The sequence below is a fragment of the Achromobacter sp. D7-1 genome (assembly GCF_059760445.1).
The window spans coordinates 1-87,888 of sequence record NZ_JCBAMT010000021.1 but is presented as its reverse complement, the minus strand read 5'-3'; the positions used below and the strand labels follow the sequence as shown (position 1 = coordinate 87,888).

The 87,888-nt window shown below is 63.7% G+C and carries 73 protein-coding genes; 35 read left to right on the top strand and 38 right to left on the bottom strand.

Annotation, left to right across the window (positions count from 1 at the left end; all coding sequences use genetic code 11):
- The first annotated feature begins 160 nt into the window (after positions 1-160).
- The 7 genes from AC6LKD_RS11975 (at position 161) to AC6LKD_RS11945 (ending at position 11,041) form a co-directional block, all read left to right on the top strand.
- Positions 161-1,786 carry a methyl-accepting chemotaxis protein gene (locus AC6LKD_RS11975; protein WP_013394475.1) on the top strand — a complete coding sequence of 542 codons (1,626 nt, stop codon included), beginning with the start codon at positions 161-163 and terminating at the stop codon, positions 1,784-1,786.
- 862 nt (positions 1,787-2,648) lie between these two features.
- Positions 2,649-4,085 carry a phospholipase effector Tle1 domain-containing protein gene (locus AC6LKD_RS11970; RefSeq protein WP_498116314.1) on the top strand — a complete coding sequence of 479 codons (1,437 nt, stop codon included), beginning with the start codon at positions 2,649-2,651 and terminating at the stop codon, positions 4,083-4,085.
- Positions 4,086-4,356: 271 nt separating this feature from the next.
- Positions 4,357-6,279 carry a lipase family alpha/beta hydrolase gene (locus AC6LKD_RS11965; protein WP_498116313.1) on the top strand — a complete coding sequence of 641 codons (1,923 nt, stop codon included), beginning with the start codon at positions 4,357-4,359 and terminating at the stop codon, positions 6,277-6,279.
- 128 nt (positions 6,280-6,407) lie between these two features.
- On the top strand, positions 6,408-7,880 hold the full coding sequence (locus AC6LKD_RS11960) for a M20 family metallopeptidase (RefSeq protein ID WP_498116311.1): 1,473 nt from the start codon (positions 6,408-6,410) through the stop codon (positions 7,878-7,880).
- Positions 7,881-7,949: 69 nt separating this feature from the next.
- Positions 7,950-8,507, top strand: coding sequence for a DUF1415 domain-containing protein (locus AC6LKD_RS11955; RefSeq protein ID WP_013394473.1), 558 nt, complete (start codon positions 7,950-7,952; stop codon positions 8,505-8,507).
- 239 nt (positions 8,508-8,746) lie between these two features.
- A complete protein-coding gene (locus AC6LKD_RS11950) occupies positions 8,747-9,733 on the top strand; it encodes a Bug family tripartite tricarboxylate transporter substrate binding protein (protein WP_013394472.1) in 987 nt (328 codons plus the stop codon).
- A 9-nt stretch (positions 9,734-9,742) separates the two neighbouring features.
- Entirely contained in the window at positions 9,743-11,041 is a 1,299-nt protein-coding gene (locus AC6LKD_RS11945; RefSeq protein ID WP_498116310.1) for an acyl-CoA thioester hydrolase/BAAT C-terminal domain-containing protein, read from the top strand.
- 116 nt (positions 11,042-11,157) lie between these two features.
- Here the strand turns inward: AC6LKD_RS11945 and AC6LKD_RS11940 are convergent, their stop codons facing one another.
- From AC6LKD_RS11940 to AC6LKD_RS11930, 3 genes are read right to left on the bottom strand one after another with little or no spacing between them, the layout of a single operon-like run.
- Positions 11,158-12,129 carry a Bug family tripartite tricarboxylate transporter substrate binding protein gene (locus AC6LKD_RS11940; protein ID WP_498116309.1) on the bottom strand — a complete coding sequence of 324 codons (972 nt, stop codon included), beginning with the start codon at positions 12,127-12,129 and terminating at the stop codon, positions 11,158-11,160.
- Positions 12,130-12,132: 3 nt separating this feature from the next.
- Complete coding sequence (locus AC6LKD_RS11935) at positions 12,133-12,585, bottom strand: cupin domain-containing protein (RefSeq protein WP_498116307.1); 453 nt, start codon at positions 12,583-12,585, stop codon at positions 12,133-12,135.
- 10 nt (positions 12,586-12,595) lie between these two features.
- Positions 12,596-14,278 (bottom strand): alkaline phosphatase family protein, encoded by a 1,683-nt coding sequence (locus AC6LKD_RS11930; RefSeq protein WP_498116306.1) that lies wholly within the window; start codon positions 14,276-14,278, stop codon positions 12,596-12,598.
- Between the two features lie 112 nt (positions 14,279-14,390).
- Here AC6LKD_RS11930 and AC6LKD_RS11925 point away from each other — a divergent pair, with 112 nt between their 5' ends.
- Positions 14,391-15,296 (top strand): LysR family transcriptional regulator, encoded by a 906-nt coding sequence (locus AC6LKD_RS11925; protein WP_498116305.1) that lies wholly within the window; start codon positions 14,391-14,393, stop codon positions 15,294-15,296.
- 159 nt (positions 15,297-15,455) lie between these two features.
- A complete protein-coding gene (locus tag AC6LKD_RS11920; RefSeq protein WP_498116304.1) occupies positions 15,456-17,051 on the top strand; it encodes an FAD-dependent monooxygenase in 1,596 nt (531 codons plus the stop codon).
- On the opposite strand, the gene AC6LKD_RS11915 is transcribed toward AC6LKD_RS11920, so the two are convergent.
- The 7 genes from AC6LKD_RS11915 to AC6LKD_RS11885 all read right to left on the bottom strand — a co-directional run bounded on the left by AC6LKD_RS11915 (position 17,000) and on the right by AC6LKD_RS11885 (position 24,718).
- The gene (locus AC6LKD_RS11915; protein ID WP_498116303.1) at positions 17,000-18,049 is read right to left on the bottom strand and encodes an Lnb N-terminal periplasmic domain-containing protein; all 1,050 of its coding nucleotides are present in this window, start codon (positions 18,047-18,049) and stop codon (positions 17,000-17,002) included. The genes AC6LKD_RS11920 and AC6LKD_RS11915 overlap by 52 nt on opposite strands.
- Before the next feature lie 33 nt (positions 18,050-18,082).
- Positions 18,083-19,480 (bottom strand): HdeD family acid-resistance protein, encoded by a 1,398-nt coding sequence (locus tag AC6LKD_RS11910; protein WP_013394464.1) that lies wholly within the window; start codon positions 19,478-19,480, stop codon positions 18,083-18,085.
- Between the two features lie 138 nt (positions 19,481-19,618).
- A complete protein-coding gene (locus tag AC6LKD_RS11905; RefSeq protein ID WP_498116302.1) occupies positions 19,619-20,458 on the bottom strand; it encodes a polysaccharide deacetylase family protein in 840 nt (279 codons plus the stop codon).
- A 201-nt stretch (positions 20,459-20,659) separates the two neighbouring features.
- Positions 20,660-22,051, bottom strand: a complete 1,392-nt coding sequence (locus tag AC6LKD_RS11900; protein WP_498116301.1) for an FAD-binding oxidoreductase — start codon at positions 22,049-22,051, stop codon at positions 20,660-20,662.
- 204 nt (positions 22,052-22,255) lie between these two features.
- The gene (locus AC6LKD_RS11895) at positions 22,256-23,557 is read right to left on the bottom strand and encodes a UDP-N-acetylglucosamine 1-carboxyvinyltransferase (RefSeq protein WP_498116300.1); all 1,302 of its coding nucleotides are present in this window, start codon (positions 23,555-23,557) and stop codon (positions 22,256-22,258) included.
- A gap of 87 nt (positions 23,558-23,644) precedes the next feature.
- Complete coding sequence (locus tag AC6LKD_RS11890) at positions 23,645-24,133, bottom strand: hypothetical protein (protein WP_498116299.1); 489 nt, start codon at positions 24,131-24,133, stop codon at positions 23,645-23,647.
- Positions 24,134-24,223: 90 nt separating this feature from the next.
- The gene (locus AC6LKD_RS11885; RefSeq protein WP_498116297.1) at positions 24,224-24,718 is read right to left on the bottom strand and encodes a nucleoside deaminase; all 495 of its coding nucleotides are present in this window, start codon (positions 24,716-24,718) and stop codon (positions 24,224-24,226) included.
- Positions 24,719-24,830: 112 nt separating this feature from the next.
- On the opposite strand from AC6LKD_RS11885, the gene AC6LKD_RS11880 reads away from it, so the two are divergent.
- Positions 24,831-25,343 (top strand): hypothetical protein, encoded by a 513-nt coding sequence (locus AC6LKD_RS11880; protein WP_498116296.1) that lies wholly within the window; start codon positions 24,831-24,833, stop codon positions 25,341-25,343.
- 29 nt (positions 25,344-25,372) lie between these two features.
- Here AC6LKD_RS11880 and AC6LKD_RS11875 read toward each other — a convergent pair whose 3' ends face one another.
- The 5 genes from AC6LKD_RS11875 to AC6LKD_RS11855 form a co-directional block, all read right to left on the bottom strand.
- Entirely contained in the window at positions 25,373-25,939 is a 567-nt protein-coding gene (locus AC6LKD_RS11875) for a hypothetical protein (RefSeq protein WP_498116295.1), read from the bottom strand.
- Positions 25,940-26,168: 229 nt separating this feature from the next.
- On the bottom strand, positions 26,169-26,948 hold the full coding sequence (locus AC6LKD_RS11870; RefSeq protein ID WP_207464237.1) for a DUF899 domain-containing protein: 780 nt from the start codon (positions 26,946-26,948) through the stop codon (positions 26,169-26,171).
- A gap of 147 nt (positions 26,949-27,095) precedes the next feature.
- Complete coding sequence (locus AC6LKD_RS11865; RefSeq protein ID WP_242702245.1) at positions 27,096-28,067, bottom strand: hypothetical protein; 972 nt, start codon at positions 28,065-28,067, stop codon at positions 27,096-27,098.
- Positions 28,068-28,113: 46 nt separating this feature from the next.
- Positions 28,114-28,890 carry a bestrophin-like domain gene (locus tag AC6LKD_RS11860; protein ID WP_498116294.1) on the bottom strand — a complete coding sequence of 259 codons (777 nt, stop codon included), beginning with the start codon at positions 28,888-28,890 and terminating at the stop codon, positions 28,114-28,116.
- 15 nt (positions 28,891-28,905) lie between these two features.
- The gene (locus AC6LKD_RS11855) at positions 28,906-30,501 is read right to left on the bottom strand and encodes a GGDEF domain-containing protein (protein WP_207464235.1); all 1,596 of its coding nucleotides are present in this window, start codon (positions 30,499-30,501) and stop codon (positions 28,906-28,908) included.
- 337 nt (positions 30,502-30,838) lie between these two features.
- Here AC6LKD_RS11855 and AC6LKD_RS11850 point away from each other — a divergent pair, with 337 nt between their 5' ends.
- From AC6LKD_RS11850 to AC6LKD_RS11835, 4 genes are all read left to right on the top strand, one after another.
- Positions 30,839-32,863 (top strand): alkyl/aryl-sulfatase, encoded by a 2,025-nt coding sequence (locus AC6LKD_RS11850; protein WP_242702244.1) that lies wholly within the window; start codon positions 30,839-30,841, stop codon positions 32,861-32,863.
- A gap of 95 nt (positions 32,864-32,958) precedes the next feature.
- The gene (locus AC6LKD_RS11845; RefSeq protein ID WP_013394452.1) at positions 32,959-33,438 is read left to right on the top strand and encodes a VOC family protein; all 480 of its coding nucleotides are present in this window, start codon (positions 32,959-32,961) and stop codon (positions 33,436-33,438) included.
- 140 nt (positions 33,439-33,578) lie between these two features.
- Complete coding sequence (locus tag AC6LKD_RS11840) at positions 33,579-34,244, top strand: hypothetical protein (RefSeq protein ID WP_498116292.1); 666 nt, start codon at positions 33,579-33,581, stop codon at positions 34,242-34,244.
- Between the two features lies 1 nt (position 34,245).
- Positions 34,246-35,052: a hypothetical protein gene (locus tag AC6LKD_RS11835; protein ID WP_207464233.1), complete on the top strand. Its 807-nt coding sequence runs from the start codon at positions 34,246-34,248 to the stop codon at positions 35,050-35,052.
- A 21-nt stretch (positions 35,053-35,073) separates the two neighbouring features.
- On the opposite strand, the gene AC6LKD_RS11830 is transcribed toward AC6LKD_RS11835, so the two are convergent.
- Positions 35,074-36,009, bottom strand: coding sequence for a DNA/RNA non-specific endonuclease (locus AC6LKD_RS11830; RefSeq protein WP_498116291.1), 936 nt, complete (start codon positions 36,007-36,009; stop codon positions 35,074-35,076).
- 241 nt (positions 36,010-36,250) lie between these two features.
- Between AC6LKD_RS11830 and AC6LKD_RS11825 the strand changes: the two genes are divergently transcribed.
- The gene (locus AC6LKD_RS11825; RefSeq protein WP_498116290.1) at positions 36,251-37,423 is read left to right on the top strand and encodes a GGDEF domain-containing protein; all 1,173 of its coding nucleotides are present in this window, start codon (positions 36,251-36,253) and stop codon (positions 37,421-37,423) included.
- A gap of 22 nt (positions 37,424-37,445) precedes the next feature.
- Here the strand turns inward: AC6LKD_RS11825 and AC6LKD_RS11820 are convergent, their stop codons facing one another.
- Positions 37,446-37,853 (bottom strand): hypothetical protein, encoded by a 408-nt coding sequence (locus tag AC6LKD_RS11820; RefSeq protein ID WP_498116289.1) that lies wholly within the window; start codon positions 37,851-37,853, stop codon positions 37,446-37,448.
- A gap of 171 nt (positions 37,854-38,024) precedes the next feature.
- Here AC6LKD_RS11820 and AC6LKD_RS11815 point away from each other — a divergent pair, with 171 nt between their 5' ends.
- Both AC6LKD_RS11815 and AC6LKD_RS11810 read left to right on the top strand, forming a co-directional pair.
- Positions 38,025-38,567: a hypothetical protein gene (locus AC6LKD_RS11815; RefSeq protein WP_498116288.1), complete on the top strand. Its 543-nt coding sequence runs from the start codon at positions 38,025-38,027 to the stop codon at positions 38,565-38,567.
- 113 nt (positions 38,568-38,680) lie between these two features.
- The gene (locus tag AC6LKD_RS11810) at positions 38,681-40,594 is read left to right on the top strand and encodes a B12-binding domain-containing radical SAM protein (RefSeq protein ID WP_498116287.1); all 1,914 of its coding nucleotides are present in this window, start codon (positions 38,681-38,683) and stop codon (positions 40,592-40,594) included.
- A 51-nt stretch (positions 40,595-40,645) separates the two neighbouring features.
- On the opposite strand, the gene AC6LKD_RS11805 is transcribed toward AC6LKD_RS11810, so the two are convergent.
- Positions 40,646-42,373 (bottom strand): NAD(P)H dependent flavin oxidoreductase family protein, encoded by a 1,728-nt coding sequence (locus AC6LKD_RS11805; protein WP_498116286.1) that lies wholly within the window; start codon positions 42,371-42,373, stop codon positions 40,646-40,648.
- Positions 42,374-42,465: 92 nt separating this feature from the next.
- On the opposite strand from AC6LKD_RS11805, the gene pdxR reads away from it, so the two are divergent.
- Positions 42,466-44,520, top strand: a complete 2,055-nt coding sequence (pdxR, locus tag AC6LKD_RS11800) for a MocR-like pyridoxine biosynthesis transcription factor PdxR (RefSeq protein ID WP_498116285.1) — start codon at positions 42,466-42,468, stop codon at positions 44,518-44,520.
- A complete protein-coding gene (locus AC6LKD_RS11795; RefSeq protein WP_498116284.1) occupies positions 44,517-44,933 on the top strand; it encodes a VOC family protein in 417 nt (138 codons plus the stop codon). The genes pdxR and AC6LKD_RS11795 overlap by 4 nt, the downstream gene beginning before the upstream one ends.
- Positions 44,934-44,961: 28 nt before the next feature.
- On the opposite strand, the gene AC6LKD_RS11790 is transcribed toward AC6LKD_RS11795, so the two are convergent.
- Together AC6LKD_RS11790 and AC6LKD_RS11785 are read right to left on the bottom strand one after the other, a co-directional pair.
- The gene (locus AC6LKD_RS11790; RefSeq protein ID WP_498116283.1) at positions 44,962-45,393 is read right to left on the bottom strand and encodes a VOC family protein; all 432 of its coding nucleotides are present in this window, start codon (positions 45,391-45,393) and stop codon (positions 44,962-44,964) included.
- 102 nt (positions 45,394-45,495) lie between these two features.
- The gene (locus AC6LKD_RS11785) at positions 45,496-45,834 is read right to left on the bottom strand and encodes a hypothetical protein (protein ID WP_498116282.1); all 339 of its coding nucleotides are present in this window, start codon (positions 45,832-45,834) and stop codon (positions 45,496-45,498) included.
- Positions 45,835-45,996: 162 nt separating this feature from the next.
- Here AC6LKD_RS11785 and AC6LKD_RS11780 point away from each other — a divergent pair, with 162 nt between their 5' ends.
- Positions 45,997-47,142, top strand: a complete 1,146-nt coding sequence (locus AC6LKD_RS11780) for an alpha-hydroxy acid oxidase (protein WP_207464223.1) — start codon at positions 45,997-45,999, stop codon at positions 47,140-47,142.
- A 52-nt stretch (positions 47,143-47,194) separates the two neighbouring features.
- Here the strand turns inward: AC6LKD_RS11780 and AC6LKD_RS11775 are convergent, their stop codons facing one another.
- From AC6LKD_RS11775 to AC6LKD_RS11760, 4 genes are all read right to left on the bottom strand, one after another.
- Complete coding sequence (locus AC6LKD_RS11775; protein ID WP_498116281.1) at positions 47,195-51,514, bottom strand: autotransporter outer membrane beta-barrel domain-containing protein; 4,320 nt, start codon at positions 51,512-51,514, stop codon at positions 47,195-47,197.
- A gap of 688 nt (positions 51,515-52,202) precedes the next feature.
- On the bottom strand, positions 52,203-54,143 hold the full coding sequence (locus AC6LKD_RS11770; RefSeq protein ID WP_498116280.1) for a M48 family metalloprotease: 1,941 nt from the start codon (positions 54,141-54,143) through the stop codon (positions 52,203-52,205).
- Between the two features lie 4 nt (positions 54,144-54,147).
- A complete protein-coding gene (locus AC6LKD_RS11765) occupies positions 54,148-56,157 on the bottom strand; it encodes a DUF4034 domain-containing protein (protein ID WP_498116279.1) in 2,010 nt (669 codons plus the stop codon).
- 244 nt (positions 56,158-56,401) lie between these two features.
- Positions 56,402-57,502 carry an NAD(P)-dependent alcohol dehydrogenase gene (locus AC6LKD_RS11760; protein WP_013394435.1) on the bottom strand — a complete coding sequence of 367 codons (1,101 nt, stop codon included), beginning with the start codon at positions 57,500-57,502 and terminating at the stop codon, positions 56,402-56,404.
- Between the two features lie 229 nt (positions 57,503-57,731).
- On the opposite strand from AC6LKD_RS11760, the gene AC6LKD_RS11755 reads away from it, so the two are divergent.
- From AC6LKD_RS11755 to AC6LKD_RS11740, 4 genes are all read left to right on the top strand, one after another.
- Positions 57,732-58,118 carry a hypothetical protein gene (locus tag AC6LKD_RS11755; protein ID WP_498116278.1) on the top strand — a complete coding sequence of 129 codons (387 nt, stop codon included), beginning with the start codon at positions 57,732-57,734 and terminating at the stop codon, positions 58,116-58,118.
- A 240-nt stretch (positions 58,119-58,358) separates the two neighbouring features.
- The gene (locus tag AC6LKD_RS11750; RefSeq protein ID WP_498116277.1) at positions 58,359-59,003 is read left to right on the top strand and encodes a hypothetical protein; all 645 of its coding nucleotides are present in this window, start codon (positions 58,359-58,361) and stop codon (positions 59,001-59,003) included.
- Positions 59,004-59,144: 141 nt separating this feature from the next.
- Positions 59,145-59,453 carry a hypothetical protein gene (locus AC6LKD_RS11745; protein ID WP_492276448.1) on the top strand — a complete coding sequence of 103 codons (309 nt, stop codon included), beginning with the start codon at positions 59,145-59,147 and terminating at the stop codon, positions 59,451-59,453.
- 46 nt (positions 59,454-59,499) lie between these two features.
- Positions 59,500-60,072 carry an HD domain-containing protein gene (locus AC6LKD_RS11740; protein WP_498116276.1) on the top strand — a complete coding sequence of 191 codons (573 nt, stop codon included), beginning with the start codon at positions 59,500-59,502 and terminating at the stop codon, positions 60,070-60,072.
- A 23-nt stretch (positions 60,073-60,095) separates the two neighbouring features.
- On the opposite strand, the gene AC6LKD_RS11735 is transcribed toward AC6LKD_RS11740, so the two are convergent.
- From AC6LKD_RS11735 to AC6LKD_RS11725, 3 genes are all read right to left on the bottom strand, one after another.
- Positions 60,096-60,992, bottom strand: a complete 897-nt coding sequence (locus AC6LKD_RS11735; protein ID WP_498116275.1) for a DMT family transporter — start codon at positions 60,990-60,992, stop codon at positions 60,096-60,098.
- A 60-nt stretch (positions 60,993-61,052) separates the two neighbouring features.
- Positions 61,053-61,976, bottom strand: a complete 924-nt coding sequence (locus tag AC6LKD_RS11730; protein WP_498116274.1) for a bifunctional helix-turn-helix transcriptional regulator/GNAT family N-acetyltransferase — start codon at positions 61,974-61,976, stop codon at positions 61,053-61,055.
- A 134-nt stretch (positions 61,977-62,110) separates the two neighbouring features.
- Complete coding sequence (locus AC6LKD_RS11725; protein ID WP_498116273.1) at positions 62,111-63,061, bottom strand: GlxA family transcriptional regulator; 951 nt, start codon at positions 63,059-63,061, stop codon at positions 62,111-62,113.
- A 152-nt stretch (positions 63,062-63,213) separates the two neighbouring features.
- Between AC6LKD_RS11725 and AC6LKD_RS11720 the strand changes: the two genes are divergently transcribed.
- On the top strand, positions 63,214-63,831 hold the full coding sequence (locus AC6LKD_RS11720; protein ID WP_498116272.1) for a cysteine hydrolase family protein: 618 nt from the start codon (positions 63,214-63,216) through the stop codon (positions 63,829-63,831).
- Positions 63,832-63,872: 41 nt separating this feature from the next.
- Here AC6LKD_RS11720 and AC6LKD_RS11715 read toward each other — a convergent pair whose 3' ends face one another.
- The 4 genes from AC6LKD_RS11715 to AC6LKD_RS11700 are packed head-to-tail and all read right to left on the bottom strand — an operon-like array spanning position 63,873 to position 68,644.
- Positions 63,873-64,766, bottom strand: a complete 894-nt coding sequence (locus tag AC6LKD_RS11715) for an NAD(P)-dependent oxidoreductase (protein WP_498116271.1) — start codon at positions 64,764-64,766, stop codon at positions 63,873-63,875.
- The gene (ilvD, locus tag AC6LKD_RS11710) at positions 64,763-66,505 is read right to left on the bottom strand and encodes a dihydroxy-acid dehydratase (RefSeq protein ID WP_498116270.1); all 1,743 of its coding nucleotides are present in this window, start codon (positions 66,503-66,505) and stop codon (positions 64,763-64,765) included. Before ilvD ends, AC6LKD_RS11715 begins: the two co-directional genes overlap by 4 nt.
- A gap of 34 nt (positions 66,506-66,539) precedes the next feature.
- Complete coding sequence (locus tag AC6LKD_RS11705) at positions 66,540-67,319, bottom strand: SDR family NAD(P)-dependent oxidoreductase (protein WP_498116269.1); 780 nt, start codon at positions 67,317-67,319, stop codon at positions 66,540-66,542.
- Positions 67,316-68,644, bottom strand: coding sequence for an MFS transporter (locus tag AC6LKD_RS11700; protein ID WP_498116268.1), 1,329 nt, complete (start codon positions 68,642-68,644; stop codon positions 67,316-67,318). Before AC6LKD_RS11700 ends, AC6LKD_RS11705 begins: the two co-directional genes overlap by 4 nt.
- A gap of 286 nt (positions 68,645-68,930) precedes the next feature.
- Here AC6LKD_RS11700 and AC6LKD_RS11695 point away from each other — a divergent pair, with 286 nt between their 5' ends.
- Positions 68,931-69,902 carry a LysR family transcriptional regulator gene (locus tag AC6LKD_RS11695; RefSeq protein ID WP_498116267.1) on the top strand — a complete coding sequence of 324 codons (972 nt, stop codon included), beginning with the start codon at positions 68,931-68,933 and terminating at the stop codon, positions 69,900-69,902.
- Between the two features lie 12 nt (positions 69,903-69,914).
- Here the strand turns inward: AC6LKD_RS11695 and AC6LKD_RS11690 are convergent, their stop codons facing one another.
- Positions 69,915-72,182, bottom strand: a complete 2,268-nt coding sequence (locus tag AC6LKD_RS11690; RefSeq protein ID WP_498116266.1) for a DUF3604 domain-containing protein — start codon at positions 72,180-72,182, stop codon at positions 69,915-69,917.
- Between the two features lie 92 nt (positions 72,183-72,274).
- Here AC6LKD_RS11690 and AC6LKD_RS11685 point away from each other — a divergent pair, with 92 nt between their 5' ends.
- The 3 genes from AC6LKD_RS11685 to AC6LKD_RS11675 all read left to right on the top strand — a co-directional run bounded on the left by AC6LKD_RS11685 (position 72,275) and on the right by AC6LKD_RS11675 (position 75,194).
- Positions 72,275-73,201 (top strand): LysR family transcriptional regulator, encoded by a 927-nt coding sequence (locus tag AC6LKD_RS11685; RefSeq protein WP_119451312.1) that lies wholly within the window; start codon positions 72,275-72,277, stop codon positions 73,199-73,201.
- 113 nt (positions 73,202-73,314) lie between these two features.
- Positions 73,315-74,295, top strand: coding sequence for a Bug family tripartite tricarboxylate transporter substrate binding protein (locus AC6LKD_RS11680; RefSeq protein WP_498116265.1), 981 nt, complete (start codon positions 73,315-73,317; stop codon positions 74,293-74,295).
- A 98-nt stretch (positions 74,296-74,393) separates the two neighbouring features.
- Entirely contained in the window at positions 74,394-75,194 is an 801-nt protein-coding gene (locus AC6LKD_RS11675; protein WP_498116264.1) for a hypothetical protein, read from the top strand.
- A gap of 82 nt (positions 75,195-75,276) precedes the next feature.
- Here the strand turns inward: AC6LKD_RS11675 and AC6LKD_RS11670 are convergent, their stop codons facing one another.
- Positions 75,277-75,606: a YciI family protein gene (locus AC6LKD_RS11670; protein WP_498116263.1), complete on the bottom strand. Its 330-nt coding sequence runs from the start codon at positions 75,604-75,606 to the stop codon at positions 75,277-75,279.
- A gap of 4 nt (positions 75,607-75,610) precedes the next feature.
- Positions 75,611-75,898 carry a hypothetical protein gene (locus AC6LKD_RS11665; protein WP_498116262.1) on the bottom strand — a complete coding sequence of 96 codons (288 nt, stop codon included), beginning with the start codon at positions 75,896-75,898 and terminating at the stop codon, positions 75,611-75,613.
- Between the two features lie 510 nt (positions 75,899-76,408).
- Here AC6LKD_RS11665 and AC6LKD_RS11660 point away from each other — a divergent pair.
- The 4 genes from AC6LKD_RS11660 to AC6LKD_RS11645 all read left to right on the top strand — a co-directional run bounded on the left by AC6LKD_RS11660 (position 76,409) and on the right by AC6LKD_RS11645 (position 80,825).
- Positions 76,409-76,822 carry a TIR domain-containing protein gene (locus AC6LKD_RS11660; RefSeq protein ID WP_498116261.1) on the top strand — a complete coding sequence of 138 codons (414 nt, stop codon included), beginning with the start codon at positions 76,409-76,411 and terminating at the stop codon, positions 76,820-76,822.
- Positions 76,823-77,092: 270 nt separating this feature from the next.
- Entirely contained in the window at positions 77,093-78,892 is a 1,800-nt protein-coding gene (locus AC6LKD_RS11655) for a caspase family protein (RefSeq protein ID WP_498116260.1), read from the top strand.
- Complete coding sequence (locus AC6LKD_RS11650; protein ID WP_498116259.1) at positions 78,885-79,805, top strand: hypothetical protein; 921 nt, start codon at positions 78,885-78,887, stop codon at positions 79,803-79,805. The genes AC6LKD_RS11655 and AC6LKD_RS11650 overlap by 8 nt, the downstream gene beginning before the upstream one ends.
- A 45-nt stretch (positions 79,806-79,850) precedes the next feature.
- Positions 79,851-80,825 (top strand): caspase family protein, encoded by a 975-nt coding sequence (locus tag AC6LKD_RS11645; RefSeq protein ID WP_498116258.1) that lies wholly within the window; start codon positions 79,851-79,853, stop codon positions 80,823-80,825.
- 376 nt (positions 80,826-81,201) lie between these two features.
- Here AC6LKD_RS11645 and AC6LKD_RS11640 read toward each other — a convergent pair whose 3' ends face one another.
- From AC6LKD_RS11640 to AC6LKD_RS11625, 4 genes are all read right to left on the bottom strand, one after another.
- On the bottom strand, positions 81,202-82,452 hold the full coding sequence (locus tag AC6LKD_RS11640) for a hypothetical protein (protein WP_498116257.1): 1,251 nt from the start codon (positions 82,450-82,452) through the stop codon (positions 81,202-81,204).
- Between the two features lie 2 nt (positions 82,453-82,454).
- Positions 82,455-83,732, bottom strand: coding sequence for a hypothetical protein (locus AC6LKD_RS11635; RefSeq protein WP_498116256.1), 1,278 nt, complete (start codon positions 83,730-83,732; stop codon positions 82,455-82,457).
- Positions 83,733-85,017: 1,285 nt separating this feature from the next.
- Positions 85,018-85,593 carry a hypothetical protein gene (locus AC6LKD_RS11630; RefSeq protein WP_498116255.1) on the bottom strand — a complete coding sequence of 192 codons (576 nt, stop codon included), beginning with the start codon at positions 85,591-85,593 and terminating at the stop codon, positions 85,018-85,020.
- A gap of 106 nt (positions 85,594-85,699) precedes the next feature.
- Positions 85,700-86,560: a class I SAM-dependent methyltransferase gene (locus AC6LKD_RS11625; protein ID WP_498116254.1), complete on the bottom strand. Its 861-nt coding sequence runs from the start codon at positions 86,558-86,560 to the stop codon at positions 85,700-85,702.
- A gap of 230 nt (positions 86,561-86,790) precedes the next feature.
- On the opposite strand from AC6LKD_RS11625, the gene AC6LKD_RS11620 reads away from it, so the two are divergent.
- Together AC6LKD_RS11620 and AC6LKD_RS11615 are read left to right on the top strand one after the other, a co-directional pair.
- A complete protein-coding gene (locus AC6LKD_RS11620) occupies positions 86,791-87,195 on the top strand; it encodes a VOC family protein (RefSeq protein WP_498116315.1) in 405 nt (134 codons plus the stop codon).
- A gap of 34 nt (positions 87,196-87,229) precedes the next feature.
- On the top strand, positions 87,230-87,859 hold the full coding sequence (locus tag AC6LKD_RS11615; protein WP_498116252.1) for a LysE family translocator: 630 nt from the start codon (positions 87,230-87,232) through the stop codon (positions 87,857-87,859).
- Positions 87,860-87,888: the final 29 nt, after the last annotated feature.

Below are 87,888 nucleotides of genomic sequence, written 5' to 3'. Positions count from 1 at the left end.
CCGCCATTTGGACCTCTTGGGTCCGAATGGCGGGGCGGTTTTTATGTTCCGTCAAGCCTGCTCTGGATTCGAGGCGTGCAACGCAATGAGATATTTAACTTTTCATTGCAACCTGTCGTAAAGCATAGGTAGCCGCTATACGCAACCCGGAGTGACCCCAATGTTCAAGAATCTCAGTATTCGCGCGGTCTTGACGACCGCTTTAGCCGTTTTCTTCGCGCTTTTCCTGCTAACCGGCATCGCCGTGCATCAGCAGCTGACCTCCAATCGCAATTCCATCGAAGTCCTGCTGGACACCAACCTGGTCCGCGCCAATGCCGTGAACGGCGCCGGCACTGAACTGCTGCGGGCCCGCCTGGTGCTGTTGTCCGCCCAGACCGCCCTGATGGAAGGCAAGAGCCTGGACAACCTGGCCAGCATGCAGCGCCTGGACGGCTATACCAAGAAGGCCGGCGAGCTGATCGATCTGGTGCGCAAGACGCCGGAAACCTCGGCCCAGGGCAAGCCGCTGCTGGACGCGGCCCTGGCGGCCTACGACGTCTATCACCGCGATGCGATCGTGCCGATGATCGCGGCCATCCGCGCCGGCAACGCTCAGGAATCCGGTCGACTGAATCTGGAGAAAGTGACGCCGCTGGGCCTCACCTTCACTGCGGCCATCCAGAAGTACCTGGACTACGCCGACGAAGTCGGCCAGCGCGTGGCGCGCGAGGCTTCCTCCCGCATCAACGCAGCGATCGCGGTGTTGGTCGGCCTGCTGGTCGTGGTGGCCGCGCTGGTGGTGGGCCTGTATGCGGTGTTCGGCCGCTCGGTGTTCCGTCCGCTGCATGAAGCCGGACGCCTGTTCGACCGCATCGCCGCCGGCGACCTGACCAACCGCATCGAGCAACGCGGCAACAACGAAATCGGCGTGCTGTACGGCGCCGTCAAGCGCATGCAGGACAGCCTGGCCCGCACGGTATCCGCCGTACGCCTGGGCGTGGAAGAGATCCACACCGGCGCACGCGAGATCGCCGCCGGCAACATCGACCTGTCTTCGCGCACCGAGCAGCAGGCCGCGTCGCTGGAAGAAACCGCCGCCAGCATGGACGAGCTGTCGTCCACCGTGAAGAACAACGCGGAAAGCTCGCGCAGTGCCTCGGAACTGGCCGTGGCGGCGTCCGAGGTGGCCTCGCGCGGCGGCCGGGCGGTGGGCGACGTGGTCGGCACGATGCGCGGCATCGCCGACAGTTCCAACCGCATCGCCGACATCGTCGGCGTGATCGATGGCATCGCCTTCCAGACCAACATCCTGGCGCTGAACGCGGCCGTGGAAGCGGCGCGCGCGGGCGAGCAGGGCAAGGGCTTCGCGGTCGTCGCCAGCGAAGTGCGCGCCCTGGCGCAGCGCAGCGCCGCCGCCGCCAAGGAAATCAAGGGCCTGATCGACGACTCGGTGCAGAAGGTGTCCATCGGTTCGGACCAGGTGGAAGCCGCCGGCGCCACCATGCAGGAAATCGTGACCTCGGTGCGCCGCGTGACGGACATCATCAACGAGATCTCCAGCGCCTCTGAGGAGCAGTCGCAGGGCATCCAGCAGGTCAACCAGGCCGTGTCGCAAATGGATAGCGTGACGCAGCAGAACGCCGCGCTGGTTGAAGAGGCCGCGGCGTCCGCAGCCTCGCTGGAGACTCAGGCGCAGCGCCTGCGCGAAGCCGTGGCGGTGTTCAAGCTGCAAACCGGCCGCGTGATCGACGCCGACGCGCCGGCCGTGGGCCGCAGCGGAGAACCGGCCTTGCTGGGTGCCTGAACGTTGAACACGCCGCCCGTCCACAGAAGATAACGCTACCGTTTCTCTTGGTGCCCGGTGGGGCAGTGCCTAGCAATCCGTAAAGCCGCAGCGCTTTGGATAGACCGGTTGTGTTTTGGGGGAGGCTGTGGCGAAGGAATTGCCGGCGCAGTGTTGGCTTCAAAAGCAGCTACCGGGTTACCTCTGGCGTAAAGCACTGCCCCCGATGTGTCTATGTGGAGGGCTGCTGTCGGATGACGCGATCAATGCGCAATCCGACGGCCGACCAATAGCCAGATTTTTTGCGCAATTTTTTGTAGGGCTGGCTGTCCTGAAGCAAACAGGAAAATTTAGGGAACCTGCAGCCTGGTTCGATCAGATTGAGCGTGCGGGAAAAGCTGGTGAACCAATATATACCCGCCAACACGGATAGGTAGGTCAGCATCCGTCCAAACCCTCTCGCGTCCAGAACCAATCAAGTCCGCATTCATGGGAACGGTTTTCTCCATCTAGTACGCGTACAGGGAACCTTGCTTCACTGCTTCGCAGTCGGAAAAGATTGGAGGTAATCTCGACGCCTATGTGAACAGCATGGACGCGTCGGATTTTTTTCTAGTAAGAAAAAACTAGTAAATATGGATGGCTGCTATAGGTCGTTTTTTTTGTTGGATGGTATTCATCCCAGCTTGCATTTTTCGTATGAGGTCGGAGAAAATGCACGGTATTCGCATGATGGGTTGGAATTTTTGAGACGGGGCCACTGTTCGATAATTTCTCTATGGCGAGCGGCTTTTCCACTTTGGTATTAATTTAAATCAAGCGCTAATCCCTATTGATAATGTTTCGATATTTCCTGACTTTAACTTATGTTAAGGGGATGGATATGATCACTTGCATGTTGATGCGGGGAGTTGGAACGTTTATTCTAGTGACGATTTTGGTGGGGTGTGGCACCGCTAGGGCTCCAGTACCGTCGGTTTTCATACCTGGAGGCCAGAAAGGAGAGGAGCGTGCGCCAGACGACACTAGCGTAGGCTCCAAAAAGATTGCCATTTTCTTTGATGGAACCTCCAATGATGAACGTTCGGCAACAAATGTCTGGACTTTCTATAAGTCGGTAGTGGCCACTGGTCAAGTCACCGCCTTTTACATCGAAGGTGTTGGAGCGCACGGGAAAGCAATTGGGATGGCTACAGCATGGGGGCTGGGCCTCCGTGTGCGTGAAGCCTATTCCTTCCTCTTGCAGCAATACCGAGCGGGCGACGAAATATACTTGTTTGGCTTTAGCCGAGGAGCATATGCGGCACGGGTTCTTGCTTCAATGTTGTACCACGCCGGACTACCGAGCATAGCTGTTCCACAATCGTCTCGTCCTTCTCCTGAGGTTCTCTCCGCCTCGATATTTGATGCGTTCAAATGCAGTACATGGGCGACCTACTCCAGATGTGCAGCAGTTACAAGCGTGCAACGCGCAGCCGATATCAGCAGGGCGATACAGGACGAGGCGTGGCTGAAAATGACCCCCGTTTCTGTCAGATTCATGGGGTTATGGGACACTGTAGAAGCTCTTGGCTGGCCGGACTACGAGGAGAATGTAGATGTTCCAAATCCTCGCTACGCAGACCAACTCTGCAACGTCAAGAAGGCAGCGCAAGCAATTGCACTTGATGACAACCGATCCAGAATATTCACCCCAATCCTCCTCACGCGGAGGCACCTCGTGGCTGACTGCGAATTGGACCCAAACATCGTCATAGTCGGTGATTCATGGAAAAATAATATCAATGAACGCGTGGAGGAGGTTTATTTTGCTGGTGCCCACGCTGATGTCGGCGGCGGTTATACGGGAGAACCGCAGGGGTTAAGTATGGTGTCGCTGAATTGGATGTGGGACCAAGCATTCAAGGAAGGGTTGCCGATAGAGCGTATCGCTGTGGATGGTGCCATGGCGGAATCTCAGCGACACATGGCCTGCACTCACGACCCTGAGGGCGCCGGCGTCTTCAATGTTCTATACAAGCGCCAGTATCGCGCAATAGACACGTATGCCGATAGCGCTGACTCGAGTTCGGAGAAAATTAAATTCCATGCATGTTTGATTGAGCATATCAAGGCGCGGCCGCGTGGTGTCGCCGAATATGCCGGATCTGATCCGTTGGCGCAGGAATTGCTTCACAAGGCCGGTCCTTCGGCGCGATTTCGAACCTGCTTTGAAGAAACGGGAGGAGTTTTTTCCTGGAAACCTACGGCAGAGTGCAAAATCGAAATCGTTGGGGAATGCGTTGCATCAAACGCATCGGTGCCAACGTGTGGAAATTAGAGCTTTTCGTCCTGTGCGATTAGATTTTGGATTCGAGAGCTTGTTCGTGAAGTGCGTTGTCACGCCTGGCTTCGGGAGCCGATGGGCTGAAGATGAACGAGGGGTGGATTTTTCAAGCCTTTTTTTGGCAGAGGAGAATTCCGTTTCACGCTTCACGCTTGTTGGAATTCTTTTTATTTTTCGCCTCAATTTATTTTAGCCTTGTCTACACAATGGAGCTCATGGTTGATTCAAGGAAATCCTCTTGAGGAAGAAAAGAAGGAGACAGATCATGGAATTTGCCAGGTTGGTGAACGAGTTCGTGGTGCGAGTTTTTGCACCAATGTTGCTCCTGAGGCTTGCAGGCGCAGCGTTAACTCCAATGATGCTGATAGGTATTGATACCCAGGCCGCGACTGTCTCCGGCGCCGCAACGGCACCGGCAGGCCCGCCTATGAAGTCTCCGGCAGACCTTGCGTCCACAGACTCGCGTTGGCTCTATCGTTCACAGGGGAATGACATTGCCCTGGTTTTCATTCATGGTATTTTCGGGGATACCGTTGGGACTTGGACAAATAGCCAGGGTAAGACGTTTTTTGAATATGCCAAAGATTCGCCGATAGGGGCGAAGGTCGATATGTTCGCGTTTGGCTTTGCGTCTAGGTATGTTCAGAAGGGTTCGGACAATATTGTGGAAGCCGCTAACAACCTCTCTGCCAACTTGGAAGCGCTTGGCGTCATGTCGTACAAGAAAATTGTGCTCGTGGGGCATAGCATGGGTGGGTTGGTTGCGATGCGCGCATTGATCATCAATCGTGATCTGCGGGAGAAAGTTCCCCTTGTGTTGTTCTACGCAACTCCGGCGGAAGGTGCCGAGATTGCCAATGTAGCGTCTTTTTTTTCGTCCAATCAGGCGCTGCGGGATATGAATTGGGCAGATCGAAACACGTTCCTGCAAGGGCTGCTTCAGGATTGGAGTTTGATGCGTCCGCGTCCTAAGACCAGTTGCGCGTACGAAGCTCTGCCAACGAAGGGCCTTTCCGTCGTAACGCGTTCCAGCGCGACACGTATCTGCATCGATGAACTGGCGCCTGCTGCCATTAGTGACAGCGACCATATCTCTATTGTGAAACCAGACAGGGCGCAGCATCAATCGCTTATCATGCTGATCAACGCGATGAATCGTTTTGTATTTTCCGACCCTGAGGCAAGATTGGTAACTCCCGATTTTCTACAGGAAAACGGAAGATACGTTTATACGCTGCAGGGGGCTCAGGGGCAAGCCAGGGTCTACAACTCAAGTCGAACTACGGTTCGCTATTACATCAGAGACATCTCGGATCGAGGGTTGTACATCGTTCCAGATGAAACACCGCAAGAACTTCAGGCGTATGAATCGAAAATTCTTCGCATCAATCTTCTAAAGGAAGCCAACCTATCTGAATATTCGTTCGTGCTCAGCAACGGTACAAATGAAGAAAGACATGTAATCGTCAAGGTTAAGCCAGCCCTAGTCGCTGCCGCCCGCGAACAAGCAGCGCGTAGCTATCTGGCTCAGCTCGATACATATTTGAGTGATCCGGTTGTTGCATCACGCCTTTCGCGCTTGCCGAGTACCAGTGCGGAGGCGCAGCGAGAGGCGGCGCGGGTCGCTTATGATCTCGTTACGCAGAACAATCCCGACCTTCCTGTGAGTGCGCGTTGGGTACTCGCAGCAGATACCTTGTCGTCCACGCAATTTTCGGACGCCGCGGTTATTGCTCTGAAGGAAGCTGAAATCGCCTCGCCCAAAACCGCTTCGGCGCCGGCGGTCCAGCAGTTGGCAGGCAGAATCGCAGCGCAGGCGGGGACGCCGGTCATATTCCACAATGCCTCGACGCCAGCAGTTTCCCTTCAGGATGCGGGTCATATATTCCGAAAGTTCGATAGCAATGCCTTGGGTAATGCCAACAATCTCTCGCAGCAAATGAAATCCATTCCGGCGTTACGCGCGCAGGGCTTGCAGATTGAAGGCGACCTGCTGCTTTCAGATGGTGATCGCGATGGTGCATTGAAGGCTTACTTGGAAGCGGTCAGCAATGTCCAATCTCCGGCCACGCAGGTGCGAATCGAAGCGCTAGATCCAGCCAAGACGAAGACCTTCAACGGGCGGGACGCTAGGTACTTTCAATTCAATAATCAGCGAGGCCCCCAAGGGGGGGCGATACTTCAGTAGACGAGATGTGGCTAGCGGCGTGGGGGCATGTGTCACCAGATCCAATCAGGGACAAAAGATGCCAGCCGCGCCGCGCAGGCATAAAATAGCGGATTGCCTATCCCCCTCCGCACACAGGATCCCGCGCCATGAACGCACGCATCCCCGAAGACGCTCTTCCTCCCACCCTGGACCCGAAGGCCTTGCAGGCTTTCGTGGACGACAAATGGGACAACGAGATCATCCCGGCGCTGACCGACTACATCGCCATCCCGGCCAAGAGCCCGGCGTTCGACGCGGACTGGGAAAAGAACGCGTTCATCGAACGCGTGGTGCGCGACGCCGCGCAGTGGGTCGAGGCGCAGAAGGTCTCCGGCCTGAAGCTGGAAGTGGTGCGCCTGCCGGGCCGCACGCCCGTCATCTTCTTTGACGCGCCCGCCACCCGCAGCGACAACGGCGACACCGTGCTGCTGTACGGCCACCTGGACAAGCAGCCCGAATTCTCCGGCTGGCGCGCGGGCCTCGGCCCCTGGACCCCCAAGCTCGAAGACGGCAAGCTGTATGGCCGCGGCGGCGCCGACGACGGCTATGCCGTGTACGCCTCGCTCACCGCGATCATGGCGCTGGACAAGCAGGGCATTCCGCGTCCGCGCTGCGTCGGCATCGTCGAAACCTGTGAGGAATCCGGCAGCTACGACCTGCTGCCCTATGTGGACGCGCTGCGCGACTGCCTGGGCAACGTGGCCCTGGTGGTGTGCCTGGACTCGGGCGCCGGCAACTACGACCAGCTCTGGATGACGACCTCGCTGCGCGGCATGGTGTCGGGCACGCTGGAAGTGCAGGTGCTGGACGAAGGCGTGCACTCGGGCGACTCCAGCGGCGTGGTGCCGTCCTCGTTCCGCATCCTGCGCCATCTGCTGGACCGCCTTGAAGACAGCGGCACCGGCCGCCTGCTGCCGCAGAGCCTGCATTGCGAGATTCCCGCCGATCGCGTGGAACAAGTGCACGCCACCGCGCGCATCCTGGGCGACGAAGTCTGGCGCCGTTTCCCCTGGAGCTGCGGCGCCGACGGCGGCTTCGTGCTGCCCATGACGACCGAACCCGAACAGGCCCTGCTGAACCGCACCTGGCGCCCGACCCTGTCGGTGACCGGCGCCGAAGGCCTGCCGCCGCTGTCCAGCGCTGGCAACGTGCTGCGTCCGCGCACGGCCTTCAAGCTATCGCTGCGTTTGCCGCCGCTGGTGGACGCCGTGGCCGCCTCGCAAGAGATCAAGGCTTTGCTGGAAGCCGACGCGCCCTACAACGCCAAGGTGCTGTTCAAGGCCAACGAAGGCGCCGCCACCGGCTGGAACGCCCCGGCTTCCGCGCCCTGGCTGACCCAGGCGCTGGACGCCGCCTCGCAGCAATACTATGGCGCGTCCTGCGGCTATATTGGCCAGGGCGGCACCATTCCGCTGATGAGCATCCTGCAGAAGGGCTTCCCCAAGGCCCAGTTCATGGTCTGCGGCGTGTTGGGTCCCAAGTCCAACGCCCACGGCCCCAATGAATTCCTGCACGTGCCCTACGGCAAGAAGCTGACCGCGGCCGTGGCCCAGACCATGGCGGCCATGCCCACCGCGTAAGCGGCGGCGACGCTGTTCTTAGCGCGGGCCGCAACGCCCGCGCTTTTCTTTTTTCCAGGATGGCCCCCCATGATTTCCACTTCCGACGCCTACGCCAACGTGGTCGCTGAGACCAAGCACTGGCTGAACCAGGCCGTCATCGGCCTGAACCTCTGTCCCTTCGCCAAGGCGGTGCAGGTCAAGGACCAGATCCGCTTTGCCGTCAGCGACGCCACCGACGCCGAAGGCGTCCTCACCGACCTGCAGGACGAGCTGGCGCTGCTGGCCGAGACCGATCCCGAGCAGATCGACACCACGCTGCTGATCATCCCGGACGCGCTGGACGACTTCCTGGATTTCAATGACTTCGAGGAACTGTCGGACCGCCTGCTCAAGCGCATGCGCCTGGTGGGCGAACTGCAGGTGGCCACCTTCCATCCGCAGTTCCAGTTCGCCGACACGCAGCCGGACGACATCGAGAACTACACCAACCGTTCGCCGTATCCGATCCTGCATCTGCTGCGCGAAGACAGCATCGACCGCGCGGTGGAATCCTTCCCGGACGCCGCGGAGATTTACGAGAAGAACATCGACACGATGAAGCGGCTGGGCCTGGAAGGCTGGAAGAAGCTGATGACCAAGGCTTAGGCCCAGGCCGGACGGTTTATCAGATCGCATACCAAATACCGCATTGCGGAATACAAGCCTTGCTTCCTCCTGGGAGCCTCGGGATATCCCTAGATAGCCCGTCCGCGGTATTGCATACAACATACTGACGCCGTGACAGCTTGCCGTAAGGCGGGCCGTCCGCGCGTCCTTTCCCTTCGATTGCTTTGCCCCGCGGCCTCTCCCGGGCGCGGGGGCGTTGTCCTTGCCTGGAGAGTTGTATGCGATTCACCCGCCGCCATGCCCTGGGCGCGCTTGCCGCGCTGCCCCTGATCTCGCGCCCCGCCTGGGCGCAGAACACCTTTCCTACCCGCCCAGTGCGGCTGCTGGTGGGCTTTGCCCCCGGCGGACTGACCGACATTGCGGCGCGCGCCCTGGCCGAGCGCATGGGCAAGACCTTGAAACAGAGCGTGGTAGTGGAAAACCGCCCCGGCGGCCAGGCCATCATCGCCACGGTGGCCGTGGCGCGTGCCGAACCGGACGGCTACACCTTGGGCTTTGCCGGCACCAACGGCATGATCCTGAACCCCTTGCTCTACAACAACCTGCCTTACCAACCGTCGGACTTCAAGCAGCTTGGCTCCATGGGCAAGTCGCCGATGCTGCTGATCGTGCACCCCGATCTGGGGGTGAAGAACGTGCAGGAGTTCATCGCGCTGGCCAAGAAAAAGCCCGGCGACATCACGTGCGCGCACGCCGGACGCGGCGTGATCAATCATCTGGCGCTGTTGCATTTCCAGTCCAAGACCGGCACCCAGTTCCAGGACGTGCCCTATAAGGGCAGCGGCCCCGCGCTGCTGGATCTGATGGCCGGCACGGTACAGAGCACCTTCGACTTCCCGACCTCGGCGCTGCCTAACATCAAGTCGGGCAAGCTGCAGGTGCTGGCGGTCACTTCCGACAAGCGCCTCTCCAGCCTGCCGGACGTGCCCACCATGAAGGAAGCGGGCGTGGACGGCTTCGAGCTCTATACCCGCATGATGATTTCCGGCCCGGCCGCCATGCCTGCTCCGGTGGTTGCCGCGCTGGAGAACGCCGTGCGCGAAGGCACGCGCGATCCCGGCCTGGTGCAGCAGTTCGCCGACCAGGGCGTGACGGTGGAGTTCACCTCCTCGGCCGACCTGGACAAGGTCATTGCCGACGAATCCGCCATGTGGGCCCAGGTGATCAAGGCCAACGGCGTACCCAAGACCGACCTGAAGAGCTAAGGAGCCACCGTGGCAGAACAACCCAGCATTACCGTTACCCCGGAACGCGCCCTGATCGACGTGGCGCGCGAGATCCGCGTGAGCGGCTTTCCGGCCTATGCCTTCATCACCATCACGGCCAGCATGACGATGTGCGGCGCGCCGTGGCGCTCGCAGGCCGTATTCGTGGCCGGCCACGACGGCAGCCTGGACCTGGCGCGCGATTGCCCCGTGTCCGGCAGCTATGCCGAACCCTCGGCCATGGGCATCGTCTGGTCCATGGCGTGCGAGGACATCGCCAGCGTGGTGTTCCCGCCCGACCGGACCGAGCCGCTCGCCATCCGCATCGAAGCCAGCGATGGACGCCACACCGCTACGGCCACCCTGGTGCAGGAGTTCCTGGCCGACGGCGTGACGCACCGCGCGGTGCGCGAGCAGGTCGGCGGCATGACCTTGTCGGGCGAGCTTTACACGCCCGCCGGCCCTGGCCCGCACCCGCTGGTGATCTACATGAACGGCTCGTCGGGCGGCGTCAACGCGCCGCGCGCCGCGTTGTTCGCGTCCCGCGGCTACCAGTGCCTGGCGTTGGCCATCTTCAACTACGAGGGCCGTCCCAAGTACCTGAATGACATGCCGCTGGAATACTTCGAGCACGTGTTGCGCTGGGCCCGCGCCGAACTGGCGCCGCGCGACGGCTTCGTGGCCTTGTCCGGCATCAGCCGCGGCGGCGAGACCTCGCTGCTGGTGGCCTCGCATTATCCGGAGCTGGTCAGCGCGGTGGTCGCCTACGTGCCGTCGCCCGTCATGCACGGCGTGGTCAGCGCCGGCGCACCTGGCACCGGCCGCGATGCGCAGGTCTGGACCAAGGCCGGCGAGCCGCTGCCGCATCTCTGGCAGAACAACGCCAGCGCCAACTGGGACGCGGCCTACGCCTCGCAGCCGCCATACCGTCAGACCCACGCCTTCCTCAGCGCCACGCGCGACAGCGCCGCGTTCGAGCGCGCCCGCATTCCGGTCGAGAACTATCCCGGTCCGGTGTTGCTGGTCAGCGCTTCCGATGACGGCTTCTGGCCGAGCACCGCGTACTCGGAAATCGTCATGCGCCGGCGCCAGGAACATGGCCTGCCGACTTTCCACCATGTCTGCATGGGCGCCGGCCATCACGTGCACTATCCCTGCCTGCCCGCCACCCTGATCAGCAAGCCGCACGCGATGTCCGGCCTGCTGCTGGACGCGGGGGGAACGCCCAGCGCCAATGCGGCAGGCAACGAGGGGTCCTATCTGGCGGTGCTGGAGTTTCTGGGACGGGTGGGAGGCGTCGCCCGGTAAGTGGCAGCCAAGCGGCCGCACAAGCCGCCGGCTCCGGCCTGGCGGGCATGCCGGCGGCGCGACAACGAGGCGGGCAGGCGAGCGCGCATGACCGCCTGCCCCGAGGGCGCGGCGGCCTATCCGTTGCGCAGCTTCTGCTCCGACACGAACGCCGACCAGCGCTGCAGCTCACCCCGTATCAGTCCCGCGAACTCGGCCGGCGTATTGGGCTGGGCGGCTTCCATGCCCAGGCCGGCCAGTTTGTCGCGCACCCCGGCGTCGGCCAGGATGGCCTGCATGGCGCCGTTCCATTTGGCGATCAGGTCCGGCGGCGTGCCCGCAGGCGCGACGATGCCCTCCCATTCCTTCAGGTTGTAGGCTGGCACGCCAGCCGCGGCCAGCGTGGGCACGCCGGGCAGGGCGTCGATGCCGCCATCGCGCGTGACCGCCAGCGCGCGCAGCTTGCCCGATTGCGCCAACGGCACGGCGACGGAGGCGGTGGCGAACATGGTCTGCACGTAACCGCCCATGAGCGCCTGCGCGGCTTCCGCAGGGCCCTTGAATGGCACGTGCAGCATGTCTATGTCCGCCGCCTGGCAGAAGGCCGCGCCCAGCAGATGGGCGGGCGAGCCATTGCCGCCGGAACCATAGCTGAGCTTGCCGGGCTGGCGCTTGGCCTGTTCAACCAGGCCGCGGACGTCGGTGTACTCGCTGTCTGGTGGGACCATCAACACGTTGTATAACCAGACCAGATTGGCGATCGGCGCAAAATCGCCGTCCGTGCGATAGGACACCTTGCCGAACAGCGCCGGCAGCACGGTGTGGGTCAGGAACATGATGCCCACGGTGTAGCCGTCGGGAGCGCTGCGCGCCACCGCGTCCAGCCCTATCATGCCGGTCGCGCCGGGCCGGTTCTCAACCACCACCGGCTGGCCCCACAGGCGCTGCAGCCTTTCGCCGATCACGCGCGCCAGCACGTCGGGCGGGCTCGCCGCGGGCAGCGGCACGATGATGCGTACGGGCTTGTCCGGGTACGCGGCCCGCGCGGACCACGGCAGGGTACAGGCGACGGCCCCGGACAGACCCTTCAGTAGCGTGCGGCGGTGCATGGTTCAGGCCGCTGACGAAACAGGCGGCATGAAGATCACGTCGTATTCCGGCGCCACCGCCACCACCTCCGCCGGACTCGACATGTTGTGGATGCGCCGGTACAGCTCCAGCAGCTTGCCCGCGGGCGCGGCCCAGAACAGCGCGGTGGCGGCGACGCCCGAATTGTTGAAGAACGCATGCGGCACGCCGCGAGGCATGCGCACCAGGTCGCCCGCGCCGGCCGAAGTCTTCTTGCCGTCCAGCAGCAGGTCGATGCGGCCGTCCAGCACGAAGATGTACTCGTCCTGGTTGGGATGCACGTGCGGCGGCACGAAGGATTCTTCCGGGAAAGTGGCGTGCCAGGAAATGCTGTCCAGGCTGACCTGCTTGGGCACGTACACCTGGCCCAGGATGTTCCAGGAGACGCCGTCCAGGCCGGCCTGGGCGCGGGTGATGTCGGGGGTTTCGAGAATCATGCTGCACTCCTCAGGATTGCGAGAGCCGATCCAGCGTCGGCTTCACGAGCGGGTTGGATGATGCGAAACGGGGCTTGAAGGTCTGCCGGGCGCGGGCCAGGTCGGCTTCGTCCCAATAGCCGATCAGGATGCCGCCTTCGGATATGCGCGGCTGAACTTCGATGGACTCGATGGTGCCGTCGGCCACCGTGGCGCGCTGGCGCGGCTGGCGCGCCCAGCGGAACAGCAGGTCCTCCATGCGCCTGCGCACCGCCTCGTGCGCGGGCGACGCGCCCAGGTCGACGAATTCATTGGGGTCTTCCTGCAGGTCGTACAGCATCGGCCGGTAGCCTTCGGCCAGCACGTACTTCCAGCGTTCATCGCGCACCATGCGCAGCCAGGCCTGGCGCGCCGGCGTCCCCAGCGCGATGCGCGAATCCTGGAAGGCGTAGTCGTATTCGCAGATGACGTGGTCGCGCCAATCCCGTGGCTTCTGGCCGAACAGCAGGGGGCGCAGTGAACGGCCGTCCATGATGTGCGGCACCGGCACGCCGCCGCATGCCTCCAGGAAGGTCGGCGCCAGGTCTATCGCTTCGACCATGGCCGCGCAGCGCGTGCCGCGGGCCGCATCGGCGCGCGGGTCCGGGTCGTAGACGATCAGCGGCATGCGGATGACGGGTTCATGGAACAGGTCTTTTTCGCCCATCCAATGGTCGCCCAGATAGTCGCCGTGATCGGAGGTGAACACGATCATGGTGTTATCGAACAGGCCGCGCGCCTCCATGAAGCGGAACAGCACGCCGAGCTGGTCGTCGATCTGCTTGATCAGTCCCATATAGCCGGGCATGACCGCCTCGCGCACGCCGGGCTCTGAGAAGGTCGCCGACACGCGATGCTGCATCATCGCCGCGTACACGGGATGCGGATCGGCGCGTTCGGCGTCGGAGCGGACCACCGGCAGCGCGTCTTCCGCGCCATACATGCCGGCGTAGGGCGCCGGCGCCAGATAGGGCCAGTGCGGCTTGATGTAGGACAGGTGCAGGCACCAGGGCTGTTCGCCGGCCTCGCTGATGAAGTCCATCGCCCGGCGCGTGATGTACGGCGTTTCCGAATGCTCGTCAGGCACGCGCGCCGGCAGGTTGGAGTACTTCAGGAACCAGCCCGACCGTACCGTGCCGTCCGCGTCCTGGGCGGAATTGGCCCAGCTCTCCCAGGGATTGTCGCCGCCATAGCCCTGCGCGCGCAGATAGTCGTTGTAGCGCGGGTCCGGATCGTGGCCCGAATACGGATGGATGCCATCGTCGCGCTCGTAGGCGTCGAAGCCGCATTCGGCGATGCGCCGGCCGATGACGGAGGCCGGGTCTATGCCCAGCCGCGACATGCCTGCCGCGTCGGCGCGCATATGCGTCTTGCCCACCAGCACGGAACGCACGCCCAGCGGCCGCAGATGGTCGCCTATGGTCATCTCGCCGGCCTTCAGCGGCACGAAGTTCCAGCTGGCGCCATGCGCATGCACATAGCGTCCGGTGTAGTAGCTCATGCGCGAGGGGCCGCACACGGGCGACTGCACATAGGCCCGGTCGAAGATCATGCCGCGCGCGGCCAGCGCGTCCAGATTCGGCGTCTTCAGCCTGGGGTGGCCGAAACAGGAAAGATGGTCGTAGCGCAGCTGGTCGCACATGATGAAGAGAATGTTCTTCACGCCTCGGGTCATGCTAGGCTCCTGTCTCCGATGGGGTATGCAGGAATTCTATCGACGGCCTGCGCGCGCATCCCTTGAATTGTTTTGATGTCGATTACCCCAGGTAATCGGCCGGAGAGCCGGCTTGCGACTCCAGCATCTGAACCTGTTGCTTACCTTGGCCCGGACCGGCAGCATGCGCGCCGCCGCGCAAGTCCTCAATGTGTCGCAGCCGGCGCTGACCAAATCGCTGCGCCAGCTGGAAGAAGAGGTCGGCGCGGAACTCGTGGTGCGCACGCCCAAGGGCGTGCGCCTGGCGCAGGCCGGCGAGATCCTCGCGGCGCGCGCCGCCGTGGTCATGCGCGAAATCGATAAGGCCCGCGAAGACCTGGCCTGGCATCTGCGCGGCGCCGAAGCCCAGGTAACGCTGGGCGTGTCGCCCGCGGCTGCCATCCTGCTGGCGCCGGGCGCGGTGGCGCGCTATGGCGCGCGCTGGCCGCAGGTGCGGCTGCGGGTGCGCGACACGCTGTATCCGCAGGCGCTGGAACGCATCCGTTCCGGCGAACTGGACATGGCGCTGGGGCCGCTGCCCGAGGCGGGCGGCGGCGGCGACCTCGCTGTGCAGCCGCTGTTCGAAAGCCAGTCTGTCATCGTCGCGCGCGCCGCGCATCCGCTGGCAGGCGCGCGGCGGCTGAGCGAGCTGGCCGAAGCGGCGTGGGTGCTGACCGGGCCGGCGCAGGGACCGGGCGATCCGCGCGCGCTCTATGCCGATGAAGCGCAGGCGCGCGCCCAGCATCTGCAGCTCGAATGCGAGTCCTTCTCCACGCTGCTGGCGCTGATGCCGCAGCTGGACCTGATCGGCATCATGCCGCAGGGGTTTCTGGACCGTTACGGCCCGGCGCTAGGACTGGTACGGCTCGACCTCGCCGATCCCTTGCCCAAGACCGTCATCTACGTGACGCACCGCGCCGACGCGCCGCTGACCGTGCCGGCGCGCCGCCTGCTGGACGCGCTGCTGGGCGAGGCCGCGCAGCTGGCCGGCCATCCCTGAAACGCGACGGATCGGTCCAAAAGGTTGAGGCCGGCCCGGCAATCCATGCCAGCGGCGTAAGCCTCAATATCTTTGACGGTTGGCCATGCGCGGTTTTATTTTTTTGGATTCGTGCCGAGGCGCAATCCGGGCCGCCTCGACGTTTCCAGAGGCCTCATCATGGTGATCGCAACGACAGTCCTGGTGGTTGGCGCCGGTCCGGCGGGCCTGCTCACCGCCGCCGAACTGCAACGGCGCGGCGTGCAATGTCTGCTGATAGACGCGCATGAGCGGCCGCTGGAATGGGACCGCGCAACGGTGGTCCATCCCCGCTCGCTGGAGATATTCGATTCGCTGGGTATCGTGGAACCGCTGCTGAGGGCAGGCGTGAAGCAGCGCGGCGCGCGCATCCACGCCGACGGCAAGGTGCTGGGCGAAATCGATCTGGACCTTTGCGGCAGCCGCTATCCCTACAACATCGGGATTTCGGAAGAGGTCACCGAGACCATCCTTGCCGACTACCTGGCCAGCCACGGTGGCGGCGTGCAGCGGGCAAGCAAGCTGGTGGACCTGCAGGAACGGCCGGACGGCATGCTGGCCAGGATCGAACAGCCGGCCGGCGAGATCGAAGTGCTGGCCCAATGGGTGATAGGTTGCGACGGCCACCAAAGCACGGTGCGCACACTGGCCGGCATCGAACAGGACGGCCACGACATCAGCCAGCCGTGGGCCGTGTTCGATGCCGCGGTCAGCGGCTGGCCCGAGATTTTTGAAGCCAACTATGCGTACCTGGACCGCATCCCGGTCATCCTGACGGCGCTGCCCGGCCAGCGCTGGCGCGTGTATCTGCGGCCCAGCGCCGAAGACTCCGATCTGGTGGCCGATGCCTTGTCCACGCTGCGGCGCTATCTGCCCGAAGCCCGCTTCGAGGACGTTGCCCATCCGGCGCGCTTCCGCTGCTACACCAAAGTCGCGCGGCAGTTCCGGGCCGGCCGCGTCCTGTTGGCCGGAGACGCCGCGCATACCTGCAGTCCGGCCCAGGGCCACGGCATGAACACCGGCCTGCACGACGCCGTCAATCTGGCCTGGAAGCTGGCGCTGGTGTGCGGCGGGCAGTGCTCGGATTGGCTGCTCGACAGCTACCAGGCGGAGCGCCGTCCCGCCGCGCAGCGCGTGCTGGCATCGGGCGACGAGGCCGAAAGCGCGCAGTTGGCCACCGATCCGGACGTGTTGCGCGAGCGCAATGCCGCGATCCGCAAGGCCTTCGAGGACGGCGCCTCGCAGCATCATGAGGCGGTGGCCGAGGCCGAGCTGGACATCGACTACGCCGATTCACCCATCGTCATGGGAGACCGGCACGACCCCGTTTCGCCGGGTCAGCGACTACCGGACCAGATCCCGATCCGTCTTGCGGCGGGAGGCGAGGGGATGTTGCACGACCACACCAACCGCAAAGGCCATACGGTCTTCATCTTTGGCGGCCCGCGGACGCCCAGGGAGGTGCTCGATCAGCTGCGCGCCGCCGTAGAGCCCTTATCCGATGGCGCTATCGTCGAAGCCGTGATGGCGCTGACGGCGAACGCGGATGTCGACGGCGTGGACGGCTACCTGGATCCCTCGATGGCCGGACGGCTGGGCGTGAGGCATGTCCTGTTGCTGGTCGTCAGGGCGGACGGCCACGTCGGGTTGCGCGCGGAAGAACGCCACGCGGAGACCCTGGGGGCTTACGTAGCGCTGTTGCGCGCGCCCGCGCCGGGTACGCCCGCGTCATCCTGACCGGGGCCGGCCGCCTGCGGCACGCCCGGTACGCCGCGCCGGATATTGCGCGAGAACTGCGCCGCATCGAGCGTCGCGCGGGCGCGTTGCGTGTAATGGCCCGCCTGCCGGTAGGCCTGTGGGCTGTCCGCGCCTTCCAGTGCGTCCAGGCGGTACAGGTATTCGGGCAGATAGCCCGAAAACAGTACGCGGTAATCCAGCGGCAGGCCCGGCACGATCTGGTCGGCCAGCCGGTACACGATGGTGGTGCAGTTGCCCGTCAGCGTGTTGTAGAAGCGCGGCTTCTTCACCAGCCGCGTGGCCGTGTCGACATAGGACAGGAACAGCTTGCGGGCCGTGCCTTCCGGCATGTGCACGCGGTACAGATAGCCTTCCTCGCCGCGCACATTGGTGCGCACGCGCAGGCTGTCTTCCTCGGTCGAGGCCAGCACCGACAGTTCGTACTGGCGGAAGAAACCGCCGATTTCCGAGAACACGTCATGCAGCTTGCGGCGGATCTCCACCGAGAACACCACGTGCTGGCCGTCGGCAAAGCCGAACGACACCATGGCGTGGGCGATGGCCGGGCGGCCCCAATACGACAGCGCCAGGTCCACCGCGTCCAGGCGCGACAGGTCGTAGGAACGGGTTTCCCAGCGTACGTCGTAGTCGCTGCGCGTGCGCCAGTCGAAGTTGCGCACGTTGCGCAGGGTGACGATGTCGCCATCGACAGTTCCCTCGGTCTGGCGCGCCACTTCCGGCATCCACTGGCGTTCGTTCGACGCGCGCACGCCCAGGCGCCACCAGGCCAGCAGGGCCAGCAGCAAAACGCCATACAGCCAGGCGGGCCAGGGCTGTCCGGCAAACAGGCCGATCAGCGCCGCCACCGCGAGCGCCAGCCAGGCCGTTGGCAGGACGGCGCGCGCGCGGCCGGCGAACGGCGACTGGAACCAGAGGGCTGCCGCGCCCCAGGCAGCGCTGGCCAGTATGACCAGCCCGATCACGATCTGCGGAATCATGGCGTCTTCATGCGCAAGGCGGGGCCGCGCCCCTCATTGCGCCCCTTGCGAAGATTCGGCCTGCTCGGCGTTGCGGGCATGCGCGTTGCGGTCCTGCTTGCGCCATCCGGCGCGCATGCGGGCGATCTGGCGCAGCGCGTCCTGCGACATCTTCCACCAGCCGAACGGGCGCGGATCGGCCAGCATGCTCAGCGCGCGCGCATAGTCCAGCGTCAGGCCCGGGGTCCAGGCCATGGTCAGCGCGCGCTTGCGGATCTGCGCCGCGACCCACAGTTCCGGCGTCAGCAGCAGGCGCAGCAGCACCCGCCATCCTGCGTTTGGGCCATGCAGGCGGCCGACCACGCCGTCCAGCGCCGCTTCCAGCGCGCTGGACACGGAGCTGGAGCAGTTCCGGTGGGTCAAGTTGTAGGTCGTGGTCTTGCGGTACTCGTCCCAGAATGCCTGTAGCTTGGCCGCGTCGTAGTTGCGGATGCGCACCCGCATCGTCGACGGCGTCCAGGCCTTGGACTCGGTGGCGTAGTCGGGCTGGAACACGCCCGGCACATTGTTCTCGGCCGTGGCGCGCAGCAAGGTGCCGAACTGTTCCGGAGAGTGGTCGATCTCCTGGGCCGGATACAGGCTGATGTACACGCCTTCCGGCGATTCCAGCGCCGCGTGGCCGGTGGACACCACGCCATTGATGTCGACGGCGGCGATGTAGCGGTTCACCACGGGGTAGTTGCGCGTTTCGTTCTTGGCGGAGCCCGAGGGCGTCCAGACGTGCACGGTCAGCGCGCGCTCGGATTCCAGGGGCGGGCCGTCGAATACCTTCTGCGCGTGGACTTCGACGCGCGTGGGCATGAAGTCCGGGTGTGGATTGACGTCCAGCGCCGGGTTGGAATCCAGGTGACGGACGCGCCGCGCCAGCGACAGCAGCCGCAGGCCCGTGAACGCCAGGAACAGCCCCAGGCAGTACGGCACCGTGCCGACGTAATGGGTGGGGTAGGGCTGGAAGAAGAAGACGGCCAGCAGGATTTCCGCCACGCCCGAGGCGAACACGTAGCGCCAGCGCTCGTAGCGCACCACATAGGCGGCCATGCACTGGATCAGTCCGTCCACCAGGAACATCAGGCCGAACAGCATGGACAGCACGAAATGCCCGTGATGGTGGCCGACCAGGACCAGGGTGCCGGCGGTCAGCACGATGGCGCCCTTGGCGTAGCGCAGCACCCGCTGCCCGCCCACCCCGGACTTGGCGATCATCAGCGTGGCCAGGGCCTCGATGACCATCAGCGCCGCGAAGAAGTTCAGCGGGAAGTAGACGGCATTGTCGAGCGCGTCGATGAACAGCGTGACGCCTGTCAGCAAGAGCAGGCCGCCGATGACGTACAGGCCGCGAGCGCGTTTGCGCAGATAGTCCACGCCCAGCAGCAACAAAACAAGATTAGCCATTGCCCTTGATTCTCCTCTCCCGCGTACAAGCGACAGCGCTTACTTTTTTGGTTTGCTGACCACGTTAACAAATTTTCCGGCGTCGAATGCGGCGGCGAGGTCCGCCGCCGCGAAAAAATAGTCTCCGGTCTATCCCGCTCAGGGCAGCAGTCCGGCGTCCCGCAACAGCGGCTCCTCATACTCGGAGCCTTCTGCCGGATAGCGCAGGTCTGACAGGTTGCGGGCCTTGGCCAGCGCCCAGACGATGCTTTCGCCGGCAGGAAGCGTAGCGGGCGCCTGCGCATACAGCGGATCTTCAAACGCGGCGCTCGCCGAGGTGATGGTCCAGCCCTGTTCGGTCAGGGCGGCAATTACGTCTGGCAGGGCTTCGGCATTGAGCGGGTTGGTGTGCAGCAGCATGACATGCTTGGGGCTGCGGCCCAGCAGCTGGCGGGCCAGCCCGTCGTAATAGGCCGCGCGGTCGAGCAGATGGCGGACGTAACGCTGCTTCACGTCCTGGGCCTTGGCCGCATCGCCCGCCTTCAGATGATCGGCGTAGACGCGGCTGTAGTACCAGTCGCTGGCGTCTATGGACACCAGTCCGTTCCTGTAGCCGTTGCGGGCCATCCAGTCCCGCATGCCGTCGCGCTTGGCTTGCGTATCGCCTTCTCTCAGGTAGGGGAACCGCAGCATGGGCACGAATCCAGGCAAGCGCTTGAGGGCGGCATCGGCCGTTTCGACATCGGCAATGAACGCTTCCAGCGACAGCTTGGGATCGTCCAGGCTGGGGTGGCTGGCCGTATGGTTCCCGACCCAGTGTCCCGCCCGCGACCATTCCTCCACCAGCCCGAGTCCGTTGGCGCCGCCTATGCTGCTCAGCGCCGGAAACAGCGCGGACTGGATGCCGTGCTTTTGCAGGGCCCCCAGCAGTTGAGCGTTCCATTCGGCGGCCTTGGGCTGTTTATCCGGGTTGAGTCCGTCATCGAAGGTCAGGGCCACGGTCTGCGCAGAGCACCACGATGCCCATAGAGAGAAGCAGACAGCAAAAATGCGGGGAAGGGAGTAGCGGAAAGCCATGCAGCGAATCAAACCTCAGGTGTAGTTGCCACGCGCGCCAGGAGTCGGACCAGGACAGCCCGTGCCCCGGCGGATGCCGGGGCAACAGGATAGCAGCCATGCCAGGCTGGCGATCCGGTCAGTTCAAGGCGCGGCCGGCCTGATGTTCTGGTTATGCCGGAACAGATTGTGTGGGTCGTAGCGGGTCTTCACCTGGACCAGCCGGTCGAAGTTCGGTCCGTAGGCGGCGCCCAGACGTTCGGGTTCATCCTGCGTCAGGAAGTTCACGTACACCCCTTCCTGCGCATAGGGCTCGGTGGTGCGGAACAGCGTCCGGGCCCACGCGACGCAGCGCTCGTCTTCTTCCGGAAAATCCCAGCGTCCGTGCACGTTCATGGCGAATTGCGCCGAGCGATGCGGATAGGCCATGGCGGACACCGGCACCCCACCGGCCACGCCGCCGATGTAGCCCAGGAAGATCTCGCATTGCGGCGACGGCAGGTTTTCCACCGCTGCGACGATGGCGTCTATCAGCCCGTCTTCCAGGCCGCCCAGGTTGTGCGACTTCCAGTAGTTGCGAGCTCCGGGCGTCAGCAGCGGATCGAAGGCCTTTTGCCAGGCCGAGTACGGCATCGGACCTAGATGCTCGCCATAGGGCGTGCCGAAGCCGCGCACCACTTCGACCGCGGCTGGCCCCTGGGCTGGATCGCCCGAATAGCACATGGCGAAGGCGACCATGGGCTTGCCATGTACCGCTTGCGGCAGGAAGGGCAGCGGGGGCGCCAGCCGCAGCACCGCCCAGACCGTCAGCTCCTGCGGCATGGATGCCAGCGCGTCGCGGTATTTCGACAGCGCTGCCTTGCCCTGTTCCAGCGGCAGCACCACCAGGCCGCCATACACCTCGGGGCCGACCGGATGCAGCTGGAATTCGAACATCGTGACCACGCCGAAATTGCCACCGCCGCCCCGGATCGCCCAGAACAGGTCCGGGTTGTCCTGCTCGCTGGCGTGCAGCAGTTTGCCGTCCGCGGTGACAACGTCGGCCGAGAGCAGATTGTCGATGCTCATGCCGAACCTGCGGGTCAGCCAGCCGAAGCCGCCGCCCAGCGTCAGGCCCGCGACGCCGGTGGTGGAATTAACGCCCAGCGGCGTCGCCAGGCCGTAAGCCTGGGCTTCGTGGTCGAAATCGGCCAGGGTGGCGCCGGGCTCCACATAGGCCCGGGCCCGCAGGGGATCGACGCGCACCGACTTCATCGGCGACAGGTCGATCATCATCCCGTCATCGCACACGGCGGTGCCTGCGATATTGTGGCCGCCGCCGCGCACGGACAGGGCCAGGCCGTTGTCGCGCGCGAAATCCACGGCGCGCCGCACGTCGGCCGCGCCCGCGCAGCGGAAGATCACCGCCGGCCGGCGGTCTATCATTGCATTCCAGATTTTTCGGGCGTCGTCGTAGCCGGGGTCGCCCGGGCTGAGGACCTGGCCTCGGGCTGAGGCTTTCAGATCATCCAGGGCGCTATCGGAAAGTTTGCTCATCACACACCTCCTTGAAGGTGCAGCTTCGTGAACAACCTCTGAAACTGGGGCCTGCGGAGCAGGCCCGGGCCGCCTAGGGGTTCGGGCGCGGCATGGATATGCCTCCTGCGTGAGGGGCCATGACCCGGGTAGGGCGGCGCGCCGCGCCGGGAGCCGGTCGGCCCGCTCCCGTTTTGCGCGCCGTGGCGTGCGTATCTGGAGAGCTTACTCCTCGCTGGTCCATTCCACCTGCACGCCGAGGCTGCGCAGGTTCTCGACGAAGCGCGGATGGGCGCGGCGGATCGGCGTGGCGTTGCGGATTTCCGAACGGCCGTCGATGCTGCTGGCGATCATGAAGAGCGCGATGGCGACGCGGATGATGTAGGGACTTTCAACCACCGCCGGCGTCAGCGGCCGGCCGCCGAACGTGATCAGCCGGTGCGGATCGGACGAGAACACGTGCGCGCCGAACTTCGACAGTTCGCCGGTCCAGCCCAGCGCGCCGTCGTAGACCTTGTTCCAGAACATGGCGTTGCCCTCGGCGCACACGCCCAGCGCGATGAAGATGGGCAGCAGGTCCACCGGGAAATAGGGCCACGGCGCCGCCTCGACCTTGGTCAGCACATTGCTGGTGAAAGGCGTCTGCACCTTCAGCGGCCCGGAACGCAGCGCGCGCGACCAGCCGTTCTCGTGCACGATCTGCACCCCGAACTTGGCGAAGGTACGGTCGATCAGGGGGAAGTTTTCCGGCGTGCTGTTGCGCACCACCACGTCGCCGCCCGTGATCGCACCCAGCGCGAGAAAGGTGGTGATTTCGTGGAAGTCTTCCTCGAAGGTGAATTCGCCGCCGCCCAGGCGGGCGCCGCCGCGCACCGTCAGGCGCGACGTGCCGATGCCGTCGATGTCCGCGCCCATCATCGCCATGAAGCGGCAGAACTCCTGCACGTGCGGCTCGGAGGCTGCATTCGTCAGGGTCGATTCGCCCGGCGCGGCGGCCGCGCACAGCACGAAGTTCTCGGTGGTCGTCACCGAGGCGTAGTCCAGCCAATGATGGGTCGGCTTCAAGGGGCCGCTGCTGCGCACCAGCAGCGAGCCGCTGGCGCGTTCCACCTCGCCGCCGAAGGAGCGGAAGATGTCCACGTGCGGATCGATCTCGCGCACGCCCAAGGTGCAGCCCTTGACGTTGTCTTCCAGCCGCGCCACGCCAAAGCGCGCCAGCAGCGGCGGCACCAGCATGATGGACGAGCGCATTTCCTCGGGCAGCCGGTGGCTGGCGGCATCGAAGGCAGTGTCGCGGTGGTGCAGGTCCAGGGTGCGGGTGGACTCGTCCAGCCGGACGTCGCTGCCCAGGGTGCGGAAGATGTCCAGGATCTTGCGCACGTCCGTGATGTCGGGCACGCCGTGCAGCCGCAGCGGCTGGTCGGTCAGCAAGGTGGCGCACAGCACCGGCAGCACCGCGTTCTTGTTGGCCGAAGGGATGACGCGGCCGCGCAAAGGGGTGCCGCCGTGGACGATGAGGTTGGACATGGAGCGAATAGGGCGAGAAGAAAGAGGAAGTGCGGAGCCAGTTGGGCTCCCGGTAATTTCACACTGTAAGGGGGCGCGGCGTCGGTGTCATGCCGGCCTGGCGGCGCCGGGGCCGGGATTCCTGCGGATCAGGACCCAGCCGCCTATGGTCAGCGCCAGGCCAGTCACCAGATAAGGCAGGCCGAAAATCAGTGCCCAGAAAAACAGCGCCGTATAGGCGTCGTTGGCGGCCTGCTTGCCGCCGGTGGCCGGATTGAAGATGCCGGGTTCCATGCCGAGCAGGGCGGCCAGCAGGGTCAGCAGGAGGATCAGGCCAAGCACCGCGCAGCCCCAGCCGAGCAGGCGGCGGAAATTGGGAATGCGCACGAGCGCCGCGACGAGCGTCACGCCGGTCAGCAGCGACACGACGCTGGTCGTGATCAGCATCCGGTCCAGCGCCGCCGCATAGGCAAGCCCCGTCGCGTCCGCCAGTCCGAACATGCGCAGCATGACCGGACCGAGGACGCCATGACTGGCCCAGGCGACGAGCGCGCCGAATGCGATGCTGGCGAGCCACTTGGTCAGGGCAGAGGGCATGCGGGAGTCCTGTTCATAATGCGGTGCAGCGAGAATACTGCGGATTGCGACTGACGATTGAGACGGGCGGTAACCGCCGTCCGGGCGGAGCTACCGCGCCTGGGCCCGGCGTCGCATTCTTTCCTGATGCAGCAGCCTGACCTGTGCGGCGAATTCCGGCACCGGCCCCTCCACCGCAAGGCCGTCGACGACCTCGGCGATGGCCAGCGGGCGCACCTTCGATGTCGGGGCGATGCCCCATTCCTGCAGCCATTGCCGGTATTGGGCGGACGAGCAGGCATAGACGATCCGGCCCAGACCCACCCATCCATGCGCCGAGGCGCACATGGAGCAGTGTTCGCCGGAGGTATAGACGGTGCAGGCGGCGCGCTCGGCGGCAGGCACATTATTGGCGGCCCAGCGGGCAATCTCGAATTCCGGATGGCGCGTGCGGTCGCCGCTGGACGCATGGTTATGGTCTTCGAACAGGACCTCGCCGCTGGGCGACACGAGGACCGAGCCGAAGGGCTCGTCGCCCGCATCCAGCGCCTGTTTCGCCAGCTCGACGCATCGCGCCAAGTGTTTCTTGTCCAGTTCGCTAATCATGGGGAGTCTCCTTGTGGTGCAGGCGCTGCCGGATCGTGGGCCGAGGCAGCGGGAACGTCCTGTCGACAGGCGGTAGTCCTGACATGCAGGCCCGATTCTATCAATAGCGGGGATGGCGCCAACCGTCGGCGGCAACGGCCTTCACGGCGCCGAAGCGGCCAGCGAATTCGTCTTGCCGAATTCACGCTGTGGCTGCATAGTCGCCAGTTCCGAAGAACTCGCGAGGATCATCCGGATCATGGAAATACAAAAACAGGCGGGAACCATCCTGCTGCGCAACACTATGGCTTTTGACCGCGCGCATGCGGACGAATTCAGGCAAGCCATCGAGGACGCCGTTCGCTTCGCCCAGGAAAATGCGCCGCAATTGATGGTCCAGGTCTTCTGGGACCTTGACCGGGGTCTCTGCTACAGCTTCCAGCTTTACGCGGATTCCGCAGCGATTCTGCGCCACTGGGAGGTGTCGGATCCGCATATAGCCGCAGTCATGAAGCACTGCGTGGTCAAGCAGATGGAAGTGTACGGCAGCCCGAACGACGCCGTGCGCAGCGGCATTCTTGCCGCCGTCGGCAGCGACAAAGTCACGTTCACCCCGGAACTGGTCGGCTACTACCGCCTCGGCTGAACGGGGTAGGGGCTGACTGGCCGGACGGGTCAGTAATACACGTCCACGTAATCGGTCAGCCCGCCGCAGGCTTCCATCTGCTGCAGGCGCCAGTACTTGCGCTTGCCCGTCGCTCGGAACTCGAATTCGCCGTTGCGTTCGCAGCGCCGGCCCTTGTCCGGCGCGTCCAGGATCAGGATCGTGCCGCGGAAGACGAAGCGGTCGCTGGCGATGGAGACGATATCGCCCTTGATCTTCAGCGTGCCCTCGTGGTTGGCCTGCGTGCCCTCGATGCGGACCAGGTCGTTTTCATCCGTCGCGGTCAACTTGCCGCGCTGCGCGGACCAGAGCCACTGCAGCGTGATGCCGCTGTTGTTCATCAGGCGCTCGTAGGCGGCCTGGTTCTGGATGTCGGTCTTCTGCGCCGAACCCGAGGGGGCGCCCGCGGCAGGGGCCGCGGCGGGCGCCGGGGCGGGAGCGCTTTGATGGGCCTTGATCGGAGGCACCGCCATGACCGGCGTGGCTGCCGCAAAGGCCAGGCCTGCCGCCAGCAGCAGGCTGGACATCCGCTTTTTTCCCTGGGCGATGGGGCTGTCGCTCTCGAGGTTCTTGTGCATGGTTCTCGTCAAATAGGGGTAGGAGGGCGCGGCTGCCCGGCTTGGCCAGCCTGACGGGGACACCGCCGCGGGTGGGCCTGGACCGAGGGTCGGCGGGCGCATAAATTAGCACGGCCATCGGACCCCGATAATTGCTGTTGTTTGAGCTTGTGTATCCATTCGTTATTTAAATTGCCAATGGATACGGCGCGCCGCCGTGCCAGTCCATGCCGTCCCGCCGCCCGCCCGCTCACCGCTTGGCGTCGGCTGCGCTCTGCGCCCGGAACGCGGCTTCGCCCGCATCCGAGATCTCGACCCATTTCTTGTCAGGCGGCGCGTCTGCCACATAGCTGTCGTGCCAGTTCCACCACTTGTAGGTCGGCGTCTGCGGATAGCCCTCGGGCGAATCCTCCCAGACTTCCTGCCGGCCCAGCGGCGTGATGTCCAGATAGTTCCAGGTGCCGCCCATCTGCTCGTCGCCGCGGTTGTTGAGAAAGTAGGTGCGGAAGATGCGGTCGCCGTCGCGGTAGAACACATTGGTGCCATGCCACTCGTCCACGCCGAAGTCGCCATCGAAGCTGTCGGTCAGCGTGTACCAGGGCATCTTCCAGTCCATCTGCGCCTTCAGCCGCGCGATGTCTGCCTGCGGTGCCCGGGACGCGAAGACCAGCGTGGTGTCGCGGGCGTTCAGATGCGCCAGATGGGCGACCTGGTCGGCCACCATGGAGCAGCCGCGGCAGGCATGTTCAGGCCAGCCGTAGACGCCCGGCTCGAAGAAGGCGCGGTAGACGATCAATTGGCGGCGGCCATCGAACAGGTCGGACAGAGTGAGAGTGCCGGATGGCCCCTCGAACGCATAGGTCTTGGCCACTGCGGTCCAGGGCATGCGCCGGCGTTCGGCGGCCAGGGCGTCGCGGGCGCGGGTCTGCGCCTTTTCCTTTACCAGCAGTTGCTGGCGGGCGGCTTCCCATTCCTGGGGCGAGACGACCGGGGGCATGCGCATGCGGGTGTCTTTGGTGGTTGCGGTCATGGTGTCGATACCTCCTTATCGCGGGCCGGCGCCCTGGCGCAAAGGTTTGCGCGCAGCCTGGCTGCTCGGCGGCCTGGAAACAGTCTGGCATCGCCGGGCGGGAAGGGGGGAGTAACAAATCCGGCGCAATTCCGCCGGCGGCCCGGCTCAGAAGCTCACCGCCAGGCCCACCGAGAAGCCGGACACATTGGTGCCGAACACATAACGGCCCACCAGCCGGGTGCGGGTGATGATCACGTCATAAGCGCTGGAATCCAGCTCCAGGCCAGCGCCCACGGAGGTCAGCCGGTCGAATCCCAGGATGCCGCGTTGGTCGCCCAGGAACTCCGAGTGCGTCAGCTCCAGCACATAGCGCAGCGGCCGCTGCAGCATCACGAATCCCGTGGGGGCGCGGTAGCGCGCCCACAGATTGGCCGATTGCGCCGTGGCATGCCCCTCGACGGCCGCCGAGCTGCTGAAGCTTTGCAGGCGCATGTCGGAATAGCGCAGCTCCACATCGACTTCATAGCCGGGGCGGTAATGCTCGTAGTCCAGCATCAGCGAACCGCCCAGGCCATAGGCGTTGAGCGAACCCCGGTCCAGGAAGCTGATGTCCTTGCCTGTTTGACGCCCCACGTACCAACTGGCCGCTCGCAGGTCGCTGGTGACGTTGCCCAGCGCGAAATTGAAGATGGGTCGCAGCTTCAGTTCGTCGGTCAGCTTGAAGTCCCAGCCTATGCCGCCGGTGGCGGAAAAACTGTTCCATTTGGTGGGGATGGATCGAGATTCCGCTCCCTGCGTGGCGATGAAAGTTGGGTCGTAGCGGCTCGCGGCGAGCACGCCTTCCAGATAGATGGGTACCGATTTGGATATGGTGTCGCCGCCGCCCAGCTGCGTCATGGCGAATTCGGTGGACCCCGAGACCGATCCGCTGCCCCCGCCTATGTTCAGGGAACTGGTCGTGATGTCGGGCACGATGGAGAACGACATGATGGCGAGCACCCCGTTGGCGCGCTTCTGCAGGTCGTCCTGGCTCAGGCGCAAGCCCTGTTGGGCCATGGCCGGCGGCGTGGCCCCGCAGGCCAGCAGGGCAAGCAGCCAGCCTGTGCGTCGTTTGGCCATCTTCACGGGCATGGGCATGTCATCTCCGGAGTGAACGCGAGCCAGTCTTGCGGCGCCGGGAAATCTATTGGGCGGCGGGCGGGTCAACCATGGCTTGGCGCTGCGCAGCCAGGAGCGCGTCGCTCTGGTCGATCCGGATGGTTCCTATCCGCGGGAACTCGAAATCCACGATGATGTAGATCGCTGCTGTCATGACCACGGCATAAACCAGCTGGTGCAGCATGCTGTCGCGTTGCGTGACAGCCAGCTTTGATCCGATCAGGCAGGCGCACACCAGGGCCAGAAAGACCAGGAAGGCGTAGGTCGCTATGGGCGGATGGACCTTCTGCGCCACGGTCTGCGCGCTGGATACGTCGAACATGTCGTTGACAGCGCCTATGTACGACGTCGCAAACGGCGGCACGGCATTGCGCGCGGCGCTCATGGACGTGGTCCAGATTTCCTTTTGCAGCGTCCCGACCCGCGCCGCGATGGCATCGCGTTGGTCCAGGTCGGAAACGTGGCGGTAGTAGTCGATGCGCGCATCTACGTAGCGCCGGAACTGGTCGCGCAGCTTCGGCTGGTCCTGGGCATTGAGCATATCGATGCGCAGCCAGGCCGTGCCGATGGAATTGACCTCCAGGACCAGCAGATTGCGGCGCTCGGCCATGCGCTGGGCCGCGCCCGAAAATGTGAAGGCCACCAACAGGCCCAGCAGCGCGAACACGGAGGCCTCGATGGCCGCGGCGCCGGCGCTCTTGTCGTCGGCGCCATGGCCCAGGCGCTTGCCGATGCGCATCGCGACCAACAGCAGTACGAAGAACAGGACCGCAAGACCCGCCAGCAGTAGGGAGTAGTTCATATGGTCACCAGGTGTTCAGTTACGGTTGGTCGGGTAGGGCGGCGCAGCCGGGGCCTTGTCGTGCCACAGCGTGACGCGGTTGCGCCCCGTCTGCTTGGACTCGTACAGGGCCTCGTCCGCCCGCTGTATCACTTCGGAAGCAGAATCGCCGTCTTGCGGCCAGAGCGCGATGCCGATGGACACCGTGACGCGGCCCACGCCATCAGGCATGAGGCGCCGGGCCACGGCCGCGCGCAGACGCTCGGCAACCTCGCCCGCCAGGGAGGCCGCGCCGGTGGGCAAGAGCGCAATGAATTCTTCCCCGCCCACCCTGAAAGCCCGATCCTGGTCGCGCAGGCCGGCGCGGATCACCTCGGCCAGCGCGATCAGCACCTTGTCGCCCGTCATGTGGCCGAAGGCGTCGTTGATACGCTTGAAGTGGTCCAGGTCCATGGCGATGACTGCGACGGGCGTGCCGTTCGCGGCGTAAGCGTCCAGCACTTCGGTCATGGCCCGGCGGTTCAGCAGTCCGGTCATCGGATCCGTCAGCGCCTGGGTGTTCAGACGGCCCACTTCGTCCTGATGCTGGTCCAGCGTCAGTTGGACCGCGTCGCGCAAGGTGTCGGCCTCGGCGTACCAGGCATTGAGCCGCCCGAGGTCCACGCCTGCGGATTTCCCCGCAGTCATGGCGCGGGTCAAACGCGATAGCGGCGATGCAATGGCATAGGCCAGCCCGCATACCAGCAGCAGTGTCAACACAATGGCGGGAATCGCGGCGCGCAAAGCGTCGCCGAGCAATTCGCGCAGCGGCGACAGCACCTGATCCAGCGAGCGTTGCGCCACCACCGCCCAATTGCCTTTGGCCAAGGGCGCGTAGCCGGTCAATACCGCGCCGCCTTTCGCATTCGAGAGCAGGGCGGCGCCGTCCCGTCGGGCGGGTTCCATGCTGGCCAGGTCGAATACCCCGGCGCCTGCTTGCTTGCGGTACAACACCGCGCCGGTGCCGCTGACCAGAAACACGGACATGCCGGCGATATCGTCGCGCTCGCCGATGATCCGGTCCATGCCGCTGCCGGCGTCCAGCTTGATGACGATGGCCAGATGGGCCAGAGGCGCGCCAGCGGGGCCTGCCACGGGTTCGGCCACGGTAAGCACTGCAGCCTGCGTACTGGATAGCGTCGTCACCCAGGCGCTCGGGCCGGAGGGACCCACGCCCAGATCGGCAAGGCTCAGGATCTTCGCATCGGCGAGCTGGCCGCTGGGCGAGCGGGCAACGATGCGGCCGGCGGTGTCGGCCAGCATGACCGCGTGCAGCGAGTCGATCTGGCCGGCCAGACGCCGCAGTTCATTCTGCAGCGCTTGCGGCTTGTCCATCGAAGCGGGGAGCTGGCTTGCGGCATTGCGCGCCTGGCGGTGCAGCGCGGCAATGTAGACGTCGATGACCTCGGCCAGCTTTTGGGCGCGCGCGTGGTTGGCGGCCAAGGCATTCCCGATGATCTGCGCCTTTTGTACCTGGTAGCTGGAGTACATGGCGGTGGAAAAACCGACGGCAACGCTCAGCACGGCCAGCGCGACCAGAACCGCGTGCAATCCAAGCTTGCGCCTGCCTGTGGGGTTTGCCCGGGGGCTCATCGAGACTCCATGCAGTATTCCATGCGTAGGGGGGTATCGACCGCGTCTAGTTTGACAAAGATAAATGGCGCGGGCGCTGCCCGCAATGCGAAACGTGATTAATTGCAATCCACGATTGATTTAAGGGAAAAAATGTGTAGGCTTTGTTCGTTAAAGCCAACACAGCGCCGCGTGATGCCGTTCACGCCTGTAATTCCTGTTACTGCCGCCGCTTCGGCCGTCACGCCCTGCCGCTTTTTTGCACGTGTGATCTTGCCTTTTGCATTCGCCTGACTTCGTTGTTTGCCGGACCGCCATTTCGGGCGGTTTGTCCTCTACCCGTCTGGAGAAAGTGACTATGCAGCTGCTTCACCGCGCGACGCTCTTCCATATCCAACAGGACCGGGCACCCAGGCGCCGCGTTGCGGCGCCCTCTGTATTGACCGCGCTGGCTATCGCGCTGGCGGCGCCGGCCTGGTCGGCCGAAGGACCCAAACCCGCCGAAGCGTCCACCAAGGCCGCTAACGCCGCCTTGTTGAAGGAACTGCCGTTCGCCGACAAGACAGCCTTCGAATTGGCGCACAAAGGCTTCATCGCCCCGCTGCCGGCCGGCATGATCAAAGGCGCCGAGGGCAACCCGGTATGGGACTCGGACAAATACGGCTTCATCAAGGAAGGGTCGGATGCACCCGACACCGTCAATCCCAGTCTTTGGCGGCAAGCCCAGCTGATCAATATTTCAGGCCTGTTTCAAGTCGCCGACGGGATCTACCAGGTGCGCAATCTGGACCTGTCGAACATGACCATCGTCGAGGGCAAGGAAGGCCTGACGATCATGGATCCGTTGATCTCCACCGAAACGGCCAAGGCCGCGCTGGACCTCTACTATCAGCATCGCCCCAAGAAGCCCGTCGTGGCCGTGATCTACACCCACAGCCACGTGGACCACTATGGCGGCGTGCGCGGCGTGGTGGACGAGGCCGACGTGAAGGCGGGCAAGGTCAAGATCTATGCCCCGCTAGGATTCCTGGAGCATGCCGTGGCCGAAAACGTGATGGCCGGCACCGCCATGAGCCGCCGCGCCAGCTACATGTACGGCAACCTGCTGCCGCCCAGCGCGACCGGCCAGGTGGGCGCGGGCCTGGGCACGACGACCTCGGCGGGCACGGTCACCCTGATTCCGCCCACGGACATCATCGAGAAGACCGGCGAAAAGCGCACCATCGATGGTCTGACTTACGAATTCCTGTACGCGCCCGGCAGCGAAGCGCCAGCCGAGATGCTGTACTACATCCGGGAAAAGAAGGCGCTCAACACCGCGGAGGACTCCACCCACACGCTGCACAATACCTACTCCCTGCGCGGCGCCAAGATCCGCGATCCGCTGGCCTGGTCGAAGTATTTGAACGAAGCCCTGAACTTGTGGGGCGACGACGTCGAAGTGATGTACGCCATGCATCACTGGCCGGTCTGGAACAACAAGGACGTGCGCGAACAGCTGAGCCTGCAGCGCGACATGTACCGCTACATCAACGACGAGACCTTGCGCCTGGCCAACATGGGCTACAACAAGGAAGAGATCGCCGAACAGGTCAAGCTGCCCAAGTCCATCGCCACCAAGTTCTCGAACCGGGGCTATTACGGTTCGGTCAATCACAACGTCCGCGCGACCTACGTGCTTTACCTGGGCTGGTTCAATGGCAATCCCGCTACCTTGCACACCCTGCCCATCGAAGAGGGCGCCAAGCGCTACGTCGACATGATGGGTGGCGTGGACGCGGTGGTGAAGAAGGCGCGTGAGTACTATGCCAAGGGCGACTACCGTTGGGTGGCCGAGGTCGTCAACTATGCAGTGTTCGCGGATCCGAAGAACCAGGAGGCGCGCAGCCTGCAGGCCGACGCGCTGGAACAGCTGGGCTATCAGGCCGAAAGCGGCCCGTGGCGCAACTTCTACCTGACCGGCGCCAAGGAGCTGCGCGAAGGCGTGCAAAAACTGCCAGTGCCGGACACGGCCAGCCCGGATACCGTGCGCGCCATGACGCTGGACATGCTGTTCGACTACTTCGCGGTGCGCCTGAACCGGGAAAAGACCGAGGGCAAGCATGTGGTGCTGAACGTGGATTTCACCGACACCAAGCAGCAGTACATGCTGGAAATGGCCAACAGCGTGCTGAACCATTCCGAAGGCAAGCAGGCCAAGGAGCCCAGCGCCAGCGTGTCGCTGACCCGCGATACGCTCAACAACATCATGCTGAAGCAGACCACGCTGAAGGATGCGATGGCCAAGGGGGATGTGAAAGTCACGGGCGATCAGGCCAAGCTGGCGGAAGTCTTCGGCGCGCTGGATGACTTCCCGTTCTGGTTCAATATCGTGACGCCGTAGGGCTGAAAGCGAGAGGCCGATCCTGGCCTCTCGCCGCATGCGTCGAAGTTCCACGCAGCCGCTGCGTGCGCGGGACTATAGGCAGGAGGATAAATATGGCTAGCAAAAACACCATTTGTCTGTGGTACGACCGGGACGCGCTCGAAGCCGCGCAGTTCTATGCCCGGACCTTTCCAGACAGTGCCGTGGGCAAAGTCTTGCGCGCCCCGGGAGACTATCCCTCCGGCAAACAAGGCGATGTGCTGACGGTGGAGTTCACCGTGGCGGGGATTCCTTGCGTGGGCCTGAACGGCGGCCCGGCCTTCAAGCACAGCGAGGCCTTTTCCTTCCAGATTGCGACCGAAGACCAGGCTGAAACCGACCGTCTCTGGAACGCCATCATCGGCAACGGCGGTCAGGCCAGCGATTGCGGCTGGTGCAGGGACAAGTGGGGCCTGTCCTGGCAGATCACGCCGCGCATGCTGATAGAAGCGATCTCGGACCCCGATGCCGCCGTCGCCAAGCGCGCCTTCGACGCGATGATGACGATGGGCAAGATCGACATCGCGACCATCGAGGCAGCGCAGCGGGGCTAGGAGGGCGGACTCATCCCTTTGGCTGATTCCGGCGGGAACGGCGCGATCTATCATGAAGGCGCCGCGCGCGGACCGGCCATCAGCAAGGCCTGTTCCCAGGTTTGGCGGCGTTTGCCGTATCTTCCTCGGGGAGCTTTCCTATGGCCACGCTCGCGGTTCGCCTTGTGGCGGCCATCGTGCTTGCGGGCATCGGCGTCTCGGCGCAGGCAGGGCCTGGGCAGGCCATGGAAGCTACCGGCTCGTCCCGTTCCTCGTCTTCCTCGCGCAACAACACCGGCGCTGCCATCGACGCGGCGCAACGGGCGTTGAGCGACTATCTGCGCGATTCCAGCCAGCAGGACGACGCGCTGCTCGACCAGGGCGCGCAGGACCGGTTGCGGCAACAGTATGAGGACGCGCAGCGTGCGGCCGCCCAGGCCCTCGCGAAGCAGCGGGAGGCCGACTACCTGCGCAACCGCGACCGGATCAAGGAGCGCTACAGCACCGATCCCGCCCTGAATCCCTGGGGCAACACTCCCGCCAGCCGCGACAAGCCGCGCAATGCGCCCGCCGGCGCGCCAGATCCATCGGTGTCAGCCAAGGCCGCGGCCAAGGATCCCGGGCTTGATTATGCCGGCCAGGCCTGCGAGTACTTCACCCGGCCCTCGGACGCCGCGCATCTGAACTATTACAGCGAAGGCTCGACCGTCGTCTACGGCGGGCGGGTCTATCAGTGCCGGGACGGGCGCTGGGCGTACCGCTATCCCGACTCGGTATTGAACGCGCGTGACCGCACCCGACTGTCGGCCACCCAACAGGAGAAGTGACATGCCATTGTTCGCGTCGGTCATGACGGCCGTGCTGGCGTCTTCGACCCTGGGGGCGCCGCTGGGTTTGGGAACGGCAAGCAGCGAGGCCTTGTACAAAGCGTATTCCAGCGCCCTGGACGAGGGCTTTCAGGCCATGGGGCCCAGCATGAAGCGCGCGCTGGCGACGTATTGCCAAGATGGGCAGTCTGTCGATGGCTACTGTTTTTGGGTGGCGCAAGGGGCCATCATAGGTAGCCATCTCAGCGGCAATTACGAGGATGTGCTGCGCTACGGCGATCGTTACGCCGCCGCGAGGCTGGCCGACCTGCGGTCCAGGCGCGAGCCTGCCGGCGCCTGCCTGCCTACATACGTGAGCACGGTGAAACCGGGCACGACGAGCACCTTGATCTCGTGGAGTTCCCCTGTGCCGTCGCTGATCTACCTTGCGCAAGCCCGCCTCAAGCGGCCCGCGACGGGCTCGTATTATCAGGCGTTCTATTGCGCGCGCCGGGCGAAGAATGAGCTGCTGGACGCCTATGACCCCGAGCATTCCAGCGTGCCGGCGAGCGAAGCGGAAGCGCGCGTGGCCCGCAAGTTCGAGGCGGAAATCCTGCGGCCGATGCGCGCGGAGAGCGAGCGGCTGCAAGCTGAACTCACCCGCACGATCCAGTCCGACAGCACGGCGCTCAGCCGCAATTTTCTGCAGAATGCGGTGCTGTACGGAAACGCCTATGCCGCGTGCAGCCGGGCCCGCTTCCCGGCCAATCTCTGCGGCTACCTGAGCGCGGACCGCATCGAGGTGGAGTTTTACGAATCCAAGATTTGAGCTTGCGGGTCGACCCGGCCCTCAGCCCCCGGCCGGCAGCACCCGGATCCCCGTGCGCTTGACGAATTCCTCGTAGCTGATGGGCGGCCCGGCCTTGGTGCTGGCGGCGTTCGCCTGCCAGTGCACCCACGAGCGTCCCGAAGTCGCGTCGTACACGACTTTGTAGATGTAGGTGGGCACGGCGACTCCCGAACCGATGGTCTTGGGCTTGTCGGCATAGACCGGCCCCGTGAAGACGTACACGTCGCCCGCGGCGCGCATCACGTATTTGCGCGTGTCCTGCTCGATGCTGCTCCAGGCGCCGCCATTGTGCGTCTGGTCCTGCGGCACCATATTGGCCAGCGAGAAACTCTGCGCCATGGCTTCGGGGCTGGACATGTCGCCGGCCGGCGCCATGTGGCCGCGCGAATAGCCGGAACCGCGGTAGTCGTCCAGTTCGGCCCGTTCGGCGCGCGGCAAGCGCGCCTCGGCATAGAACTTGTCGGTCCGGCGCTGCCCTTGGGCCTGGGTCAGCATCTGGCGGTTCAGGCGTTCGGCCACGAACACCGGCGTCTTGGTCTGCCCGTCATGCAGGATGGCGAAGGCGGAAAAGCACACCTCACGCAGCTTCTGGCCGCCCGGCACTTCGGGCGGGCGTGAATGCGGAAAGAACTGCCGGCATTCCGCAAACATTGTTTGAACTGGCGCCCCGGTCCGCGCCGCGGTCGGTACTGCCGCAGGCGTCGCGTGTTCGCGCTGCTGCGGCCAGCCCAGGCGCGTGATGACGTCCTGCACGGGCGCCGGAATCCGCCACTGCGGATTCAGCATATAAGTGGCGGCGCCGAAACTCGCCAGGGACGAGAACAGCAGGGCCTTCAGGAACCGGGGGAAACGGCCGCTGGACCGGGAGCCGGCGCGGGCCTTGGATCTGCTGGGGGGACTTCTCTTCTTGGAAGTGGGTGTCTTCGCGCGCGTCATTACTACCTGTGAGCTACTGCCCGATTGCGGTTGGCAACCGGCACCGCCACGGATTGTAGATGAGTGGCAAATTTGCCACTGAGCGCGATTGTTTCTTCATGCGAGGCAGTGGTGTCGCGCTACCGCTACATACAAAGAAACCGCTCCGTGCAAGGGGTTACGCTATGTTTCAACGACATATTTCCCACGTAGAATTTCTGCTGGCCCCGCGATGCGGCGGCGCGATATCCAAGCATTCAAGATGTACGTTGATCTCCTCACCCTTTACTTCATCATCATCGGAACGCTGCTCGCCAGTGCAGGCCTGACGTTCTGGGAGCATCGGACCCATCCCAACCGCAGCGGATCATTGCGTATCCTGGCCGCGGGCTTCGCCACGCTTGCCCTGGGCTGTACCGTTGTGCTGTTTCGCGCGAAACTGCCCAGCCCGCTGGGCTCGGCGGTCGCCAATCTCATCGTCCTCAGCGGCTATCTGCTGATCATGAACGGCGCGGCTTCGCTCAGCGGCCGGCGCTATCGCGCCGCTTCCATCGGGCTGCTGATTGTCATGGCCCTGATCTGGCTGGCGGCCGGCGCCCAGCGGGAAGATCTGGTCTGGAAGTACGTCAGCGCATTCCCGATCGCGCTGGTCAGCGGCATGACGGCTTGGGAGCTGCTGCGCTGCCAGTCGCTCAGGTCGTTGACGCCGCTGCGCATCGCGACGGCGGCGGTTAGCATCCACGCGCTGGTCTACGCCGCCCGGGCTTTCATCTTGCCCTGGTGGGTGGCCGAGCATGGTCCCGGCATACACCTGACCGCCAGCACGCTCACCATGTACGAAGGCGTGCTGTATTCGATCGTGCTGCCGATGACGCTACTCAAGCTGATCCGCGAAGAAACCCATGGCCAGCTGCTGCGCGAATCGCAGACCGACTACCTGACCCGCCTGGGCAACCGCCGGTGGTTCTTCGAACAGGGCGCGCGCATCATCGAGGGCGGGGCAGGGCGTGGGCCTGTTGCGGTCCTGGCGTTCGACCTGGACCAGTTCAAGGCGATCAACGACAGGCATGGCCACCAGGCCGGCGACCAGGTGCTGAAGTTCTTCGCGGAGTCGGCCCGTTGCGTGCTCGGCCCCGACGTGCTGCTCGCCCGCATCGGCGGCGAAGAATTCGCCGCGCTGCTGTCCGGCCAGGACGCGCGCCGTGCCACCGTACTGGGCGCGGCCGTGGCGCAGCACTTTGCCGGCACGGTGTCGCGGCGGGATGACGGCGCTGGCATCCCGGCCACGGTCAGCGTCGGGCTGGCGCAGTTCGAGGACAAAGTCCCGGCCCTGGCCGATGCGCTGGCCGCGGCGGACCGGGCCTTGTATCAGGCCAAGGCGCTGGGCGGGAACCGGGTGGAATTGGCGTTTGCGGCGGGTTCCGTGAACTGCTGAGGGAAACCGGCCCGGGTGCGAGTCAGCCTTTTTTGCGCCTGGACCGCGGCCTGGGCGCCACGCCCATGCGCGGATCGCGCTCCAGCGCCAGCCGCGCCATTCCCGCCGCAAGCGTCTCGAAGTCCTCGTCGGTCTGGGGCAGGTACAACCATTTCCCCAGCACCGGGTGCGGCCGCAGGGCCGGAAATTCCGTCAACAGCGCCTCCTGGCGTTCCTGCGAGGTGCACACCAGCAGCCCGCTCCAGGGATCGTCGCGGTCGGCGGCCACCAGGTACAGCAGGCCATCCAGGTACGCCGCGTCGCAGCCGAACATCTTGCGGCGCATATAACCGGCGTCGCGTTCCAGAGGCTCGAGGATCCAGAGCAGGGAATTGAGGTGGACGGTCCGTTGCTTCGGGGGCGGGGCGAATGGGTCTGATCGGTTGCGCATGGAATGACGCCAGGCGGGGTGCGGTTGCGGCGGGTGCCTAAGAATAATGGTAATAATGGCGCCAGATCAAAGTTTCCACTGCGAGGGGATAGCGTGCATTGCTCTAGATGCGGAGCCGCCCATAAGGGCAAGAACAGCGTGTGCGACGAATGCGCAAGAGTGCTGGGCAACATGCCCAGCAAGAACATATTCGCATCGGACACCGGCAGTTTTGCGGCGAACGAGACACCGCCGGCGGTGACGAATCCGCAGCCCGCCGCCAGTCCGCCAGCCGACGCGGCCTCTCGCGGCAGCTGGGCTGAAGCATTCCAGCGCTACCACATTGTCCCCCTGCGACTGCGCGGCAAGCCCGTCAAGGCGGTCTGGCTGTTGGCAGCCGGCGCAGCGGGCTTGGCGATCACGGCCCTGGGCGTCTACGCCTGGGGGATGTCGGCGTGGTGGTTCATCCTGATATTCCTGAGTTTCATCAGCCTGGATACCGGCAATGACCTGAAACGCAAGCGCTATTCGCGGTTTTTCATGATGTGCAACCTGGAGGCCAATCGCGCTGGCGAGGTTTTCTACACGGAGATTGGCGGCCAATGCCCCGTATGCGATGGGGAATTGAAAATCAGGGAAATCGGGCCGAAGCGCCACAAGGAGACGACGGCGGTGTGCAGCGTGAATGGCAAGCATCGCTGGCGGTTCGATCCCAGAGTGCTCGGCGATCTTTGACGCCTGCTGCCGGCGCAACCCGTCGGCCGTTTTGTCCGGGCGGCGGAGCCGGTTCCGCCGCGCTGCCTATAATGGCTGCGATCCCCGCTTCGACGGCAGCCTTGCCGTGCTTCATGTCCTCTTTGCCTTTACGCGTGCTGTCGGTCATCCCGCCGATGACGCAGCTCAATACCCCGTATCCGTCCACCGCCTACCTGACCGGCTTTCTGCGGTCACGCGGCGTGACCTCGTTCCAGGAAGACCTGGCGCTGGCCCTGGTGCTGCGCCTGCTGTCGGCCGACGGCCTGCGCGCCGTGGCGGAACGCGTCGCCGCCTTGCCGGCGAATAAGCGCAGCCCCGCGGTCCAGGCCTTCGCGGAACAAGAGGCGCGCTACCTGGCGACCATCGCGCCCGTGATCGCCTTCCTGCAGGGCCGCGATTCGACGCTGGCGCACCGCATCGTCGGCCGCAATTTCCTGCCCGAGGGGCCGCGCTTCAGTTCGCTGGACGTATACCTGGACGAAGAGGGCGGCGATCCGCTGGGCTGGGCCTTCGGGGCGCTGGGCCTGCATGACCGCGCCAAGCATCTGGCGACGCTGTATCTGAACGATCTGGCCGACGTGTTGCGCGACGCCGTCGATCCGCGCTTCGAGTTCGTGCGCTACGCCGAATCGCTGGCGGGCAGCCAGCCCACGTTCGACCCGCTGGCCCAGGCGCTGGCGGCTCCGCCGACCCTGGTGGACGACATGCTGCGCAGCCTGACCGCGGAGGCGCTGGCCCGCCACACGCCGACCATGGTGCTGCTGTCCGTGCCGTTCCCGGGCGCCGTTTACGCCGCCTTCCGCATCGCTCAAACCATCAAGGCGCACGATCCCTCCATCATCACCGTGCTGGGCGGCGGCTTCGTCAACACCGAATTGCGCGAGCTGAAGGACCCGCGGGTCTTCGACTATTTCGACTATGTGACTCTGGACGCGGGCGAGCGGCCCTTGCAGTCGCTGCTGGAGCACGTGCAGGGCAAGCGTTCGCGCCAGCGCCTGGTGCGCACCTTCCTGCGCGAGGCCGACACGGGCGCGGTGCGCTATGTGAACATGGTCGAGCCCGACATCGCCTTCGCCGAAGTGGGCACGCCCACCTGGGACGGCCTGCCGCTGGACCGCTACCTGTCGCTGCTGGACATGCTAAATCCCATGAACCGGCTGTGGAGCGACGGGCGCTGGAACAAGCTGACCGTGGCGCATGGCTGCTATTGGAAGAAATGCAGCTTCTGCGACGTCAGCCTGGACTACATCGGCCGCTACGAAGGCGCGTCCGCCGAGGTGCTGGCCGACCGCATCGAGGCCATCGTGCGCGAAACCGGGCAGACCGGTTTCCATTTCGTCGACGAGGCCGCGCCGCCCAAGTCGCTCAAGGCGCTGGCGACCGAACTTATCGCCCGCAACACCGGTATTTCGTGGTGGGGCAATATCCGCTTCGAGAAGACTTTCAGCCCCGAACTTTGCGAACTGCTGGCGGATAGCGGCTGCATCGCCGTATCGGGCGGCCTGGAGGTCGCCTCGGACCGCCTGCTGAACCTGATGAAGAAGGGCGTCTCGGTGGAGCAGGTGGCGCGGGTCACGCGCGCCTTCACGGACGCCGGCATCCTGGTGCACGCCTACCTGATGTACGGCTTTCCCACGCAGACCGTGCAGGACACCGTGGACGCGCTGGAATACGTGCGGCAGCTGTTCGACAACGGCTGCATCCAGAGCGGTTTTTTCCACCGTTTCGCCTGTACGGTGCATTCGCCGGTGGGATTGAACCCCGAGGAATACGGCGTCACCTTGAAGCCCTTGCCGCCGGTCACCTTTGCCAAGAACGACATCGGCTTTCATGACCCCACCGGCGTGGACCACGACGCGCTGGGTAAGGCATTGAAAAAGGCCATCTACAACTACATGCACGGCATCGGGCTGGACGAGGACGTGCGCAGCTGGTTCCCGTTCAACGTGCCGAAGACCACGGTGTCGAAGCACCGGATCAGCCGGGCGTTGAGCCAGCGGGGGTAGAGCGGGCGCGGCGGGCGGACAGTCGCACCCGCGCGCGGGGCCGCCGCCGCGCTAGCGCAGCAGTACGTCCTCGTAGAACGCGCCGATGGGCCGCTGCGCATCGCGCACCTGAATCTCCAGCACCCAGATGCCGTCGGCGGGCACGAAGTCCGCCTGCGCCAGCAGGTGCTTGCCATACAGCGCATGCGGGAAATCGGATACCCGGTGTCCGGGAATTTCCCGCACCAGCTCGCAGCCCAGCTCGCGCGCATATTCGGAGGCCCGGTCGTAGAGGGCAGCGCCCGTCAGGCCTTCCAGCCATGCCAGGCGGGCGCGCTTGAACACCTCGCGCGCGGCCTCGGCGCAGCGCTGGCGGTCGGCGTCCGCGCCCAGCACGAAGGTGTCGCCGTAGTCGCCTTCATGACCCTGCCACACGGGTCCGATGTCCAGCACGAAGATGTCGTGCTCCTGCAGCTTGCGGTCGTAGTCGGTGGGCTGGACGGGCGGCGATTGCGTGTCCGGGCCGAAGCGCACATAGGTCGGGTGCCAGTTGTTGGACGCGCCCATCTGGCGCAGGTGGCCGTCCGCCACCGCGATGGCCTCGCGCGTGGTCATGCCGGGGCGCATCAGCGCGGCGATTTCTTCCACCGCCTGCATGGAACGCCGGCGCGCGTCCAGGATGCCGGCCAGCGTGTAGCGCGGGCTGATGCGCTCCCAGGGATGCGCTTCAGGCTGTGGCGCGATGCCGGCCGCGCCGCCGGCCGCCGGGTGGAAGGCTTCGGCGCGATACCGGTCTGCGGGCAGGCCGGCCGCCAGCAGCCGTTCGCGGGCCGCGCTCACCATCGCCGGATTGCCACAGGCGTAAACCAGGCTGCGGGACCAGTCATGGCCGGCCGCCACGGCTGCGTCCTGCACGTGCCGGCCGGCATGGCGATGCTGCGCGCCATCAGCCGCATCGGCGTCCTGGCCGTCCTGGGCCTTGGACAGCACCGCATGCCACTGGAACCCGTCGCCTTTGCCCTGCAAGGCGTTCAGCATCTGGCCGGCGTAGCAATCGTCGGGCTCGCGGCCGCCCCAGTAGAGCGTCACCGTCTTCAGGGCGCGGCTTTGCAGCGCGGCCATGAGGATGGGCGCCACGCCCGCGTAGCCCGTGCCGGTGGCCAGCAGCAGCAGGTGGTCTATGCCTGGGGGCATCTCCGCGGGCCAGGTGCAGTCGCCCTGCGCGGCGTCCAGGGTCAGTGCGTCGCCGGGTCGCAGCCCGGGCAGGATGCCGTCGGTGAAAGCGCCGCCGGGCATGCGGCGGATATGGAATTCCAGCCGTGCAGGCCCGGCCGCGCCGGGTGCGTTCGCGATCGAGAAGTTGCGGCGGGCGCCGCCGTCCAGGATCAGTTGGGCATGCTGGCCGGGCAGGTAGCTGTAGTCATCCCCATCTTGCAGTTCAACGATGAGCTGGGTGACGTCCGGCGCCAGCGGCAGGCGCGACACCACGCTGGCGCGGCGCGGCGGCGTGGGCTGCTCGGGGGCGCGCCAGTGCGGGAAGCGCAGCGTCAGGTCGCTGGCCGCGCGGCATTGGCACATCAGCAGTTCGTCGTTGGCGGTCTGGTAGCTGCCGTCCGTGGGCGGCGCGATGCGTTCGTAGCTGCCGTCCACCACCACGGCGCGGCACGAGCCGCAGGCCCCGCGCTGACAGGAGAAGGGTACGGGTATGTCCTGCGCCAGTGCCGCTTCCAGGATCGAGGTCTTGCCGTCCGTGAGGAAGGGGCCGGTCTCCAGGGTGATGGTATGGCAGGTAGCGGTCATGGCAGGTTCCGGAAAAATTGCCCCACAAAAGGGGCGCAGGCCTTCAATCTACCGATAGAATGGCTACATGAAATAGAGCCATTTCCGTGAATATGAACAAGCCACTTTCCGCGAAACAGTCAGGCGCGAAGCGCCAGGAAGCCAGCCTGGACTTGCCGCGGGATGCGGCGCGGCCCGGGGAGTCCAAGCAGGCCTGGGTCTACCGCGAGATCCGCGAACGCATCTTGAAGGGCGCGTTGCCCTCCGGCGCGCGCCTGCCGTCCACGCGCAGCCTGGCCGGACGCTGGCACATTGCGCGCTCCACGGTCGAGGCTGCCTACGATCAGCTGCGCAGCGAAGGCTATACCGCGGGCACGGTCGGCTCGGGCACCTATGTGGCGGCGGTGATTCCGGATAATTTCTTTCGCGAGGGGCTGCCGGGCGAGCAGGCCGCGACGCGCAAGGCGCGTGCGCCGCTGACCGCAGCGCAAGCGAGGGCGGCGCCACCCGCACCAGTACCCAACGCGGTTCAACCCGCGCCAGCCGTCGACGCGGCCCGGCCCGCGCCGCACATGGCTGCGCTCTTCGCGCCGCCGCAGCCCAATTCCATGTTCTTTTCCCGCAGCGCCGACGGCGCGCTCTTTCCCATGGAACGCTGGCGCAAGGGCTTGATGGCCAGCGCCCGGCGCGTGACGCCGGCCCAGTTGGCCAACGACGAGCCGCAAGGTTGGCGCCCGCTGCGCGAGCAGATCGCCCGCTACCTGGGCGCTGCCCGTGGCATCAGCTGCGATCCGGACCAGGTCATCGTGCTGGGCGGCATCCGGGACGGCCTGGACCTCTGCGGCCATCTCCTGTTGCAGCCGCAGGACAAGGTGCTGATCGAGGACCCCGGCTACCTGAACGCCGAACCCATCTTCGGCCAGTACACCCGCCACGTCGTGCCGCTGGCCATCGACGCCGAAGGCTTTCCGGTTGCGCGGGCCCGCAATCAACGCGGCGTGAAGCTGGTGCACGTCACGCCCGCCCACCAGGCGCCCACCGGCGTCACCATGCCGGTCTCGCGCCGCCTGGAGCTGCTGGATTGGGCCGCGCAAGCCGGCTGCTGGATCGTCGAGGACGACTATGACAGCGAATTCAGCTATGACGGCGCGCCGCTGGCCGCCCTGAAAAGCCTGGACACGGCCGACCGCGTCATCCACTGCGGCAGCTTCAACAAGACCCTGTTCAATGCCTTGCGCATCGGCTATGCGGTGGTACCCAAGGAACTGGCGCCCGATTTTGTGCAGGCGCGCCGCCGGGCGGGGCGCTCGCCCAGCATCATCGAGCAGATGACCTTGGCAGCGTTCCTGCAGGACGGCAGTTTCGCGCGCCACGTGCGCAAGGCGCGCGGCGTGTACGCGCGCCGCCGCGACGCCGCGCTGCGCGCCTTGCGCCAGGCCGTGGGCAGCGATGCGTTGCGCGTCAGCGGCGAGCACGCCGGCTTTCATCTGCTGTGGCGGCTGCCGCCGGGCTGGGACATGGCGCAGGCCGTGGCGGCGGCGCGGGCTGCGGGTGTGGGCATGCAGCCGCTGGCGGATTTCTGCCGCAAGGTAGACCTGCCGCCGGGCGTGGTGGTGGGCTATAGCGCGGTGCAGGAAGACGCCTTGTCGAGGCTGGGAACGCTGCTGGCGCAAGCGGCGCCGGGCGAAGGCCCGCAGCAGGACCCGGCGCTGCTGCGCCGCCTGCTGCGCGTCAAGGACCGCATGGACGCAGCCTCGCACGAAGCCTGGCCGGTGGAGCGACTGGCCGAGGTCAGCGGCATTTCCAAGACCCATTTCGCCCATTCCTTCAAACGCGCCTTCGGCCTGCCGCCGCATCGCTACCTGCTGACGCGGCGCATCGAGCAAAGCGTGGCCATGCTGAGGGATACGGAGCAGAGCGTCACGGAAATCGCCTACGCCACGGGCTGGGAAAGCCTCGGCACGTACAGCCGCATCTTCCGCGACGTCACAGGGCTGAGTCCCAGCGCCATGCGCGCGCAGGCGCGGACCGACATGCAGCCGCTGGACCGGATGCCCGCCTGCGTGGTGAAGGCCGCGCAGCGCCCCGATCTCAATATCGCTGTTTTGGAGAAGCGGCGGCGCGAGGCCGACGGTAAATTTCCGCCATCAACCCAGGAGGTCTTATGAACTTAGGCATCAATGTGGCGGGCGTGTACGTGGACGATCAGGACGCGGCGCTGGCGTTCTACGTCGACAAGCTCGGATTCCGCGTCCATACGGACGTGCGCAACGGACCGTACCGGTGGCTGACGGTGCAGCATCCGGATCAGCCCTCGTTTCAGCTCGGCTTGTTCGCGCCCGGTCCGCCCATCCACGACGAGGCCACCGCGCAGACCTTGCGCGCCATGGTCGCCAAAGGCGCGATGCCGCCTCTGGTGCTGCATGTGGCCGACTGCCGGGAAAGCTATGCCCGGCTGCAGGCCCTGGGCGTCGAATTCACGCAGGAACCCATCGAACGCTACGGCAGCGTGGACGCGGGCTTCCGCGATCCGGCGGGCAATGGCTGGAAAATGATCCAGGCGCCACGCGGCGCGGCATGACAGCCGGCCTCGGGCGCAGGCGGCGCGGTCAGTAGGTGATACGCACCGAGGCCGCGCTGCGTTCGGCGCGCGCGCGGGTGACGGCTTCGATATTGTTGCCGTCGGGGTCCAGCACAAACGCGGCGTAGTAGCCGGGATGATAGGCCGCGCGCTCGCCCGGCGGGCCGTTATCCCGGCCGCCGTGCGCCATCGCCGCCTGGTAGAACGCATCCACCATGGCCTGGTCTTCCGCCTGGAAGGCCAGGTGTATGCGGCCGGTCAGTTCGCCTTGCACCTCGGCGCTGCCGGGCGCAGAGATGAACAACTCGTCCGCCCAGAAGTTCTTCTCGTCGGAGCCGCCGATGGGAATCTTCAGCGCATTGCAGACCGCGGTATAGAACGCCTTGCTGGCGGGCAGGTCGCGCACGACCAGCCCGATGTGATCGATCAAGCGGCCCTTATGTCGTTCTTTCTGCGCCATGAATCGCTCCTGGCTATCGAGTGGGGGGAGAATCAGCGGTGTCAGGCTACGCTTGCCGGGTTCCTGTTTCAAGCTGCCGCGCAGCCGTCTTGGATGCCGCGCTCACTCCTTGCCGGCCATGGCCCGCATGGGTTGGCAGGTCAGCTCCTTCTCTTCCTCTCCGAATTCCGCCATGTCCTTGCGCGCCTTGGTGTAGGCGCGCAGATACTCCGCATCGAACACCAGGGACGACACACCGGACTCGCGGGCGGACGATTGCTGCCGTTTCTTCAGTATCTCCAGCAGTTCGGGGGTCAGCACCTTGCAATACTCCATGATGGCGTGGATCTGGGCCAGCGAGGTGGCCCGCTCCAGGTTCTGCTGCGCAGAGGCGGTTGCGGCGGGCAGCGCCAGCACGGCGGCTGCGGCCCAGGCGGCCGGTTTGAGCAAGGGATGGGGCATTGCGGGGCAGTTCCGTTCGTATTGCGAAAGACCGCATTTAACACGATCTGCGACAGGGCTCCCGCCGACGCCCTGGTAAATGCGGCTGTCGGTCTACAATTCCCCCCGCTCCATCCGGGGGCTCAGGCTGTCCGTACGTGTAGTGTCGATAAGGGTCTACCCATGCGTCTGAACCAGTGCCAGAACTTCCACGACTTTCGCCGCATGGCCCGCCAGCGGCTGCCGGGCCCCATCTTCAATTACATCGACGGCGCCGCCGACGATGAAACCACCTACCGCCGCAACACCGCCGCCTTCGAATCCTGCGACCTGCTGCCTGACGTGCTGCGCGGCGTGTCCGACGTGGACATGTCGGTGACCGTCATGGGCCAGAAACTGGCGCTGCCGGTCTATTGTTCGCCCACCGCTTTGCAGCGCCTGTTCCATCACGATGGCGAACGCGCCGTCGCGGCGGCTGCGGGCAAGTTCGGCACCATGTTCGGCGTGTCCTCGCTGGGCACCGTCAGCCTGGAAGAGGCCCGCAAGATCAGCGGCGGCCCCCAGGTCTACCAGTTCTACTTCCACAAGGACCGCGGCCTGAACCGCGAGATGATGGCCCGCGCCAAGGAGGCCGGCGTGCAGGTCATGATGCTGACCGTGGACAGCATCACCGGCGGCAACCGCGAACGCGACAAGCGCACCGGCTTCGCCATTCCGTTCAGGCTGAACCTTGCCGGCATCGCGCAGTTCGCGGCCAAGCCGGCCTGGGCGCTCAACTACCTTACCCATGAACGCTTCCGGCTACCGCAGCTGGACACCCACGTCGACATGGGCGGGGGCGCCATGTCCATCAGCCGCTATTTCACCGACATGCTGGACCCAGCCATGACCTGGGACGACGTCGCCGCCATGGTGCAGGAATGGGGTGGACAGTTTTGCCTGAAGGGCGTGATGTCGGTGGAAGACGCCAGGCGCGCGGCCGACATCGGCTGCACCGGCATCGTGCTGTCCAACCACGGGGGGCGTCAACTGGACGGCTCGCGCAGCGCCTTCGACCAGCTCGCCGAAATCGTCGACGCGGTCGGCGACCGCATCGATGTGATGATGGATGGCGGCGTGCAGCGCGGCACCCACGTGCTCAAGGCGCTGGCGCTGGGCGCCAAGGCGGTGGGGCTGGGCCGCTACTACCTGTTCCCGCTGGCCGCTGCGGGTCGGCCGGGGGTGGAGCGGGCGCTGGAACTGATGCGGGTCGAGATCGAGCGCGCCATGAAGCTGATGGGCTGCAGGACCGTCGCGGAATTGCAGCGGCGGCATTTGCGGTTCCGCTGATCGATAGCGCTTGGCGGATCGGGCAGGGCGGCCCGATCCGCGGGCTTGCGCCTCAGAAGGCGATCTTCACGCCGAGCTTGCCGTTGAAGTTCTGCCCGTCGCCCCGCAAGCTGATCTCCGAGCCCACGCTGCCGTACACCGAGACGTTGCGCTTGACGCCCACGTCCGCGCCCAGATTCAGTTGCACCGACGTACCCTTCATGTCAGCCCGGAACGGCACATAGCCGTTCTGGGAAGAGAACTCCGTGGTCGGGTTGGTCAGGAACTCGTTGACCAGGCTGGCACGCAGCCAGGTGGTCGCGACGCGCTTGCCGTCCGGTCCCGGATCCAGCTCCACGGTGCGCGCCAGGCGCACGCCCAGGCGGCCCCTCAGGCTGTCGACGTCGTTGAAGCGGATCTTGGCGGCGCCGTCGTTGGCGTCATTGAGATTGACGTTCTGGAATACCAGTTGCGCCTGGGGTTCGATGACCCACTCGTCGTTCAGGCGGAACGGATAGCCGCCTTCCAGCGAGGTCGCGAAACCGAAGCCGCGGGTGTCCAGGTTGTAGCCGGCCGGGGAACGGCCGTTGTCGACGTCGTAGCGCGTGCCTTGGATCACGGCATCGACATACCAGCCTTCCTTGCCGATATGCGTCCAGTAGCCGCCCAGTGTCACGCCATTCATGGCCGCCTGGCCAGCGGAGCGGCCGTCGAGGTGGTCGACGTCGGCCGTGGCGCGTCCGAAGGCGACGTAGGCGCCTGCGTGATCCATGCTGCCGTTGGCGTTGGCGCGGCGGTAGAGATCCACGCCGGATTGCAGGCCATAGATCTTGTAGTCGTAGTCCGGGCCTCTGGAGCCCAGGATGCCCGAGTTGCTGCCGTTGCGTTCGCCGGTCACGCCGATGACGCGGCCCCAGGCCAGGGAATTGCCGCCGGCCGGGGTGGAGGGCAGGGCGTAGCGCGCCTCGCCGATGCGCTCGTGCAGCGAGTCCAGAAAGGTCGCGCCGTAGCGCAAGGCCAGCTCCGGCGTCGCCACGGCCGTGGAGACTTCGGGCCGGTAGTTGGGCGGCGCGGGCGGAACGGGCGTGGGCGGATTGGGCGGAATCGGAGGCTCGGGCGGATTCGGCGGAACCGGCGGCTCGGGCTGCTTGCAGGCGGGATTGCTGGGCGCGGCGGCGCAGTCCACCGTCGAACGCAGGTACCAGTTCTGCAGCCCGCTGCCGTCCACGCTGGAGCGTTGCAGCGCATAGGCGTAGGGGCCCGCGGCGACATAGCCGCCGGCATTGCCCAGCGTGAACGCGCTGGCGGCGGTCGTGCCGCCATTGACGGCATCGACCAGCAGGATGCCGTTGCCGGTGGTCACTGCGCCCGCGCCGCCGGCATTGGCGACAATCAGCGACGACGAGCCGGAAGCGGTCCCGCCATTGATCACCAGCCGGTCCGACGGCGAACCGTCGCCGCCCAGCAAGGTGTTCATGGCGATCCTGCCGCCCTGGCCGACGTAGTTCGGCGTCGTCAGCGTGGTGCCGGGCGCGGTGCCGCTGCCCATGTTGATGAGTCCGGCGTTGATCACGCCGGCCGTGGCCTGGCTGTAGCCGTTGAGATCAAGCGTGCCAGCCGCCGTCACGTTCACGGCCGAGTTCGGACTGAGCGTGGAGACCGCGCCGGCGCGCAGCACGCCGTTATTGATGTTGGTCGGGCCGCCATAGGTGTTCTGGGCGGTCAGGATCGTGGCGCCGCTGCCGTTCTGATTGACCGTGCCGCTGCCGGAGATCAGGCCCGCGAACGTCACGTTGTCAGAGCGGTTGAAACTCAGTGCGCCGTTGTTGGCTACATTGCCCAGGATGCCGCCGGAGGTGCCGCCATTGCCTAGCTGCAGCGTGCCTGCCGAAATCGTGGTGCCGCCCGTGTAGGTGTTGTCTGCTGTCAGTATCGTGATGCCCGAGCCGATCTGGTTGACCACGCCGCTGCCAGAAATCAGGCCAGGGAAGGTCTGGACATCGGACCGGTTGAAATTCAACGCGCCATGGTTCGTCACGTCGCCCAGGATGGCGCCCGTAGTACCGCCATTGCCCAGCTGCAGCGTGCCCGCAGAAATCGTGGTGCCGCCGGTGTAGGTGTTGTTGGCCGTTAGGATCGTGGTGCCGGCGCCGATCTGGCTGACCGTGCCGCTACCAGAGATCAGGCCCGGGAATGTCTGGACGTCGGAACGATTGAACGCAAGCGCCCCGTTGTTCGCCACATCGCCCACAATGGCGCCGGAGGTGCCGCCGTCGCCCAATTGCAGGGTGCCTGCGGCGATTGTCGTCCCGCCCGTGTAGCTGCTGTTGCCCGTCAGCACGGTGGTGCCCGAGCCTATCTGGTTGACCGCGCCGGTGCCGGATATCTGGCCGGCAAGCGTCATGGTGTCGGAGCGATTGAAGGCCAGCAGGCCGTCGTTCGCCACATTGCCCAGGATGGACCCCGAAGTACCGCCATTGCCCAGTTGCAGGGCGCCTGCCGAAATCGTGGTGCCGCCGGTATAGGTGTTGTCTGCGGTCAGGATGGTGGTCCCGGCGCCGATCTGGTTGACCGCGCCGCTGCCGGATATCTGGCCTGTGAAGGTCAGGACATCGGAGCGGTTGAAGGTCAGCGCGCCGTTGTCGACCACGTTGCCCAGGATGGACCCCGAAGTGCCGCCGTTACCCAGCTGCAGCGTACCCGCCGAAATCGTGGTGCCGCCGGTATAGGTGTTGTCTGCGGTCAGGATCGTGGTGCCGGCGCCGATCTGGTTGACCACGCCGCTGCCGGATATCTGGCCGGCGAAGGTCACGACATCGGATCGATTGAAGGTCAGCGCGCCGTTGTCGACCACGTTGCCCGCGATGGCGCCTGTGGCGCCGCCATTGCCCAGTTGCAGCGTGCCCGCCGAAATCGTGGTGCCGCCCGTGTACGTGTTGTTGCCCGTCAGCACTGTGGTGCCGGCGCCGATCTGGCTGACCGAGCCGCTGCCGGAAATCTGGCCGCCGAGCGCAAGGGTATTGGACCGGTTGAATACCAGCGCCCCGTTGTTGGCCACGTTGCCGACGATGGCGCCGGTGGCGCCGCCATTACCCAATTGCAAAGTGCCCGCCGAGATGGCGGTGCCGCCGGTATAGGTATTGTTGGCCGTCAGTATCGTGGCGCCCGTGCCGTTCTGATTGACCACGCCGCTGCCCGAGACCAGGCCCGCGAAGGTGACGCTATCGCTGCGGTTGAAGGTCAAGGCCCCGTTATTGCTCACATTGCCGACGATGGCCCCGCTGGTGCCGCCATTGCCCAACTGCAGCGTGCCGCCGGCTATCGTGGTGCCGCCCGTGTAGTTGTTGTTGGCGGTCAGGATCGTGGTGCCGCTGTAGGTGCTGAGCTTGCCCGCGCCCGTGATGCCGGGGACAAACAGATAGCCACTGGTATTGGTGTGGTTGAACACCAGCCCGCCGGTGGCGCCCAGCGTCAGATTGGGGCTGGGACCCGTCAACGTCAGCGTCCCGGGGGCCGCCGCGGCGGACAATGCGGCCGCGCCGATATTGATGACTCCCTGCGAGCCGGCCGCCACGCCTGCGCGCGCGCTGGTTGCGCTGACGGTGGCGTTGTTCGAAATGGTCAACGCGCCGGAGCCGGAATTGCCCACGGTGAGGACGCCGGAGTTGGTCCAAGAGGAGCCGGTGCCGTCGACTGTGACCGCGCCCGTCGAATTCGCGCCGGCGCCGATGGTGCCATTCGTGCTGGCAACCGCGCCGCCATTGGTGACGTTGACCCGGCCGTTGCCGGAAAAGCCCACAGTAAGTTCGGCGCTGCTGTTCCACTGCGTTCCGGCGCCGCTGATCGTCACCAGACCCACGCTGCCCGAGTCATAGCCTACGTAGGCCAGCCCATTGCTCACGACCGCGCTGTCGCTGATCTGCAACGTGCCGTTGCCGGTCTGGCCGACGCGCATGAAACCGGTGCTGTTCAGCTGCGATCCCAAGCCGCTGACCGTCACGGTACCTGTGCCGCCGGCCGCCACGCCCACATAGGTGTTGGTGGTGCTTCTTACAACGCCGCCATTTGAAACGCCCAGCGTGCCCGTGCCCGAGAATCCCACGGACAGGCCCGAACTGTTGGTCCATTGCGCCCCGGCGCCGCTCACGGTTACATGGCCGGTGCTGCCGACCTGCCGGCCAACAAAGCCGGAGCCGTTGGACACCACGCCAGTCGCGCCAATCTGCAGTGTGCCGGTACTGGTGTTGCCTACCGTCAGGGAACTGGCGCCCAGATTCCAGGGCGAGCTCTGCGACCCCGGAACGGTGACCACCGAACCGCCATCGATGGTCTGGGAATAGGCGGGGAAAGCGCCCAACGCGATCAGGAATGCGCTGGAAAGCTTGAATGACAAGCGGACGTCAATTGGTGACAAGGGCTGCATCTTCTCTACTCACTTAATCAAAAGAAATTCAGTGAAGTGATCGTCTGCGCGTAATGCCTGCCAATTGAAGTTGCCGGCGGGTCTAACCCCGGGGCAAGGGCAGGCATTTAGCATAAGCCTGTTTATTGCTGTGGTTACAACAATAAAAAGGGGCGGATGCTGGAGGCGCAGCGATGTCTAGGCTCGCGCTTTTTCAAACGGGAGCCTTGGGTGTGCGTGGAGGAGCCGGGCGATCAGGGAACCGTAGCGGTTCCGATCAGAGGCTGAATATGGACGGTGTCCAGGCCAAGGCGTGCGCGCAAGGCGGAGCGATGGCAGGTCTGGCCGGGGAAGAGGGGGGACGTACAGGCAACGCGCATGACAGATGGAACCGACAAAAAATGCCTAGCCTCAGTAGTTCTGTTCCATGGCAGAGCTGCTTGGACCTCCGGATTCAGCACATGGTCTGGAAATGCACGAACGAGGGTTTTGCAAAGGAGGTCAGGTTCAGATTAGTGCTGGTAAATCCGGGCGCGATTGATGTAAATCAAGGGCTATGCGCGGCGGGTGTTTAATCGGCTGTCCATGCGCAGAGCATTGTCGTGTTGCCGCAACCGGTAGCAATAGTGTTGCGGACGCGACGCTGACAAGCAGCGTCGCGTCCGGTATCGAGTCACGCTCAGGCTCCGGCTCTGCGCAGGAGGCAGGCCTGCGTGCACTGGTTCAGCAAGGGATCGCCGGCTTCCATCAGTATTGGTTCGACAGGCTGACGCACGCGCGGCAGCAGTCGTGCCAACAGCATTTCGCAATCGCGCCGCAGATAGCTTTGCTCGCCCGTCAGCTTGCCGATGGCGCGCGCCAATGCAGAGTCCCGCGCCAATACCAGCAGCGCCAGACGGTTGCTGGCGGTGTCGCGCAGCAGCCAGACGCCGGTGGCAGTGCGCAGCAGCGGGTCCAGCGTGTCGGCCAGTTTGCGCAGATCGGACTCGTTCAATCCGTGTGCCTGAAAGCGCGGCGCGGTGTCGCCGGCCTGGGTCTGGCGTTCCAGCAGGTCCGCTTCCAAGCGCCAGGCTCGCGCCTGTTCCAGGTCGCCGCGCCGCAGCGCCGCCGCCGTCAGTTGGCGCAGGCAGGGCAGGCGCTGCGGGCCGGGTTCGTTGGCGGCCCGCGTCCACAACACTTCCGCCGCTGCTTCCAGGCGCGAGGCCTCGGTAGGGGCCATGCGGGCCCTGCGCAGCTGCAGCGCAGCCAGTTGGCAAAGCGTAGGCACGTGGCCGGGGTGTGCGCGCAGGTTCTGTTCCAGCAGGACGGCGGCGCTGTCCGCATCGCCGGTGAGCATGTCGGCGTACCAGGCCATGCTGGCCCGTTCGTCGGCCGACAGCGCGCGCAAGCGTTGCTTGCGCATCAGGTCATGATGGCCGGCGATGGCTTCGTCGCGTTCGTTCCGCAGCCCGCGGGCAGTCTGCTCGATGGCGTCGCGTTGCGATGCGTCCAGGGCCTGGGCCAGCGGCAGGCGTTGGCCGCCGAGCCATTCTTCAGCTGCGGTGGGCGAGGCGCGGCGCCAGGGCAGTGGGTTGGTGCTTGTAGGCGCCGCTTGCGGGGCTGAGGTTTGTGCTGCGTTTTGGCGCGAAGGTCCGGTAGCTCGCGGTTCCGGCGATGCCGTGCTGTGCAGCGGGTCCAGGGCACGCAGCGCGGCCAGACGGTCAGATAGGGAAGGGTGAGTGTCGTCGCCCGTGGTCGGACGGCACAGCGCCTGATCGAGCCAGGCCTGCGCCTCGGCTTCGTCTCGCGGCAAGGCCAGTTCGGTATGTCCGGCCAGCCGCGCATGGGGGGAGGGCGGCTGAGCGTCGGCGGCTTGCGCGTAGGCGGCCGGCCAATACTCGCGCAGCGCCCTGGCTTGCAGGGACACCGCCACCAGCGCATTCGCAGCCGCAGCCGCGCCGCAGGCTTGCGCCGATTGCGCATCGGCCTCGTACTCGCATTCCCGGGCAAAACCCAGGCTGGCCGTCAGAAAGCGCGGCACATGCCAATTCATGAAGAGGCGCAGCGGCCCCGTCGACAGTCCCTTGCGCCGCTCCAGTTGCCGCGCCGCCTCCTGCCATTGCAGCCGTGCGAAATACACCCGGCTGGCGTAGCGCCCATGGCTGCCGGCGATGTGCGCGCATTCGTGCGCCAGGATGGCGCGGCAAGCATCGGCCGACAGCATCTCCAGCAGCGGCTGCCCCAGCCACAGCACGTTGCGCGTGCGGCCCAGCAGCTGCCGGTGCTGCCGGATGCTGGCGTTGAACTCGCTGTTCAGATAGACCGCGTCCAGCGCCGGCGCGCCCAGGCGCGCGCGCACCTGCTCGATCTCGCGGAACAGCGCGGGGGCGTCTTCGGCCCGCAGGCGGATGCCATCCTCCGCGGCTGGCGGCCGCGCCGCGAATGGCAGCCGCAGCATTGCCCAGCCCGCGAAAGGCAGCGGCAGGGCGAGAGCTCCTGCTGCAACGCCCAGCACACCCGGCAGCGCCGCATACAGCCAAGCGGGCGCGGTGCATAGCGCCACGCCCGCACTTAGCAGTGCAGCATCGCCCAGCAGCAGCCGGGCCGACAGCTTCAATCCAGACAGCCCGCGGCGCGCCATGTGCTTACTGTGCGGCCGGCTTGGGCGGCAGGTCTTCGGCCGAAACGCCGCCGCGGCCCAGATAGGCGCCGAACACCGTGCCTATGGTCTTGACCAGGCTATGCGAGTTCATCACCTGCGCCTGGATTTCTTCAATGTCCTCGTCGTCCGGCTGTAGGCGGCAGGCGTGCTGGGCCCATTCGATCGCGGCAAAGCGGTTCTTCTTGGCGCCGCGGCCATGCGTATAGGCCAGCGCGATCTCGGCGCTGGCGCGGCCGGCGCGCCAGTCGTCGTCTTCCTCCACCAACGGACGCAGATAGGCGCGCACGCCTTCCTGCTGTTCCTGTCCGGTGCCATGGTCGCGCAGCAGCACGCCGATGCGCAGGCGCGCCAGCGCTTCCGCGCGCGGCTCCTCGCGGGCGCCTTGCAGCAGCCCAAGCACCTTGTCCAGGTTCTCGCGGCGCGAGAAGTCCATCCCGCCGTCGAAGATATTGCGATGGGCCATGTTGTACATGGCCAGCGGTGAGCCGTCGTCCACGGCGCGCTGCAGCCACTGGTCGCGCACGGCGTCGTCCAGGTAGCTGTCGGGCGTGTTGTCGCGGAAGCCGCGGTGGATGTCATACATGCTGCTGGCCGCGTCCGGCACGCGCCGGTCCGCCAATTGGCGTGTCAGGAAATAGCCTTGCTCATGGTCGCCGCCGTCCCACAACATCGCGGCCGCCGCCAGCACGTTGAAATCGTCGTCCATCTGGTCTGCCGCCAGCTCCGCCGCGCGGTCCAGCAACTGCTGCGCCCGCACCGGATCCTGCGCAAAGCCCCAGCGGCCGAACTGATGCGCCACCGCAGTCAGCGCCTGCGCGGTGGCCACCTGGTCCCAGCCGCACATGCGTTCCAGCACGCGCTTGAACGCGCCATCCTCGTCCGGCTGATGATGGATGATGCTCACGTGCGCGAAGCTGCGGAACGGCCCGTCCACCTGGGCGAAATACTCGTTCGGTCCAAACGCCGCCACGCTTTGGCCATGCAGTGCGCGGGCGCGCGCCTGGTCCTGTAGCGAATAGCTGGCGAATTGCGCGTAATAGCCCAGCGCCATGCCGCGCTCCGTTGGCCGCAGCTCGCGCGCCAGGAACGACTCGAAAATGCGGCGGTACTCTTCCACGGCCTCGACGTCGTCCGGCTCCGGATAACTGTCCAGCGAGTCATGAATGCCGATCCAGCGGATCGCATTGCGCTGCGGTTCGGTCAGCGCCGCGCACAGCGGGCCGCCCGCCATGCCGTCGATATCCTCATAGCTGCCGCCCCAACGCGGCTGCAGGTATTGCGCATAAGCCGTCAGCGCGCCCAGATGCCCGGGCCGCAGCTCCAGGGCGCGTAGCAGCCAATAGTCCTTGGCCTGTTCCATTTCATGCTCGGCGCGCGGCGCCAGCCAAGCCGGCAAGGCTTGCGGCGCCTGCGCGAGACGCGGCACGCCCACTGACGCCAGATGCGCCAGCGCTGCATCCATCAGGCCTTCTTCCTCGATATCGTCATGCGTCAAGGTCTCGGGCGGATTGCCCGCGTACAGCGCGCGCAGCCAGTACGGTTCCTTGAAATGCGCGGCCAGCTGCATCATGGTCACGCAGGCCGCAATCGGTCGCGCGGAAAGCGCCATCGCTTGCAGCAAGGCAGCGGCTGAACGCTCGCAAGCTAGCGCTGCGCCCAGCCAGCGGTCCTGGGTCACGCTGTCCGCCCAGCCATAACCGCGTATGTCGGCCGCGCGGCCGTAGCAGAAATTACCCATCACCAGCTGCGCGTGATACGAGTCCGGGCAGGCGGCGATCCAGGCTTGCAGAAAATCCGAGGCGTCCTGGTACGGCACCGTCGAATAGTCGAACAGGGTGCCGGAATTGGCCGCCTCGAAATAGGGCGCGCCAGGGTCTTCCGTATTTGCCCAGTCTTGCTGTTCCAGGTCGGCGTAATAGGCGTCGAGCTGCGCGTAGGCGCGGGATTGAACCAGGGCGCGGACGTCGCGGCGGATGGCGGTTAGGGATTGCAAGGAGGCACCTGAGGGGGGAGGAACGGGAATCTGCCCGCGGGCGGGGCGGGGCAAATGATGCCTTACTTGGAAGTCAGGCCAAGGAATAAAAGCGATAAAAAATAAATAAATATGTCTAAATGTGTTTTTTGCGATGTCTCCGCCGCACTATTGCCCTTGGCCGGCCGGAGCATGGCCAGATTCGATGATCTTGGCCATGCCGTATTCCCCCGTGCGATCAGCGTCGCCGCACGGGGAGCGGCGGTCAATGAGGCTTGATAGCGACTTTCAGCACGCCATCGCGCTGGTTGGCGAACAGTTCGTATGCCGCGACGATGTCATCCAGCTTGTACTGGTGCGTGACGAGCAGACCCAGATCCACACGGCCCGATTCGATCACATTCATCAGGCGGCGCATGCGTTCCTTGCCGCCCGGGCACAGCGCGGTGTTGATCTGGTGATCGCCCAGGCCCGCGGCAAACGCATCCATGGGAATGCGCAGGTCGGAGGAATACACCCCCAGGCTGGACAGCGTGCCGCCCGGTTTGAGGATGCGCAGGGCTGATTCGAACGTGCCCTGAGTGCCCAGCGCCTCGATCGACGAATCCACGCCGCGCCCGCCCGTGAGCTTCAATATCTCGGCCACGACGTCGCAGTTCTTGAAGTTCAGCGTCACGTCCGCGCCCATCTTGCGGGCGATGTCCAGGCGGTGGTCGTTGCCGTCGATGGCAATGATGGTGGTGGCGCCGCGCAACTTGGCGCCCGCCGTGGCGCATAAGCCGATAGGTCCTTGCGCGAACACGGCCACCGTGTCGCCGATCTTGATGTTGGCGTTCTCCGCGCCCTTGAATCCCGTGGACATGATGTCCGGGCACATCAGAACCTGTTCATCGGTCAGCCCGTCCGGAATGGGCGCGAGATTGGCCTGCGCGTCGGGCACCAGCACGTACTCGGCCTGCGTGCCGTCGATCAGATTGCCGAAGCGCCAGCCCGCCGTGGCCTTGTAGCCGTGGCAGCCGCAGCGCCCGCTGGGGATTAGATAAGCGCCGTCCTGGCTGGGGAATCCATCCTGGCTGGGATACGAGGTGAAGCTCGGGCAGATGGCGCCGGCGATGACGCGCTGGCCCTCCTGGTACCCGATCACGGCGCTACCCAGTTTCTCGATCACGCCCACTGGTTCGTGGCCAACGGTGAGCCCCTGGGCGACGGGGTACTCGCCTTTCAAGATGTGCACGTCCGTGCCGCAGATGGTGGTGGTGGTGATGCGGATCAGCGCGTCATTGGGGCCGACGTCCGGGATGGGCTTGTCGGTCAGCTCGATCCGGCCAGGCGCGACGAAGATTGCAGCTTTCATGAGAGCGGGCATCAGAGTCTCCTTGGGGCGGTAGGTGATTCCTCAGGCTAAACCGGAGCGGTCCGCAGGCCAACTGTAGTGCCGCAATCAATTGATGTGGGTCAAGACAAGTCGGCAGGCGGAAAGCGCGGCGGTAGCGCGCTCTTCGCAAATGCTGGCAATCCTCAATGACACAAGCGCCGCAAGGTATCATGCCCAGGTTTTCACGGATCGACCTCCTACATGGTCAGAAGGCTTTTCAATGAAAAAAAGCATTCCGCTGGTATTGCTGTCGTCCATGCTGCTGACGGCTTGTGGTCCCGACAAAATCATCGCCGATCTGCCTTCGCCTGACGGGAAGTATCACGTTGAGGTCCGCAAATGCCCGCAGCGCGGGTCGCTGACCTGGGACGAGCAGACCCAGGTTTCCGTAGTTGAAGCGGGCGTGTCGGAAAAGTGCAATGCGTTCATCGTGGCCCTGACGCAGTTCCGATCGTATACGCCTGACGAGCAACTGCAACTTGAATGGCTTTCCGATACGGAACTCCGGGCCTGGCATCCTGCGTTCGAGCCGAAGAATGGCCCCTGGGCCCGGACGTTCAAACAGAACTCGCCCGTTCAGGTGACATTCGCGCCCAAGCAGCAATAGGCCGCCGGTTATCCACGCGTTGCCAGGGCGATGTCGTAAACGTGATAATTTGTTGCGCCGTCGGCGCAGTTGTTACCGCTTGAATCGGCGGCTTCGAGGGCATGCGGAAAATCCGCGGCTTATGGCCGGGGATAGCTGATTTTTTTGCCATCCGCGCAATGGCATCTATGGTTGAATACGCTCCGTTTGCGCGCGGCTGCGCCAGCCGCGCGACCCATTCTCCACGGAGCCTTACCCAGTATGCGTTTCAGAGTTTTGACCTTGGGGTTGCTGATGGCGGGCGCCAGTGTCGCGCAGGCCGCCACGGTGCAGGAAGTCTTCAACGGAAAAATGCTGGGCAAGAGCCAGGCGCATTTCGAAACGATAGCCGGCGCGCCGCAGGAATCCTATGGCGACGATCGCGTGTTCGACGTACAGGGTTGCCTGATCACCGCGACGATCAAGTCGGGCAAGGTATCGGCGCTGAGCATGGAGCCTTCCGAAACCTGCCAGCCCGACCTCGCCAGTTTCATTGGCGAGTATGCGCCCAAGCCTGGGCAGAAAATCATCCCCGCCGCCTTCGACTCGGGCCTGACGTACACGGCCGATTGCCTGACGGACTGCGGCAATGCCGCCGACCCGTGGGTCTACGCAAGCTGGACCGCGCCCCGTGCGGCGGGCGGCATGGAAGTCATGCTGGGTTTCGTGCAGGCCGGAGGCGACGCGCTGGACGCGGCCGATAAATGGGCCACGCAGATGGAAAAGGCGGAAGGCAAGGATTACCTGCTTAACAACAAATTCAATTGCGACGCCCGCTACAACAATGTGGCGGCGGCCGCTTTCAAGAACGTGACCGCGACCAGCGTCAAGATCGGGTTTGATCTGCCGAAGGAATCTTGCCGCTAGGTCGCGCTGCGAACTGCTGTCTTTGTAATCCACGGCCATGCCAGGCCGATCCCAGGGGAAAACAATAAAATGAAGAAGCTAGTCTTGACGGTTCTTGCGACTCAACTGCTTGCCGGGTGCGCGGGTTCCCCGATAAGCAACATGATCAATAATGAACGCCAGGAAACCCGGGCTGACATGATGCAATCGTGGGTCGGCGAGAGCGAAGAAAAGCTGGTTTCCAAATGGGGGCCGCCCACCAACAGCTATACCTTGTCCAGCGGCGGCAAGATCATTTCGTACGAATACGTCCGTGGCATCATCAACAACACCATCTACCGATGCACGGAGAAATTCAGGATTGACGATGGCAATGTCACCAAGTGGGGCCTGAGCTCCGGCTGCGACACGAGGATCAATGGCGGGGACCTGATATCGAAGGATATCCCCATTCCGCAGCCGACCTTGTGATGACGGGCGCGGCTTATGGCCGCGCTGCAATGGGCTGAGACTGAGCGTGAATATCGAGAACATCAAAGGCCGGCTGGCCTTTCTGCAGGAAGCCGAAAAACTCAAAAGCGTGCTGCGTAGCGGATTCACATCCACCGGCCGCCCGGAAAGTACGGCCGAACACAGCTGGCGCCTGTGCCTGATGGCCATGGCCTTCGAAGACGAACTGGCTGGCCTGGACATGCTCAAGGTCTTGAAGCTGTGCGTGCTCCATGATCTGGGCGAGGCCATACATGGCGATGTTCCGGCCATCGAGAAACACCAGCATCCGGACAAGAGCGAGCAGGAGAAAACCGACCTGCTGCATCTGACCCGCTCCCTGGACGAGACACAGCGAGCCGGCATCATGGCGCTTTGGCAAGAATATGAGGATGCCGCCACGCCGGAGGCCAAGGCCGTCAAGGCCCTGGATAAGCTGGAAACCATCCTCCAGCACACACAAGGCCAGAATCCGCCGGATTTTGATTATGGGTTCAACCTGACCTATGGCCAGAAGCACACCGACGCGGACCCCTTGTTTGCATTGGTGCGCAGTGTCCTGGATCAGAAAACGCGCGAGCGCATGGATCCGGAAACCTGAGAAGTCAGCGACCCGGCGGCTAACTATGTTGCGGTCGCGCGTGCAGCCGCACGCCGTTCATGCGTGCCAAACCAGACGCCGGAAAGCACCAGGACAAATGCCCCCGTCAGGCGCCAGGTCAGCGGATACGAGGCGCTCAGCAACTCGATCAATACCGCCGTGATCGGCGCCAGCGCCTGGAACGACATTACCCGGCTCGCTTCCAATCGAGTCAGCGCCCACAGCAGGCAGAAATAGCCCACCGCGCTGGAAAGCCCGATGAAGACCACATTCGCCCATTGAAAGCCCGACAGGCTGGGCAATAGCGGTGCGCCTCGCGTCAGGCAGACGCCTGCCAGGAACAAAACAGAGACAAACATCGCCACCACGCTGATATACATCGACGGATAACGCTGCAGGTAGGGACGATATAAAAGACTGCAAGCCGCGCCGATGAACGTCGCGCCCAGCAAGGCGGCCCAAGCCCAGCCATTGGAAGCGCCGCCAACCGCAGCAGCAGTGGGCTGCAGCAACAGGGCAATCCCCGAGACCGCCACGACCGCGCCTATCAAGCGGGCCCAACTGAATCGTTCGCGTCCCGTGGCGATCGCGAGGCACAGGGTCACCAGCGGCAGCGTGGAGAACACCAGGGCGCAAGTGGCGGCCGGCAGCCGGGCCAGTGCATAGTTCAACAGCAGTATGAGCATCGCGAATTGCAGAATGCCCAGGCCCGCGACGGCACAGAAATCCTTGGCCGTAAACCGCACCGACCATCGCCGCAGCATGGGCGCGGCAAGCACGACCGCTCCTATGGCATAACGCAGGAAGGCCAGCGTCTCCGGCGAGACGTCGTTCGACACCGCGCGAGTGGACACCATCGCGGCCCCCACCAATGCGCCTGTGACGGCGGCAGCAGCAACAGCTTGGGCGCGTTCACTCATCTGAGCCGCGCCTGTCCGCAAATACGGATTTCATCTGACGGCAGGGATGCATGGCGTTGCCTACAGATCTCGCGCCCAATACTGCCCCACCAGATCCTTGCCGAAGCTGTGGTGCTGTTCTTCCTCGATCAGCTCGAAACCCGCCTTCTCATAGATCCGGCGCGCATCGGTCAGCACGCTATTGGTCCACAACACCATGCGCTTATAGCCCGCCTGCCGCGCAAACCGCAGGCACTCGTCCACCAGCCTGTGGCCCATGCCCAGCCCGCGCGCGGAGCCGTCCACGTACAGCAGGCGCAGCTTCGCCGTGGTTTCGTCCTGCCGCACCACGAAGACCGAGCCCACCATCTTCCCGTCCTTCTCCGCGATCCAGCAGCGCTCGCTATCGCGGTCGAACTCCCGGATGAACTTCGCCACGATCTCGGCCACCAATGCCTCGTACTCCGAGTTCCAGCCGAACTCCTGGGCATAGACCATGGCCTGGTTCGCCACCACCAGCCCCATGTCGCCCGGCCGCGGATCGCGCAGCACATAGGGCAGGGGGGCTTTATCGCCGAGCAGGTTCTGGATTTCGTTCATGGCATGGACCAGCTGCCCTTGCGCCGGCTCCGATAGCTGCTTGAGCATGGCGATGATCTCGTTGCGGGAAGCCTCGTTGAGCGGCGCAAACGACGCCCGGCCCGCGTCCGTAAGTTCCAGCAGACCCACGCGGGCGTCTGCCGCCGAGCGCGTCTTGGCAATCAAACCCTTCTTCTCGAACCCCGAGATCACCCGGCTGACATATCCCGCGTCCAGGTTCAGTTCCCGGCACAGGTCCGAGGTGCTGAGTGCGGGGCGGTGGGCCAGCTCGTAGAGAATGCGGACTTCGGTCAGCGAGAACTCGCTGGCCAGCAGGTGTTCGTGCAGGACACCGATCTGGCGCGTGTAGAAACGGTTGAAATAGCGGACCGCTTCGGCGCGGTCGTAGAGCGATTGCTTGGTCATGGGGGAGGTCCAATTTCTTGCTTAAGGCAAATTATTATTTGCTTTAGGCAACTATTGGAAGATCTTTTTCTGTTCGACGGCGGTCATTCCGATAGGCCGGCGCTATCCGGTGCGTGGCAGAGGGGCTGCCGCCATCACCGCTGCCGGAACTGCTTCCGATACCCCGCAGGCGACACCGAAAACGCCGCCGTGAAATGCTGTCGCAGTGACACCGTCGACCCGAACCCCGTCGCCTCGGCCACCCGGTCAACCGACAATCCGCCCGTCTCCAGCAGTCGCTGCGCCGCGGCCAGCCTGTGGTTCAGCACCCATTGTGTCACCGTCGTGCCCGTCTTCAGCTTGAAACGGCGCGTGAAATTGCGGCGGCTGAGCCCGGCCTCGCTGGCCAGGCGGTCCAGCCCCAGCGGCTCCTGCAAATGCTCGATGGCCCATTCCATCGCGACGCTTATCGGGTCGCCGCCGTCCTCCCGCGTGAGCGGCCGTTCGATGTACTGCGCTTGCCCGCCATCGCGATGCGGCGCTATCACCATGCGGCGGGCCACCCGGTTCGCCAGCTCCGCGCCATGGTCGCAGCGCAGCAGGTGCAGGCAGCAATCGATGGCAGCGGCAGTGCCGGCCGAGGTCAGGATATCGCCGTCGTCCACGTACAAAGCCTTGCGGTCGAGCCGGATCTGCGGATACTTGCGGGCGAAGTCGTCGCTCCATACCCAGTGCGTCGAAGCCGGTCGGCCGTCCAGCAGACCGGCCTCGGCCAACACAAAGGCGCCCAGGCACAGGCCGATGACCCGCGCGCCGCGCGCATGCGCGTCGCGCAAGGCTTGCAGCATGGTCTCGGGCGGGCGCTCGTCCGGATCGCGCCAGGCTGGCACGATCACCGTGTCGGCCTCGGCCAGAGCCGAATAGTCGTGCGGCACGTGGATATCGAAACCCGACATGGTCGCGACCGGCCCGATTGCTTCGCCGCAGACCAGCAGGCGATAGCGCGGCGCGCCCAGCCGGGCCAGGTCGTCGCCGAACACCATGCAGGGCACGGACAGGTGGAAGGAACTGATGCCCGCGAAGGCGACGACGGCGATGGTGTGCATGGCGCTTGAGGCAAAAAATGCGGATTTGGCCCGATCCTATCATTTATTGGTATTCGGGCCACTTTCCGGTGCTGGGCCGATGGCGGATCCTTGATGCTGTTCGCCCTCATGCGTGAACTGCACACTAAACGCCTACAGATCAAGGACCTACGATGAACCACCCGACCATCCGCGCCATCGCCGGCGCCACCGCCCCGCAGTCTATCGACCCGACCAGCACCGCCTTGCTGGTGATCGACTTCCAGAATGAATACTTCAGCGGCAGGCTGCCCATTCCCGAAGGCCCCGCGGCCCTGCGCAACGCCGCCAAGCTCGTCGCCCACGCCGATCGGCACGGCATCCCGGTCTTCCACATCCAGCACGCCACCCCGGCCGGCAGTCCCGTCTTCGCTGACGGTAGCGCCGGCATTGAATTCCATCCCGATCTGAGCCCCGCGCCGGGCCATACGGTGCTGCGCAAGTCCACCGTCAGCGTGTTTCCCAGCACCGACATCGACCAGCGCCTCAAGGCAGCAGGCGTACGCACGCTGCTGATCACCGGCCTGATGACCCACGCCTGCGTTGCCGGCGCGGCGCGGGACGCGGTGCCGCTGGGCTATCAGGTGATTGTGGCGGCTGATGCCTGCGCCACGCGCGACCTGGATACTGGCGCGGGGCAACAGTCCGCGCTGCCGCATGCAATGCTCCATCGCGCCGCGCTGGCGAGCATCGATGACACCTTCGGGGACATCATGACGACGAAGCAGGTGTTGGAGTTGCCGTTGGGTTGACGGCGGAGGGGGGCGCCTGGCGCTCCCCATTGCGCAGTCCGTTACGCGCCGGCCTGACTTTCCGCCTCGCCGATCCGGAAGACTTGAGACAGATCCCAATCTCCCATGCCGCGCCGCAAGGCATCCTGCAGCAACCGACGAACTTCCGGCAGCACGCGTTGGACTGTGGCGCTCGCTTCGGCCAGTTCGGCAATCGCGTCTAGATCCTTGAGCAACACGCGCACCGTACCAGTAGCATGCTCGGGCGGGGCCACCATGCGCTGCCATAAGGTTTGCAGCAGCACGGAATCGGCCCAGCCGCCTTGCAGGGCCGACGGCAGGGCGGCGGTATCGATGCCGCTGCGCTTGGCCAGCACGAAGGCTTCGGCCAAACCGGCGAGCGTGGTCGCGACGATGGCTTGATTGGCCAGCTTGGTGGTCTGGCCCGCGCCGACGTCGCCCATGCGCGTGACGCGTGAGGCGTACGCGCGCAGCAAGGGCGTCACGGCTTCGATCGTGTCCGCCGGTCCGCCCGCCATGATGGCCAGCTTGCCGTTAGCCGCACCGTCCGTGCCGCCCGAGACCGGCGCATCGATCCACACGCCGCCGGTTTCCGCTGTCCAGCGCTGGGCCAGGGCGCGCGTAAGCGCGGGTGACAAGGTCGAATGGTCGATGAGGCAAGGGGGCGGCGTGGCGGCGTGCGCCAGCCCGTGTTCGCCAAACACCACATCCTCCACGGCTTTGCCGTCCCCCAGGCAAAGCAGGGCGATTTCCACGCTTGCGCCCAGCGCTTGAGGCGTGGCCCTTGCCATAGCCTCGGCATCGAGCAGGGAGCCGAGCTTCGCGCTGGAGCGGTTCCAGACAGCGACCTCATACCCGGCGGCCAACAGCCGCCGGGTCATGGGTTCACCCATGCGGCCGATGCCGCAAAAGCCGACGCGCGGCGTCTTCGTCATTGTTGGCCTCCTTGAGCTGGCGTTTCCCCAAGAGAAGCTTCATAAGGCCACGTCACCGCCCCGGAATGGGTCACCGCGCCCAGCTTTGCCGGGCGCACCAGCGCTTCATACTTCTCAAGCACGCCGCCCAGCCTGCCGCGCACGAAAGGCTGGCTGGCCTTCGCCCGCTCCGCAAGTTCCTCGTCCGACAGTTCGACGTCCAGACTCCCCTTGATCGCATCGATATGTATACGGTCGCCGTCGCGCAGCAAACGTATCGGTCCGCCTGCCGCCGCTTCGGGGCCGACATAGCCGATGCACATGCCGCGCGTCGCGCCCGAGAACCGGCCATCGGTCAGCAGCGCGACCTTTTCACCCATGCCTTGCCCATAGATCGCCGCAGTGACGCTCAGCATTTCGCGCATGCCCGGGCCGCCCTTGGGGCCTTCGTTGCGTATTACGAGGACATCGCCTTCCCGATAGGCGCCGGCCGCGACCACCGCCATGCAGTCTTCTTCCGTTTCGAATACTCGCGCCGAGCCCGAGAACACCAACTGCTTGAGGCCGGCGGTCTTCAGCGCGGCGCCGTCCGGGGCCAGATTGCCGCGCAGGACCACCAGCCCTGCGTTGGGCGAGAGCGGTTCGTCATGCGGCTTGACCACGCGGCCGTCCGGGCCGGGGAAGGCGCGCAGCGCCGTTTCCAGCGTTTCCCCGCTTTGCGTGAGCGTGTCGCCGTGTATATGCCCGCCCGCGAGCAGGGCGTTCAGCACCGCCGGCACGCCGCCGACATGATGCAGGTCCACGGCAAGATAGCGCCCGCCCGGCTGCATGTCGCCAATCAGCGGTGTGCGCGCCAGCACTTCGGAGACGTCATCGAGCGTGAATGTGATGCCTGCCTCGTGGGCGATGGCCGGGATGTGCAGCATGGCATTGGTCGAACCGCCGGTGGCGGCGACGGCCGCGCAGGCGTTCTCCAGGCTCTTGCGGGTAACCAGGTCACGCGGCAGCGGCCCGCCGTTGCGCAGTGCGCGCATGACGTTTTCACCGGCGCGGCGGGCAATCGCGATGCGTTCGCTGTAGACGGCTGGCACCATCGCCGAGCCTAGCGGAGCCAGCCCCAGCACTTCAGCGACCATCGCCATGGTGTTGGCCGTGAATTGCCCCGGGCAGGATCCAGCGGTCGGCGTGCAACGCTTTTCTATGCCGCGCAGCGTTTCGGCCGACATATCGCCCCGCTGCGCCGCGCCCACGGCCTCGATGGCAGTCAGGATCGTGGCCTGCGATCCGTCCGGGGCCACGCCCGGCAACATCGCGCCGCCAAAAAGGAACACGCCGGGGACGTTCACGCGCACCATGCCCATCAGGATGCCGGGCAGGGTCTTGTCGCAACCGGCCACGCCGACCAGCGCGTCGTAGCAATGGGCGCGCACGAACAGCTCGACGCTGTCGGCAATCGTCTCGCGCGAGACCAGCGAGAACCGCATGCCAGAATGATTCATCGACGTTCCGTCGGAGACCGAGATCGCCGAGCCGCGTATCGGCACGCCGCCGCCCGCCGCGATTCCGAGACGCACGTTGTCCGAAATCTGGTTCAGCGACATGGAACAGGGCGTGTTCTCGCCGTACGTGTCGACGATGGCGACGAACGGCTTGTCGATGGCCTCGTCGTCCAGGCCCGTGGCGCGCAGGAAAGCGCGGTGCGGCGCGCGCGTCACGCCCTCGGTGACCGTGCGCGAGCGGTGTTTGTGCAGATCTTTCATGGATGATGTTCCTAGTATCAGTATCGGGGGAGGCTCAGGTGTTGAGCATCAAGCCGTTTTCGATGGCCAGCACCTGGCCGGTCATCGCCGGGGCGCGGGCGGCGATGAACCAGGCCAGTTCCGCGACTTCCGACGGCTGCGACACCCGCTTGAGCGGCGCGTTCTCGCGCATGCCGTCGACCACGCGGGCGTAGGCCTCGTCGCCGAGCACGCGCCGCAGCAGGCCGTCGTCGACCATGCCCGGGGCGATGGCATTCACGCGGACCTGCGGGGCGAGACTGCGCGCGAGCGACAGCGTCAGCGAATTGACCGCGCCCTTGGATGCCGCATAGGCGATGGACGATCCCGTGCCATTCAGGGACGCCAGCGAAGAAATATTGATGACGCAGCCCGACGCCGCGCCTGCCGGACGCTCGCGCAACAGGGGAGCCGCGGCGCGCGTCATCTGGAACATGCCGATGAGGTTCACGCGATAGACGCGTTCGAACTCGCTGGCGTCGACCGCTTCCAGGTCGCCGTGCGGAATCACGCGGGTCGTGCCCGCGCTGTTCACGACTGCGTCCAGCCGTCCCCACCGTGCCGCGATGGCATCGATCATGCGGCGGCAAGCCGCGTCGTCGCCCACGTCGGCATCCACGACGATGGCCTGGGCGCCGGCCTCGCCGCACTGCGCGGCCACCGCTTCGGCCGCCGCCCGGGTGCCGTCGTCGAAATTGTTGATGGCCACGGCCCAGCCTTCACGCGCAAAGCGCAGGGCCGTGGCGGCTCCGATGCCGCTGGCCGCGCCGGTCACCAGACAGACGGGTGCGCTCATGCCTGACCCCGCTTCGTGCGCAGCGACAGCGCGATGAAGGCGCCGCCGACCAGCGCGCAGGCCAGCAGGATCATGCCGGGAAGCAGCTGCCCCGTGGCGTCCTTGAGAAAGCCGATGACATACGGGCTCACGAAGCCAGCCAGGTTGCCGACCGAATTGATCAGCGCGATGGCAGCCGCGGCGCCCGCGCCGCTCAACATCGCCGTGGGGATGCCCCAGAAGACAGGCGCGATCGAGTTGATGCCGATGGCGGCGACGATGAGGGCGGCCATCGACCACCACAGGTGCTCGGCAAGCAGCACCGAAACCAGCATGCCGACGGCGCCAAGCACACAGCACACGGCAACGTGGATACGGCGTTCGTTAGTGCGGTCCGCATGGCGCGCAATCAGTATCATCGCCACCGCGCTGACCAGCGAAGGCACCGCCGACAGCAGGCCGATATTGCCCAGGTTGGCCACGCCCGCGGCCCTTATCATCGTCGGCAGCCAGAACACCAGGCCATAGTTGCCCATGGCGATGCAGAAATAGAGCAGGCCGAGCAGCCACACTTTGCGGTCGCCGAACACCTGCCGCACGCTATGGCGGGCCCGGGTGCTGTCGTCGGCGGCCAGATCCTGCGCCAGCAGGCGCTTCTCGTCCGCGTTCAGCCACTTCACCGTCTCGATCCGGTCCTGCAGCATGAAGAAGGCGGCAATCCCGACCAGCAGCGACCCGATACCTTCGACCAGGAACAGCCACTGCCAGCCGGCGAGGTCATGCATGCCACCGAACCGCTCCATGATCCAGCCGGACAGCGGGCCGCCGATGGCGCCCGACACCGGGATGGCCACCATGAACAGGGCGATGATCTGCGAGCGACGGCTCGACGGGAACCAGGTCGACAGATACAGCACGATGCCCGGGAAGAAGCCGGCTTCCGCCACCCCCAGCAGGAAACGCAGCAAATAGAACGACAGCGGTCCCTGCGCGAACATCGTCAGCGACGAAATGATCGACCACGTGACCATGATGCGCGCGATCCAGATGCGCGCGCCCACGCGATGCAGGATCAGATTGCTGGGCACCTCGAAGATGAAGTAGCCCAGAAAGAAAATGCCGGCCCCCAAGCCATAGACCGTTTCCGACATCGACAGGTCGGCCAGCATTTGCAGCTTGGCGAAGCTCACGTTCACGCGGTCGATGTACGCGACGATGAACGACAGGAACAGGAATGGCATGATGCGCCAGGCCAGCTTGCGGTACAGCGCGTCTAGCTGCGCAGGATTCCGCGTGGCCTGGGCGCCGGCATAGGCCGGCGCGCCGCCGGATAGGGACGTGCTCATGAGTGTTGTCTCCGTGGGTGTGTGCCATGGGGCACATCGAGTTATTCGGCAGTCTGCGAGTTCGGTTATGCGATGTGGCATCGACGTGGGATCAATCATTGTTCCCGGTTGATCGTCGATGCTTCACGAAAGGTCTGCGCTACAGTGCTGTCCGTTCGAAGGGTACGGGCTGCCCGGACCCGGCGGCAAATCACACTTTCCGCATTCGGCATTACCGTTTGGTTATGATTGGCAGCTTGCGCCATTGCCCGATGGCGACCGATACCGTCGTCTTTCCACTCCCGACATGTCCGCCAGCACGCCGTCCGACAACTCGATAGAACGTTTCTTCCGCAGCGGCCTGAAGCTTGGGCATCTGCGCATCCTGGTGGCGCTGGGCGAGCTGCGCCAGGTGACGCGGGTGGCCGCCGCGTTCCACGTCACGCAGCCTGCCATCTCCAAGCAGATCGCGGAGATCGAGGAGGCGCTGGCCACGCCGGTCGTGCGCCGCGTAGGCAACGCCATCGAATTGACGCGCATAGGCCGCGTGCTGGTCGAACGCGGGCGCGAGATCCTGCGCCAGATCGAACTGGCGCGGCGCGACGTCAAGGCGCTGGCCTCTGGCACGGCAGGCCACGTCAGATTCGGCGCCGTGGTGACGATTCCCCAACCTTTGATCGCGCATGCCGTCGAACTGTTCACGCGGCGCGCGCCGAACGCCTCGTTCTCGTTCGTCGAAGCCACGCTCGATCGCCTGCTCAAGATGATGGACGAAGGCAACCTCGACCTCGCCTTGGGCCGCAACCGCGTGGCCGGGTATCTGCCGGTGATGCGCCACGAGTCCTTGCATCACGAGCCCTTCGTATTCGTGGTGGGCACGCGCCACCCATTGGGTGGCCCCGACACTCCTGTGGCCTGGGACGACCTGCAGGACGTGCGCTGGATCACGCCCATGCAGGGCTCGCCCGCTTTTGCGACCATGGTCGAGATCCTGGCCGAACATGGCGTGACCCTGTTGCGTCCGACCATCGAGTCCAGTTCCTTGGCGCTGAACCTGTCCTTGCTGCGCGACGGGGGATACGTCTCGATCCTGCCGCTGTCGCTCGCGCGCCGCTACGTGCAGCGCGGCACCATGCGGATGCTGCCGCTGCCGCCGCTGGGCCCCTTGGGCGAGGCCATCCTGTACTGGCGCGAAGACACCACGACATCCACCACGCAGCTGTTCGCCGAGTGCCTGCGGGAGTCCTCGGCGGAATTGATCGATGCCGCTGGCGCCTAGCGGCCAGCCATCTTATTTCGGCCCGGACCCGGTCCGTTCCACATAGATCGGGCTGGAATAGATGAAGAAGCCGTCCTCGGTCGTGATGCGCAGGTACACGGCATTGTCGGAGTCTGTGTGCAGCGGCACGCGCACCCGGGCCTGCATCCGCTGCACCGGGTTCTCGTCTGGCAGGCGATAGACCTGAAGCCGGCGCCGGATGCCGCCGTTTTCGACGACGACCGGCTCCAATCCGATCTGGTCGACGGGGATCTCGGTACGCACCACGGGCGTGTCGATTTTCAGCACGCCGGCGCGCGGATCGCTCAGCCGCACGTCGATGCCGCTGTAGCCGCCGGTGGTCAGCGAGCGCCAGCTCAGCATGTCGGGTCGGGGTTGCGCCAGGGTCTTGTCCAGGTTCCAGAAATTGATGGGCAGCGGATCGACGAAGGTATTGCCCTCCAGGGTGGCGCTACCGTCCCAGACCGTCTGGCGGCCGCGGCCGCGATACTCGGATCCTTCCCAGACGATGCGGATCCGGCTGCCCAGCGCAGCCTCGTCGTAGGGGTACAGCGTCTGCACCACGTCCATGCGGTTGCGGACTTCCACGCGCTCGATGGCGCCATGGGTCAGGACTTCAAAGGACAGTTCCAGCGAGTCGCCGTCGTACGACAGGATGGCGCCCATGTCGGCCTGTGTGACGGGCTCGCGCGTGACCGGGGCGCCCAGCTTGGGATCGTCGGAATAGCGCTGCGCCGGCCTGTCGAAATGCGCTTGCACGTCCAGGTAGGCGCGGCATCCGGTGGTGGCGTAGTGGCGGCGCTGGCGCAGGCACTCGGCGATCGACTGGCGAGTCAGCTGGTCGGCAATCAGACAGCTCAGGCCGCCATACGCGCCAAACATCGATGCGCCAGGATGGCTGGCGCCATGCCGGCCCTTGTGCCCGTCGCTATTGGCCAGGATGCCCACGCGGTAGCCCAGCCGGAAGGCATCTTCCAGCAGCCATTCGAAGGTGCCCCAGTCGGAGTGGATCTCGATGGAACGCTCCAGCCGCGCATCGTGGGACCGCGTAATGTCGGCGTAGCGGCCGCCGATGTGCGCGAACACCACCACATCCTCGTCCTTCAACGCGTCAAACAGCGCATCGGCATCGTTGGCGTCCAGCGCCAGGTCCGACAGGTCGTCGATCAGCGCGTGCGAGGAACGATGGATGGGGCGGCCTTCCTTCAAGTACAGCACGTTGCGGTCGCCGCCCAAGCCGGTGTTGCCCGACCATTCATAGCCGGGAAAGATGATGAACGATCCGTCCTGGTTGTATTGCGCGGTCAGCTTGTTCAACTGTTCCCAGAATGGCGTGGTGATCTGGAAGTCATTGCCCTGGTGGCTCATGACGTCCAGAAAGGCGCGGTCGCGCGCGAACAGGATCAGGTCCTCGGCGGAATTGGTGCCTATGGTTTCCTCGGACTGCCCGTGCAGGTCGGCCCAATAGTGCCCGCCTGTGCCGCCGCCGGCCGCGACGATGCGGCAGGGCGTGCTTTGCGCCACGGGCAGGCCGCCGCGCAGCACCTCGATGCGTAGTTCGCCGGGCGCTTCGGCCACCAATCCCTCAAGCCGCGCTGCAAACTCGCCCTTGCGCATAGTGAACGTGGCGGGCAGGCCGCGCAGCGGCAGGCTGCTGCGCAGGGTGAACTCGCCGGCTACCTGATCGCTGGGGTTGCCCCATTTGTCCTCGCCCTTGAAACCCAGGCTGAAGGGCTCGCCCGCCACCGCCTGGCTGGGCAGGATGGCCTTGTAGGCGACCGGCGGCCCGGCCACCACGGCGATAGTCGGCGAGTGTTGAAGCTCGGTGTAGTTATAGGTGGCGAAGGCGTCCACCAGCACCTTGAATTCGAACGTAGGCTCGCTGAACGTCTGCACCCGCATGCCGGGCGAGCCCTGCCGCGTATCGCCGAAGCGCACCACGATGCGATCGCCTTCCTCCAGGTAGCCACGCACCACCCGGATGAATAGCGTCTTGTCCCAGGGCCGGATATTGCGCTTGCCGTCGTACTCGACCTGCAACACCGCGCCGTTGGAAGCCTCGACCGTGGTGTAGTTCCAGCCGTCCGGCTGATCGAACTGCGGCTTGCCCATGTCGCTGGCGAAGCGGTGCACGATCTTGATCGATCCGGTGTCGTCGATCCCGAAATAGCCCGCGGTGTACGTCAGCGTGAACGACGCGAAGCTGCCCGCTTCGAAGCGGCCGGTAGGTTCGACGATGGCCGATCCCATGCGGTCGGCGGCGTAGGAAGAGTGGGGCATTGCGGTTCCAGACGGGTTAGGGAAATCCCATCTTAGGGACCGCACATCCATATAGCTATAGTATGCAAACTATTCCATCATGACGTCGCTACATGACCGAGCCGATCGAATCCGTCTCCCTGCGCCAGTTGCGCGCGCTGGTCGCTATCGGTGAAACGGCCAGCTTCACGGCCGCCGGCGAACGCCTGGGCCTGTCACAACCTTCGGTCAGCCACTTGATCCGCCGCTTGGAGGCCGAAGTCGGCCAGCCGCTGGTGGTGCGTGGCCGCGAGGTCTCCTTGACGCGCGACGGCCAGGCCATGGTCGACGCGGCGCGGCGCGCCATCCTGGCCATCGACAGTTCCATCCAGGAATGCCGCGAACACTCCGACCTGAAGCGCGGCAAAGTCATGGTCGCCGTGGGCCACGTCAGCGCGGCCACCTTGTTGCCGCACATCCTGATGGAGTTCCGCCAGCGCCACCCCCAGCTGGATCTGATCGTGGTCGACTGCATGGTGCAGCAGATCCGCACGCGCCTGCTCTCGCACGAGGCCGATGTCGGCCTAGGCGCGGTCATGCAGGACGACGACTCCCGCATCATGGTGGAACAGCTTTCGGACAGCGGCGTCGCACTCTTCGCGCGCATGGATCACCCCCTGGCCAGGCTGGACGAGGTCGACGCCAAGGTGCTGGCCGAATTGCCCTGCATCCAGCTGAACCCCGAAGCGCCCGCCTGGCTCAACATCAGCCGCCGCTTGATCGCCGCGAACATCTATCCGCGCGTCGAACAGCGCGTCGTCCTGCTGTCCACGGCCATCGGCCTGATACAGGCCGGCATGGGCGTGGCCATGCTGCCGCAGATCGCGCGCGGGCAGATGCCCGCCGGCATCAAGGGCATCGCCTTGCGCAATCCGGCGCTGGAATGGCCGATCTCCATCGCGCGCCTGGCCAACTACCCCTTGTCTCCCGCGGCCCAGGCTTTCGTCGCCGTGGTCCGCTCGGTCTCCCAACGGCTGCGCCGCGACGCCGCCATGCCGTGATGGCATGACGCTATAGCACCCCGCCTATTTTTCGGGGTTGCCTGCTCCGATACGCTGCTTGGCATCATGCAAGCCCGCATGGTTTCCATTGCTCGCGCCAGCGCGGAGGCATCATGAAAACACTACAAGGGGTTCTACTGGGGGCTGTACTGGCCTGTGCGTCGCTTGCCGCGACGCCAGCCGAGGCGGCGCCGTTTCCGGATCGTCCCATCACGCTGGTCGTGCCGCTGGCGGCGGGCAGCACGGCCGATATCCTTGCGCGTTCGATCCAACCCGGCCTGAGCCAGCAACTGGGGCAAACAGTCGTCGTCGAGAACAAGCCCGGCGGCGGAGGCCAGATCGCCATGAGCTACGTAGCCAAGGCCTCGCCCGATGGCTATACGCTGGTACTGGGCTCCAACAATACCTGGGCCATCAACCTGGGACTGTTCTCGAAGCTGTCCTACGATCCGACCAAGGACTTCGTGCCGGTCGCCTATCTGGCCGGCGGCTCCAATGTGCTGGTCGTGCCGTCCGACAGCCCATACCGCTCCGTGCCCGAACTGGTCTCGGCCTTGAAAGCCCAACCGGGCAAACTGATGTACTCGTCCGGCGGCAACGGCACCACGCACCACCTCTCGGCCGAACTGCTGCTGTCGATCACCGGCACCCAGGCCGCGCACATCCCCTACCGTGGCGCGCCACAAGGCGTGGCCGCCGTCATGGCGCATGAGGTCGCCTTCGCCTTCTACAACACGCCCAGCGTGTCCGGCCTGGTCAAGGAAGGCAAGTTGCGCGCCCTGGCGGTCACGGGCGAGGCCCGATCCCCCTTGCTGCCAGACGTGCCGACCATGATGGAAGAGGGCGTACCGGGATACGTGATCACCGTCGACCTAGGTCTGATGGCCCCCGCCGGCACACCGCCGGACGTCGTGGCGAAACTCAACGCCGCGGCGCGCAAAGTCATGGACAGCGCCGAACAGCGCCAGCGGCTGCAGGGCTTGGGGTATGAGATCTTCCACGACGGGCCACCCAGCGGACTGGCTGCTTTTATCCAGGCCGATATCGCCAAATGGGTGCCGTTGGTGCAGCGGTCGGGGGCGAAAGTGGATTAAGCGTTCGCGCCGCCTGATTCTTCTGCCTTGGGGAAATGCGCGGGGCGCCAGCTTACAATTCGCCGGCCCCAGCCACCTCAGCAGAGAGAGTCCCGCCCATGTCCGAACACCACCAGTTTCTGTGCCCCCGCGACATGCATTTGCCGCCGCCTGATTGGCGGGCGCTGGAAACCAAACTGCTGGAAGGCGGATATGTCATGGAACCGCGCGGCGACGGTATTCCGTATCGCGCGCTGTTGAACCTTAGCTTCGATCTGGCCAGCTTGAATGAAGGTTCGTACCAGTATCAAGAAGGCCTGTGTACCACGGGAGACGTGATCGCCATGTACGTGGGGGCGGGGTATCTGCCGGCGGATATGCCGATACGCCACAACGACACGATGGAAGAAGCTCTGGCGCTACTGGCTGAGCACGGCATTACGCCGGGGGATCGGTATGCGGATAACGAGAGCAGCGACTGGAACAGCCCGCAGTACTGCCTGGGGCCGGCGGCTCGTGCCTATCTGACTGACGATACGCGGGCTTCCTATGATGCAGACCCCAAGAATTTTCCGTTGATGCTGCTGGCTTATGACGGACCTGAGCCGCATGTGGCGGTGGGGGAGAATCTGTCCGAGCCTAGCTTGCCGGGGTCAGATGAACTGCTGGAATCCATGCCGCCGTTTGACTCGCATGTTGATTTTATTGGGGCGGCTTATGAGGATCCGGCGGCGCAGTGGCATTGCGCGGAGGATGGGCGCGATTACCGGATACTGGAGCTGGATTGGCAGTACAGCTTGGCGATGGGGTTTCGGATGGTTCGGACGGAATGGCTGGATGAGGGTAGCGCGAGGGGGCTGGCCAGGCTGATCGAGGGGCTGATCGGGCAGGCTATGGTTTGCAGCCATCGGCATTTGTGAATGCGGGGTAGGGGATAGGCGCTGGGCTGTTATTCCCTTGTTCTTGCGAGACGTAAACCTACGGTGCGGATGAGAGGTGTCGCTACGGCTGTTCCAGCGGCCACACCTCGACGACGCCGTGCGCGACCGCGCAGGGTGTTTTCGACACCATCGCTATAGCTTCGGCCATGTCGGCGGCTTCGATGATGGCAAAGCCGGCTACTGCTAAGGGTGATTTCATGAATGGGCCGTTTGTCGTTTCAACCCGTGCGGCTTCGTGGTTGCGAACTTGTACTGGTTTGCCTGCAATGCCCATCAACACGCCGTCTGCCTGCAAGTTTGCGTCGTGCACATGCGCTGCGTTTCGGATGGCCGCGGGCGTACGATCGTAGCCCTCCTGGTCGCCATATCCGATGGTTACGAACTTTGGCATGGGTTTACCCCCTTTGTGCGTAGGAGAAATGGTGTTTGGCTGCAATCTGGCGAGAGAATTGTAGTCTGACACCATTTTTCGAAGGCTGTTCCAGCGGCCGTACCCCAACGACGCCGTGCGCAACAGCGCAGGGCGTCCGCGACACCATCGCTATAGCCTCGGCTATATCGGCAGCTTCGATGATGGCAAAGCCAGCGATCGGCAAGGGCGATTGCATGAATGGGCCGTTCGTCGTTTCAGCTTGAATAGCCTCGTGGTTGCGCAACCGCACTGGCTTGCCTGCAATGCCCATCAATACGCCGCCTTACCGCAATTCTGCATTGTGCGCGTGCGCTGTGTTTCGGATGGGCGCGGGTGGGTAATCCCTGGCGATCCACATAGTCGTGCACTTTTGTGATCCTAGCAGCCCTTGGTAATGTAACGCCAATGAGAATATGTACGGCTAGCTACGCCGATACTTCCCAAACGGAACCGGCTCAAGATCTGGACGAAGTCGTCGTCCAGTTAAAATCCCGCTCAAGAAAAACGCTCTGCTTTAAAAGCCCGGTCGAGGTGCTTGATGCCCTGCTCGCCTGAATCCACAACAACGCTTTTGAGGGAAATTACCCGGTCAGGGATGAGCGGATAGCGAATTTGAAATAGCGTGGTCCGCAAAGCGGAGACGCGCGGACGTTCTTCGTTTATTATCTGTTTTTATGAGATGGCTGTTTGTGGTTGAAGTTGGAATGAGCAATCGCGCCCGCGGACACCAGCCATCCTTTGTTTGCGTTTACACCTGAATTGCTACTAAGGAGAATTTCGCATGGCCGATCCACGAGCATTTATCAGCTTTGACTTCGATCACAATAGCACTGAAAAGATGCTCTTCGCTGGACAGGCGAAGAATTCACGCACGCCGTTCTCCGTTCAGGATTGGTCTTCTAAGTCATCGCTTCCCCAGGCGGAGTGGGAGGCGCTGATCAAGGACAAGATCAACAAATGCAATATGCTGATAGTCTTGGTAGGAAAAACGATGACAAGCGCAACTGGCGTTGCCAAGGAAATTAAGATGGCGAAAGACCAGAATGTTCCAGTCTTTGGCGTGTACGTCGGTGGCGCTGATTCCTCCAGCAATCTTCCTGAAGGGCTTGCGCGGAATCGCACGATCGCCTGGGACTGGGGAGAGATCGCATCGGCGATAGACCAAGTTATGGGGGAAGGAAAGAACAAATTGTAGAGGTCACCATGCGCCAAGCCCCTGCTTGGCATCAAAGCTTAGTAGGGCTCTCCATGTTCTGGATGCGAAGACGAATAACTCCTGTAGTCAATTCATCCGAATTTCGTAAAATGCGAGTTACGCATTCCTAAGTGGACAGGGCGCAATGATAAAAAGAACTGGTACGATCTAATAGAAAGACTGTCGAGAATTCTATTATTCGCAGTGCCGTCACTCTTCGCGGGAGTGAGGGGCTGAAAGACGGGGCAGACAGTAATGAGGGAATGAGGGATGAACCGTGCTGCGGTATTGATCGGGATAAACCGAGTGAAGGGTTTGCCGACGCTGAATGATGCCGTGCGAGGCGCCAGGCGGATGCGTGAGTGGGTGCTGGCCCAAGGCTTTGCCCCCGACCGCGTCGTACTCATTACCGACGAGAGTGGGTCGGTGGCGGCGTCAGCCGTGCAAGAGGCGATCAAGCGTCAGCTAGACCCTATGGCTGGTATTGAACAGTTACTGATCTATTTTGCAGGCCACGGGCTCAATATCAATTACGGAGAGTTCTGGCTGCTAAGTCAAGGGCTGGAATGGCCGACCGAGTCCGTGGACGTGGCCCGTAGCGCGGTTCTTGCCCGCTACAGCAGCGTACCTCATGTGATATTTATCTCCGATGCTTGCAGGACGGCCGCAGCCGGTGTGCAACAGCAACTCATTACCGGTTCGCCAATATTTCCTATGGTACCAGGTGGTGGCGCTGAGAAAGCGGTGGATCAGTTCTTCGCCTGCACGCTGGGCAACCCAGCACTGGAGGTTCAGGCGCAAGATGCGGCGAATGCGGGCAACTTTGTAGCGTTGTACACCGAAGCCCTATTGGCAGTACTCGACGGCGACGAGCCAGCAATCATCGAGGTGGCTGGTGACGGTGAGATGCCCGAAGGGGTGATCCGTCCGTGGCCCCTCAAGCATGTGCTGCGTGAAAAGGTTGGCAAATTTCTCGTCAAACGCGGTCTACACACTCGGGCCTTCCAGACGCCAGATGCGCGCATCTCCTCCGATCCGGAACTGGCGTGGATAGCTCGGCTAGCGCTCACTCCGCCGCCCGGACCTGTATCACGCAATAGTGATCTGCTGAACTTGAATTTCAGGGGGACGCGCAATTTCGAACGAGCTCGCCTAGATCAGTCAGCGCCTAGCTTGCCGAACTGGGTTGATGCGACGGTCGACAACCTGCTTGGTCGACAGAGGCTTCCGACATATTCGGCTAACCCACCCGAAGCAAAGGAAATCGTCAAGCAGGCCCAGCGCCAAAGCGAAGAGTTTTCTCCTCTGCATTTTGAGACCCGATGCGGCGTCAAGCTGCGGGGCGGGAAGGCTAAAGAGGCAATTTGCCGCAGTGCGCAAGTAGAGTGGGTCGTTGAGGGCGAAATTCTACGAGCGTATCCCCATTCAGCCCAGGCCCGTGATCGGGTTCTGTTGATCTTCGACGACGGCTCTGGCGTGATGGTGCCATTGCTGCCTGAGTTCATCGCAGAATTGTCTTTCCATCACGGTAGGTGGGTGGGCCTAGCCTACGAGGCTTCTAAAGACTCCCTACCTTACGAGTCCGATTTGGTGAAACGAGTCGAACAGCGCTATTTGCGGGAATTTGTGGCTGCAGCGATTGAACGAGGTGTCTTCCAGCCCGGCCGAGCCACTCTGACAGCGCTCACGGCGCGACTTTTGAAAGCGCCAGCTCCCGATCCAATGCTGTTGCTCTATCTTAGCTACGCCCTCGACGACGCTGGGATGGTAGGGCAGCTTCGCGACCTGGTCGCCGCGCTGCGAGCTAGGGGGGGCCTCCCTCTTTTTGACATGGCGCTCTTGGCCAGCAGGCCAGGTGAGGAATCTGATGAATTGCGTACCCTGCCACCCGGGATGCCCTTGCTTGCTCGCGGGTGGGCTGGTCTTGCCGCTCGTGGCGGGACACTTTCCGAAGAACTGATCAGTGTTTCGCGGATGCGCCATCCGAGCCTTTGGTCCCACTTTACATCGGATGCTGTCAATATCTTCCGACAACAGCTGCTTCCACCAGAGGTACACCATCATGCGTGATCTCGTTTTTGTTCATGGCCGTGCTCAACAGCTTAAGGATTCCATGGCCCTCAAGGGCGAGTGGGTTGCGGCTTGGGCTGAAGGTTTGAAAAGGAATGGACTCTCTTTGCCGCTCGCCGATAGTCAGATTCATTTTCCCTACTATGGCGACACCCTCGACCAGTTGGTGGGGGGTAAGCCACCGGAAGATGCAGCAAAGATCGTCGTCCGAGGGGAAGCGCCTGGGGCTGATGGCGAACTCTCGCTGGACGAGAAGGCTTTCATTGAGGCCGTGCTGCTTGAGTCGGTCGGGCGGTTCGAGGGGGATCCGGAAGGAGCGATCCAGCGTGCATTACCACCGGGCGCAATTATCGAAAAGGGCGTTCTCAATTGGCAGTGGGTACAAGCCATTTTGGAAGTGCTTGACAAGTACGTCCCCGGAGCGAGCGGCATGAGCGTCGCATTAGCGACGCGCGACGTGTTTCAGTACCTCACCAACGACGTCACCCGCGCAGTGATTGATACAGGGACTGCGTCAGCGATGCCGGAGAATAAGGAAGCTGTGGTCGTCTCCCACTCTCTTGGCACAGTGGTCGCCTACAACGTATTACGGCAGAACTCCAAAAAACGAAACTGGAAAGTTCCACTTTTTGTGACGCTAGGGTCGCCGCTGGCTGTCATGGCCATCAAACAGAAACTGGCTGGCATCAAGCCACTCGGCTTCCCGGAAAATGTGTTCGCGTGGTTCAACGCGATGGATGAACGAGATGTGGTCTCACTTTACGCTCTAGATAAAAAGAATTTTCCACTCACCCCCGCCATTGAAAATAACACAGACGTGCACAATGACACGTCGAATGCCCACGGTATCTCGGGCTATTTGAGTGACAAGAAAGTGGCAAAGAGGATCTACGATGCGGTGACCGAGACCTGAGCTGATCCGTTCTCCCAATAGTCCCTCGTTACTAAGGAGGTGTTCGTGCGCATAGCTCTGATCGTCGGGATAAACCATTACGACCATGGCACCCCCCTTTATGGATGTGTCGATGACGCACATGCCGTGAAGGCGATCCTAGATCGTCATGGAGATGGATCGATCAACTTCGATTGCAGAATATTTACAGGAACCGGACCAACGGATCGAGTTGATCGGTCTCTCCTGAAAGATAATGTGACTGAGTTGTTTAAAGTTCCTGCTGACATTGCCCTCTTCTATTTCGCGGGCCATGGACACATTGAAGCAACTGGGGGCTATTTACTGGCAACGGATTCTCGTCGAGGTGACGAAGGACTGTCTCTTTCTGATGTCTTGACAGTAGCCAATGCATCTCCCGCTCGGAACAAAATAATCATTTTGGATAGTTGTCATTCAGGAATCGCTGGAACCCCCCCATCCGCCGAGAATCTCGCTAGCTTGGCTGAGGGCTTAACGATACTTACGGCTTCATCTGCCGATCAATATGCAACAGAAGAAAACGGCAGAGGTGTTTTCACTACCTTACTAGTGGACGCTCTTCATGGAGGAGCAGCCAATCTCACCGGAGACATTACGCCGGGAAGTATCTACGCGCATGTTGATCAATCTCTTGGCTCCTGGGGGCAGCGCCCCATTTTTAAGACCAATGTTAGGCAGTTTGTGTCACTAAGAAAGGTGCTTCCAGCGATCCCTCTTGACGAGCTGCGACGGATTACAGAGTTCTTCCCCGGCCGAGGTCACGAGTTTCACCTCGACCCGACGTTTGAGTCGGAGATGAAAGGTAGAGATCCGGGAATGCCAGATCCGATTCCTGAGAACGCCAGGAAATTTGCTGTTCTGCAGCGATATAACCGCCTGAATCTGGTTGTCCCCGTTGATGCGCCGCATATGTGGCACGCTGCGATGCAGAGCAAATCATGCAGACTTACCGTGCTTGGCGAGCACTACCGCAGCCTTATCGATAAGCAGCGTTTATAGCTCCGAAGTCACGCTTCTAAAATGGTCGCAATGAACATATTCCCATCGCGCCAAAAAGCAGCTTCAACAGTCGTAGTTGAGGTCAAGCATAAATAATGGTGCCAGACTCTGGGGTTTCCCCACGAATCCATCGGCACCCTCCGATGGATTCGGCGGTGTCGTGTGGTGCTTGGAACAGCCCAATTGCCGATGCTTGAGTCAAAGCCAAGTTCCGCTCGGCATAGATCATGACACCTAGCGCAAGCAACGAGATGGTCGGCCGATCTTTCCGATTATTGGATTCGCAAGTCGATCCACACGCTTTAAAAGTGGTGTCACACTACGATTTGGTCGATAAACTGTAGCCTGCCACATTAATTCCACACTAATCGAAAAGTCAATGTTCGCAAAATTTGTTGATTTCCGTGTCGGCATCCTGGGCACGCCCACAGAGTTGAGAACTGGTTTTCCCAGAAGCTTCCCAACTTGCAAGCGTTGATCGTTTGAGAAGCCGAGTTGCCGAGCAAGTGGCATCAAGGATGTATACATGTTGAAGCTTCTCTTCAGTGTTCGCACCTTTTCCATCTTTAACATCCTTTTGAGCTGCGGCGAGGGTGGCCATTTGCTTGGAAAATGTGCCACAAGCTGTGGCCGCGGTTCCTTGCAGCGTCAACGAGTCCACGACTGCCGCTTCTTCCGCTTTTTCTCTTACGACGGGATCAGCTTTTGCCACAATCGCATCAATCGCTTTCTGTTTGTTTTCTGCGGAATACTTCGCGAGAGTCTGCAGCCATTTAGTGGGGTGAGGTGTTTCGGCTACTGTTACTGACAGGTTTACCGGTCCCGCATGGAGCGAGCCGATCGTGCCTTCCGCAGTGGGTACGTTTACCCACAAACCACTGGTTTGAAGCGAGGTTGCATCGATGGTCACGGTTTTCGGCGTGACTCCATCTCCGCCCAGAAATACTTCCATAACAATATCGCCGCTGGTCTTGGTCGACTTGGTTGGCTTGGCCGCCGTGATGCCGACCGTGAACCCCTTGACCTTATCAACGTCCATCGTCGAAATCGGTTCTGGGTAGTAGACTTTATATGCTCGGGGGATGACCGCATTGGTTGGCCCACCGTCAGGAGAAGTCATTCCAATTTCTGCGAAAAATGTCGGCGTACCCAAGCTCCATTCCTCCCATTTACTTTCCAGCTCAGGAGCGGGGGCTCTGCAGGTTTGGGCGTTGTACCAATTTCCTGTCTTACCCTCTTCGCACCACCTACCTGCTGTTACACGCGGAGCTACGGCAACGAACAAGCATCCCCGCATGCGCGTCTGGTCACCTTGAACCTTGAAGAGATAGTCCGGATTTTGACCAGTAATAGTGAAGGTTTCGCTGTCCTGTTTCGCCGCCTGAGAAATCGCATCGTTTATGAAATTTACCGCAGCCTCGGTTGCCTTGCCGATTAGCCATGAGGCTGCGGCCGCTCCGAGCACCGACTCTGCTCGACCGACATCTGGGTCGCTGGGACAAGCTCTGTCACTGAAGGCGGCCCGCACAATGACTGGTCCCTTCTCTTCGGCTTTTCGATTGGCTTGGAGTGGGGAACAGGCTATGAGGGGTAATGTGGCTGATGCGGCGATGGCTAGTCTTAGCATGATTAGTCTCCACTATTGCCAACATTGAAGATCAAATAGTCGGATCCAATGAAAGTGGCCGTCGATTTAGTACATCCGGGCCAACCGAATGGCTTCTTTTTCCCTGGTGTTCCCGAGTGGACTCCAACATACTCGATGGTATCGGGTGTGCTTCCCATTCCAGACACGGCACTGATGATCATGGGGCTGCCGCTGAACCCCTGGAATGACTGGCATGAGTGGTAGACACAGGCTCCTTCGATCTCAACGGTACGGCACTGGGCGCCGAGTAGGGAACTCCATCGAATAGAGTCGCGCCAGTTTGGCTTTGGGGGGGCTGCGGCTTGGTTTAGTACACCCTGGCGGATTGCAATTGCTTGGTCCAAAAGATGCACCGGCCCAGCTAGCCACAATAGTTGGTTGTTGTCGGATGGAGACTTGAATTTGACGTGAGGCAAGGGCTTGGCGTCAGAGGAGGACATGACGGTGACGCTGATCGTGACTGGGTCTAGGTCGATATCAAAACCACCAGGAACGACAAGTTTTTCTATTTCGCCGGCACTGACGTAGACAGTTCGCTTGCCATCCAGAGTCTCGATGTGCCAGTCTCTCGAAGCAGAATCGGAAAATTCGGGACGTCGATCACCAGACACTTGGTTTATAAAGCAATGCCGCGCAGTTCTAAATGAGCGTTCGTCTAGGAGTAATCCAGTACAAACAGCTTGCTGTCTTACCACCACGACGGCGACCGAGCGAAATGGGATTGAGATGTCTCTTACATGCGGCTGAGACTCGCTGCTGGTGAGGCATTTTCTGTCCATGTCGAGCAAGGCGCATGTATAGCTGCGATCCTTGATGTTTACAACTTTGGTCTGCAGCGACTGTATGGCCTTGGAACAACTCTTCACTTCGGCGACCTGCGCAGGCACCGGAATTGTAGATTTTCCGACTGTTACTCGTTCCACAGGCTCGATGTCGACGGTTTGTTGCGTCGTCGGGTTTCTCAACGTTGAGAAATTGGCGCCGCTCAAAAGTTGAGGAGAAATGGCTAGATTATCGCTTCGTTGCGAGAGCTTTGACAGCATCAATGCAAGATGTGCTTCGGAGTTTTCCGTGATTAGGGTATTTTCTTGGCTCCATTGTGCTGCTGCCACACGAGATCCGCATAGAAGATCCATTTTCTGAGCGTTGGCCAATGGAACGATCGCCCATGTCGAGATTAAGGCTAGCAAGGCCGTGGAGCGAGAAAATGGCTCGCATCTTCGCATATGACCTGCGATTCCAGTTACTACGTCAATCATGCGGCTCAAGCGTTTGACATGTGAGGCTGCCATCTTGCCCTCCGCGCACGCACCTGTGGTGCCTATAAATGGTGGTTCAACGTTGACTTGTACTCACAGCCTGCATCGTACTTTTCTTGGTGCATTGTCAGATGTAAATCACTTGCTGCCTTGCCGGGTAAAACGTCCCTCCAATGGTTGGAGGGGATAGTTTCGGTCCGGAACCGGCTTCAGCTTACCGCTTGAGTCCATATGATCGGGGTGTTTCCCTTGTGACGGGCGTGGTCTTGGGCGCAGTCAAGGCGAGTGTCGGAGCCAAGCGAAGCCAAATGAAGACAAAGTTACCGATATACGAAGTGACGAACATCCCCCAAACTCGGTATGTACACCTTACTTTTTTGTGGTCCCATCTGTATGAGGGTAACCATCGTCGGGATGGAGGGGAAAAGGTGTCAGACGAAAATTTCGTTTACCACATGCAGTCAATCGTCACCTGACACATTTTCCAAGATTGGACTCGTCAATAGTCGACGCGACAAGATCCGCCATATGATCGCAAAGGCTCTCAATTCCGCCAATCAAATTGGACACGCCCCAACCGCCTAGTGATTGTGCGTCGCTAGTCTCAGACGCATTCAAGCTATTCCCCGCGATCCGAGCAATAGTCCAAATCGCGGCGCACGCGCGTTCCATTTTCCGCAGATCAGAAAACCGCACTGTGCCAAACTCCGGATCGTCCGGCGTAGCCCATCGGTCATGAGTCAAAGGGTGATCGTCCATCAGCCGCTCCAGTATTGACGTAATAAAGAGAAGGCAGTCGCCATTGCAGCGACCATGTCGTCCGTCTTTTCCAGCTGTCAATCTGGGCGATCTTTGTGGGATTGCAATGCCAGTATCGAGGCCGACGGACATCGCAATCAAGCGCGACCCGTGCCAAATTGAGCACACTTGAGCCGAAATCGGCGCCATGCGTTGCAGCCCTTTCCAATTCAGACTCAGACCACGCCGGCTCAGTCATCATCTCGATCCCTTACACTTACATCGATCACCAGGGAGCGATATGTCGATTCAAAAATTAGGCCGTTGCAGCATCCTCTTGTTCCTTGCCGCCTTGAGCTCCGGTTGCTCATTAGGCGGCGAGTGCGGATGGAACCGCAGCAGCTGCATGTATGAAGGCAAGTACGAAGAGGGCGAGGAAGACTACGCGGAAGACGAAGCGAAGCGCTTGAACAAGAACTCGTCCGATCGGTTGCGCCGCAGTTCTGGCAATTGATCCTCGGATCGGGCTTTTCAAGCTGGTGAGGTCCTAGCCGGAGACCTGCCAGTCGCGAAACTGCTTGAACAAGCGAAACCCCACATAGGTTTCGCTTCTGACCCAGCGCCGCCGGTAGTAGCAATCCCAGTAGCTGGTCATGCGTTGTTGCGCCAGATCCAGAAAGGTCGGATTGCCTCGAAGAACCGTTCCATAGGCGCGCTTGTCCAGCAAGGGCAAGCACGCTTCGATGTCCTGCAGGATTTCGACGACGTATTCACTGCAGAGCTGCACCACGAACGGCACAACCCAAGGCTCGCATGCCCCTGCCAGCCGCTCAATTTGGCGCTGGCGTACGTGGCCGTCATGATGGCGTGACTGTATGCACGCGTAAATTAGTGCCTGGGGTTCGTCCAGCTTGGAAAACAAGGAGTCGCTTCCCCCATGCTGAACGCGATAGGGCAGCGTCAACGACTCGTCCAGCACGATGGCGGACAATCCGCGGCCGCTCATGACCGAGGGGCAGATTTCCTCGGCGATATTTGCTGCTTCGGCTCGCACTCGCGCGGGGAAGGCCGCTGTTAGCAGTGCCGTCTGTTCTGGGGCGGCCTTGCGCGGGCGAGAGGACATGTGGGGAAGGCTGCTTGAATGGCGTTCATCGTGTCATACGGTGCGTCTGGCGGAAGACTGCGGCACGCACGGACGCTGACGCTGCGGCCTGAAGCAAGACAGGCGCTTACGCCGCCGCCTCTGCCGGCTGCGGCACAAAGAACCGATCCTTCAATTCCTGCAACCCAATCCTATCCAGCATCTCCGTCAACCGCTCAGCCGCCTTCCTGCGCGGCAAATCCTTGTACTGCGCAATGATCAGCTCATTCTTCATCGAATGCTCCCATCCCACCAGCTCAGTCACGCTGACCTGATACCCATGCGCCTCCAGCTGCAAGCACCGCAGCACATTCGTGATCTGGCTGCCAAACTCCCGCGTATGCAGCGGATGCCTCCAAATCTCAGCCAGCGGATCAGCCAGTGCCTTCGCCTTGTTCTTGCGCAGCACCGACGCGACTTCCGCCTGGCAGCAGGGCACGACGACGATGTACTTGGCTTTCTTCTCCAACGCGAAATGAATCGCGTCGTCGGTGGCGGTATTGCAGGCGTGCAGGGCGGTAACGACGTCGATCGTGGCGGGCAGCTTGTCCGACGTGATGGAATCGGCGACCGACAGGTTCAGGAACGACATGCCGCCAAATCCCAGCCGCTTGGCCAGTTCTTCCGACGACTTCACCAGTTCTTCGCGGGTTTCGATGCCGTAGATGTGGGAGCCGTTCTTCTGCGCCTCGGGTTGTTCCTTGAAGAACAGGTCGTAGAGGATGAAGCCCAGATACGACTTGCCCGCGCCGTGGTCGGCGAGGGTGACGGCGCCGCGTTGTTGTTGGACGTCTTTGAGCAGCGGTTCGATGAACTGGAACAGGTGGTAGACCTGTTTGAGTTTGCGGCGGCTGTCCTGGTTCATCTTGCCGTCGCGGGTCAGGATGTGCAGGGCCTTGAGCAGTTCGATCGACTGGCCGGGGCGGATGTCGTGGGTTTTGTCGGACATGGGGTAAGGCAATGCGCCCCGCGATGGGCGGGGCGCACGAGTAGGCGGAAAGCGTCAGTTTAACGAAAACGCCGCCGACGCTGGCGAACCGGGAAAACCGGCCGTGGGCTGGGCAGTATCTTGCGATCCAGATTATCTGGCAGGCGAGTAACATGCCCGATGCGATTGAGGCATGTCATGCATTTCTGAAAGCGCCTGACCGTCAGGGCGGGCGCGTGGAGAGTCGTCAAATGTTCAGCCATATCACTGTCGGGACGCGGGATCTTGAACGCGCGGGCCGTTTTTATGACGCGGTGCTGCTTCCGCTCGGACTGAAGCGCCGCGTTGTCACGCCGGATGGCGGGCCCTTGGCGCTTTGCTGGGTGACCGGTCAGGCGCTGCTGCCGCGCTTCTATGTCTACATGCCCTACGATGGCGAGCCGGCGACGGTGGGCAATGGCAGCATGGTGGCCTTTCTGGCTCCTACGCAGGAAGCCGTGAGCGTGGCCCATGCGGGCGGGCTGGCGCAGGGCGGGACGGATGAAGGGGCGCCGGGGGTACGTCCTCATTATGGCGACGGCTACTTCGGCGCGTATCTGCGCGATCCTGACGGCAACAAGGTCCACATCGTTCATCGCGGAGACCTCCCGCTGTAAGGCGGAGAGGCCCGACGTCCCTGGAGAAACGCAAATGCTCGTGAGTCAGCTTGCTCTTGTGTATGGCACCTATCTGATTGCCACGGCCAGCCCTGGACCCAGCAATATGGCGATCATGGCAACGGCGATGCGTCACGGCCGTGTGCCGGCGCTTGCGCTGGCGGCGGGCGTCATTACTGGCTCGTTGTTTTGGGCGACGCTGGCGGCGACTGGGATTTCCGCCGTGCTGGCGGCTTCCGCCCAGGCGCTATTCGTCATAAAGATAGTGGGGGGCGTCTATCTGCTCTATCTGGCGTTCCGCACCGGCAGGTCGGCGCTGAAGCGGGGCACAGGCTTCGCGAACGTGGAAACAGGTCGTGCGACGCCGCGCTATCGGGTGCTCTACCGCCAGGGCGTGCTCATGCATATCGGCAATCCGAAGGCGGTGCTGGCCTGGATGGCGATCATGTCGCTGGGGCTGGGGGAGGGCGCGTCGAACGGCACTTTGCCCGCGATCATTGGTGGTTGCGCGTTGCTCGGCGTGATGGTGTTTGGCGGCTATGCGATCGCGTTCTCGACTGCGCCGATGATTGCGCTGTACGCCAGGCTGCGGCGTTGGATCGAAGGGACGGTGGCCGTGGTGTTTGGCGTTGCGGGCGTCAAGCTGCTGACCTGGCAGCGTTGATGGAGCGGCTTGTCATCGCCGACCTGTGC

Coding starts and splice junctions, on each gene's coding strand:
- AC6LKD_RS11975 (WP_013394475.1), top strand. CDS start 161: ATGTTCAAGAATCTCAGTATTCGCGCGGTCTTGACGACCGCTTTAGCC.
- AC6LKD_RS11970 (WP_498116314.1), top strand. CDS start 2,649: ATGATCACTTGCATGTTGATGCGGGGAGTTGGAACGTTTATTCTAGTG.
- AC6LKD_RS11965 (WP_498116313.1), top strand. CDS start 4,357: ATGGAATTTGCCAGGTTGGTGAACGAGTTCGTGGTGCGAGTTTTTGCA.
- AC6LKD_RS11960 (WP_498116311.1), top strand. CDS start 6,408: ATGAACGCACGCATCCCCGAAGACGCTCTTCCTCCCACCCTGGACCCG.
- AC6LKD_RS11955 (WP_013394473.1), top strand. CDS start 7,950: ATGATTTCCACTTCCGACGCCTACGCCAACGTGGTCGCTGAGACCAAG.
- AC6LKD_RS11950 (WP_013394472.1), top strand. CDS start 8,747: ATGCGATTCACCCGCCGCCATGCCCTGGGCGCGCTTGCCGCGCTGCCC.
- AC6LKD_RS11940 (WP_498116309.1), bottom strand. CDS start 12,129: ATGCACCGCCGCACGCTACTGAAGGGTCTGTCCGGGGCCGTCGCCTGT.
- AC6LKD_RS11935 (WP_498116307.1), bottom strand. CDS start 12,585: ATGATTCTCGAAACCCCCGACATCACCCGCGCCCAGGCCGGCCTGGAC.
- AC6LKD_RS11930 (WP_498116306.1), bottom strand. CDS start 14,278: ATGACCCGAGGCGTGAAGAACATTCTCTTCATCATGTGCGACCAGCTG.
- AC6LKD_RS11920 (WP_498116304.1), top strand. CDS start 15,456: ATGGTGATCGCAACGACAGTCCTGGTGGTTGGCGCCGGTCCGGCGGGC.
- AC6LKD_RS11915 (WP_498116303.1), bottom strand. CDS start 18,049: ATGATTCCGCAGATCGTGATCGGGCTGGTCATACTGGCCAGCGCTGCC.
- AC6LKD_RS11910 (WP_013394464.1), bottom strand. CDS start 19,480: ATGGCTAATCTTGTTTTGTTGCTGCTGGGCGTGGACTATCTGCGCAAA.
- AC6LKD_RS11900 (WP_498116301.1), bottom strand. CDS start 22,051: ATGAGCAAACTTTCCGATAGCGCCCTGGATGATCTGAAAGCCTCAGCC.
- AC6LKD_RS11895 (WP_498116300.1), bottom strand. CDS start 23,557: ATGTCCAACCTCATCGTCCACGGCGGCACCCCTTTGCGCGGCCGCGTC.
- AC6LKD_RS11890 (WP_498116299.1), bottom strand. CDS start 24,133: ATGCCCTCTGCCCTGACCAAGTGGCTCGCCAGCATCGCATTCGGCGCG.
- AC6LKD_RS11885 (WP_498116297.1), bottom strand. CDS start 24,718: ATGATTAGCGAACTGGACAAGAAACACTTGGCGCGATGCGTCGAGCTG.
- AC6LKD_RS11880 (WP_498116296.1), top strand. CDS start 24,831: ATGGCGCCAACCGTCGGCGGCAACGGCCTTCACGGCGCCGAAGCGGCC.
- AC6LKD_RS11875 (WP_498116295.1), bottom strand. CDS start 25,939: ATGCACAAGAACCTCGAGAGCGACAGCCCCATCGCCCAGGGAAAAAAG.
- AC6LKD_RS11870 (WP_207464237.1), bottom strand. CDS start 26,948: ATGACCGCAACCACCAAAGACACCCGCATGCGCATGCCCCCGGTCGTC.
- AC6LKD_RS11865 (WP_242702245.1), bottom strand. CDS start 28,067: ATGCCCATGCCCGTGAAGATGGCCAAACGACGCACAGGCTGGCTGCTT.
- AC6LKD_RS11860 (WP_498116294.1), bottom strand. CDS start 28,890: ATGAACTACTCCCTACTGCTGGCGGGTCTTGCGGTCCTGTTCTTCGTA.
- AC6LKD_RS11855 (WP_207464235.1), bottom strand. CDS start 30,501: ATGAGCCCCCGGGCAAACCCCACAGGCAGGCGCAAGCTTGGATTGCAC.
- AC6LKD_RS11850 (WP_242702244.1), top strand. CDS start 30,839: ATGCAGCTGCTTCACCGCGCGACGCTCTTCCATATCCAACAGGACCGG.
- AC6LKD_RS11845 (WP_013394452.1), top strand. CDS start 32,959: ATGGCTAGCAAAAACACCATTTGTCTGTGGTACGACCGGGACGCGCTC.
- AC6LKD_RS11840 (WP_498116292.1), top strand. CDS start 33,579: ATGGCCACGCTCGCGGTTCGCCTTGTGGCGGCCATCGTGCTTGCGGGC.
- AC6LKD_RS11835 (WP_207464233.1), top strand. CDS start 34,246: ATGCCATTGTTCGCGTCGGTCATGACGGCCGTGCTGGCGTCTTCGACC.
- AC6LKD_RS11830 (WP_498116291.1), bottom strand. CDS start 36,009: ATGACGCGCGCGAAGACACCCACTTCCAAGAAGAGAAGTCCCCCCAGC.
- AC6LKD_RS11825 (WP_498116290.1), top strand. CDS start 36,251: ATGTACGTTGATCTCCTCACCCTTTACTTCATCATCATCGGAACGCTG.
- AC6LKD_RS11820 (WP_498116289.1), bottom strand. CDS start 37,853: ATGCGCAACCGATCAGACCCATTCGCCCCGCCCCCGAAGCAACGGACC.
- AC6LKD_RS11815 (WP_498116288.1), top strand. CDS start 38,025: ATGCCCAGCAAGAACATATTCGCATCGGACACCGGCAGTTTTGCGGCG.
- AC6LKD_RS11810 (WP_498116287.1), top strand. CDS start 38,681: ATGTCCTCTTTGCCTTTACGCGTGCTGTCGGTCATCCCGCCGATGACG.
- AC6LKD_RS11805 (WP_498116286.1), bottom strand. CDS start 42,373: ATGACCGCTACCTGCCATACCATCACCCTGGAGACCGGCCCCTTCCTC.
- pdxR (WP_498116285.1), top strand. CDS start 42,466: ATGAACAAGCCACTTTCCGCGAAACAGTCAGGCGCGAAGCGCCAGGAA.
- AC6LKD_RS11795 (WP_498116284.1), top strand. CDS start 44,517: ATGAACTTAGGCATCAATGTGGCGGGCGTGTACGTGGACGATCAGGAC.
- AC6LKD_RS11790 (WP_498116283.1), bottom strand. CDS start 45,393: ATGGCGCAGAAAGAACGACATAAGGGCCGCTTGATCGATCACATCGGG.
- AC6LKD_RS11785 (WP_498116282.1), bottom strand. CDS start 45,834: ATGCCCCATCCCTTGCTCAAACCGGCCGCCTGGGCCGCAGCCGCCGTG.
- AC6LKD_RS11780 (WP_207464223.1), top strand. CDS start 45,997: ATGCGTCTGAACCAGTGCCAGAACTTCCACGACTTTCGCCGCATGGCC.
- AC6LKD_RS11770 (WP_498116280.1), bottom strand. CDS start 54,143: ATGGCGCGCCGCGGGCTGTCTGGATTGAAGCTGTCGGCCCGGCTGCTG.
- AC6LKD_RS11760 (WP_013394435.1), bottom strand. CDS start 57,502: ATGCCCGCTCTCATGAAAGCTGCAATCTTCGTCGCGCCTGGCCGGATC.
- AC6LKD_RS11755 (WP_498116278.1), top strand. CDS start 57,732: ATGAAAAAAAGCATTCCGCTGGTATTGCTGTCGTCCATGCTGCTGACG.
- AC6LKD_RS11750 (WP_498116277.1), top strand. CDS start 58,359: ATGCGTTTCAGAGTTTTGACCTTGGGGTTGCTGATGGCGGGCGCCAGT.
- AC6LKD_RS11745 (WP_492276448.1), top strand. CDS start 59,145: ATGATCAATAATGAACGCCAGGAAACCCGGGCTGACATGATGCAATCG.
- AC6LKD_RS11735 (WP_498116275.1), bottom strand. CDS start 60,992: ATGAGTGAACGCGCCCAAGCTGTTGCTGCTGCCGCCGTCACAGGCGCA.
- AC6LKD_RS11730 (WP_498116274.1), bottom strand. CDS start 61,976: ATGACCAAGCAATCGCTCTACGACCGCGCCGAAGCGGTCCGCTATTTC.
- AC6LKD_RS11725 (WP_498116273.1), bottom strand. CDS start 63,061: ATGCACACCATCGCCGTCGTCGCCTTCGCGGGCATCAGTTCCTTCCAC.
- AC6LKD_RS11720 (WP_498116272.1), top strand. CDS start 63,214: ATGAACCACCCGACCATCCGCGCCATCGCCGGCGCCACCGCCCCGCAG.
- AC6LKD_RS11715 (WP_498116271.1), bottom strand. CDS start 64,766: ATGACGAAGACGCCGCGCGTCGGCTTTTGCGGCATCGGCCGCATGGGT.
- ilvD (WP_498116270.1), bottom strand. CDS start 66,505: ATGAAAGATCTGCACAAACACCGCTCGCGCACGGTCACCGAGGGCGTG.
- AC6LKD_RS11705 (WP_498116269.1), bottom strand. CDS start 67,319: ATGAGCGCACCCGTCTGTCTGGTGACCGGCGCGGCCAGCGGCATCGGA.
- AC6LKD_RS11700 (WP_498116268.1), bottom strand. CDS start 68,644: ATGAGCACGTCCCTATCCGGCGGCGCGCCGGCCTATGCCGGCGCCCAG.
- AC6LKD_RS11695 (WP_498116267.1), top strand. CDS start 68,931: ATGTCCGCCAGCACGCCGTCCGACAACTCGATAGAACGTTTCTTCCGC.
- AC6LKD_RS11690 (WP_498116266.1), bottom strand. CDS start 72,182: ATGCCCCACTCTTCCTACGCCGCCGACCGCATGGGATCGGCCATCGTC.
- AC6LKD_RS11685 (WP_119451312.1), top strand. CDS start 72,275: ATGACCGAGCCGATCGAATCCGTCTCCCTGCGCCAGTTGCGCGCGCTG.
- AC6LKD_RS11680 (WP_498116265.1), top strand. CDS start 73,315: ATGAAAACACTACAAGGGGTTCTACTGGGGGCTGTACTGGCCTGTGCG.
- AC6LKD_RS11675 (WP_498116264.1), top strand. CDS start 74,394: ATGTCCGAACACCACCAGTTTCTGTGCCCCCGCGACATGCATTTGCCG.
- AC6LKD_RS11670 (WP_498116263.1), bottom strand. CDS start 75,606: ATGCCAAAGTTCGTAACCATCGGATATGGCGACCAGGAGGGCTACGAT.
- AC6LKD_RS11665 (WP_498116262.1), bottom strand. CDS start 75,898: ATGGGCATTGCAGGCAAGCCAGTGCGGTTGCGCAACCACGAGGCTATT.
- AC6LKD_RS11660 (WP_498116261.1), top strand. CDS start 76,409: ATGGCCGATCCACGAGCATTTATCAGCTTTGACTTCGATCACAATAGC.
- AC6LKD_RS11655 (WP_498116260.1), top strand. CDS start 77,093: ATGAACCGTGCTGCGGTATTGATCGGGATAAACCGAGTGAAGGGTTTG.
- AC6LKD_RS11650 (WP_498116259.1), top strand. CDS start 78,885: ATGCGTGATCTCGTTTTTGTTCATGGCCGTGCTCAACAGCTTAAGGAT.
- AC6LKD_RS11640 (WP_498116257.1), bottom strand. CDS start 82,452: ATGCTAAGACTAGCCATCGCCGCATCAGCCACATTACCCCTCATAGCC.
- AC6LKD_RS11635 (WP_498116256.1), bottom strand. CDS start 83,732: ATGATTGACGTAGTAACTGGAATCGCAGGTCATATGCGAAGATGCGAG.
- AC6LKD_RS11630 (WP_498116255.1), bottom strand. CDS start 85,593: ATGTCCTCTCGCCCGCGCAAGGCCGCCCCAGAACAGACGGCACTGCTA.
- AC6LKD_RS11625 (WP_498116254.1), bottom strand. CDS start 86,560: ATGTCCGACAAAACCCACGACATCCGCCCCGGCCAGTCGATCGAACTG.
- AC6LKD_RS11620 (WP_498116315.1), top strand. CDS start 86,791: ATGTTCAGCCATATCACTGTCGGGACGCGGGATCTTGAACGCGCGGGC.
- AC6LKD_RS11615 (WP_498116252.1), top strand. CDS start 87,230: ATGCTCGTGAGTCAGCTTGCTCTTGTGTATGGCACCTATCTGATTGCC.